The organism is Ornithinibacillus californiensis (genome assembly GCF_001038485.1).
In the GTDB taxonomy this organism is placed as follows: Bacteria; Bacillota; Bacilli; order Bacillales; family Amphibacillaceae; genus Ornithinibacillus; species Ornithinibacillus californiensis.
In genome coordinates, this window is the sequence record NZ_LDUE01000060.1 from 1 (window position 1) to 113055 (window position 113055).

Sequence of the window (113055 nt, forward strand, 5' to 3'; positions counted from 1 at the left end):
TATAAACTGTGTAAGTAAGAGAGCGTACGGCTCTTACTTCGCAGTTTATTTTTTTATTGTTACACTATAACTATATAAATTGGGGAGTTGTTTATAATGGCGAAATCTAAACGTGATCCGAAATCAGTAGAATTAGCTAATAGAATTATAGAACAATACCAACCAGAGTCCGTACAAGACATGCAGAATGCTTTAAAAGACATATTTGGCCCTATGTTTGAAGCGATGTTAAAAGGAGAGATGAACCATCATCTTGGTTATGACTCAAACGATAAAGGGGAAAAAGTCACAGATAATCGCAGAAATGGTTATGGAAAGAAAACCTTGAATACGAGTTCTGGAGAAGTAGAAATTGAAGTGCCTCGAGATCGTGACGGCTCTTTTGAACCGAAGATTATTCCTAAGCGTAAAAAAGATGTATCTGAGATTGAGGATAAGGTTATAGCTATGTATGCCAGAGGGATGTCTCAGCGGGACATTTCTTCTACCATTGAGGACATTTATGGTTTTTCTGTATCTCATGAAATGGTTTCTGATATCACAGATACTGTGCTGCCTGACTTAGAAGAGTGGCAAAGTCGTCCATTAAATGACTGTTATCCTTTTGTTTTTGTGGACTGCATGTACACAACCATTCGCAATCAATATGAGACAAAGAAGTATGCTGTGTATACCATTTTAGGTTATACCATGGAGGGAAAAAAAGAAATTCTTGGTCTATGGTTAAATGAAACAGAAAGTAAGCATAAATGGATGCAAATCTTTGATGAAATAAAGGCTAGAGGGGTCGAAGATATCTTCTTTATTTCTATGGATGGCGTATCTGGTTTGGAGGAAGGTGCTCGCTCCATATTCCCTGATGTCATCGTTCAACGATGCATTGTACACTTAATTCGTAACTCCATTAAATACGTACCAAGCAAGGACTACAAGGCATTCACAGCCTCTTTAAGAAAGGTTTATGGAGCTCAAAGCCTAAAGGCCTGTCAAAGTACATTTGAATCCTTCAAACAACAATGGTCTGCCTATCCAGGAGCTATTGATGTTTGGGAACGCAACTTTGAACATGTAGAACAATTATTTGACTTTGGTAGTGCAGTTCGACGAATTATGTACACGACTAACGCAGTGGAAAGCATCCACTCCAGTTTTAGAAAAGTAACAAAAAAAGGAGCATTCCCCAACGAGAATGCCCTACTTAAAGTCCTATATTTACGAGTTAAAGAACTAGAAACCAAATGGGAAGGTGGACATGTCCATAACTGGTCTCTAGCCATGAATCAGCTATTGATGGATGACCGATTAAAGGAAAGGGTACTCAAATATATCTAAGTGTGTGATCCCAACTTACACACTTTATTTGACAAACCCAATATAGCAAACATAAAATAGTGATTAGCTTATTCAAGCAGCTAATTGTACTATTTACTTTTGTGGTATCAACATTTTTAGCAAGTAAATAGAGAAGCCAATTAAAGCTTCTCTAATAAGAAAGATATTTATCTATTTCTCTCCCTAACTCGAACGCGAAGCTTATTTAACCACCAATACAGAGCGATTAGACTCATCCAATACCTTCTTGCTTACACTACCCATAACTAGCTTCTTAAGGCCGCTAATACCACGATTACCTAGGACGATGAGATCCACGTCTTCTTTTTCTGCATAGTCATTGATTTTTTCAGCTGGTTTCCCGGATAGTATTTCATAAGATACGTTAGCGACATTAGTTAGTCGTACTTTGGCATTAGAAAGTATCTTTTCTGCTGTGTTTTCCTGTGCATGGAGCATTTCCGTTTGGTTCGGTGTTCTTTCGTTCGGTGTTGGGAGTGCTCCGATGTGTGCTTGGTACATCTTCACATCTCGATCCCCCGTTACTCCAGGGGTTACGGTAGTATCTAAGGATGGCTCATCGACATACACCACGGTAAGCCGCGCTCCACTTATTTCGGATATCTGTTCTGCCCGATCTAATGCTCGGACACTGTGTTTTGAACCGTCAAATGCTAGTAAAATATGTTTAAATCCATTCAAAGTTCCCACTCCTCTCGAGTTTTCTGTGGATGGATTTAGTATTCATATTCACGGTTTTAAGGCTCGTTAAACTTATGAAAGCATTAAGAAAGGGTAACAGACTTGTTACAATCAGTCTGCTGGTAAATAGAAAGAGGCTAAGAATAGTAAAACAAAGGTTGTAAGGCGAACAACAACTACATTAGCCCCGGAAATATACGGAGACTCCAGCGGGAGGAAAGGCATAGGTGAGACCCCACAGCTCGGGACGAGCGAGGAGGCTCACCAGCCGCCCGCGGAAAGCGGAGTATATTTCCGGGGCGAGGTATTTGCACTAATTATTTACTTCTTCCACCAATCATCAAAAATACTAACCGCACCATTTCGCTTGTGTCTTGTTTTTATATACCATTGTTCAATTTGATCTTTGCTGCTTGTTGAAACTTCTTTGCCTTCCAGATAATCATCAATATCTTCATAGGAAACACCCAAAGCTACTTCATCTGGTAGAGCTGGTTTATCATCCTCTAGATCGGCAGTTGGCTTTTTCATATACAGGTGTTCTGGACAGCCTAGTTCCTTCAGCAAAGCTTTCCCTTGACGCTTATTTAACCCGAATAGTGGGATTAAATCACAGGCGCCATCACCATGCTTGGTAAAAAATCCTGTCACTGCCTCAGCGGCGTGGTCGGTTCCTAATACAAAACAGTTATGTACGCCACCGATACTATATTGAGCCTTCATTCGTTCTCTCGCTTTTTCGTTCCCTTTTAGGAAATCAGTGAGGTTAACTCCTGCTGCTTCCAAGGACGCGATACTAGCATCAACGGCATCTTTAATATTGACGGTAAGTACTTTGCTTGGTTTGACAAAATCAATGGCATCCTGGCAATCGTCCTCATCAAATTGCACACCATAAGGAAGACGAACACCAATGAACTGATAAGTGTTTGTATCAGAGGACTCGTTTAGTTCATCCACTGCCATTTGTGCTAGTTTGGAGGCTAGCGTAGAATCTTGTCCACCTGATATTCCAAGCACATACCCCTTGGCGAAGCTGTGTTTTACTAGATAGTCTTTTAGAAAATCGACGCGTCTTCTAATTTCTTCCTTTGCATCAATAACTGGCTTGACCTTAAGTTCATGAATGACTTCTGTTTGTAACGTACTCATATCTTCTCCCTCTCTTAGAGATAGTTGTTACATATATTATACCAAACATTGGAAAAAGCTGTAATCTACAGTAACTTCTTCACTTGCTTTTGGACGCTTTCTATTTTCTCCATCTTGGTTTCCCATGTCTTCGTACTTAAGTCGACTGGATATTCTTCTGGGTTAATTGTTCGCTTATACTCATCCCATAGTAGGTCTAGCTGAGCAGTTGCATAAGTCTGCATTTCTGTCAGAGTTGGGGATGTGTACACTAACTTTCCATCTTTGAAGATATCATGATGTAAATTCACTGCTTTAAAGTCGGTGACAAATTTACTAATATACGTGTGGACGGGGTGGAACATTTTAATTTTTTCTTCCTGATTTGGATCTTCATCCTCCATCGTGATGTAATCCCCTTCTGAACGGTTGTTGTTCGTGTTAATAATTCGGTATACCTTTTTCATTCCTGGTGTTGTCACTTTTTCAGGATTACCAGATATTTTAATCGTGTTTTCCATTTCGCCATGCTCATTTTCAATTGCAACGAGCTTGTAAACCGCACCTAATGCAGGCTGGTCATAAGCGGTGATTAGTTTCGTTCCTACTCCATATACATCAATCTGTGCTCCTTGGGCATGTAGGCTAGAAATCGTTGCTTCATCTAAATCATTCGAAGCATAGATTTTTGCTTGCTTGAATCCCGCTTCATCTAACATCTTTCTAGATTCTTTGGAGAGGTAGGCTAGGTCGCCACTATCCAGTCGGATTCCTAAGAAGTTAATGGAATCACCGAGTTCTTTTGCGACACGAATCGCATTTGGTACACCAGATTTTAAGGTGTCATACGTATCCACGAGAAAAACACAATCCATATGTCGTTCGGCATATTTTTTGAAAGCGACATATTCATCTTGATAGGCTTGCACCATGGCATGAGCATGGGTTCCTTTTACCGGAATGCCAAACAGTTTACCAGCCCTGACATTACTCGTTGCATCAAAGCCCCCAATAATCGCGGCACGAGTACCCCAAAGAGCAGCATCCATTTCTTGTGCTCTTCTTGTCCCGAACTCCATTAAGGTTTGCTTATTAGCTATTTGCTTGATTCGGGATGCTTTGGTCGCAATTAAGGTTTGGTAATTCACGATATTTAGAAGGGCCGTTTCTAGTAGTTGAGCTTCAGCTAGATTTGCCTCTACCCGAATTAACGGTTCATTACAAAAAATCACTTCGCCCTCTTGCATGGACTTGATGGAACCAGTAAACCGAATACTCTTCAAATAAGTTAAAAAGTCTTCTTTATAGCCAATTTCCCTTAAATATTCTAAATCCGAATCGCTGAATTTAAAGTTCTGCACAAAATCAATGACTTTCTCTAATCCAGCAAATACAGCATACCCATTTCCAAAAGGTAGCTTGCGAAAATATAAATCAAAAACAGCACGTCGCTCGTGCTTATTATCCGCCCAGTATGTTTCAGCCATATTGATTTGATATAAGTCCGTATGTAGTGACAAACTGTCATCAGGATAATGCATGGAAATACCTCCTAAAAGTGGGACATGGGGACAGGTTCCTTGTCCCCGGGACAAGAAACCTGTCCCTCTGTCCCTATTCTTTCCAATTAGTTACTCGTTAAGTACTTTTTGCGTTTAGGCAGTTGGTGAAGTGTTCTAGTGCCCATTGGTGTCCGGTCTGGTTAAAGCTTGCAACGCCTTTTTCATGAATCACGATATCAAATCCTTTACCGTAGGCATCTACTGCGGTGTGTAGGACACAAATGTCTGTACAAACACCAACGATATGTATCTCTGTTATGTTTCGCTCTCGAAGTATGACGTCCAAATTAGTACCAACAAAGGCAGAGTATCTTGTTTTATCGAGCCAGTGTACATTAGGTTTTGCTTTATAGTCCTCATATATTCGATTTAAATCACCATAAAGCTCCCGTCCCTTTGTGCCTGCGATGTTGTGTGGGGGATAGAGCTTAGTCTCCGGGTGATACGGGTCATTCTCCACGTGCATATCAATTGCAAAGATAACCTCGTCACCATTACGAATAAATTGCTCTGTTAGATCAGAGATATAAGCTTCTAATTCTTGGCCGGGCTTCCCGCATGTTAACGCGCCATCATCTGCTACAAAATCATAGGTGTAATCTACATTGATTAATGCTTTTTTCGTCATTTCCAAACACCTCTTCTTAATGAGTTTGTAAAACTTTAGTTACTAACTATTCTGATAGTATCGCCATCAAAGTCAAGCGATATAGTCCTCCAAGCATGTACAATTTTTTCCCTTTTTTGCAATAGCCGTATGATTTCATTTGGTCAATCATACTATTAATCTGGGAGCTTAATTAATTTACATCAAGGAGGGCGCATTAGTGGATAAGGATAAAGAGAAAAATCAGGATAGACAGAATAAGCCAATGGATGAAAAGGATGCACAGCTAGAGCAGTTTCGCGAACAAAATACTGGTCCTGGGAAGAAGATGACTGATGACACTGGGGTGCGGGTTTCCAATGACCAAACGACATTAAGAGCTGGACGGCGCGGTCCAGCATTATTTGAGGACTATCATTTTTACAAAAAACAATCCCACTTTAATCGCGAGCGGATACCGGAGAAAGTAGTGCATGCGAGAGGATTTAATGTGTATGGTGACTTTGAAGTGTATAAGTCACTAAAGCATTTAACGAAAGCGCATTTTCTAGGAGCGGACGGTAGAAAGACTCCTGTTAATGTGCGTTTTTCTAACTTCCAAGGTAATAAAGGATCAAAGGATACAGCTGTTGATATACGTGGCTTTGCGGTTAAATTTTACACACAACAAGGGAACTATGATTCATTATCACTCCAGTTTCCGGTTTTCATTTTAGCTGATGCGATGAAGTTTATGGATGTTACCCACGCTGCAAAACCAAATCCGAAGCACCATATTCCGCAAGCAACAACTGCGCATGATGAGTTCTGGGATTATGTAGCGAGCAATCAAGAGTCAGCACATATGGTCATGTGGTTAATGTCAATGCGTGGGCGTCCAAGGAGCTGGCGTATGATGGCAGGTTGGCCGGTTAATACATTCCGTTTTATCAATGACCAAGGCAAATCAACTTTTGTACGGTTTAAATGGGAGCCGAAGCTAGGGGTGCATTCCTTATTGCTTGATGAAGCCAATATTATCGGAGGCGTGGATCCAGATTTCCATCGTCGAGATATTATTGAAGCAATTAATAAGGGAGCATACCCAGAGTATGAATTAGGTGTGCAACTAATCGATGAAGAAGATGAGTTTAAATATGACTTTGATATTTTAGACGATACAAAGTTCTGGCCAGAAGAAGTTATTCCGGTTCAACCAATCGGGAAAATGACGTTAAACCGCCTAGTTGATAATTTCTTCTCGGAGTCCGAGCAATCTGCTTTTGACCCAGCTGCATTAGTACCTGGAATTGACTTTACCAACGACCCTGTCTTGCAAGGTCGAGCATTTGCATATCGGGATACCGAGTTGTACCGTCACCATTCTGCAAACTTTGAAGATTTACCGGTGAATCGAGCAATCGTGGAGAGAGACTTTAACTTGCGTGATGGCCGAATGCAGTATCGTATTGATGTGGATCGTATTCATTACCATAAAAACTCCTTAGCTGGTAATACCCCGTCGGAAGCGTCATGGGAGGAAGGCGGTTATGTCAATTACCCAGGAAAAGTAGAAGGACGTAAGACACGCGAGGTTCCTAGTGATTCGTTCACCGATTTCTTCTCGCAATCCCGCTTATTCTGGAATAGCTTGTCTGCGGTTGAGAAACAAGATCTTTATGAGACATTAGTGTTCCATCTACAAAATGTGAAGAGTAAATCGGTAAGGAAGCAAAATGTGGATATGTGGGTAAATGTTGATCGGGATATGGCTATTAAGCTTGCGGATGCTTTAGGTGTAGAACGTCCGACCGGCAATCATGTTCCAGTAAATCAAAAATCACCTTCTGTTAGCCAAATGAATACGCCATTTTATGCATACACTCAAAAGGTCGGTGTGTTAATCGGTAATGGATTTAATGGTGCGGAAGTAAAGAGTGTGCTAGGTGCTTTTGAGAAAAATGGTATCTTTTACGATATCATTAGTGATCATCTTGGCCCGGTAGTAGGTGCGGATGGTACGACAATTGAAGCAAATGAGACGGTGTTAGTTAAACATCCAGTTCTTTATGATACGTTATATGTCGTTGGTGGGAATAAAGACCAGGTTAAATTTAATCAAGAGGTTAGGGATTGGCTGAATACGGCTTATAAATATTATAAGCCGATCGGTATTGCATCAACGGCTAATTCCTTCATCCGAAAGTCCGATAAAAATAACTTAGCGGGAGTAGTGTTTGCGGCGAACAATCCAAACTTCTCACAAGACTTTATTAAAGCAATTGCTAAGCAACGTTTCTGGGAGCGAACATAAAATAGTAATCTATCAAAAGACCGACTTGTCATGAGTCGGTCTTTATATCTATTAAATGTTATAATAATTTGTAAATAAAACGTTACAATTTAGTCAATCTATTATAAAGTATTACTAATGACAATTCCTAACTAGGATGTAGGTGGGCGTGAAGGTTTTCGATCATTGGGGGTGTAACATGAAGGTTGGATTTATTGGCGCGGGAAAAGTAGGCGTAACCATTGGAAAGTACCTAACCGAGCATCATGTACGTGTGACCGGTTATTACAGCAAAACGTTGCAGTCATCCATTGATGCCGCTGAATTTACAAATACAAAAGCATATGAAACGATGAAGAGTCTAGTAGAAGAAAGTGATACGATATTCTTAACCGTACCAGACGGAATGATTGTTCAAGTATGGGAACAATTGAAAAGGCTTCCAATTAAAGATAAAGTGATCAGTCATTTTAGTGGCTCGTTGAGTTCAACGGTGTTTTTGGATAGTAGTGACTATCATGCATATGGTTATTCCATTCACCCCCTTTTTGCGATCAATGATAAGTATCACTCGTACAAAGAGCTATCCAAATCATTTATTACGATCGAAGGACATGAAAAATACTTAACCGAAATATCTCGGTTGTTTAAGAGTTTTGGGAACAAGGTGATGGTCATCCAAGCAGAAGATAAGATTCGGTACCATGCAGCTGCGACGATGGTTAGTAATCTATATGTAGGGCTTGTGTCGATGGGGGAAAATATTTTAGTAGACTGTGGTTTTTCTCCAGAAGCAGCACATCAAGCGCTGATACCTTTGATTCAAGGCAATACCGAAAATATTGTTTCCTATGGAACGCGGGAGGCACTTACTGGGCCAGTGGAGCGAAATGATTCCGGTACGATTCGCAACCATTTACAGATGCTAAAGCCGCAGGAAAAAGAAGTGTATCAAGTATTATCCAAATTGGTGCTAGAGATAGCGGAAGAGAAACATAAAGATAGAAACTATAACGAAATCAGGAGGGCGATGAACGAATGAAGAATACAGTGACATCCATTCAGAAGCAAAAAATTGAAGGCGATAAAATTACTATGCTTACTTGTTATGATTATTCCATGGCTAAGCTAATGGATGAGTCTGGAATCAATATGCTGCTAATCGGGGATTCACTTGGACAAGTCGTGCTGGGATATGAGGATACATTGTCGGTAACGATGGAGGACATGATTCACCATACAAGAGCGGTTTCTAGAGGGGCTAGTAATGCTTTTGTTCTAGCAGATATGCCATTTATGTCCTACCAAACTTCTGTTTACGATGCTGTAACCAATGCTGGTAGATTAATAAAAGAAGGCCGAGCACACGGGGTTAAATTAGAAGGTGGGGTAAAAGTTTGCCCGCAGATTAGAGCGATTGTCGATGCCTCCATCCCGGTCTGTGCCCATATTGGTCTAACCCCACAGTCTGTCAATGCATTTGGTGGGTTTAAGGTGCAAGGGAAAACGGAAGAAGCGGCAAGACAGTTGATAGAAGATGCAAAAGCAGTTGAAGCGGCTGGTGCATTTATCGTTGTGTTAGAAGGGGTGCCTGCGAAACTAGCAGAACTCGTTTCTAAAGAAATTAGCATTCCAACCATTGGAATCGGCGCTGGTGCGAGTTGTGATGGGCAAGTACTTGTTTATCAAGATATGCTAACAATCTTTTCGGATTTTACACCAAAGTTCGTTAAACAGTTTGCGAATGTAGGCGAAGTGATGAAGCAAGCATTTCAGGATTATATAAACGAGGTCAAGGATGGGACGTTCCCTGCTGAAGAGCATACGTATTCCATTTCTGATGACATCATTGATCGATTGTACTAGTCATTACGAGAAGGAGCAGATGTAGTCATGCAGATGGTAACAACGATTAAACAAGTGAAAGAGCAAGTCAACCAGTGGAAGAACGAAGGAGAAACAATCGGCTTTGTACCAACAATGGGCTATTTACATGAAGGGCATGGAAGCCTAATTACAGCTGCAAGGGAACATAACACCAAAGTCGTTGTCAGTATTTTTATCAATCCATTACAATTTGGTCCTAATGAAGATTTGGACAGTTATCCACATGATATTGAGCGAGACCGCCATTTTTGTGAAGAACTAGGAGCCGATTTAATTTTCCACCCAACTCCAGAAGAGATGTATCCACAGGATTTCTTTACTTATGTTGATATGTCTGTTTTAACAGAAGAACTTTGTGGAATCAATCGCCCAGGGCATTTTCGCGGTGTCTGTACGGTGGTGAATAAGCTATTTAACATCGTCCAACCCAATCGTGCTTATTTTGGGAAAAAAGATGCACAGCAACTAGCCATTATTAAACAGATGGTAAACGATTTAAGTATGAATGTCGAAGTTGTCGGTTGTCCGATTGTTCGGGAAGAAGATGGCCTGGCAAAAAGCTCTCGGAATACTTATCTATCTTCTGAAGAACGAAAAGCGGCACAGATTATAAGTAAAGCGATCTTTACTGGGGAAGAACTAGTGAAAAGCGGAGAAACGAACGTGGGAAAAGTCATTTCCACGATGAAAGCAACGCTGGAGAATGAACCAATGGCGAAAATCGAATATGTCAAAGTAGTTGATGGTCTAACGTTAGCACCAATTACAACCATTAAAGCCCCGACACTCGTTCCAGTGGCTGTATATATCGGAAAAACAAGATTAATTGATAACTTTTTCGTAGAGGGATTAAGTTAGGAAGGAGATTTACAACGGATGAAATTACAGATGTTGAAAAGCAAAATCCATCGCGCAACGGTGATGCAAGCTGAACTGGATTACGTAGGTAGTATTACCATTGATGAGGATTTATTAGATGCTTCAGGTATCTTAGAATATGAAAAAGTACAAATCGTCGACATCAATAACGGTCAGCGTTTTGAGACCTATACGATAGCAGGAGAACGTGGAAGCGGCATGATTTGTTTAAATGGAGCTGCTGCACGCTGTGTGAGTGTGAATGATAAAATTATCATTATGGCTTACGCCGAGATGACACCGGAGGAAGCGAAGGAGCATAAACCGAAAGTCGTATTTGTTCATGACGACAACGAAATTGCATCAGTCACCAATTATGAAAAGCATGGGAAACTTTCGGAACAGAATGTAACCATTTAGGTGAAAGTATACTTTAGCAATTATTGTAAAGCCTACTGATAAAGGAGGTTTTTACATGAGAAAATTCTTGTTGATGTTATTATTAATTTTTCCTGCTTTTTCCTTAGCCGCATGTGGGGACGAAGAGCTCCCAGATGATGGAGAGGATATTGAAGAAATTGAAGAGGAAGATGAAATCGGTGACGGCGAAATAGATGATGAGTGATTGAATTAAGTTGAGACATAATAAATTCTATCAAAGGTAAATCAGAACATTATTAGTGCATATAACCCGCCCCGGAAATATACTACGCTTTCCGCGGGCGGCTGGTGAGCCTCCTCAGAGCTAACGCTCTTGCGGGGTCTCACCTATGCCTATCCTCCCGCAGGAGTCTCCGTATATTTCCGGGGCTGAGGGAGTGGTTGTTCTTCTTTTTACCTTTGATTTTATTTTGTCTCAGCTTTTTAATTTATGGCATCGTTTTCTTCAACTCTTCCATCTTGTCTATCACTAAAGGATAGAAGTACTTCTTCGCACTTTCTGTTGAGTTGCCTCCGAAAAAGCCTGTTCCTGGGCAGGTTTTTACTTCATTGCTTTTCGCGTTATCTAATACTCGTTCCTTTGTTTTAAAATGCCACCAATGGTGATACGTAATTGTATCGATGGATGGGGTTAATCCGAATTTCATACTTAACAGTGCGGTAATATAAACAATGGTTTCCTTTTGCTCCTTCGTCATGATGTCATGTCCTAGATCAAAGTTCCCGATATTTTCAATCGCAAGTGCGTTCTTGTTTGCTATCGGACCGATTGTTCCTTCAGGGTCTATGTTAAACGGGCGCGAAACAGCTACTTTTCCATCAGGATAGGTGGTGATATGCTGCGCGATAGTCTCCCAGCCCATCGCTTTCCGATGATGGTTTTGCATACTAGTTAATAATTGAAAATGGTTATTTCCATGAAAGTTCTTATAGGAAGGCTTCCACGTATGATGCTGTTGGATTAGCTTAATATCTCGGGTGAATTCCTGATTGAATAACCATTCTTTAAACTCTTCCCGGCTCATAAGAATATGCTGTCCTTGCATATTCATTTTTTTCGGCTTGATAGTTAGAATTTGTCCGGGGTAGAGTTGGTTGGAGTTTAGGTTGTTAAGCTGTTTAATCATTTCCGGTGTGGAAAGGTAGTTTAAAGCAATATCTTGTAAGTTCTCCCCTGGAGTAACTTCATGTGTAGTAGGGACTCGTATCTTTTGGCCTATTACTAGTGTTTCTGATTGAAGCCCATTTATTGCGATTAATTCGTCGGTGGTGGTATCGAATTTCTCAGCAATATGAGGTAACGAATCATTTTCCTGTACCACATATAGGTTTGAATGAGCATTAACCATGTTAGGAAGCTGCAAATAAACGGTGAAAAGGACAATACATAACACGAAAACTCTCATGAAAAAATCCTTTCCAATTTCTTTTGTTTAAGAATAGTTTGGGATGAGGATAAGAATTTATTCTGAAACAATTGATGAACATCTTGTATAATAAGAGTCAAGTAGTAAAAGGGAGTTGGGGGAAACGTATGAAACAGTTATTAAGTGAAATGAACTTAGAAGGTAGCTTTAACTTTCGTGAACTTGGTGGTTATGAAACAACGGAAGGACGTAAGGTGAAGCGGGGAATGCTTTTTCGCTCAGGCAACTTGAGTATGATAACAAAAGCAGATATAGACGTATTAAAGAAATTAGAGATCAAGAATATATGTGATTTACGCGATCAAGATGAAGTGACCAAACATCCCGACCCGGAAATCGATGGGGTTAGCTGGAATCATGTATCTTTAATTAATGATGATCATGCGGTAAGACAACCAGGTGATCTTTCTTCTTTTGAAAGTAAATTGATGAATAGTAAGCCCGGTGAAATGCTGATGAATTTAAACCGTCAGATGGTAGCTAATACGGATGGTTTTCGCAAGGTGTTTCAAGTATTGCTAGATAACCCTGGTAAACCGATGCTGTTCCACTGCATGGCTGGGAAGGATCGGACAGGCGTAGTTGCTGCCTTACTATTGAGCTTATTAGGTGTAACTCGTGAAGTTATCGAAAAAGATTACTTGGCCACGAATGAGGCGGCAGAGGAAATTGAAGCAGGATTTGAGCAGATTGGTTACACGATACCTGACTTTATAGACCAAGAAATAGTAGATGCGTTGTACGAGGCTCGTATTGAGTATATTGGTGAGTTTTTTAATCAAATAGATAAAGAATATGGTAGTGTTGAATCATATTTGGTTAATGGAATTGGGTTAAGTGAAGAAGAGCTTGTGTTATTACGAGAACATTATCTGGAATAAAGTGATATTCTGAACATTTTTAGTAGTGCATATGACCCGCCCCGGAAATATACTGCGCTTTCCGCGGGGGGCTGGTGAGCCTCCTCAGAGCTACCGCTCTTGCGGGGTCTCACCTATGCCTATCCTCCCGCAGGAGTCTCCGTATATTTCCGGGGCTAATGTAGTGTATCATTGTCAAATAACCTTTGTTTAATTATGTTTCAGCATCTTTTGATTTCATAAGTTACACTTATCCTTATGATATGTAACCTACTGATGAAGAACATCTTCTATTAATTCGTTCCAAATCGTTTCGCTGACCTATCCCTCGCACGCTCAGCTTCTACCTCTCGATTACGAGGTTCTGCGCTAGTTTCTAACGTATTCAATAATTTACTAGTAACTGCAGCTATTTCATGGATTGCTTGATTAAATGCTTCCTCATTAATCTTGGAAGGTTTGTTAAAGCCTGTAATCTTTCTCACGTACTGAAGAGAGGCTGCGTAAATCTCGTCATCGGTAGCTGGTGGATCAAAATTATATAGCGTTCGAATGTTTCTACACATAATGATACTCCTTTTTTGTTATAGTTTTTACAATGTGTTATTAAGTGTTATTCTTAAACATTTATTTCTTGCTTTGTTGCATGTGGTTCAATTGGAAGAATACCCCACTTAATAAAGAGACTATCATTCCTAACATTGCGGCGTATCCATTATTTATTTCATTGCCTCCAAAGGCACTACAAGTCACGACGCCACTAATCGCGCCTACAACCAATAGAAACAGCCACACTAAAACGGATTCCATGTTAACCCACCCTATCTCCTTATTATCTTCCCTATAACTTTGGGACAGAACATTCAAATTATTTATTGTTAGTTTATCATAAATTCGCTCTAACCTAAGTAACATAACTAAAAAACAACATATTAATTAGCATCCTAATCGACATGTTGTTCTTTTGATGTAATTATTGTCCATAGCTTCGAAGATTGATTTTCTGATAAACGAACATAATAACTATTTTCTGTAATTACTACTTCCAACATATTTCTTTTTGGAGTAACCCAGATGTGGTAGTTCTTGTTTATTTTAAAATCAGGTTCTCGTGGCATATTTACTTCTACATTTGTTTCCCACTGGGCACCATTAAAGATATCAATAACTTCTTGGACTAACGCTTCATCATCAATTTCGTTGATGCCGTCATAATTAGTGGATAGTTCGTCTCCAACCCGTTCTTCAATAACGATCGTGTCATTTTTATCGAAGTTTACTACACCCTTTTGGTTGCATCCAACTATGCTTACCAAAAGGATAATGATTAGGATGATTCTTTTCAATATGCACATCCCCCATAATACTATATTTGGCTAATTAATAATTATTGAGGACAACTTGTTCAGCTTTTCTTTGATATCTTTCATAACATTATTCAGTTCTCCTCTCCATATATCTGTCCCGATGCCTACCTCGCGAATCATGAGTCTTAGTTGTTCTAAATCTTCTTTACTCTGTTCTGTTAAGTCATAAGACTTATTTAAGTAGCTATTTAATTCTAAATATATATTATCCATAATTCGATCTTCTTCATCCGATAGCATACCAAGTCGCTGAGAAGTAATTGAACTTAAGTAAAATCCACTGATAGTTTCTTCAAGTTGTGCTGTCACCAACTTGGGTTCTGTCCAATCGTTGTTTATTTGATTAGCAATTGTTCCTTCCAATTCTTCGAGATTATCATAAACCTCCGAGAATAGAACCGTTTCCTTAATCTCTTGCTTATTCGTATATTCCGAAATCAAATGAAGCACCAGTAAGATATTCAATCCGATCGAAATACTTAAAAACAACTTTGATTTTTTGCTCAAATTTCTACTCCCCCCTCCTTAACCCTCGTTACGTCAAGAACTAGAAATTTTCATGGAGCGGAATGGTTAAGTCTATTTCCTCTTTGAAAGGTATTCCAAAATAGCTATATTTAATAATAAGATGATGTATTTTTTCATCATGGAAAACTGCAATACCAAAATGCTTCATTGTATCCGAATCAATTCGTTCATTTTGGACTCTAGTTAATGGACGTATTGGATATTTGCTTATGTCATGAAAGCTAATTTTCTCTTCTTCATCGATACTTCCTAAAGCCTGTTTAACCATTACCATATGATTAGAACGACCAACTCCAAGTTCAGCTTTTAAGGGCTTTTCATTAGCATTTATCAGAACCTCTTTTAATCTTACATTAACGAATCCATTATTCTTTGGTTGTGCCACGATGACAAAAGGATTTCCGGTATCATTTGTGACATTTCCAGCCTGTTCTCCATTACTAACAATACCTCGAATGTCTAATGGAGGATTTATTTTTAAATACAGTAATATACCAACTAAGACTACCGCAACCACTACGATAAACACTCTCACTTTTTTAAACATTACAATCCCCCAATTCTTTCACTAAACTGTTTTGCAAGTTAAACGCCAGAATATTCCATACAATTCATAATCAGTGTATCATAAATTCAACCAACCTATAGTAAAAGAAACCAAAAAAACAACCTATCAATAGATAAGTTGTTCTTTAGATTGAAGCTCTTTATTATTTATGATTCATTAAACTGTGCTGTTTCCCATACACAAGGTAAATCAAAATCCCAATTAAGAACCAAATCCCTGAAGCAATCAATGTTTGAAGCGACAATTGTGCAATCAGGAATATACATAAGACAAAAGATAGAATCGGGATGATTGGAAATAATGGTACCTTAAACCCGCCGGTAGGGATGTCTGGGTTTCTTCTTAAAAACAATACCCCAATGGAAACAATCGTGAACGCAAGTAAAGTCCCCATATTAGTCATTTCCGCTAACTTTGAAAGCGGGATAAAACCTGCACAAAATGCGATTAAAATGGCGAAAATCCATGTACTTAAAACAGGTGTGTCTTTTGCATTCAATTTACTCATGCTTTTAGGCAATAACTGATCACGGCCAAGAGCAAATAGTAGGCGTGTTCCACCGTAAAGTAATACAAGAATAACGGTAATCATACCGGTAATTGCCCCGAGTGAAACGAATCCAGCTATCCAATCTTGATTGACCATTTCCATAGCAAAACTTACTGGGTCACTGACATTTAAATCCGTATAGGTCACCATTCCTGTTAACACAAGTGACACCGCAATGTATAATCCAGTACAAATAAGTAAGGAGCCAATTATTCCAATGGGCATATTTTTTTGTGGGTTTTTCACCTCTTCCGCAGCTGCTGACACTGCATCAAACCCGAGATAAGCAAAGAAAACTAGGGCGGCACCAGAGAAAACACCGTTCCAGCCATATGGCATAAAAGGCTGCCAGTTTTCCGGACGAACATAGAATACGCCAACCACAATAAATAGTAAAATTACTCCCACTTTAATAAATACCATTATCCTGTTGAGACGATTCGACTCCCTAATACCAGCTGTTAATAAGAATGCTAGGGCGAGAACAATGATAATAGCTGGTAAGTTAATATAGGTTCCTTCTTGTGGGTTATATGGCCCCGTAAGCGCTGTTGGTATGTGTACCTGAAGACCTTCTAATAAGGATACAAAGTACGCAGACCATCCTGTTGCTACAGAGGCGGATGCTAATCCATATTCTAAAACAAGTGCCCAAGCCACAATCCATGCGACAACTTCGCCAAAAACAGTGTAGCTGTACGTATAGGCACTTCCCGTAATCGGTACCGAGGATGCAAACTCGGAGTAACACATGGCAGCAAAGGAGCAAACAATTGCTGCGATGATAAATGAATAAACGATACCTGGGCCAGCATGTAAGGCAGCCACTGTTCCTGGTAGGATGAAAATCCCTGTCCCAATTATGGCACCAACGCCAAGCATAATTAAATCAAACCCAGTGAGAGTTCGTTTAAGTGTAACGTCTTTCTTTTCTAGTAGATCTTGGATGTTTTTCTTTTTCAGTTTATTCACGTTGTAACCTCTTCTTATTTTTGGAATTAAAATCGTAACCATAGTTTATGCATTACCTTGAAAAAATAATGAACTTTTCCATTGTATTACACATAGGAAAGGAGTACAAATCGTTTTTTGATTTGTACTCCCTGCTAATGGTTATCTTCCCATATATGAGTGAATTAATGATTGGTTGGAACCACGTGCAAAGACATCGGTTCGATTAGGTCCCCAGGAAACAGCTGCTGGGGCTGACGTTAGTGTACCTCCTAAGTTTTCCCAGCCTTCCCATCGGTTTCCGTTCCAGCTTCTCTTATATAGTCTATTTCCAGTTCCGCGAGCGAAAACATCTAATCGATTTGGTCTACGTGAAGAAACAGTAGGTGCACTTGTTAATGTGCCACCAAGGCTTTCCCAATCGCTCCAACGATTCCCATTCCACCACTTGTGAATGAGATTATTGCTTTGTCCACGAGCAAAGACGTCAATTCGGTTCGGTCCCCAAGAAACAGCAGCTGGTTCGGAGTTTAAGTTTCCACCAAGGTCTTCCCAATCCTCCCAACGATTCCCATTCCATGTTTTCTTATAAAGGCGATTTCCAGTACCGCGCACAAAAACATCTAGATGATTGGATCGACGTGATGACACTGCAGGGCCACTCGTTAGAACCCCGCCAAGGCTTTCCCAATCGCTCCAACGGCTACCATCCCACCACTTATGGTAAAGGGCATTATCTGTTCCGCGAACGAATACATCAATACGGTTTGGTCCCCAAGAAACAGCACCTGGTGCACTAGTTAACACACCACCAAGACTTTCCCATGCACTCCATCTGTTGCCATCCCACCATATATGATAAAGCGCATTATCGGTACCGCGACCGAAAACATCTAATCGATTCGATTGCCATGAAGAAACAGTAGGTGCGGAAGTAAGAACGCCACCAAGGTCTTCCCATCTCGACCAACCTTGACCAGGCTGTTGACCACCATCTCCGGTTAATTCATTTAATGTTATTTGGATAACTCTTCTTAGCACTTGATCCTGAACATTTTGCGGTACATTAAATTGCCTAAATAGCAAATTAAACCACGGAACTTGTTGTTGAAATTGATTATAAATCTGGTTTGCATTTTGATTTGTATTTGCTTGATTGACCGTATAGTTCACAACAAAGAAAAAGACGTATTCTGCTACTTGGCGATTCATCCCAGCGTTTTCAAGCCTCGTATAAAGATTGTTATGCTGGGAACGAATCGTTTGAAGAATTTCTTGTACAGTTGGTTGCTGACGCATATCCGTATATAATGGTTGCCCATAATAGTTCACTGGGACAAATTGTGGAAAATAGTATTGATAATAAAACATTTGCATACCTCCGTTTTTTTATTAGGATATGCGCGGAAGTTTTAATTGGGATTGTGATTCGAGCCTATTTTCAAAGAGAAAATTGTAATGATAGAGGGATGTTTTACATACATATAATTATCTTTTCTTTGGACAAGACCTTGCATGAAGAGGGAGTGGGGGTATTTTTTGGAGTTAGTAGAACCGTTTATCAAAATATTGATGATTAATTTAATTCTAAGTGGTGATAATGCCGTTGTTATTGCGATGGCAAGTCGGAATTTGCGAGAAGACTTACGGAAAAAGGCAATTGTATGGGGAACGTTTGGAGCGGTGTTCTTTCGAATTCTCTTTACCGTTATTGTTATGTACCTTCTCCAATTACCGTTCGTCCATTTAATTGGGGGCGTATTATTGCTACTGGTCGCTTACAAGCTTTTAGTGGAAAAAGAACCAGAGGAAAGCAATGTAAAAGTAGGAAATTCCTTAAGAGAAGCAATTGTCATCATTATCTTCGCTGACTTATTGATGAGTTTAGACAATGTATTAGGAATTGTGGCCGTATCCAATAACAATATGCTTTTAGTTATTTTAGGTATCGTTTTAAGCATTCCGATTATGCTTTTTGCTAGTCAGTTTATTATCCGAATGATGGACGACTTCCCTGTTGTTGTCTATTTCGGAGCAGCCTTATTAGCATGGACGGCAGGGGAGATGATGGTGAAAGAGGCGTTTGTTCAGCAGTACTTACTAAACAGTAGATCAATGGAAATGGTATTGTTGGCAGGTGTTATAGTGGCTACATTAGTTATTGGTGGATATCAAAGGAAATATCGGTAATTATATACCTGCGTATATGTTTCGATGGTAGGAGAAATAAAAGGTATATACGTGCAACTCCAGAATACGATGGAAGTATATGTTTCGAGCGGTGAGCATAATGGAGGGGGAATAGCAATTGCCAAATCAGCTGGATTTAGAATGGGTTTCATTAATAGTAGAGGCAAAACAAGCAGGTGTAACCATTCAAGAGCTTCAGGAAATTTTTCAAGAAACGCATGAATTTTTACTAGCATTCAGGAAAGGGAAAGACCAGATTCCTGTCTAAATAAAAGCGCCTATTCTTTTGGGAAGGCGCTTTTTTTTGTGCTTGAGTAAAGTAATGGTTGAATTGTTGGAGACATTAAAATATAGTACATATATAACGGATTAGAAGGAGTAAGTTTATATGAAATTACGAGTCTCAGCGGTTCAATACCACTTAGAAAAAATAAATGCTTTTGAAGATTTTGCGGCTCAAGTGACGCATAATGTTCGAACTGCAGCAGAATATGAATCTGATTTTGTCCTGTTTCCAGAGTTCTTTACAACACAATTACTTTCGATTTCAAATGATACGGTAAGCCTTGTTGATGAGTTACCTAATTACACGGAACAGTATACGGAATTGTTTTCCGGTTTAGCAAAAGAAACAGGCATGCATATCATTGGTGGTACGCATGTCGTTCGAAAAGGCGATAAATTATATAATACGGCGCATCTGTTTTACCCAGATGGACGTGTAGCGGAACAAGCGAAGTTACACATGACTCCGACAGAGAAAAAAGACTGGAATATTACCCCTGGTGAATCCATTCAAATCTTTGAGACAGATAAAGGGAAAATTGCTTTGTTAACTTGTTATGATATGGAGTTTCCGGAGATTGTGCGTATGGTTCGTGGGATGGGGGCAGATGTTATTTTTGCGCCATCTTGTACAGATGACTTGCATGGTTTTAACCGTGTCCGTTATACCTGTCATGCGCGTACGATTGAAAACCAGGTGTACGTTGTTACAACAGGTACGGTAGGTGCATTACGTAATGTGGACTTTATGCGTGCCAATTATGGCCAAGCTGCCGTTATTACACCAAATGATATTCCATTTCCGAAGAACGGCATATTAATGGAAGGTGAATTCAACCACGATATGATTATCACAGCCGACTTAGACTTATCACTGCTTTATAAAGTTCGTGAAGAAGGATCGGTCACAACATGGAACGATCGACGCTTAGATTTATATCCCGACCTTAGTAAATAAGAGGGGAATGAGGTCGCATGCTATACCGAAAGCATGTCTATCTGAAAAGTGGGAACGGTTATCGTAGGGCGGTAGTTAGAAATTATGAGCGGGGAGACTTTGATGGCTTGATTCAGATTCAAGCGGAAAGTTTCCCACCTCCTTTTCCATCTGAGTTATGGTGGAATGAGGGGCAACTGAGCAATCATGTCACCTTGTTTCCAGAAGGTGCGTTATGCGTAGAAGTAGATGGTGTGCTAGCAGGATCGATGACGGGGTTAATCGTTAATTTTGACCCGAATAGTCCCGACCATACGTGGGAAGAAATCACGGATAATGGCTATATTCGTAACCATCAGCCACGGGGGAATACGTTGTATGTAGTCGATATCTGTATTAGACCGAAGTTTCGTAAGTTAGCACTTGGCAAATTACTCATGCAATCGATGTATGAGGTTGTGATACATAAAGGGTTAGACCGCTTGCTAGGCGGAGGACGGATGCCGGGATATCATAAGTATGCTGGTTCGTTGTCAACTGAACAATATCTAGAAGAAGTGGTCCAGGGCAATATTTATGATCCTGTTATTACATTCATGCTCAATGCAGGCCGGACACCGATTGGTATCGTGGCGAATTATTTAGAGGATGAGGAATCGCTCAATTATGCTGCATTGATGGAGTGGCGAAATCCTTTTAAAGGTACTTTTATAGATTGATAGAAGGAAGGTATGGATATGGAAGCCTTCGTGCATGGCGTTATTTTAGCGTTTGGTTTAATCCTTCCTTTAGGAATACAAAATGTGTTTATTTTTAACCAAGGTGCGATGCATTCAAAGTTACATAAGGCATTACCAGCAGTGATTACCGCGGCGATTTGTGATACATTGCTTATTTCGCTGGCAGTTGCTGGGGTTTCCGTCCTTGTATTAAGTATGGACGGGCTTAGATTCTTCTTGTCTTCCATTGGCTTCTTCTTTCTGCTTTATATGGGCTGGGTCATGTGGAAGAGTGATTCTAATCTTACGGAAAATGACGGGAAGAAGTTTACAGCGAAGCGACAGATTACTTTTGCTGCCTCCGTTTCTTTATTAAATCCGCACGCTATTATGGATACGATTGGTGTTATTGGAACAAGTTCCATTGCTTATGAGGGATATGAAAAGCTGGTGTTTGCCGTTGCTTGTATTGGAATCTCCTGGTTGTGGTTTATTGGTTTGGCGATTGTAGGGAGACAGGTTGGCCAACTATCGAAAGCTAGTAATCTTTTAAAGCGGTTCAATCAGGTATCTGCCGTCATTATTTGGGGGATGGCCCTTTATATGGGGTATCAGATGATTTGATAGAGAAAGCCTTCCGGGTGTGGAAGGCTTTCTGCAATTTTATTACTCTTGGTCTTCTGTTTCTTCAGTATCTCCTTGCTCTGTTTGGTTCTCTTCTGTCGCTGGTTCTTCTGGATCCTCGGCTGAGCATGCGAATAAAACTCCTGTGGAAAGCATCATGATTAACATCGTTAATAGTAGCTTTTTCAATTTCATTCCAGTCACCTCAATCATTATATTGTTGGTACAGTTTTAAGTGTACAGACCAATTATTAAGTGGCTATGAAGGTAGTGTTAAGATATTATCTGAATAATCTGTCGAATGATAGTTCATTTATGCTAGGTTTGCGATTTTTGTGGGTGATTGTATGGGGGACGTGAGGCGGAGAGACTATTAGCAGGAAATAAAAGAAGGTGCTGTGATGCACCTTATACACGCTTGAAAACAAATTCTCTATGTATGTCGTAATCATTTTTCTTGTAGAAGTTCTTTGCTTCCTCATTATTAGACCAATAATCTAATTCTATCTGATGAATCTCGTGTTCTTTTGCTAGTTTCTCAATTTCCTTCATTAGAAATGAACCGTACCCTTTGCCTCTCTTGGTGGCATTAACCCCTAACTGGTGAACATAAACGGATTGGTAGGATTTTTTGAAAATAGTTTCGGGATAAGCTCTTATTTCCAGCATAGCGAAGCCCAAAGGGATATCAGCATCTTCTAAAACGAGAAATACGTATTCCGCTTTATCTACCAATCCTTGAAAGAAAGATTGAATCTCCTCCGAATTATAGGGCTTGAAGTATTCAGGATACAAGTTAACGTGTAAATCGTGAACATCTTTATTCAAATTAGTAATTAGCTCGGCATCTGTCGTTTGATATACTTTCATAGTCATCCCCCTTATAAATAAAACGCCCTACTTGGATAGGGCGTTTTACCAACTTAATTATTCACCTAAATCAACGTTATGGTAAACCTGTTGTACATCTTCCAAGTCTTCCAGTACGTCAATTAGTTTTTCAAACTGTGCTTTGGATTCTTCATCCAATTCCACATCGTTTTGAGGTAGCATCGTTAACTCAGCTACGGAGAATTCGGTAATGTCAACATTACGGAATGCTTCTTGCACCGCATGATATTGATCTGGCTCTGCGTATACAATTACCGTGTCCTCTTCTTCAAGAACATCACGAACATCGATATCAGCTTCCATCAACAACTCTAACACGTCATCAGCCGTCTTACCTTCTATACCGAATACCGCAGTCGAATCGAACATGTAAGCAACAGAACCACTTACGCCCATATTTCCACCGTTCTTACCGAAAGCAGCACGAACTTCAGAAGCTGTTCTGTTCACGTTATTCGTTAATGTATCAACGATAACCATGGAACCGTTAGGACCGAAACCTTCGTAACGAAGCTCATCATAGCTTTCCTCAGAACCACCCTTTGCCTTTTCAATTGCTTTATCAATAATATGTTTTGGCACACTATATGTCTTCGCACGCTCTAAAACTACTTTCAAAGCCTGGTTAGATTCCGGATCTGGCTCTCCCTGTTTAGCAGCTACATAAATCTCACGACCAAACTTCGCATAAATACGACTCGTATTTTTATCTTTCGCTGCCTTTTTCTCTTTTATATTATTCCACTTACGTCCCATAAGAACATCTCACTTTCCTTCTGAATCTGATTGAGTAATGATATTCAACTTTTTGACTTTACCATTATACAACATATGGAGGAGAATTTCTCGGGAAGTTTTATGGGAAGGCAGGGTCACAATCAATTTTATTCAAAATTAAGTAGAAATGATGATGATAGACTCCCTCATAACGATTTTGAGCGGGATTTTTGCAGTATTGATTATGAGAAAGGCGCTCATAATCAATTTTAAGCAAGAATGATAGGAAAATGATGATGAGAAGTGCTCTCATAATGATTTCTAAACAAAATGGGATGGAAATGATGATGAGAAGGTAACACATCATCATTTTCCAGCAAAATGAGAGAAAAATGATGATGACAAAACCCTCATCGCTTAAACAACCCAAATTATGGCGATAATGAAGCGTTCTCTACCCCAAATCTAGCAATAAGTACCCCCTCCCTACAAAACTTGTCGGCATCTAACCACCAACTCGCGCATAAGTTATATAAACCGCGTCCAAGATGGAGGGAAGACAAACATGGATATTCTTAACAAGGTGAAAAGCTTTCGTGAGGAAGAGAACCGTTTAAAATGGGAGGGTACGTTCGCGGAGTACCTCGATATAATCAAGGAAAGACCTGAAGTTGCCCAGACAGCCCATTCCCGCGTCTATAATATGATCAAAGCGGCTGGGGTAAAAGAACGCAATGGTCGAAAAATGTATGAATTCTTTGGAGAAGAGATTTTTGGATTAGAAAGTGCAATTGAGAGACTTGTTGAAGAATACTTTCATCCTGCAGCCAAGCGACTTGATGTAAGAAAACGTATATTATTATTGATGGGCCCGGTTAGTGGTGGTAAATCTACCATTGTTACAATGCTCAAGCGAGGGCTAGAGAGATATTCCCGTACGGATGAAGGTGCAGTGTATGCGATTAAAGGTTGTCCGATGCATGAGGATCCGCTACATTTAATACCACACCATTTAAGGGATGACTTTTCCCAAGAATATGGAATTCGTATCGAAGGAAGCTTGTCCCCGCTTAATACGATGCGGCTGGAAAAAGAATATGGTGGCCGCGTAGAAGATGTGATGGTGGAGCGAATATTCCTTTCTGAGGATAAGCGTGTTGGTATTGGAACCTTTAGTCCGTCCGATCCAAAGTCTCAGGACATTGCTGATTTAACAGGAAGTATTGATTTTTCTACCATTGCCGAATATGGTTCCGAATCTGACCCGAGGGCATACCGATTTGATGGGGAATTGAACAAAGCAAACCGTGGAATGATGGAGTTCCAAGAGATGCTGAAATGTGATGAAAAGTTCTTATGGCATTTACTTTCCCTAACACAGGAAGGGAACTTTAAGGCAGGAAGGTTCGCGTTAATTTCCGCGGATGAATTGATTGTCGCGCATACGAACGAATCCGAATATCGTTCCTTTATTTCCAATAAAAAGAATGAAGCACTCCACTCCCGAATAATTGTCATGCCAATCCCGTATAACCTAAGGGTTAGTGAAGAAGAACGAATTTATGAAAAGATGATTAACCAAAGTGACATTGCACATGTTCATATAGCACCACACGCTTTACGAGTAGCGGCTATTTTTTCTATCTTAACCAGATTGAAAGATTCCAAGAAACAGGGCATGGATTTACTGAAGAAAATGCGACTCTACGATGGTGAGAACGTAGAGGGCTTTAATCAAGTTGATGTCGAGGAGTTGAAGAAAGAATTCCCAACAGAGGGTATGGAAGGAATCGACCCGCGTTACGTCATTAACCGTATATCTTCGGCAATCATTCGAAAAGAAGTACCTTCCATTAATGCGCTAGATGTATTACGTTCGCTGAAGGAAGGGCTTGACCAGCATCCGTCCATCTCGGATGAGGATAAAGAGACGTATATGAACTATATCTCCATCGCAAGAAGAGAGTACGATGAGATTGCCAAGAAGGAAGTCCAAAAGGCGTTTGTTTATTCTTACGAGGAGTCTGCCAAGTCGTTAATGAATAATTATCTAGACAATGTCGAGGCGTATTGTAATAAGAATAAGCTGCGTGATCCATTAACTGGGGAAGAAATGAATCCAGATGAAAAGCTCATGCGTTCCATTGAGGAGCAAATTGGAATCTCGGAAAATGCCAAGCGCTCCTTCCGTGAAGAAATTTTAATTCGTATCTCTGCTTTTGCTAGAAAAGGAAAACGATTTGATTATAAATCGCATGACCGGCTGCGCGAAGCTATTCAAAAGAAATTATTCGCCGATCTTAAGGATGTTGTGAAAATTACCACGTCCTCCAAGACACCGGATGAATCTCAGCTGAAGAAGATTAATGAAGTCATTGCTAGATTGATAGATGAATATGGTTACAATTCTGTATCGGCAAATGAGCTATTACGATATGTTGGAAGTTTATTAAATCGATAATTATGCATGACCAAAAGGTAACAAGAACGCCTAAACAGCTAGTCTTGTTACCTTTTTTTAATCTATTATTTTTGAAAAATTGCAATAATATGCGCCCAACTGCATATTATAGAGAAAAGTATCGTAATCCTTCGAGGTGATTGCGGTATTTTTTTCAAAAATAAATGAATAGGAGGGGATGTTGTGAAGGAAGGTAAACAGAATTTTGTCATCTCCGAGGAAAACTGGTCCCTCCATCGCAAAGGCTTTCAAGATCAACAGCGTCATATGGATAAAGTAAAGGAAGCCATTAAAAATAATTTACCAGATTTAATTAGTGAAGAAAGCATCGTAATGTCCAATGGCCGAGATGTCATCAAAATTCCTATTCGCTCATTAGACGAGTACAAGATTCGTTACAATTACAATAAATCCAAGCATGTGGGGCAAGGGAATGGAGATAGTAAAGTTGGAGATGTAGTAGGAAGAGATCCAAATGCTAAAGGGCAACAAAAAGGTCCTGGCGATGGAAAGAAAGCAGGCGACCAGCCTGGAAATGACTACTATGAAGCTGAGGTATCGATTGAGAAGTTAGAGGAGGCCCTATTTAAGGAGTTAGAATTACCGAATCTACAAGAGAAGGAAAAAGCAGAGATTGTCACAGAAAAAATAGAGTTCAATGATGTACGGAAAAAAGGATTAATGGGTAATATCGATAAAAAGCGAACGATCCTGACCGCATTAAAACGAAACTCAAGAGAAGGAAAAACGAGTATAACCCCTATCTATAATGATGACTTACGATTTAAAACATGGAACGAAGAAATAAAACACGAGTCAAAAGCAGTCGTGCTTGCAATGATGGATACGAGTGCTTCCATGGGATCGTTTGAGAAGTATATGGCAAGAAGCTTCTTTTTCTGGATGACCCGATTCCTCAATACGAAATACGAGCATGTCGATATTGCTTTTATCGCCCATCATACCGAGGCGAAGGAAGTTACCGAAGATGAGTTTTTCAACAAAGGAGAAAGTGGTGGAACGATTTGTTCCTCTGCCTATTCCAAGGCACTTGAATTAATCGAAGACCGTTATAATCCCTCAAGCTATAATATTTATCCTTTCCATTTCTCCGATGGGGAAAATATAACCTCCGATAATCCAAAATGTATCCGACTCGTAAGTGAAATCATGGACGTTTCCAATATGTTTGGCTATGCAGAGGTGAATATTTACAACCGCCACTCCACCTTAATGCGAGCCTACAACACAATTGAGGATCCCAAGTTCCGTCATTATATTTTAAAGGAAAAGCGTGACGTGTATCATGCGATGAAGAGTTTCTTCCAGCGTGAGGCAGTGCCTGTATAGAATTTGAAAATCCCTGGGATATGTTCCTGGGGATTTTTTGTTTTGAGGTAATTTAAGAATAAAGTGACTAACAGTCCAAATAATAAGAAAGCGAGTGAGATGTTAATATACTTCCTGTTGAGTTTTAACCCAGGAAATGAACATCCGTTACAGTCGAGAAACAGGAAGGGGTTTTGAAAAAAGATGGATATAGAATGGCTGGAATGGTTGGGGTATTTAGCTTCCCTTATTGTTCTTATCTCTTTATTAATGAGTTCTATTAAGAAGCTCAGGTGGATTAATATGATCGGGTCTAGTTTATTCTCATTATATGGTTTTTTAATAGGTGCATTACCAGTCGGAATTATGAACTTAGGTATTGTTTTTATTAACATCTATTACTTAGTAAAATTATCTCGTGATCATACTCAGGAGGGATGAACTCTCACGGACACTTCATCAGTTTTTAAGGCAGATAATGTCCGAGAGCACGCCTCTCACGGACATCTCAGCAGATTTTAGGCAGATAATGTCCGAGAGCACGCTTCTCACGGACACCTCACCAGCATTTTAGGTTGAAAATGTCCGAGAGAGCCGTTATCACGGACACTTCATCAGTTTCTAGGCAGATAATGTCCGAGAGCACGCCTCTCACGGACATCTCAGCAGATTTTAGGTAGATAATGTCCAAGAGCACGTCCCTCACGGATACCTCGCCAGTTTCTAATGTCTGAGAGCACTCCCCACAACAGAAAAAAGGGCCACTTAAGCCATTCTCCCTAAGTCAATTCAATCTTATAAACCCCACGCTCCGTCGTAATAAAAAACTTCTCCCCATCAAACTCATACATCGTATTATCCTGCAAAGGGATTTCATAGTTAGGGGATGGGAGTGGCTGCGTACTCATTGTTGCCAGTGTTTCAATCCGACCGTCTCCGTTTAGTTGTAAGCTATGCATGGGTACATAATCATCAATTCTTCGCGTGTTTCGATCGTAGGTAATATGCTGTAAGTCCATGACGATTTGATCGACATCATCCATTTCATGCTTCGTTATTTTAATTCGTCTTCCGCTCCATTGTTGAATAAGAGAATGAAAATCCTCCACAGATAAAAAATGGTGCTCCATGAGCAATCCCTCCTGCCTTTAAATTCTCCTAAATCAAAAGAAAATATGCGACACTCCTTTTGTTAGTTGACAATATACACACCTTTGTTAAAATATGTGTGTAGGGGGTGCTCGGTATGAAAGAATCGATGAAGCGTAAGCAATTTCATATTACGGTGGAAGATGAGAAGATTTTAAAGGATTTGGCCAAAAGTACTGGAATGTCTGAGGCTGAAATTGTAAGGGAAGCTGTTAGGGAATATGCAGAGAAGAAAAAGGAGAAAAGAAATCCACTAATGGAAATGGTACAAGAAGCAGAACGAAATATTGCTGATACTCCAGGGGATTTATCGGTTAACCATGATTATTATTTACAGGAGATACATGAAAATGAGTAAACTTAAATGTCTTGTGGATACAAGTGCATTTATTGCATTGAATGATAGTAGAGACCAATTCCATCTCGATGCGAGCAAGATTGCGGAGAATATAAAAAATTACGAATTATATATTACGGATGCTGTTATTAATGAGACCCATACTCTTTTAAGGTATCGATTAGGGTTTCAAAGCGCCTCCTTCTTTCTCCAATCCGTATTATCAGGACTGCCTTTCGTTATTACTCCAGTAACGGAAGAAATTAGATTATCTGCTTTTCATATTCTTGAACAATATAACGACCAAAAAATATCCTATTGTGATGCTCTGAGTGTAGCTATCATGAGAGCCCATCATATTAATAATGTATTTGCGTTTGACCATCATTTCGATGTAATGGGAGTAGAACGCCTCCAATTATAATCTAAATTATCAAGTAAACATACCAATTGACAGACTCGAAATAAATATGGTATTTATTTGTTAGAAAAATTAGCACTCTCCTGTCTAGAGTGCTAAAATTAAACTTGCAAATAAATATAAAGGAGTTGCCTGAGCATGGGAAAAAGAAAGTTTAAAGCGGAATCCAAGCGCTTATTGGAGTTAATGATCAACTCCATTTACTCACAACGAGAGGTTTTCCTTCGAGAATTAATCTCTAACGCTAGTGATGCAATTGATAAGATTTACTACAAAGCATTAACGGATGAAAATCTAACTTTCAACCAAAGTGATTACTATATAAAGATTGAAGCGGATAAAGATACGCGTACGCTAAAAATCACTGACACTGGTATCGGAATGACACAGGACGAGCTCGAGAAAAACTTAGGTACTATTGCAAAAAGTGGTTCACTAAGCTTCAAGTCAGAAAATGAAATCAAAGATGGACATGATATCATTGGTCAATTTGGTGTTGGTTTCTATGCAGCATTTATGGTTGCGGATGAAGTAACCGTGGTAAGTAAAGCGCTTGGAAGTGAAGAAGCTTTCAAATGGGAATCAAAAGGTACAGATGGGTATACGATTGAACCAACGGAAAAAGATACAGTTGGTACGGAAATTACCTTGAAGTTAAAAGAGAATGAGGAAGACGAGAACTACGAAGAATACTTAGAAGAATACCGTCTAAAAGAAATCATTAAGAAGTATTCCGACTTCATTCGTTATCCAATTAAAATGGAAGTTACGAAAAGCAAGAAGGAAGACGACAGTGACGAATACGTCGAATACAAAGAAGAAGAAACCATCAACAGCATGGTTCCTATCTGGAAAAAGAATAAAAGCGAACTAACAGATGAAGACTATGAAAACTTCTATCGCGAAAAGCGCTATGGATTTGATAAACCGTTAAAACATATCCATTTAAGTGTGGATGGTACGATTCGTTATAATGCGATTCTTTTCATCCCTGAAAATCGTCCGTTTGATTACTACTCACAAGATTACCAAAAAGGATTAGAGTTATATTCGAATGGCGTCTTAATTATGGAGAAAAGTGCGGACTTAGTTCCGGATCATTTTAGCTTTGTCAAAGGGCTAGTGGATTCCGAGGATTTATCGCTAAACATTTCTCGGGAAATGCTGCAACATGACAGACAATTGAAACAAATTTCGAAAAATATTAATAAAAAGATTAAGCAACAGCTTCTTAGCCTGCAACGAGATGATCGAGAAAAGTATGAGAAGTTCTTTGATGCATTCGGTCGTCAGCTGAAGTTCGGTGTATATAATGAATTTGGTGCCAACAAAGATACACTAAAAGATCTATTACTGTTCTACTCTTCTAAAGAGAAGAAGCTTGTTACGTTGGCTGAATATGTTTCCAGAATGCCAGAGGATCAAAAGTATATTTACTACGCAACTGGTGATTCGATTGATCGCATTGACAAGCTTCCACAAACAGAGCTTGTAGCGGATAAAGGGTATGAAATTCTATACTTTACCGAGGAAATTGATGAGTTCGCTATCCGTGTTCTTATGAGCTACGAGGAAAAAGAATTCAAATCTGTTTCCAGCCATGATCTAGGAATTGATTCCGAGGAAGATAAGGCTTCTGAAGAAGAAACGAAGGATAACAAAGATCTTTTCGATTACATGAAAGAAAAGCTTGCTGGCAAAGTGAAGGAAGTCCGTGTATCGAAACGATTGAGATCTCATCCAGTTTGTCTAACTGCGGACGGTGAAATTTCGATTGAGATGGAAAAAGTAATCAATGCAATGCCTGATAATAATCAACAAGTGAAGGCAGAAAAGGTATTAGAAATTAACCCATCTCATGAGGTGTTCCAAACACTTAAAGATGCGTATGAGAAGGATAAAGATAAGTTAGATTTATATACAAATATCCTTTTCAACCAAGCGTTGTTAATTGAAGGGTTACCGGTTGAGGACCCAGTAGAATTTACCAATAATATGTGCAAAGTAATGGTAACAGCTTAATTATAGACAAAAACAGCGTTGTTCAGTGACAACGCTGTTTTTCATTTTATCGTAGAGCTTTATCTAATGTTTCTATATTTTTCTCCATTAAACTAAAATAATCTTCTCCATTTGCTATATCTTCGTCTGTTAGTGTAGATAAATTATGCAAATAAAGGGCTTCGGCGCCAATCTCTTCCTGAATGACTGTTGCGACTTTTGGCGTGACATTCTGTTCGAAAATAACGTATTTTATATCCTTTTCTTTCGCTGTTTGAATAAGAACCGTCAAATCACTTTGAGAAGGCTCTTGACTAGATGAAAGTCCAGCAATAGGAATTTGTTTAATCCCATAGCTCTCTTCCCAATAACCGTAAGCTGCATGGGAGACAATCATTTCAGGATTTTCTTTCGATGCCACTAAATGATGGAATTGTTCATCCAATGCTTCTAAATCTTGTTTCAGCGATTCGAAGTTTTGTTCAAATTCTTCCGCTGCTTCTGGCTTTAATTCGATAAGGGTATTTTTAATGTTTTCAGCAAGAACAATGGCACGATACGGATCCAACCATACATGGGGATCCTGGTCGCCATGATCATGTCCATCATGGCTGTCTTCCTTGTGTTCATCTTCTCCATGAGTTTCTTCATCTTCACTATGGTCATGCTCTTCCTCTTCGTGATTACCTTCCTCATGGTCGTGCTCTTCTTCTTCGTGATTTCCATCCTCATGGTCGTGGTCTTCTTCATGACTTGTTTCTTCATGACTTGTTTCTTCACCATGATCGTGCTCATCCTCATGTGAAAAAGCCTCTATTCCGGTAGAAGCCTCCACCATCAAAACGTCTTCATCTTTCAATGTTTCATTAATCTTCTCGACATATGCCTCCATCCCTAATCCGTTAAAAATAAAGGCATCCGCTCTTGCAATGTCTAAAATTTCTTTCGAAGTAGGCTCGTAGGTATGACTATCTGCTCCAGGTGGGATTAACGTGCTAACCTGAACATGTTCCCCACCAACTCTTTTCGTGAAGTCTTCTAATGGATAAATCGATGTATAGATGGTTAACGTGTCATCAGATTGATTCGAACTTGTATTTTCCCCGGTCGAACTACATGCTGCTAGTAACATTAAACCTAGTAAACTAGTAAATAATAGTGCTCTTTTCAAAAGACAACTCTCCCTAATTAAAGTACAAAATTGATTATATCGTAACCATTACGATTTGTAAACAGTAATCATTACGTTTTATGTTTATTCTAGTATCTTGTTCATCATTCCATTTTTTCCTCATAAACTGTATAAAGCCTATTTTGGAGGGATTATCGTTGACCGATACAAAAGAGCTTCATAAAGCGATTGATGAGATTACAGAAATTGCAGTTGGTTTTGGTTTAGATTTTTACCCGATGCGTTACGAAATCTGTCCCGCAGAAATTATTTATACATTTGGTGCCTATGGTATGCCGACACGCTTTTCCCACTGGAGCTTTGGAAAGCAATTCCACCGGATGAAGCTACAATATGATTTGGGCTTAAGTCAAATTTATGAGCTAGTAATTAACTCAGATCCATGCTATGCATTTTTATTAAATACAAACAGCTTGATTCAAAATAAGCTAATTATCGCCCATGTCTTGGCACACTGTGATTTCTTCAAAAATAATGTCCGTTTCTCGAATACGAGAAGAGATATGGTGGAAAGTATGACGGCGACTGCTGAGCGGATTGCAGAGTATGAGCTAATTCATGGTAAGGATGAAGTGGAAAAGTTCCTAGATGCGATACTAGCCATTCAAGAGCATATTGACCCGTCCATGGTCCGTCCTAAACTACCAGAATATGTGTGGGAGGAAGAGGAATCACCAATTAAGAAGGCGAAAACAGATTATGATGATTTATGGGATTTAGATGAAAAAGAAGATACTAAGCCAAGGGTAAAACGGAGGAAAAAGTTCCCGCCTAAGCCTGAGAAGGATTTGTTATTGTTTATCGAACGGTATAGTAGAGAATTGGAAGACTGGCAGCGGGATATTCTGACGATGATGCGGGAAGAGATGCTTTATTTCTGGCCACAGTTGGAGACGAAAATCATGAATGAAGGCTGGGCGAGTTACTGGCACCAACGAATCATGCGTGAACTAGACTTAACCTCCGATGAAACCGTCGAATTTGCCAAGCTAAACTCCGCCGTCGTACAGCCGTCAAAACAACAAATTAACCCGTATTATCTGGGTCTGAAAATATTTGAAGATATCGAAGAACGATACAACAACCCGACAGAAGAAATGATCGCCATGGGTGTCAAACCAGGCTCCGGAAGAGAGAAGATATTCGAAGTACGAGAAATCGAATCCGACATTTCCTTTATCCGCAACTATTTAACGAAGGATCTGGTAGGAAGAGAGGACTTGTACCTATTTGAAAAACAAGGAGCCTATTACCGCATTTCCGACAAAGACTATGAAGCCGTTCGTGACCAACTAGTTTCCATGCGAGTGAATGGTGGTTTTCCATATATCTCTGTTGTCGATGGAGACTATATGCGCAACGGTGAATTGTATTTAGTTCATGGATACGAAGGGACAGAACTTGATCTTCATTATTTAGAAAATGTGCTGCCTTATATTCATCAGCTTTGGGGTCGGAAGGTGTATATGGAGACGTATGTGGATGATAAGTTGACGGTATATTCGTATGATGGGGATCGGGTGTTTAAGAGGTAGGTTAACCACTTTATAGGCGTGATGGGGTATTTCTAACTATCCATCACGTTCTTTGTTTTTGAAAGATTATGCTTTTTTATTATTCGTCATTAACATCATTAGAGTACATTTCTTTTTCAATAAGAATCCATGTCAATAAGTCTTTTCTGTCTAAAGGATATGTTTCCTCATAATAACTCAATTTGTTAATAGTAAGATAAAACTATATAATTAACTTAATAATACATTCGGAAAGGGGAACAAGCAATGGCTATTAATCATGAGGAATTATTAAGGATGCTAAAGAACCTCCCAGAAGATGCCAAGAAATCTGCCTATGATTATATTAAGTACCTACACTTAAGTCATTCTCGTCCTGATTGGGATGAAATCTTGGAAATGGAACCCGATGAACTACCATTAAGTGAAGAAGAAGAAAGACAACTAAAGAACAACTCGGAGTTTGTATCGTGGGAGGATGCAAGCAATGAGCTTAAGCTATCAACTAACATTAAGTCGTGAGTCCGTTAAGTTTTTAAAGAAACAGGAAAAGGCGATTCAGGAAAGGATAGGAAAAGCATTACAAGGATTAACGATAAGACCACCAATTGGTGATATAAAGCCATTAAAAGGTAGAAAAAACCAATTAAGATTAAGAGTGGGGACTTATAGAATAATCTTTGAAATCGATCAAGAGGAACAAATGATTTATATACTAACCATAGATAATCGAGGCGATGTTTACAAATAAGTTTAGACCTAACACTAGGCCTATTTTTTATGGGTATAACACCTATACGATATCCATGCAAGTGAATGGTGGTTTTCCATATATCTCTGTTGTCGATGGAGACTATATGCGCAACGGTAAATTGTATTTAGTTCATGGATACGAAGGGACAGAACTTGATCTACATTATTTAGAAAATGTGCTCCCTTATATTCATCAGTTATGGGGTCGGAAGGTGTATATGGAGACGTATGTGGATGATAAGTTGACGGTATATTCGTATGATGGGGATCGGGTGTTTAAGCGGTAGAAATAATTATAGTTTGGCTAGATTAGTAGATAATTTTTTCTATATTCATAAGCGATGCTCTGTCCTATCTTAGGGCGGGGCATTTATATAATAAGTCCTATCAGTTTCTTACAAGGATGCGAATCATATTAATTCTGAATACTCCCCATAAGCTCAGTAATGATTTATAATAATAGAAAAGAGGAGGGAATCAAAATGAAATGGCAAGAAGTAAGAGAATTGTACCCAAGTCAGTTTGTTTTAGTTTCCATTCTTGATTACCATGTAGATGGTGATAAGAAGGTTGTAGATGAGGTTGCACCAATTCGTACAATTCCTGAAGAAGAGGCAAATAGAGAGTTTTTTCGTGTAGAGAAGGGGAATGTAGTTTACCATACATCAAATGATGAATTGGTTATTCATTTGCGTAAAGATCCTATGATCAGGGTGAGACGTCTATAATGGAAATTTCATATGATGGGCAACTTATTACTGTCTCCCTATTTGTTAAATTTCGTGGTAAGTCGATTGAAGTACATGATGTAATTATTGATACTGGTTCTTCTCATACTGTCATTAGCCCCGATATTCTTGAAGAAATCGATGTAAGATATGAGGAAGGTGACCCAATATATGAAGCATATGGTATTGGGGGTTCAGTTCCATTTTATACAAAAGAAATGGACCAGATACAGATTGGTGACTTCACTATAAATAATGTAGAAATAGATGTAGGAATGTTACCGAAAGAACATAATGGCTTACTAGGATTAGATATCTTAAAGAATTATAACTTTATATTGGATTTGGATAAGCTAGAGCTGTATTCTAAAGTTTAGAGATAGGGTTAAGCAATACTCTTTATTTTATGGCTCTTTATAGCACCTATTAAATATGAAGGGTCGTATTTGGAGGAGGACACCTACTAGTATCCATACAACTAATATTAAAAATGAACTTAGGGCATACACCCTAAGTCCATCTCCTAATCCTGCTTCGGGATCTCTACTTCCCAATTAAACTCTTCACCAAATGACAGATCACCAATACTAATTGTGACCTCATCTTTATCTTTAATAAAGGATTTCGTTAATCCGAATGTGTTAATCTCACTGCCGACTTGGTAACTTGTCTGGAGAAAATGGTATTCTTTTGCTTCCTCCCCATCATCAGCCACAGCTGTAAGGGAATTAGGAAATGACCAACCAGCTACTTTAGGAAAGAAGCTAGAAAAATGTATTTGAGCTGTGTCATCCTGTGCACTTTGTTCTGTAGATATTCCCACAGTAACCCCTTGCTGGTCAAAACGCAGACTTCGTAAAAAGACATACATGTTGTTCACTTCATCCATATATTGATCCATTTCTTTTTCCACAGGGTCTTCGGAAACACTACCTTCGTAATCTGAAACATCAATGGATAGCTGAAGAGATTCCTCATTCTCCTGTATGAATAAGTGGTCTAACACCATGGATATATCATTCTCGGCTAACTCAGGAATCTCAATCAAAAATTCACCTTCATAAAGAGGGTTTATTCTCTCCATAACGGAAATCTTTTCCCCATTACTGTTTCTAAATTCGCCATAAATACTCTCTAATTTCTGGCCTAAGTCTGATTGAACAGAGCCGAATAGATAGCCTTTACCATTACTCATGTCAAATCTTTTTAAATTAAATTGTGAGTGAAGAGAAAAGTGCGACTCATTTAATTCATTAGATGTAATCACTTCACTGCCATAAGAGACAGGTATGTTAACCTCCGTTACTGTAGCTTCTTCATTATGAGCATCAATAGAAAATGAGGCGGTTAGTTCCTTCATACTGGATAACTGATTTTCATCCTCTAGCAAAATTGTTGCAACTCGGTATAGTTTGTTATTGAATGCATCACTAAGATACATACCACTCCAAGGACTTGAATTTTCTGTTTCTAGCTGAACGGTTGAACCATCTTCCTTATATAGAACAAAATCAGAGATATTTCCGGTTAGATGGTTTTCCTCCACTACTTCTTCATTCGTTAGATCCATACTATAAAACAAATAGATTTTATCTTCATGGTACCAGGCTTTATCCATGTACAATGTTATCTCATCATTTAAGGCGTGTTTTTGATTTAGGTCTATGACTTGATCCAATTCCCTAGCAATTCGATATCCAGGAACAGTTGCATCATAATAGGCCTCCACATCTTTTGTACTGGTTGCTTCTTTCCAAAGAGACCAATCGGTTTTCGATTCGGCTGCTTCTTCCTCATCTGTAGAAGTAATGGGCATATTTCCTTGGAAAAATTGTACGCCTATAACAAACAGTCCAACAAGCAATGCTACAGATAACGCCTGCGGAACCCAATGCTTTTTCCACCCTTTTGAAGGCTGGATATTTCTATAAAAACGTTCTTTATCTTCCTCATTATAATAATTTTCATTTCCTAGGTACTCATCAAAATCTTCTTTTGATAGCTTACTCATCGAAAAATTCTCCCTTCAATTCCAATTTCAGTTTCTCTTTGGCACGCATAATCCGTGTCTTAATGGTTGAGGGATTGACCAGCAGTAGGTCACTAATTTCTTGGATGCTGAATTCTTTATAGTATTGTAGAATCAATACTTCCCGGTACTTAATTGGTAGATTCATAATCGATTCGATGACTATTTGTTTTTGTTCATCTTGTAAAACACTCTGTTCGGGAGTATTCATCGTCGATTTGTCTTTGATTTGGTCCTTCCAGATGATTAACCGGTGGATTGGTGAGCGTAAGTAATCCTTACACTTGTTAGCGGTCACTTGGTAAAGCCAATTCTTAAGTGATGCTCTACCTTCGTAAGTGTCTAGTTTCCGATATACGGTTAACATCACTTCCTGAAAGATATCATCCATTTGTGCCCGATTCTTCGTATACGTGTAAATAAATCGCTTTAAACTTTCCCCGTATTCCTCCATGATCCACTCGACTGCCCCTTCTCTGTCACTGGATTGGATGGAGGAAGGTATGTCTATGTTTTGATCCATAAGGTTAACCCCTTTTCTTTCTCTCTCTAACAATCGATTGTAATACTAAAGACGGATGAAAACAAAAAAAGTCCCAAAAAGATTTGATAAATTGAAGTTCGAGTAATGCGTAGAATAATCAAACTATTCCATCGTTTATGTTAAACTACATATAGAGTGTTTAAAAGGTTGTACGTAACTAAGGGGGGCATGAAAATGGAAAAGGCAAAAGTTCTTGTGCTTGGAACGTTTCATATGGCTGAACATGAAGGATTAGATTCTCCGAAAAGGCAAGCGGAAATAGAGGAGCTGGTGAGTGCATTAGAAAAATATAAACCAACGAAGATTGCTGTGGAGATGGTACCTGGAGATAGTGAGTCTTACAATGAAGAATACAAACAGTACAAATTAGGCAATGATCAACTCGGTAGGAATGAAATATACCAAGTTGCTTTTCGTTTAGGTGCAAGTCTGGGGCATGAGCAAATCTATCCTACTGATTGGATGGGTGAAGCTGACATGAGCTATGGCGAGATGGACGGATGGCTAAGAGAAAATCAACCCGAGCTTTTCCAGGAGATTTTTGAAGATTTATCTTTTCCTGAATTAACAAATGACAAAAGTATCATAGATTATTACGAAGAGCTCAATGACCCCATTTTACTTAACAAGCTACATAAGATATATGTCAATTTGGCACGTGTAGGGGACATAGGTAATTATATTGGCATGGAATGGTTGAGTTGGTGGTATAAACGGAATTTAATTATGTTCTCTAACATATCCCGGCTGATTAACTCGGAGGAAGAACGTATTTTATTTATAGTAGGTAATTCCCACTGTTCCATCGTCACCAAATTCCTGGAAGAAAGTGAGATTTGTGAGGTTGTCGAACCTCTACCGTATCTTCGTTGATTCGTGTAAATAAACAGCTTGGATAGCCAAGCTGTTTTTCTTTGTAGAAATAAAAATACGTACAGGAGGCCACTGTACGTATCCTTAAAGCTAATCTACAAAAATATCAAACGGTTTTGTTTCCTCGCCGTCAATTACTAATATCCAAGTTCCTTGATTAGGAAACTTAATTTCACCAATGAAATAATATACCGATGCATTAGTTGCTGAATTATAATTCATGGAATCTTGCTTGAATACACCATGTTCAACTACATTACCGTTTTCGTCTACTAATTTTACACTTATATGTTCTTTGATTTCCCCAGTACTTTCAATCGTCAATACCACTGTCTCCCCAATGCTTAATTCTTCTGGCGAATGGATTAACGTATAGTGCTCAGTTTTAGGAAATGAAGGTAGAACATCTAGGGTGAACTCACCATGCAATTGATCCTCTACATAAAAGGATAGTTGCCATTCTCCTTCGGTTGGAAACGGTGAGAATCTCGTCAATGTATGTGCATCCTCGCCATGGAGAGGGGAGTAGAGCTCTCCTTCTGCCAATGTGATTTTCTCGCCGTATGTGTTCATGGCCTCAACATGGTAATCTTTTCCTATAAGGGTAGTTGGGTCTCCCCAATAATGGATCATTAGCTTAGCGACCCGTCGTGTATCCTCTGCCACAAAGTGGTCGAAAACATTTAAAAGGGCAACCTGATTTTCAATGCCTATCACTTCCTTGTTAGAACCTGATAGAGTGAAAATCTTTGCTTCTGGTGCGGTTAATTCTATTGGTTGAAGTTCCGCCTGATGGAGGGTATTATTCCAGTTCAATTGATATAGGACAAGTATGCTAAATAGAGCAAGGGAAGTAATGATTGCTATAAAAGGTTTATAAGACGGTCTCTTTCTGACCATTCCATTCCCGGTACTTAGTTTCGAAAGAATTCTTTGTTTTTGTTCCTTATTAAGTGAATGCGCTGGAAGGTTACGTAGCTCTTCCTGAATTTCTTGGTTATCCCTCATAACAGAACCCCTCCTCCTCTAGAATCTCTTTTATCTTTTTAAGTGCACGATGATACATCACATTAACTTTGTTTGTACTGCATTTAAGGATGACACTTGCTTCTTTAGATGAAAGCTCCATAATTCCTCGTAGTATGACCACTTCTTTATATGGAGAAGGAAGCTGATGGATGGCATTCACTAGTTGCGTCTGTTCAGAGTTTTTCATAATACTATTTTCAATGGTTGTTGCTATGGGCTGTTCGGCTGAAAGGATATGTTTAATTCTCTCCCAAACTTTATTTTTTCGATAGCGGTCAATAACGATATTTCTTGCGATGGAAATAAGCCATGTCTTCGGATGGGAATCGCCCTTAAAACTGGTTAATTTGTTCATTGCTATTAAAAACGTATCCTGTACAAGGTCTTCCACTTCTACAGACCCAGTATAGTAAACTAGAAAACTCGTAACATCTTGCTCATAGTTATGAAACCAATCTTCAATTGAATGTTCCTCCATACGCTTCCCCTCCTTCTTATTTATTTGACGAATCATCACAGAAATAATTACAGAAATTAATAAAAACAGTATAAAGAAGTTTTTACATTGAACATATAAGCAAATCGTTATATACTTATATACGAATACTTAAGGTGGTGAATAGCAATGCTAAAAACAGCAATTGAAATGGATAAAGCGGCAAGCATTCTAAAATTACTCGGTGATAAAACTCGTCTTACAATGATGAAAATATTGGATCATCATGACTGCTGTGTTTGTGAGTTTGTGGAAATTTTTAAAGCGAGCCAACCGTCCATTAGTCAACACCTGCGTAAATTACGAGACTTAGGTTTGGTGAAAGAAGAACGAAGAGGACAGTGGATATTTTACTCGATAAATAAAACGAATGAGTATTATCCGTTTATTCAACAGATTCTCGCTCAGCTACCTAGTCAAGATGATAAATTAAAAGAATTAGAAGAACAAGGAACACGAATTTCTTGTTGTTAACTTGAGGGGGAAATGTTTTGACAGCAACGGTTATACTAGCAATAGCGATCTTTTTGGCCACGCTAATATTAGTAATTTGGCAGCCAAAAGGATTAAATATTGGTTGGTCTGCCTGCGGTGGAGCGATCCTGGCACTTCTTATAGGTGTCGTTGATTATCATGATGTGATGGAAGTGACAGGGATTGTATGGAATGCAACCTTGGCTTTTGTCGCGATTATACTTATTTCATTGGTTTTAGATGAGATTGGATTTTTTGAATGGGCATCGCTGCACATGGCGAGGGCGGCTAAAGGTAATGGAATCAAGATGTTTGTTTATGTCAGTATTCTTGGCGCGCTTGTTGCCGCATTCTTTGCGAATGATGGAGCGGCACTAATCCTGACACCGATTGTTTTAGCAATGGTGCGTAACTTGAACTTTAAAGAGAAAATGGTCTTTCCATTTATTATGGCAAGTGGGTTTATCGCGGATACAACGTCTTTACCTCTTGTAGTAAGTAACTTAGTAAACATCGTTTCAGCAGACTTCTTTGAAATCGGATTTGTAGAATATGCGACGAGGATGTTTTTACCAAATATCTTCTCGTTAGTAGCTACGATTACTGTGCTATTAATTTACTTTAGAAAGAGTATCCCTCGGAACTACGATATATCTCAGTTGAAGCAACCGTCGGAAGCAATCCGAGATAAGAAGTTATTTAACATCTCGTGGTATGTGCTAGGTGTTTTACTAGTAGGTTACTTCGTGAGTGAATTCATTAATCTTCCGGTTTCGATTGTTGCGGGGATCATTGCTATTTTCTTCCTATTATTTGCTCGTAGAAGTGAGGTCGTGAATACGACGGCAGTGATTAAAGGCGCACCATGGAATATTGTGTTCTTCTCGATAGGAATGTATGTTGTAGTATTTGGATTGAGAAATGCTGGATTAACTGATTTATTAGCTGATCTAATACAATTAGCTGCCGAGCAAGGATTGTTTGTTGCAACGATTTCAATGGGATTCATTGCTGCAGTACTATCTTCGATTATGAACAACATGCCGACTGTTATGATTGATGCCATTGCCATTGCGGAAACAGATACGACTGGCGTTATCCGTGAAGCATTGATTTATGCGAATGTTATTGGTTCGGACTTAGGTCCAAAAATAACGCCGATTGGGTCTTTGGCAACTCTGTTATGGCTTCATGTTTTATCCCAAAAAGGAGTTAAAATCTCTTGGGGAACGTATTTTAAAACGGGTATTGTATTAACAATTCCCATTCTGTTTATTACTCTATTAGGTCTATATCTAACGTTAACGATATTTTAATTAAAGGAGAATTCTAATGGCTAAAAAAACAATCTATTTCTTATGTACAGGTAACTCTTGTCGCAGCCAAATGGCAGAAGGTTGGGCGAAAAAACTTCTAGGTGACGAATGGGAAGTTCGAAGTGCTGGAATTGAAGCGCACGGTTTGAACCCAAACGCAGTGAAGGCGATGAATGAAGTAGGTATTGATATTTCCAATCAAGAATCAGAAATGATTGATAATGAATACCTAAACAACACAACGATGGCAGTAACGCTTTGCGGAGATGCTGCTGACCGTTGTCCAATGACACCACCACATGTGAAAAGAGAACACTGGGGATTTGATGACCCGGCGAAAGCGGAAGGAACAGACGAGGAAAAATGGCAAGTCTTCCAACGTGTACGCGATGAGATAGGGGAACGGATTAAGCGCTTTGCAGAGACTGGAGAATAATGAGAAAGGCCATGGAGGAATCCATGGCCTTATCTTATAGAATTATTTTACTTTGATCTTTAAATAGTGATGAACCGTTCCATTGTTATATTCACCAAAAACCTCATAGACGTAAGTACCTTTTTCATTAGGGGCATGAAAGGTGTTTTGGTTAGACTCAAATTCTTCAACTCTTTCATTTCCATCCAACAAATAGACCATGAAACTGTCAGGATTCATAGTAATAAAATCAAGCGTAACAGCTCCATTTTTATCTACTTTCAATGTATCCAGATTCTTCTCAATGTCTTCGTGAAAAACATCTCCAAACATCATACTTCCATCTTCTCTTGTTAGGCTACTTGTTCCATTGAAGGCTTTTACTGCATCACTATTAGTGAATGCATTGACGCATGGTATATACGTCTCTGGACAATTATCTACCGTATAAACATGGTAGTTTTCACTATTCACTTCATACAACTCAAAGGACTTAGCAATTTTAATAACTTCCTCTAATGGTATTGGATCACTGGCTGTTGAGACAATAGTTAGTGTGATATACATATCATCTTCTATCCAAGAAAAATGTGATATTTCTTCACTTGGTGTATAATATTCAGCTTTCAAGCCATCATCAAATTCCACAATCTCGTTATACTCTCCTTCACCTATAGGTTGATAGAGGTGTTCGTGATTCGTACTAAACATAAGGATGGTGAATAGTTGTTCAGGGTTATCACTTGAAAAGTAAGTAATCTGTGGTTGAATAAACTCTACCTTACCCTCTATGATATCATCAATTCCGTTAACGAAAAGCTCCTGATAATGTAACTCGCCTACGTTGAAAGGTGCATATGTCGGAAGCTTAATCATGCCACTAAATTTCTCTAAATCTTGAATGTCTGCGAGTTGGTATTCTGCTACTAAACTTGCTTGAGGAGCGGCGTCATCAAAATTAGGAACAACTAAAATCCATACTAACAATGCAACAACTGCGGTCCCTCCAAGCGGAGCTAACCAACGAAAGACTGTATTCCAATTACTTCTTTTCTTCTGAGTATCATCATTATGAATGATAGTTTGGATCAATTTGTCTTTCTTTTCGTGATTAAGTTTAGCCTGTGGCATTGATTCTAGCTTCCTTTCTAATGAATCTTTATTCATGGAGGTTACCTCCTAACTTTTTCTTTAATGCCTTTTTGGAGCGATGGTAGGTAGAGCGAACTTTATTCTCACTCCAACCTAATATTTCGGCAGTCTCTGTAACGGTAAATAGATTAATCCCCCGTAAAATGAGTACTTCCCGATATCCAGACTTTAAGGAAAGAATGGCATGGTAAAGTTCTTTGTTTTCTTCATTCATATGTAGTAATTGCTCGGGAGTCTCTGTCATTTTTGGTTCGTGTTGAGCTTGGAAAGGGATGATCGATTTCCACTTCTTTCGGTTTCTTCGCCTGATTTCATCAATCGTTATGTTCTTGGCGATACTGTATAGCCAGGTTTTTGGACTGGAATTTTGCTGGAAGTGTTCGAAGCCAGTCATTGCTCGAATGAAAACTTCCTGGACAAAATCATCGACATCCGCTGTACCAAGACGATAGATGAAGAAGTTATAGATTTCATCACTGTATTGGTAAAACCAATCGGTGATGACTTTTTCTTTTTCCATAGTAAAAACGTCTCCCCTTTTTTCTATCTATCTCTTTAGACGACGTACCAGGTATGGTTATCGCACTTTATTTCAAAAAATAACAGAGCACTGCAACATGCATGCTCTGTAACTCAGATATATTGGCTAGTAAACTAGTTTGCGGTAAAGCTGTAAACCGATAATGGTTTGATTACACCATTCTTTATATATTGCTCTAGCATCAGTACCTCGGACCGAATAAGCTCCTTAAACTTCCCTGGCATGTTTTCGGTTCGACTTAATTCGAAGTTAATATCATGCTTGACCATATCGACTTCCCACTGACCATCTTGTAAATCTTGTGAATGAATCGTAGTCTCCTCAAGTACTTTCCAACCTGCATCCTCAACCACTGTACGGATTTCTGGAGGAGTTAGGATTGTTCGTACATTCGATTCGCTATTTTGCTTAAAAGCTTCATATTGGGCTTGGATTAGAATCGCTAACAGATGTGGATACTGTTCGAGTGAATGAATCGTTGTACTCCACTCAGCGAAGCATAATTGTTTTGCCCATTTTCTTACCTTTTTCATCATATGTAGGAGTTCTGAGGTGGACTTCATATACCAGGAACAATGCGAAAACACCACATAATCAAAAGCGTCTTCCGGAAAGTCGACGTCAGGTGATAAGATATCCATATTAAAATTAATTTTAATTTGTTTCCCTAGTTTAGATTGCTTTAAGTAATCCGTAGATTCACCCAGTGTAATTGGCGCTCCATAGGTTGGGGGGCCAATGTCCACCCCGTGAACAAGACCTGTTTCTCCCGTGTAATAAGCAAGCACAGCGGTTGTGTCACCTTGCCCACAGCCGATTTCGAGAATTTTACTTCCTTCCTCCATACCCCAAGATTCCACTAGCTTGATACGGTGTGCTGTCTGTACCTTCTGAATCTCATAAGCTTCTTTACTAGTAGCCATACACGCCAAGATAGTATTTAATGCGTTATTGTTTAACATGTCTAGTTCCTTTCTTGCCCATTAAATGTTTTTATAACCTTTATAAAGTCCTCGACCAAGAATAGATACTAGAATACCGATGACAATGAATACGATTATACTGTTTACTAGATTTGGTTCCCCCAGTACCTTATCGAATACAGTTGAAAGGGAAGGTACGCCCAACCAATCTAACATAGAGGGGATGATAAATAATCCAATAAAAATTCCCAAGACAGCGTAAGTTACGTATGCTCTTTTACTCATAGGTATACTCCTTTGATCAATATTTTTTATTCTCACTCTATCGTACCATAATTTAGAATATTTCTACGTGTTACGTATACTGAAGCTCCACCACGTTTCTCTTCCGTAAATAAAGATAACCACCAAACGAAGTGACACAAATGACGCAACCAATCACAATGTACATAATGCGAATCGGTAAAATTGGAGCAGCTACCGTAGCAAATAATATTCCTAAAGGCATCATCGTTCGCATAATAAGTAATCGAACCGAGGTTACTTTTCCCATAACGTGATTAGGAATTAATCGTTGGATCCACGTAATGTTATAAATATTGAAGATGGCAATCACCATTCCGGCAATAACCTCTGTAATGATAGCCAGAGATAACCACGGTGTGAATCCTAAGGATAAATATGTACATCCCCCGATGAAAAGTGCGGAAAAGAGAATCCCAAGCCCTTTCACATTTCCTATTCTTTTACTTATAAGTGCCCCCAGTGTATAGCCAATTGGAAACCCGGCCATGAATACACCATAGGCAGAGTAAGGCTCATCGAGGATAGTGGTGATGAAGGGAATTGTTGTTACAATGGTCACACCAACGCCGAATTGAACAAACCCAAAGAAGACTCCAAGCCAAACGATGAGCCTATGGTTGAAGTAGGCTTTAACACCTTCGCGAAACTCAACAATCCACGGTCTTCGTATCTTTTTCCGATGATAGTCTTCCGTAACAGTAAGTAGCATGAGCGCACTACATAAAAAGGCAAATGCTATGATGATAAGAACCCATTCTACAGCTAAATAATCAACAAATACACCAGCCATTATTGGCCCTAAGATTACCATTACCTGCCTGACACTATCGAGGGAGGCATTTGCTCTATCAAGTTTATCTTTATGTAATATAGTAGGCAGTATAGCTTGATTAGCTGGAACAAATATGGGCATAATCATACCGATAATAATTTGCATAATATAGATGAACGTAATCGTATAACTATCCATCAATAAAGATACAACAAAAATGGAAGCCAGTAACATACGTATAAGCTGGCAACTAATCATCGTCCACTTCCTGCTCCACCGGTCCACATAGGGACCGATGAAAAGCTGCATGAAGAATGAAGAAATATAGTAGATGAGCCAAACGGAGCCAAGTGCGGTAGTTGAACCGGTAAGTTGAAAAATAACGATAGAGTTACAAGCTGTGTAAGCGGCACCTCCAAGTTCGGAAGTGGCATTACTGAGCCAGATAGAGCGAAAACTAGTATTTGTGCTCACTGCGAATTCTCCTAACTTATGATTAACTCTTTTGCCTGATTTTCTTTACAGCCCAAACGATAATGGCGGTTATGCCTTGTGTTAATCCTGCATAGAAAGATAAACCTCCAACCCACATAATTCCGAAGGCGAAAAGATAGCCAACTGCAGCAGAACCTTCCCCTTCCATGACAGGGGTGTAAATAAGGAATATCAGGATAATGACATGAACAACAATCATGGTCATGAAAAGCCCAATACTAAAAAGAGTTTTTCTTGATGGATTCCACGCACTTTTCGAAATGAAAAATTGAAACAATCCTGCCAACAAGATATAAACGATTGGCCCACCATAAACTAATATATCCTCCAAATCGTTTCCCTCCTCTGTTAATACCTCTTCTATAACTATACAATAATTAAAAAATAACGAAAGATGTAATTTAAATAATTTTCTGATTGCAAAATATCAGAATGGATATAAATGGAGAAGAAGATGCAATGAAACATCAAAAAAATTTGATTTAACCACTTGAACATCAAATAAACTTGATGTATACTTTAAATATCAAAATAATTTGATGTAAGAAAAGGGGGATACATATGGCAACCGATGTAACGGAATTACAAGCTACTTTTAAACAATATGAAAAAACCTTTAAGGCATTAGCGGATGAAAAGAGACTAAAGATACTTAACTTGTTAGCAGACTCCAAAGAAGAATCAATCTGTGTGTGTGAATTAGAAGAGGTAATGAAAATGGCCCAATCTAAGCTTTCCTATCATCTAAAGATACTAATGCAGGCAGATCTCATTCAACGAGAAAAGCGAGGAACTTTACATTATTATTCCATTAATAATGAGGTCATGAATCAAACACTTTCAGAAGAGTTATGTTGTTTATTCCGAAGAGCTGATAATAGTGGGAAATCCGATATATCTTGTAGTTGTTAAATTTAAAGGGGGATTAAATCATGAATAGTTTACCTACAGTAGTCATTGGAGCGGGGCCCATTGGACTTGCGGCGGCAGCGCATTTATATGAACGGAATGAGGAATTTTTAGTTTTAGAAAAAGGGGCAAGCGTTGGTAGTAACATCCTAGAATGGGGACATGTGCAACTATTCTCTCCGTGGGGGTTTAACATTAATTCTGCTGCAAAAGAGCTATTACATAATACGGGCTGGGTAGAGCCGGAAGCGGATAAGCTTCCAACCGGAAAGGAAATCGTAGAAGAATATTTAGAGCCATTAGCAAAACTCCCACAGTTCGCAGGAAAAATTCGATATCAAACGAAAGTTACAGCAGTAACGAGAAAAAATAAAGACAAGATGAAGTCTTCTTCCCGAGAGAACACGCCTTTTGTTATTTATGCTAAATCAAACGGGAAAACAAAGAAGATCGAAGCGAAAGCAATTATCGACGCAAGTGGAACATGGAATAATTCGAATCCTCCATTTGCGGATGGCGTTTGGCGTGATGAGAAGATCAAAGAGCGTGTAATCACAACCATACCAAATATAAAAGCGGAAGAAGAACGGTTTAAGAATAAACATATTGCCGTTATTGGGAGTGGCCATTCGGCACTAAATACATTAATTGATTTAGCCGAGTTGAAAGAAAGCTATCCGGAAACTAAAATCTCTTGGATTGTGCGTAAACAACAGGTGCAAGAGGCATTTGGTGGAGAAGATAGTGATGCGTTAGCAGCAAGAGGGGCACTCGGAACGAAAACGCACAAAATTATAGATAATGGTGTAGTAAACGTATTTTCGGGCTTTTATGTAGAAGATATCGTTGAGGGTGAGAACGGAATTGACATTCTATCTACAGAAGGCATGGAAGTACGGAATGTAGATGAAGTAATCGTTAATACAGGGGCTAGACCTAATTTTACATTCCTTAGCGAGTTGCGATTAGACGTAGATCCCGCTATAGAAAGCACACCAAAATTGGCACCATTAATTGATCCAAATCTTCATAGCTGTGGCACAGTAAGACCGCATGGAGAGGGAGAATTACGTCACCCTGAACAAAACTTTTATATTGCAGGTGTAAAAAGCTATGGTCGTGCACCAACTTTCCTCATGACAACGGGCTATGAGCAAGTTCGTTCAATTGTAGCTTATATTTCTGGTGATTTGGAAGCGGCCAAGAAGGTGGAATTGAAACTACCAGAAACAGGTGTGTGTAAAGTGAATCCCGCACCGAAGCAATTACAAATTGTTGGCGTAAATACGGGATGTGGAGATGCTGGTTGTGGCTGCTAATCACGGAACCCAACTATTTATTCGACCGATGAAAGCGGAAGATTCCGAAGCGGTATTAGCGATATATGGTAAAGGGTTAGAGACAAGAAACGCCACCTTTGAAACCAATATACCCACCTGGGAGGACTGGAATAATAACCATCTACCCCATAGTCGTTATGTTGCATTGGAAAATGAGCGTATCATTGGCTGGTGCGCACTAACACCTTATTCAAAACGTGTGGTATATCAAGGTGTGGCTGAAGTGAGTATTTATATCGAGCCTGATTTTAGTGGAAAAGGTACCGGCTCTACATTGATGAACGCATTAATTCAATCGGCAAAGGAAAACAGGATATGGACGTTACAATCAAGCATCTTTCCAGAAAACCCGGGAAGTATCGCCTTGCATAAAAAATTTGGCTTTCGCGAGGTTGGGTATCGAGAGGGAATTGCACAATTAGATGGCGTATGGCGTGATGTTGTCCTGCTTGAGAAAAAATTCTAATCTAAAGGGTGGTATATGATGGTATTAAATCGAGGTGGAGCATTAAGTATAGATTATTTTGTAGCTTATATGAAATTGATTATGAATACAAAAGATTGTCCAGCTTTAAAAGCAAAGGAAATCGCTTTTGAAAGACTTTTTCGTAATAAAAGCGATACCTTAGGTCAAGAGAGTTATGAAAAGTTTCTGCTAGCCTTTGATGCTATAGCGAAATAAAGACCTTTAGAAATTAGTCCAGTTCGAAATTTGAACTGGGCTTTTTATGTTTGCTTCTCGTGAAAATTGTTTAAGTGAATTTAAAAAGAATGGAGATAGTAAAGAGTAAAAGGAAGGTGGAATATAGTGGGACCTTTTACTCGATATAAAATAAATGAAACAGAAAATGGAATTGAAGTGATCCTATACATCGATGAAAACCTAACAGAATTTTCGAGTGAATTAGGAACTGTAACCAAAGAAGATGAAACAAATATAGAGAAGGAAGCAGAGGGCTTTGTGAAAAGGATGTTTCCTTCGTTAAAGGTGAAGAGTGTTAAGATTATGGCAGGAGCTATGTTATTAACGTCATTCGGTATGGGTGTACTTCCTACAACACAAGCATCTGCAGCTGAAGCTAAAACAACTCAATCGCAGACTGTTTCATCAACGTACATTGTCTCACCAGGTGATACGCTTTACAGTATCGCTAAGAAAAATGGAACAACAGTTGATGCGATTAAACAGATTAATCAATTATCCTCGGATATACTAAACATCGGGCAGAAATTAATCATCCCAAATGGAGTGACAACTGCTCCGGCCCAAACGATTACAACTTCCTATACTGTTGTTTCGGGAGATACGTTATACAGTATTGCCAAACAAAATGGGACAACCGTTGATGCGATAAAACAAGCTAGTAACCTAACATCAAATACCTTAAGCATCGGACAAAGATTGACGATTCCGTCTGGCAGTATATCTGCACCAGCAGCACCAACGCAAACAACTTCTTATACTGTTATTTCCGGTGATACGCTATATAGTATTGCCAATCAAAGTGGAACAACAGTGGATGCGATCAAGCAAGCTAATAATTTAACTTCGAATACCTTAAGCATCGGGCAGACGTTGACGATTCCAACAGGCAATGTAACCGCACCTGTGCAATCGAACGCGACTTATAAGGTGATATCTGGAGATACCTTATATAGTATTGCTAACCAAAGTGGGACAACGATTGATGCGATTAAGCAAGCTAATAATTTATCATCAGATACTCTAAGCATCGGGCAAACATTAACGATTCCTTCAGGCAGTACATCTGCACCAGCTCAAGCACAAACAACATCGTATACAGTTGTTTCCGGGGATACGCTATTTAGTATTGCTCAAAAAAGCGGAACAACGGTAGATGCGATAAGGCAGGCTAGCAATTTAACCTCAAATACGTTAAGCATTGGACAGACATTGACAATTCCATCGGGTAGTATAGCAACTACTCCGACAGATACATCGATAACAGCAGAACAACAGTCCGAGGTGAACCAGGAAGATGTCGAGTGGCTTGCGAAAATGATTTACAGTGAAGGCCGAGGAGAATCCATAGAGGGACAAATTGCCATTGGTGCTGTGATTATGAATCGGGTTAATAGCCCATTATTTCCGAATACTATAAAAGAGGTTTTATTTGAAAAAAGCTATGGCTATTATCAATTTACACCAGCAGAAACAGGCGTCATTCATACCGCAGAGCCGAACGGACAAAATTATGAAGCGGCAGAACGGGCACTCAATGGGGAAGATCCAACAAATGGTGCATTATTCTTTTATAACCCAGATAAAGCATCGAGTTCCTATTTAGGAAGTAGGGTTGTTTCTACTACTATTGGGAATCATGTGTTTTCTTTTTAGTAATAAAAAAATCCTCATCCATACTTTATAAAGAGCTTGGATGAGGATTTTGACTATTCTACCAGACCTGATCTAACTTATTTGCATAGAACCGAATGGCCTTCTCATAGTTTAGAATTTCCTTATCAGAGGTAGTTTCAACTAAACAATTTAACAATAACTCCATTGCCTTGTCATGGTTCTTTAAGTTATACAAAGTCATCGCATAAAACACATGAAATGCACGATTACTAGGAAATGATTCGATTCCTTTTTCAAACGTTCTTTTGGAATTCTCGTAGTCACCAAGTGTGCGATAGGTACTGCCTAACCCTAGTAAAGCACCTTCTAAGTCCTCACCGGATAAACCTAAAGCTATTGCTTTTTCGTAAAAAGGCACTGCTTTCGATTCTTCTCCTAAGACATCATAACTCCATGCGCATTGGTAATTAATTTCAGCATCATTAGGGAATGAATGCGCTAATTCAAGCATAATGGTATTCGATTGCTTTAAATTTCCATCTTTTCTTAATATAATAGCTTGATTAAGTTTTTCTCTCATACTAATCTACCTCTCGAAGATTCCAACTTTCTATAAGTCCAATTGGTCTGAAATCATAAATTTAGACACTTATTGCTCAATTTCAATATATTCACGAAGCAATTTCCATTCGGTTCCTTCCAATCCCCAGACATACATACATTGAGCGAGATGAGGTTCGCCATTTATGTAGCTTGTTTCGGTACCAGTAATGATATAATTTTCTCCGTTCTTTCTCTCTGTTGTTAGTATTATGCTAAACTCTTTTCTTGTGTCTTCTGGATACTGACTTAGGACAGAAACAATATCATAGTGGTAATCATATTTTTCAGGGCTTTCAATCGTTGAATAACCAAAGATACCGACAAAGTTCTCAGCCATGTAGCTTCGTATTTGCTGATCATCCTTTGTATTAAAGCCTTCATTCCAACTAGTGTAATAGTCTGTTATTGTTTTTTCTAAAGTTTTCATATTAATTCTCCTAATTGTTTTTTACTTGTATAGTATAACAAATATTCTGATAGTTGTATTCTGGGAGGAGTAGGGTAGAAAATATGAAGAAGAAGGTAGGTAGACATAAGGTGAAGTTGTCGGTATAATAATTTTCAAATCAGCATAAAATGAACCGAGGATGTTACCGTACATCCCCGGCTCCGCATGGTTAGAAGTTCAGGTGTGGAATCCCCTCTGAACATCTTACAATTAAAAATGGACAGAAGAACCCTCACCTTATAGTGATTTAGCCGTCACGGGTGGGGGTTCACTTATTGTTAATCTTGTCGTCAATTAACCGCCTTACAAACTCCAGCAAAGATATCAAAAATGAACCCGCTGCAACTAGTAACATCAAAATAGATATCACTAAATCCAAAGGCATCCCCCCTTTCACCAAACGAAATGGATCCAGAGGGAGTGAAAATCCCACCCTAACGACTCCCCATGCATACTATAATTGTAGCCTAAATTAGGTGATAGGTAATCATTCGATAGTCATGGCTATCGAAATGGTAGATTATACCTACTCATTTGTTCTGCTTAAAGAATCTAGTTTTTCTTCTATTCTATCTAATTGGCGTTTGCGTTCTTTAGAGGATTTGAACAGAGAAACGATAAGAAATATAAATAAAGCGAGTATCCCAAAAGAGAAAAGCTGATAAAGCATATCCCCAATATAGAAATCACCCATACAATCCCTCCTAGATTAATTCTTACTTTGATTGTACCATTCTAAATCCCGGGTTTCGATTTATTTACCAATATATTCCTTAAATTCAATGTGAGGTCTTTCGTTAGATGTCCGTATTCTTCTTTTTCTATATCCCGTAGAATAGCACCCGTTTCTCCAAACCAAATGTCATACGCTACTAATCGTTCGGGCATGTTTTTATCTAATAAGAGAAATAAGGTTACTCTTATTTGTTCTCCTTCGATTGAAGCTTCTTCTTGATTGTCCCACTCTGCTTCCTCTAGTATGGATTTCACTTGTTCTAAGGAATCCTCCTCGACAATCATTCGTTGCTCACCGTCGGGTAGTTTTATATCAATTCTGGTAAGTGAGTCAAGGTCCCATGATCCTGGTGATTGGACTTGAAAGATACCATAAATAACAATACCTAAAATAAAACAACAAGCTACGAGTAATTTCTTGTTCATTATCATTCTCCTAAACTCCACAGGAATTTTGTTTTTTCTTAATTGTACAACTTTGGTAGAATAATATACATACTAAATGCTGATAAGTAGGAAGTGAAAAAATGAAAATTGCAATCATATCAGATATCCATGGTAACGTAACCGCATTAGAGGCGGTGTTAGAAGATATCTATTCTCGTGGTATTGAAAGGATATTTTGCCTTGGTGATTTAGTGGGAAAAGGTCCCCGGGGCTCCGAGTGTATCGCACTCGTTCGAAAGCATTGTGAAAAAGTTGTGCGCGGTAATTGGGATGTGAACATTCTAGGAGAGACGAAATATGAGGAATTGCAATGGGTTCAGAAGCGGCTATCGGAAGAAGATATGCAGTATCTTGCATCACTACCCTTCCATATTGATCTAGAGATGAATGGCCAACTCATTCGTTTCTTTCACGCATCTCCGCAAAGTGAATTTAACCGAATCTTCCCGTACGCACATCCGAGAGAGAAAATCCTGAGTTTGTTTGATAACACAGAGGAGACTGGGCTGTCTGAAAGGAATCCCGATATGGTATTTTACGGGGACATCCATGTAACACTACTACAGACGTATAAACACGGGATCATCTGTAATGTTGGTAGTGTCGGGAATGCATTAGATATTCCATCCGCATCGTATGCTATTTTGGATGGAAGTCAAGGTACAAATACGATTCAATTTGTCCGATTAGACTATGATAAGGAAAGCGAACTAGCGGTAACAAAAGACCTTGGAATGCCGGGGTATGAGAAATACGAAAATGAGTTGTTGTACGCGAAATATAGGGGGTAATGGGGTTGGAGACAAAGGAAATATTAAAAGTAAATAAAGACGGTTGGGAAAATGCAGCGGAGCGCTTCTTCGGCAGAACTGCCCTTCCAGAGTTAGGTCCACTAGCACCAACGGAGGAAGATTTGAATCTATTTGGGGATGTAAGAGACAAAAAAGTACTGGATATTGGTTGCGGAAGCGGTCATTCCCTTCAGTATATGGGCAATAGGGGGGCGAGTGAGCTATGGGGATTAGATCTGACTACTAAGCAAATCGAGACAGCTTCCCAGCTCCTAGAAGCTCAATCTGTTCCAGTGAATCTATATGAGTCACCTATGGAAGAAAATCCAGGCTTACCACAAGAATATTTTGATATCGCCTATTCCATCTATGCGCTAGGTTGGACGGTGGATTTGGAAAGAACGCTGGCTAATATTTGTAGTTATTTAAAGCCAGGGGGAACGTTTGTATTCAGTTGGGAACATCCGATGCATGATCGAGTGAAACGAGAGGGCTCGTCTTTTATCGTGGAGAAATCTTATCTAGAAGAAGGACCCGAATACAATGAGGCATGGAATCATGAGGTTATCATATACCATAGGAAACTAACTACCTATATTAATACGTTAATAAAGGTAGGGCTCGTGATAGATAGAGTAATTGATGATGTTGTATTGCCAGATATAGTTCCTGAAGGTAATCATCGCAGATGGTATTCCGTGGATAAAGCGAAGTTAATTCCAGCAACGTTTATAATTAAGGCAAGTAAAAGGGAATAGGAGCAGCCCCGCCATTGTATGGTGGGGTTACTCCTTTTGTTTTTGTTTCAATATGGTATATATAGCATTACCTAGAATTGCGATGACGATAGAGACAATCAACTTAACTGCTAATCCTTCTTTAATGTGAGCCGTTATCTTTTGAATTATTGTTGCCTCATCTACCCAATCAATAACGTAGCCAACTCTAAATAGAGGAAGATTAACAATGATAAAGGCTATGAAAAAGATAAGGGTGAACCTTGTAAAGACGCTCATATTAACACCTCATATAAAAGGATTAGCTAGATTATTTCTTTCTAAATAGACCAGTCCATAATGCGGAAGTTCCGAATGCCGCACTAGATGTATCCATATCAATCATTTTACGTATCTCTACTACCTCAAAATCTTTGAAAATATGTCGAAGCTTTTCCTCGTTGAAACCTAAACCTCCTTGAAGGTTACCTAATCGGTATACTTCCCAATCCGTAATATCAGAACCTCCATACTTACCACCAGTAACAAAGCAAGTAAGTGCAAAGTATCCTCCAGGTTTAAGAGAGTAGTTTACTAGGTTGATGTAGTCCATCCGTCGATGAGGAGCAAGGTGGTGGAAGCAGCCAGAATCGTAAACTAAATCGTATGTGTCTTGCTTTGTATGGAGATGGAATATGTTTTGGATGATAAAATTGATATCCACATTAGCTTCTTTGGCCCGTTCCCTAGCCCACTCAATGGTTTCTTTTGAGATGTCTACTGCATCCACTTTAAATCCATTTTTGGCAAGGTAGATTGCATTTCTTCCTGGCCCACAACCAAGCTCTAACACTTTTCCGGAAGAGATAAAACCATTCTTATAATAGGAAACTAGGTTCTCATCGGGCTTATTTTGGAAGAATGGAATAGGTTTATTACGGTCTTGGTAGAAGCCATCCCAGAATTGTGTTGGTTCCCGTAAGAAGGAATCTAGCATTTCAAGAAGATCTTCGTAATTAGATATCGTTTCATTCATTCGGAGCACTCCTTTCCTTTAAGTTAATTTTACCATAATTGGGAATATTGATTAACGAGGCGATCTTAACTGGCTCGCTGTTTATGTTTTAAAATTCTGATGCTTTTAGGGTGTTATGTTAGTATTAATATATATAGATATTTATTAATAGGATAATGAATTGGAGGATGCAAAATGGATGTAAGGTATCCCATTGGGAAACTACAAGTTCCTGAGAAAGTAACATTGACAAATATCCGTGAATGGCTAAAGGAAATTGAAACATTCACAATTCGATTAAGAGAAACGGTAGACCCATTAAGTGAAGAAGAATTAAGTGAAAAGTATCGTGAAGGTAGCTGGACAGTTCGCGAACTTGTTCATCACATTGCAGATTCGCAGTTGACCATGTATCAACGTTTGAAGCTAGCTTTAACAGACGAGAATCCAACAGTTCCAGCTTTTGATGAAGAAAAGTGGGTTAGTCTACCGGATTCAAAGCTTCCTGTAGAAAGTTCTATTAAAATGTTGGAAGGTATCAATGAGCGAATTGTATCTTTAGGAAACACCTTAACCGAAGAACAATTAGGTCGAACCTTTACTCACCAAATAAATGGTAACATTGCGGTTGCAACAAAAGTTGCAAAGTTATCTTGGCATGAAGAGCATCACTTAGCTCATATAAAAATTGCATTATCAAAGTAATACATTAAGAATGGTGAAGGATACGTTGTCATATTAATAAAGACAGACGAAATGAGATTCGATTTCGTCTGTCTTTTAATTTATGCTCTGGCTACCTGTTAGCTTTTAATCTTACTTATTAATGCTATTAATGTTTCCTGGCTTAAAAAAGGTGCTAGACTTGCTAAAGCACTCGGGCTTAACTTCTTTAAATCAGCTTCTCCGATTAGTTTACCAAGCGCCTCCTGGCCAAGAAATGGTGCGATTGCGGTCAACGTGTGATCATCTAATTCAACCGATTTGGCTATCTCACCAAGTGCTTTTTTACTGACAAATGGGGCAATTGCTGCTAGATGGTGAGCCTCTACCTTTTCTTCGTGAATTCGAAGTGCTATCTTATCCGTTGTTTCCTGATCCAAGAACGGTGCAATGGCTACAATTTTGGAAAATGTAACCTGACTCATATCCGCCTTTTCAACCAAGCCTTGAAGTACTTCCAAGTGAACAAATGGCGCTAATCCCATAAGAAACTCCCAACGAATATCCTCTAATGGTATTTCTCTAATTATATCGTTAATTTCATCACCAATAAATGGACCAAGATGTGCAATATCACTGATACTTAGCGAGTCTCTCTTTTCCATCAAAAGTTTTGTGAGTAGTTCACTCTTTAAGAATGGAGCAAGGTGAATGATATCTTTTACTTCATAAGCATCATCAACCGATATTTTATTGAATAACTCCTCTAGTGCATCTTCTGTTAGAAAGGGTGCTAATTGTGTAATGTGTTCTAATGACAATTTATCATTATCGATATTTTTTGTAATACTTCCTAGTGAACTGGATTTTAATACAGGGGCAATAGATATGAGATCTTCTACATCTGATTCACCCTTATTTACGATGTTAGCAGCTTTTTCCGTTTCCTTGTTCACGACGTTGTGGATAATAGGTCCAATATTTTTTATTTGCTTCTCTTGTTTCCCACCATTCAATATGTCGTCCACAGATGTTTGAAACGCGTCAGCTAATGTGATCAAAGTCCCGACATCTGGAATAGAGTCTCCTTTTTCCCATTTGGAAACGGCTTGGTGGCTTACATTTAACTGTTCTGCAAGTTCTACCTGTGTGAGGTCTTTCTCTTTTCGTAATTTCGATATGTATGAACCGATTAGTTGACTGTTTAACATTTTTTAATCTCCCCAAAAGTGTATTCAACAGTGCGCGCTGTTCGTAAAAATCATAGCACAGGCATAAGGATTCAGCTATCAACCATTAGTTGAATCCGGGAGTTCAACTAACAGTAGAATAATAAAAGGTGCCGTGATTCACGACACCTAATCCGTTATTTCTTAATAAACATTTGCGTCCAGTGGTTACCACCTTGCTCATGGCCAACGCCAATATGCGTGAAATTCGCATTTAGAATATTTTCACGGTGACCCTGACTGTTCATCCAAGCTTGTACTACTTCTTCTGGGGTAGTTTGCCCTTTAGCAATATTTTCCCCTGCAGACTGATACGTCACGCCATAATCACGCATCATATCAAAAGGTGACCCGTAAGTAGGGCTCGTGTGAGAGAAGTAGTTTTTTGCCTGCATGTCATTAGACTTTTCTCTAGCCACCTGACTTAGAGTCGTATCTACTTGTAATGCAGACAAGCCAGCTTGGCGTCTTTCTTTATTCGTTAATGTAACGACATCACTCTCAAATTGACTTAGGCCATAGTTTTCGTTTTGTTTTTGCTGTGGCGCTTGTTGAGCTGGTTGTTGTTGCTTTTGCTGCTGGTTTTGTTGTGGTGCTTGTTGCTCTGGAGATCTAGCTCCAATATTGTTTGTATTTGGTACTTGTTCTCCGTTTGGTAATGCATTATCTTTCCCTTTATTTGTCTCTACTCGGAATTCATACTTGGCATCCTGTGTCTTAATTGGCTGTGTATGAGGATAATCGTTGCTTGACTCACCAGTACTAATACTAGAAATATTGTCATTATTATTGTTAGTGTCATCCCCGTTATTAGCGTTATCTGTGTTACAAGCGGAAAGCAGGATGACCATAAAGATGGCTAGAAAAAATACGGAAAATCGTTTCATATATTTCACTCCTTCATATCGTTTGCTCATAGTATTAGTCATCTCTGGGAAAATATTGATGATAATAAAGGAATTTTTTTCAAATCAATTTACGAGTAAAAGTACATAGGCTAAACTGAAGTTAGAAAAGAATGAGGAAGTGAACTATGAATAACATTCTTGTTGTCGATGATGATGCACATATTCGAAAGTTAATGCGTTTATATTTAGAGAATAGTAATTACGGGGTCATTGAAGCAGTAGATGGGGAAGAGGCTTTGGAACTACTTGGGAAGCACCCTATTGACTTAGCAGTTGTCGATGTGATGATGCCGAAAATAGATGGCTATGAACTAACAGAAGATATCCGGTCTTTTTTAGATATACCTATTCTCATGGTAACTGCCAAAGGGGAATCACAAGATAAAGTAAAAGGATTTCGTGCAGGTACAGATGACTACTTGGTGAAACCGTTTGATCCAGTGGAGTTAATCCTACGGGTAGAGGCGTTGTTGAAAAGGTACAATATTCGTGCTGATAACACGGTAAAAATTGGCTCAACTGTGGTCGATAAGGATAAGCTCGTCGTTGAATCGGGGGAAAAATCAGTCTCGCTAAAACGAAAAGAATGTGAACTGTTATTTGTGCTTGCCAGCTCTCCAGGAAAAATTTTCACACGGAATCAGCTTATTGAAAAGATATGGGGATTTGATTACGAAGGTGATGAGCGGACGGTTGATGTACATATTAAACGATTAAGAGAACAGCTAGAAAATTTCGAGGAAATTGTAATTACAACCGTGAGGGGTCTAGGATATCGGTTGGAGGCAAGCCATGGTTAGGAGTTTGTATTTAAAGATTGTTGGCACGTTTATTGGCGTTGTAATAATAAGTATCTGCTTATCCTATGTATTAACGCCGTACTCGTTAAACCAAGAAGTGATTTTTAAAGAAGAATTATCTGCTATATCCATGGGACTAGCAGAAGTTATCCAAATGACGGGGCCCGAAAGTATTCCGAGATTGATGGATGATTTTGATGAGATTGAGTTTGAAGTATTAATTACCAATGGGAAAGATGTATTCTATAAAAAAGACGGGGATTACAACATTCCAATCTTAATAGAAGATGTAGAAGAAATCTTACGGCATTCGTTTGATGATCCGGTTGTCATTGTGGACCGGCACAATCCGTCAGCCAGAATTGTTGGGGTACCTATCCAAGTTTCTGGTGAACGTTATGCACTGATAACGAGGATTGATTATGAAGATGAATTTGAAGATTTGCAACAAGGGATATTCATCTCGTTAGTATTAGTATTACTAGTTGGAAGTTTGCTGATCTTCTTAGCATCTAGGTATTTAGTAGACCCAATTAGGAAATTAACCAATGCTGCACGCAAAATTGCGAAAGGCGATTTCTCTGTACGAGTCGAGAAGCAAAATAGAAAAAACCAAGATGAAGTTGGCGAGTTAATTGATAGCTTCAACCATATGACAGCAGAGCTAGAAAAAATTGATGCGATGCGTGCTGATTTTGTAAGTAACGTGTCTCATGAAATTCAATCACCACTTACCTCAATCAAAGGGTTTACGAAAGCGATAATGGATGATGTCGTTCCTAAAGAGAATGAAAAAGAATACTTAACGATTATCTATCAAGAGATTGAACGAATGTCCCGTCTTAGTGATAACTTATTACGGATTGCATCCCTTGATTCCGAGCATCACCCATACCATCCAATCTCCTATCGATTGGATGAACAAATACGGAATTCTGTGCTTACAACCGAACCACAATGGAGTAAAAGACAGATTGAAATCCAACTAGATTTGGAACCAGTTGAAATTTATGCGGATAAGGATTTAATGGAACAAGTATGGTTGAATTTAATTACGAACGCCATTAAATATACCGAACAAGAAAGAATTATTGAGATTGCCATCCAGATAGATGGAGGTCAAATCAAAGTTAGCGTAAAAGATTTCGGCATTGGAATACCAAAAGAAGAACTACCGAATTTATTTGCACGTTTCTATAAGGTAGATCGTTCCCGTAACCGTTCCATAGAAGGCAATGGATTAGGACTATCCATTGTGAAAAAGATATTAACGATACACAAATATTCAATCGATGTGGAAAGTGAAGAAGGGGTGGGATCCATCTTTACGGTAAATATCCCGATTGAGCAGGGTTAGACTAGTTTTTGGGCAGAGGTAGCATGCGAAGGTGGTGGCATGTTGCCTTTGTTTGTTTATTTTATCTGAGAGAAAGGCTCTCACGGACAGTTTGCACAAAATAAACAGGATTTTTCCGAGAGGAAGGTTCTTACGGACAGTATGTACAAAATAAACAGGATTTTGTCCGAGAGGAAGGTTCTCACGGACAGTATGCATAAAATAAGCAGGATTTTGTCCGAGAGAAGGGCTCTCATGGACAGTAAGCATAAAATATTCGAGATTTTGTCTGAGAGGAAGGTTCTCACGGACAATATGCACAAAATAAATAGGATTTTGTCTGAGAGGAAGGTTCTCACGGACAATATGCACAAAATAAATAGGATTTTGTCCGAGAGGAAGGTTCTTACGGACAATCCCCATAAAATAACCGAGTTTTTGTCCGAGAGTACTGGTCTATTCACTTTCACGACTTAATCAGCCTCCAGTTACACCATTCCTCACAATTAAATATCAATCAAAAAAATATCCCAAAAAAAATTATTCTCACGCTCCACAGTTCATATTCAGTTCATATTCATTTTTTATACTAAATATACAATCCGAAATGTAAACTTTTTTCTATGATTGTGCAACTAAACACAAAGTTATTTCGTATATAATAATGGAACCATTTTTTGGTATAAATCTAGGTTGCAGTTGGCAAGCCTTATAAAATGACTGTACAGATCCGTAGTCTGTAGTAGTAAAGATGAAATATCAGGACCTAGGGGGATACAACGTGTTTTTTCATCCAATGGATTTTCTAATTCTTATTGCCTTTGGGCTTGCAATGTGGGCGCAAACAAGAGTGCAGGGGAATTTTAAAAAAGGTTCCAAGGTAACAGCTTCGTCTGGAATGACCGGATTAGAAGTCGCAAGAAAGATACTAGATCGTGAGGGACTTTCCGATGTAAGAATTGAGCTTTCGAGAAGAGGTGCCTTGTCAGATCACTATGATCCGACGGCGAGGGTTATTCGACTATCAGAGCCTGTCTATCGTGGGAATTCGATTGCATCACTTGCGGTTGCAGCACATGAGGTTGGCCACGCGATACAGCATGCAAATCAGTATTCGATGTTAGTACTTAGACATAAGTTATTTCCTTTTGCCAATATTGGCTCACAACTAGCACCATTCCTATTAATTGCAGGATTTTTACTAGATAAAAGTAATCTAATTGGAATTGGAATCATCTTATTTTCAGCTGCTGTACTATTTCAAATGATAACCTTACCGGTCGAATTTGACGCCTCCAATCGTGCAAGAACAACATTGCTCGAATTAGGAATGATTACGAATGAGGAAGAAAAAGGTGTTGGAAAGGTATTAAATGCAGCGGCATTAACTTATTTAGCTAGTACATTAATTGCTGTTTTGGAGCTTGTTAAATATATATTGATTTTTAGACAAAGACAAAACTAACGAAAAGGGTGAGATTTATGAATTTACACATGACGGATATGCCAAGTTTTATTAAAAAAGAAGTGGAAAAACTAAATGAAACAATTTCACCATTCATCAAAAAGGTATCGAAGTATTCATTTTGGTCTTTCCCACTAACGATATTCTCACTAATCAATCTGTTCTTTATGCTTGTCGTCATGCCTGAGACTAGAACGGCAGTTGCGCTTGTTCTTTATGCCATTATGGGAGCTTTTGGTTTAGCCCTATCAAAAGAAGCAAAACATCAGCGTAAAGAAATTCTCAAGGTGAGCGAGGAATTTATTGTAAAACGTATTTCAAGAAGTAATGTTGTTGATGAAACGCAGAAGGAACGATATATCCGAGAAGTAAAACAACAGCCTGCCTTTGCGATGAATCACTTTATTAAGTTTTTAGAAGAAGAGAATCGTTTGTTAGATTAATCTTTCAAACTTGGAGGGATTTCGTGGACTTACTGGCAGAGCAGGAGTATTTTAAGGTAGAACGAAAGGTAGATCGGATCACACAAGTAGATGTGGAGCATAGACGGACCCTTAAGTTGTATACCGATAAGATCACTAGTAAACATCGGGAATTTCCGATCAAAGAAGTAATGGATATTTCCTACCGCAAAATAGGTGGTGAAGGAGCGGGACTTCTTTACCTACATACAATACGTGGTGTTTATTCCTATTCGGTGAAATCTTCTCCAACACATTTTATTGAAACTTTTAAGCAAAACACAGAAAAGTAATGAAATGTTTTCAAATATAGTAGAAATGGGGAATGAAAATGACTGTAATGATTTATGGTGCAGCATGTTCATCAACAAGAAAAGCAAAAGAATGGTTTCGAAAAAATAATATTGAATATATCGAACGGAATATTTTAAAAGAGCCATTAACCGTTCCTGAATTACAACAAATTCTAAGTAGAACCGTGGAAGGGACGGAAGAAATCATCTCTACTCGCTCCAAGATTTATAAAGAGCTTGATGTAGATATAGACTCACTTCCGTTGCAAGGATTACTCGAGTTAATCCATAACCACCCACGACTATTAAGAAGCCCAATTATGTTAGATGAGAAGCGACTTCAAGTCGGCTTTCATATAGATGATATAAGACAGTTCTTACCAAGAAAAACACGCGAGAGACAATGGCTACAATGGAGAATGAATTACCTTCCAATGACAGAAATCGTTAAATAAAACGGAGCAAAAAACGTCACCTTCTATCGAGGAAGGTGCGTTTTTTCTATCCATCTAGCAAAATCATTCAAATTTATTCCAAACTAGTTTATTATTAGAATTATATAGATATATAAAGGAAGGTACTCTATGTCGGAAGAGAATATATCGCGTTTAGAGATAGATGGAAAAGAAATCATTTTAATCGGTACAGCACATGTATCTAAGAACAGCGCTGAACAAGTAAAACAAGTAATTGAAGAAGAACAACCAGATTCTGTCTGTGTGGAGTTAGACGAAGGACGGTATAAATCCATAACGGATGGGAATAAATGGAAGGAAACAGATATATTTAAAGTAATTAAGGAAAGAAAAGCAACACTACTACTGATGAACCTTGCAATTTCCTCATTTCAAAAGCGGATGGCTAGTCAGTTTGGGATCAATCCTGGCCAAGAAATGATTCAAGGAATTGAATCGGCCAAAGAGATAGATGCTAGTCTTGTATTAGCGGACCGTAATATACAAACAACATTTTCTCGGATATGGCGTGGTATTGGATTAAAAGGAAAATTGATGCTTTTAACACAGGTTATCGCGAGTATATTTACGAAAGAAACCATTTCTGAAGAAGAACTTGAGAAAATGAAATCGCAGGATATGATTGATTCGATGCTTGAAGAGTTCACCGAGAGCTTTCCTAAGTTGAAAAAACCTCTAATTGATGAGCGTGATCAATATCTGGCTCAAAAGATTAAGGAAGCACCAGGGAAGAAGATCGTGGCAGTACTCGGTGCTGCACATGTTCCGGGGATTAAAGAGCAAATTAAGACAGATCATAATCTTGAGAAGTTATCACAGCTCCCACCTAAATCGAAGCTTCCCAAAATAATTGGATGGACCATCCCAATCCTAATTTTAACGTTGATCGTTCTTACGTTTATGACTAATGCAGAAGCTGGGGTAGCTCAGATTATTAGTTGGATACTATGGAATGGAAGTCTGTCCGCTATTGGTACACTTATAGCCTTTGGGCATCCACTTGCTGTCTTAACTGCATTTATTGCGGCACCGATAACGTCGCTAGAACCATTCCTGGCAGCGGGTTGGTTTGCAGGTTTTGTTCAAGCTTATTTTCACAGACCAAATGTAAGAGACTTTGAAAATTTATCGGATGATGTTCATTCACTAAAAGGTTTTTGGAATAATAAGGTAACCAGAGTGCTATTAGTTGTTATTTTTGCTAATATCGGGAGCTCTATTGGAACCTTTGTTGGTGGAGCGGATGTTGTTCGGCTCTTCCTAGAAAATTTGTAAAAGGATGATGATGTGTTGGATTCACCATTGTATTATAAGCTTCTGAAACCAGAAAAAGTGGAATCAAATAAAACCTATCCAGCAATATTTATCATGCATGGGATGGGGAGTAATGAGGAGGATTTACTTCCATTAGTCCATGATTTAGCTAATTCTGCTTTTATTTTTAGTATCCGCGGACCCATCGGGCAACCACCAGGATACGCATTTTTTACTATAGAAGGATTTGGGAAACCACATCGAAATGTATTTGATAATGCGGTTCAGGGAGTCATCCAGTTAATTGATGAGATGTCTAAGCAACATCCTATTGATGCCTCTCGATTATTCCTAATGGGATTTAGCCAGGGAGCAATTCTATCCATGAGTGTTGGATTAACACTAGGCAATCGGATAAAAGGAATTGCTGCATTAAGTGGTTATATTCCTGACTTTGTAAAAGAAGAATATAAAAATCAGGATATCGGTGCTCTTTCCCTATTTATTTCACATGGAGAAATGGATCCAGTTCTTCCATTCGATTGGGGACAAGAGGCGCAAGCGTTTTTCCGGCAATTAGGAGCGCCAGTTGAATTTCATGCTTACCCTGTTGGACACCAGGTTTCACAGGAGAATTATATAGATTTTCGAAAATGGTTAGAAAAAAACATTTGATTACTTAGGCTATAAATACCTATAATCTTTGTTCTATTTTATTTTAAATTTAAGTAACCATTTACTATAGAGGCTTTGTAAATTTTAAGGGGGAACTATCTAGTGATCATTGCGATCATCATATTATTGTTTGTATCATTTTTCTTTTCAGGAAGTGAAACTGCTCTAACAGCAGCGAATAAGATGAAGTTACAAACAAAAGCGAATAATAATGATAAAAAATCAGAAAAATTATTGGACTTGGTTTCAAAGCCAAGTGAATTCATTACTTCTATCTTGATAGGGAATAACATTGCCAACATCTTATTACCTACGCTTGTGACGATGCTGGCATATGAGTATGGATTTAGTGTTGCTGCTGGTTCTGCAGTATTAACTGTGACCATCATAATCTTTTCAGAAGTAGTACCGAAATCCGTAGCAGCAGCATTCCCGGATAGGATTTCGTATATTGTATACCCAGTAATTCGATTTTTTACTATTATTTTCAAGCCATTAACACTTATGTTAAATGGATTAACAGGCCTTATCATCAGGGTCCTATCAAAGGAAGATGATGAGAATATTTCTGTCTCGAAAGAAGATCTGCGAACGATGGTTGATATAGCAGGTACAGAAGGGACATTTAGGCAAGAAGAATCGTTCCGTATCAAAGGTGTGCTCGACTTCCAAGATTTAAATGTAAAAGATGTAATGAAAACACCTCGCATGGATATCGTTGCTGTTCCACATGATGCTACGTATGAGGAAGTTCGTGATATCGTTATTCAAAATCAATATACAAGGTATCCTGTCTATGAAGACGAGATTGATAATATAATTGGGGTTTTCCATTCGAAATATTTATTAACCTGGTCAATCGAACCAGAAAAAAGACTAGAAGAATATTGCGATTTAGATCCAATGGTCTTCTTTGAATTTCATTCAATTGAGATGGTTTTCCGTCAGATGACGAGAGACCGAAAGCACTTGGCTATTGTATTGGATGAGTATGGTGGTACGGAAGGTATCCTAACCCATGAAGATATTATAGAGGCCATGATTGGTCTAGAAATTGAAGATGAGATGGATTTAGAAAGTGAAAAGCTAGTGGAAAAACTAACCGATACAGAGATTATCTGTGATGGTAAAATTACGCTTCACCGTTTGAATTCGATTTTTGATACGGATATACCAGAGGAAGAAGATGTCCTCTCCGGTTTCCTATTAACCGAATTTGATCAATTTCCAAAACAAGGTGACATATTAGAACATGAAAACCTAATGTTTAAAATTCTGGAAGTTGATGGAAGAACGTTAAAACAAATTCAAATAGTCAAGGAAGACTTAGCCGAAGTAAGGGAGGGATAGCATGAACTGTCCAGTATGTGATGGTGTAAGAATGCGAGAAGTACAAAAGGATGACGTGTTAATTGATATTTGCCCGAATTGTAAAGGTGTCTGGTTAGACCGTGGAGAATTAGAAAAAATTACTGCGGGACTGAAAGAAGACCGTAAATACTACGAAGAAACATTTGATTCCTATGAACGCAAATACAGAGAACAACCAACGTACAAAGAGGATTACTACAAGAACAAAGACCCAAAATACTACGGCTATAAGAAAAAGAAGAAGAAAACCATGTTTGACCTATTTGAAGATATTTTTTAAGTGTGGAAAGCTCTTGTGTATACAAGGGCTTTTTACATTTTTTGTATAGTTTTTCTTATTATGGAAAAAATAAACTAATAATCGTATAAGGAGGAATGTATGTGGAAGATACGTCTACCTTTGTAGCAAAGTTTAATGAGCGCAAGAGGAAAGATGAACAAAATAAAAGAAGACAAAGTGGTGCTAACCGCAAAAAACGTCTACCTAGCAATCGTCACACATAAGAGGTATTCACAGACTATTAAACAAAGCCACCTTTACCAACTAGAAAAAGAGTTAGGACCGCAATAAGCAGTCCTAACTCTTTCGTTATCTTATAGAAATTAGCGTAATGATTTAAATGCTCTACCCCAAGAAATAACTTGGTCTAGCATTCCATTCGCATTGTCTTTATGGAAATCAGCAGGCTTGAATTCGCTCATGTTCTCAAAATCAGACATTAGAGAGAATGTTAGAGCAGTACGAACGTCAGCAACTTGAAGTTCACCTAAGATTAAACGAAGGTTTTCATGTGCACGAGTTCCACCTAAGCTACCATATCCAACAAATCCAGCAGCCTTATTGTTTAGTTCTGGATTTAAGTAGTCAAGAGCATTCTTCAATGCGCCACCAGCAGCATGGTTATATTCAGGTGTTACAAATACATATGCATCAAAAGAAGCCATTTTTTCAGACCAAGCTTTAGCAGCAGCTCCAGCTTCTTCTGTTTGAGAAGCTTTAGAACCTAATAAAGCTAATTCGTAGTTAGCAAGGTCAACTAGTTCATATTCAACATTTTCATCATTACGGTTTTTTGCGAAGTTTAGTGTCCAGTTAGCAACAGCAGTACCATTACGACCTTCACGAACACTACCTTGTACAATAGCAACTCTTAATGTTTCAGCCACAGTTTCTACCTCTTTCTTATTTGATTTTCCAAATAATTTATTTAAAAATCCCATTATTTATTAACCTCAATTCTTTTATCGAACAGTTTTTAGTACACGGCTCCATGCGATAACTTGATCTAACATACCGTTAGCATTATCAGCATGGTAATCAGCTGGTTTGAATACTGAGAAGTTTTCAAAGTCAGCCATTAGTGAGAAAGTAACAGCAGTACGGACGTCAGCAACTTGAAGTTCACCTAAGATTAAACGAAGGTTTTCATGTGCACGAGTACCACCTAAGCTACCGTAACCAACAAAACCTGCTGCTTTATTATTTAGTTCAGGATTTAAGTAATCAAGAGCATTTTTCAATGCACCACCAATAGCGTGGTTATATTCAGGTGTAATGAATACATATCCGTCAAATGAAGCCATTTTTTCAGACCAAGCTTTAGCAGCAGCCTGAGCTTCCTCAGTTTGTGAAGCTTTAGAACCTAGGAATGCTAGATCGTAATCAGCTAGATCAACTAGCTCATACTCAACACCTTCATCATTACGGTTGTTAGCGAAATTTAACGTCCAGTCAGCAACAGCTGCACCGTTACGTCCTTCACGAACACTACCTTGTACAATACCAATTCTTAACATAATAAATTTCCTCCTCTGAGTTGTTTTTATGGGCTGAACTAAAGATGAAATCGGAATTTTACGAATTCATTTATCTTTAATTCAATATATTTGAATTCAACATTACTAATCTTAACACGACTTTTAAACTAATGCAACTATAATAATTTCATTTTATTATTCGGTTATAAAAAGTAATTATAGGAATTAGAAAAAGCTACATATTCCGGAGTTCAACCGGTACTATGTAGCTTTAAATTAAAATTCGTAATTTGCTAATTCTGTTGCGATTGCATCTTCAATTGCTCTTAGTTTACTTGAGGATCCTAATGCGTTATTTATCACGATAGAAAACACGATCTTTTGACCGTCTTTTGATGTAACATACCCAGATAAAGAGGATACACCAGTTAAGGAACCGGTTTTAGCTTTTACATTATGTGCTGCTGGTCCATCCGCCATTCGGTATCGTAATGTGCCACCTATAAGTCGCTCGGAATGGCCTGCAACAGGTAGGGAGCGTTCAAATGCTGGATACCATTCTTCGTCTTGAACTTCAAAAAGCAACTGAGATAGTTCGTTTGCAGGAATCATATTTTTATGGGACATGCCAGATCCGTCGCGAAGCAGAATGGTGTCGCCATTCATACCAAACTCCGTAACGACGTCTTCCATTACATCTAAACCTTTATCCCATGAGCCCTCATCATGCACTACTTTTCCCATTTCCTTTGTGAGGGTTTCGCCGTGACCATTATTACTTAGCTTCATAAATGGAATGAGCAAGTCTTCTAATGGCATGGATTCCTTCGCAGTTAACACGGTTGCGTCTACTGGTGTCACGCCAACTTTTGTTTTAGCGTTCCCAACGAACTTGATTCCTTGTTCTTCTAATGACTTCTTAAATACATCAACCGCATATCCTGTTGGTTCCCAAATGGATACCCAGGACCTTGCATTGGAACCTTCGGCAGGAATGACTCCTTCTATGACGATATTATTGGAGCCATGCTCTCTTTCAATAGAAATGGCTCTGCTATGATCAGAACTCACGGTTTTTGCTTTATTGATAATGTTGACATAGTCCGTATGTGGTGTGAGTTTAACAATGGGGCTTCCACCTACTTCTTCAGCAGGGAAAACTTCGACAATTACCGTGCCTGCATCATAGTCCTTATTTGGTGAAAGGGTAAGTGCAGATACTTGAGCGCCTGTATAAAATGGTTCATCAGACCAGTTTAAGTCTTGGGAGAGGCGAACATCATCGTACCAAGTATCGTCACCAATTAAGTTTCCGTGAATATTCGTTATTCCCTTTGCTTTTAAATCAGCGGCAAATTGGTCCAAGTCTTCCTTTAGTAAAGTTGGATCTCCCTTACCTTTTAAGTAGAGGTTCCCTTGTAAAACTTCCCCTCCCATTAAGCCGTCCGTTAATACTTCAGTTGAAAAGCGGTAGTCTGCACCAAGTTTCTCCAGTGCTGCAACCGAAGTTATTATTTTCATATTCGATGCAGGGTGTAAACGATGATCGCCATAATAAGAAAATAACAGTTCTCCAGAATCAGCGTTTCGTATGCTAACTCCTGTTGTCGTTCCGTCTAATACATTGTTACTTAGGATTTGATTCAGTTTATCAGCCAGTGATGTTTCCTCGGTCGTTTCGTTTGATGCATTGACGGAAGGTGCCTGATTTTGCGCGATAAATGGAACGGTTATCATAAAAATTAATAAGAAAGCAAGTAGCCCTCTCTTCCAAATGCTAGCTGTGTTCAATTCCCCCACTCCTTTATCCATTTTTTACAAATATATGAAAAAGTCTTACAGCTTATCCTAGGTCGAAAGTATGCACTTTGCTAGTATTTCCAATAGAAGAAAAGGTTTAAACTACGAAATAAATTTAAGAAATCTTGTTAATAGCAATACAAATGTCTACGTCAGATTCACTTTCCTCGTTCCAAACTTCCATATCATATCCTAGAGGGATACAACGATTCTCATGCAGCCAGCTATTATATAGAAAGTCATAGGTTTTATAAAGATCCTTTTTCGAGCCATTGTGCTTACAATTAACATACATATTTTCTTCAATCGTGTAAAGACCGGTATCATCGAGCGCACTATTGGCATGTTGAACTTCAAACCCGATAATTAGATTTTCCTTATTTTTAAACGGGTTAAATTGCTCCATCATTGGATAAATATGAACAACTAACACATCATCCCGTACTTTGTTTGGTATCTTTTTCGAAATCGTTTTTAGCCGGGTGACGGTATGCTGAATCGCCCTTCTTTCCTCCTCCGCATTCAAATTAGTCGGAAGGTGATATCCAATAAGTTGAAACGATTTCTTTCTTATTATCTTTGGTCCCAAATTGACGCACCTCCATATTTTTATCCACCATTCATATTCAGTGAGGTTTATAAATATGCGTCCTTTTCGTCGAACTGCTTGTCCATTTTTAGGAATGATATGTTCCCCTCGTTCATAGAAATGAATAAAGGAAAAAATTAGGGGGTTATCGTATGGAGGAAGTACTAGTGTTAACGGAAGAAGAAATTAAACGATACTTCGATTTGAATAAACAGACGAAAGAAATAAAAAAGGAAATGGAGGAACTAAAGAAAAAGTTTCACGAAGTCTTAGACGCTTCCTTTGGAAAAAATGAGAAAGGTGAAATCCAACGTGGGCATTATAAGTTGCAACGACAAATACGGACTGCTGTCAGTTATGATGAACAAGGAACGATAAAACGACTAGAGGATCTCAACTTAAGCGAGTTTATTATTGAAACGAAAACTCCTGATACGGAAAAGCTAGAATCAGCCCTGAAATTAGGACTTGTAGAGGAAGAGGATTTTAAGGATCAAAAGAAAGTAAGAATTACCCCAACAATTGTGGTAAAAGAAACATTTTCAAGTACAGAATAAGGTTATAAAACTAGCCGGTAAAAAACTGGCTAGTTTTTTTATTGGATAAATTTACAGAAAATTCACATCCAATTAGTGAAGGCTTAATCTTTCTCCATTACACTTATGGTAATGAAACCTTTCAAGTGGAGGTGGGAGAATGAAATTTCTTATCAAAGTTTGTGTATCTCTATTTGCCGTATTAATTTACTTTACCTATTAAGTTTAGTGGAGGTGGATATTCGTGGTGAAATATTTTTATCAGATGTACGTCCTAGATTGCAAATTCTTTCATTATATTAATCAATTCTATGACCACAAACGACTAAATGCTTTCTTTCGTTCTATTACCCACCTCGGAGGAGCTGCGGCTACTATATCAATTGTATTGTTATTAATAATGATTACTAAAGGTACGTTTCAGGTAACGGCAATTGCAAGTGCGATTTCTCTTACTGTTAGTCATCTTCCTGTTGCGCTTGTGAAAAAAATGTATCCACGTAAAAGACCGTACTTAGTCCTCGAAAGCAGCCAAGTGATGGATAATCCTTTAACAGACTGCTCCTTTCCATCCGGACATACAACAGCAATCTTTTCAGTTGTTACTCCTTTTATTCTTATGTATCCTATTTTGTTTATTGTTTTATTACCAATCGGAATAATGGTTGCTATTTTACGAGTATATTTAGGGCTTCACTATCCTTCTGATGTTCTGGTTGGGAGTTTGCTTGGTTCAAGCACTGGGATTATCTGTATCCACCTTTTATCTGGCGGATTTGTTTACTAATCATGAATGTGGAGGGGTGTAGGATGAGAATTGCTATTTTTACCGATACGTTTGCACCAGATGTGAATGGCGTAGCAAAGACTTTGAAACGCTTTACCGATTACTTGGATGATCAAGGTTTTGACTATAAAGTGTTTGCCCCAAAAAGTTCAAGTCAAAGTCTTTATTCCAGTGATATTCATCGATTTAAAAGTCTTCCTTTCTTCTTGTATCCTGAATGTAGGCTTGCTCTACCCAATATGCATCAAGTTAGAGAGGAACTGTTACAGTTTCAACCAGATATCATTCATGTTGCAACGCCTTTTAATGTGGGCTTATGTGGATTGCATTACGCCAAAAAGCTAAATATTCCGCTAGTAGGTTCTTATCATACAGATTTTGATAAATACCTGGAATATTATGATCTTCAATTTTTAACGAAAGTTCTCTGGCGCTATATGCGTTGGTTTCATCGTCCAATGCGTAAAATTTTTGTTCCCTCCATAGACACGATGGAACATTTACAAAAGCGCGGGTTTATGAATCTGGATATTTGGTCAAGGGGGATTGATTGTACAACGTTCCACCCGAATATGAATAAAGATGAGATTCGAGAAAAATACCGTATAAAAGAGAAGTACATTCTGTTATATGTTGGTCGAATTGCTCCGGAGAAGGATGTCATGTTGTTACCTGCGATTCACGAAAAACTACCAGAAAATATTAAGGATAACGTACATTGGTTAGTTGTTGGAGATGGTCCTAATCGAGAAGAATTAAGAAGACAGGCATCAGAAAATATGACATTTACTGGTTTTCTCTCAGGTCAGGAGTTAGCCCATGTCTACGCTACTGCGGATGTCTTTGTATTTCCTTCACCGACAGAAACATTTGGTAATGTTGTATTAGAATCCCTTGCCAGTGGAACACCTGCTGTTTGCGCAGATGCTGGAGGGGTTCGAACGATTATCCAACATCAAGAAACGGGTATACTGTGTGAACGAAATAATAGTGAAGCTTTTGCAAAGGCTATTGACGCTTTATTAGTAAATGAAACGGAGCGGAAAGAAATGGGGCAAAACGGTAGGGATTATGCCTTGACCCAATCCTGGGATAGCATCTTTGATACACTCATACTTAAGTATGAAGATTCACTAGCGCATGAGCAAGTAGAAGTAATGGCGTAGGTGGATAGAGGCTGGGAAATAACTAGATCAAAGGAATATAAATACGAATAACCAACATATTTCCGGGGCGGGTTATGTGCACTAATAATAATGTTCGGATTTAACCTTGATAGAATTACTTTTCTCCCAGCTTTTAATAGGATATAATCCCAAATATTTTCCATTCCCCCTCTGCATCTTTAGCAATAAGCATATGATCCACAACACCGGTTACTTCACCTTGGTTTTCAATTTCTAAATCAAGAATAACAAGATAATTCTCCTCCTGTGTTAATAGACGGGCTAGTTGTGGAGCCACTTCTACATCATCCGTTACTTTATCGGATGATCTCACTTCGACCTTTGTAATTTTCCAGCCGTCTAGTGTCTGGCGATCCTTAAAGGTATTAATAAAGTCACGCTCGGTAAACCCGATATAATCCAAATATCCAGGACTAAGTAAATTCAGTGCATCCTCGAAGTTATCGTTTTGTAAGTTATCATAGTAATTAAATGCAACCTCCTCGGACGGATGGTCAAAATCACTTGATGTATTATCACTCGCTGAACAAGCTGCAAGTATTGTCAGAAGTAGCAATAATCCTATACTTTTTATCCAATTATGTGTCATTAGGTTCTCCCTTCCTATCTTAATCATTCCAATATATGAAGAGAGAGGTTTATCCGATACTAATTAAATGGAAATATGTATCAATTCATCCCTTATTCACCTCGTATAACCGATTCGTAGTTGCTAAAAATAAGCTTGTGAAGAGATAATTAGAAGGAGAGAGGATGCATGGATTTACAACAAGCAGAGAAAATAATTAATGCGGATGTATTTATAAACGTTCATTATCGAGGTATTCCAGTGTATATACAGGAAGTTAATGGGCAGACAGCAAAGGTATTTCCGCTAGATGGTATAAATCATGAACAAGTGGTCGATTTAGAAGGATTAAATGAAACTGGTCCAATATCACTATAGATGGAGGCGGAATAATGCATCGAATGAGAGCGGAGGAAATCGCACAATCACCAGATATGAAACATGTAACCTATAACGGGAAGCAAGTGTATATACAACAGGTAAATGATAATAATACGGCAAGGATTTTTCCAATTGATGAACCGCAAAATGAAATTGATGTGCAATTAACGAATCTTTATGAGCAAATATAAAAAACCTCCAGTTGGAGGTTTTATTATTGTTCATTATGACATCCATTTCGGTGGGGTGTTTTTATCCCAATAAATCTCACCTAATGTATGATGTGCTTCGAAATTGTCTTCTTTTAAATGATAGTGGAAGTTAAACCAATATCCCTCTAATGGGCGATTGTCACGTCTCACATGAAACTTCGCAATATCTTCATTTGTTAATTCGTTATATACATTGAAAATACGTTCTCCAAAGCCCTTAGACGGCTGTTCGGTAATAGAAATATAAGTTACTTCTTCATTTACTAGAATAGATTCTAGTGCTTGTTCGATATTCGGTAAGATAACTTGATTAAATTCATCTTCCACTTTTTCAGAAATCCTCGGACCAAACTTTGCAAGACTCTGTTCTCTTGCTTTTTCTGTTAGAGAGCTAATCCCAACTGTTTCGTCATCGGAACGAAATTCAACCGCGAGATCACGGGTGTCATTCTCTTTCGGAGAAACGACCTCATTGTTTTCTTCATCTGCGATTAAATAAGTAGGCGTATATAAACCAAACGTCAATATAGCGATTAATGCTACGGCTATTTTTCTCATCCACAGGTTCATAATGATTCCCCTTTTCTATCTTACTATAGAGTTTATCACGATTTTTAAAAAGCTGTCTACTGAATTAAAGGTGAGAAGTTCATAAATGGGAAAAAAGTCTCAAAATTTAATCTATTGATAGCAAATAGAAATTTACAAACCCTTTACATTGACAACATATCTACTTAATATTCGTCTCTTATACTTGGAATTGTGAGAGGGGATAACCCTTAAAAAACATAAATTGCACTTGGGGAGGACAATTTAGATGAAATTCAAAAAAATGTTTATGTTACTATTCGTAGCAGCACTAGCGGTAATGCTTGTTGCTTGTGGGGATAGCGAAGAAGAAAACAACTCGGGAGATAACGGTTCCGATAACACTTCAGAAAGCAAAGAAAACGGAAGTGACAGTGAAGCTTCTGAAGAATTAGAAGGTGAAGTTGCAATCGACGGATCTGGAACTGTATATCCATTAATGTCTAGAATTGCTGAAGAATATATGCTTAACGAACAAGAAGGCGTATCGGTTACAGTAAGCCGTGCAGGGACTTCTGCAGGTTTTGAAAAGTTCTTACAAGAAAATGGTACAGACTTTAACGATGCATCACGCTACATTAAAGATGAAGAACAAGCAAAAGCTGATGAATTGGGTATCGAAGTATTAGAAATGAAAGTTGCTCTTGATGGGTTAACAATTGTAACTCACCCAGATAACGACTTCGCAACTGAATTAACACCTGAACAAGTTATTTCAATTTTTAATGGTGAATATGTAAACTGGTCTGATGTTAACGCTGACTGGCCAAATGAAAAAATTCAAACTTATGGTCCAAACGAAAACCATGGAACATATGAATTCTTCTATGAAACAATTATGGAAGAACAAGATCTAGTTGGTGATATCAACCTTCAACAAGAATACGCAACACTTGTAACACTTGTTTCTGAGGATGTGAATGCAATTGGTTTCTTCGGTTTTGGTTACTATGATAGCAACAAAGATAGCCTTAATGCAGTAGCAATTGACTTTGGTGAAGGTGCAGTTACACCATCTCTTGATACAATTGCAGAAGATGGAGATTATGCAGGATTCACTCGTCCAGTATTCACTTACTTGAATGTGAACAATGCAAAAGAAAAACCACAAGTACTTGACTATGCAATCTATGTCATGGAAAACAACAACAGACTAGCTGGTGAAACTGGATTTGCTCCAATTCCTGAAGAAGAAGCACAAGCGCTAGTTGATGAACTAAAAGCACTGAACTAATTGAATAGTAGACTAACATAGAAATTTTTCACACCAGAATATCATAAGATGAGGGCTCTAGTATGCTCTCATCTTATTGTGACTTTTAGATTTGGAAGGAGAGCTGCGTATTATGGCAGCAAATAGTAAGCTTGAACGTGATCATGAAATAGATGTTAAGCAGATGATAGAGAAAAACAAACAGTCGAAGAGCTTCTCGCAAGTAGTGGAAAAGATTGTTCCGATAATGCTTTTCCTATTTGCTATTATTACCGTTTTAACAACGGTTGGAATAGTCATGACATTACTGTCCGAAACCATTGAATTTTTTAAACGTGTTCCCATATGGGATTTCTTTACCGGAACCGTCTTAAAGCCGATGAGTCAAAATCCTGAATTTGGTGTGTTACCACTTATAAATGGGACGATTATCTCTTCTCTGATTGCCATGCTAGTAGCTGGACCGATTGGTCTTATGGCTGCGATCTATTTAAGCGAATATGCTTCTGATCGCGTGAGAAAAGTGTTAAAGCCAATGCTGGAAATTCTTGCAGGGATTCCTACCATCGTTTATGGATTCTTTGCTTTCACTTTTGTTACACCAGTAATTCGTTCGATTTGGCCGGATGTGGAAGCGACGAATATTTTAAGCCCAGGTATTGTGATGGGGATCATGATTATTCCGATGATTGCTTCCCTTTCAGAGGATGCCATGTCATCTGTGCCGAATTCCATTCGAGATGGTGCGTTAGGTTTAGGGGCTACTAGATTAGAAACGACATTTAAAGTGGTTATGCCTGCAGCTCTATCTGGTATTATTGCTTCTTTTGTACTTGGTATTTCCCGTGCCATCGGTGAAACGATGATTGTAACAATCGCAAGTGGTAGTTCTAAAAACTTTACGTTTGATATTACGCAATCCATGCAGACGATGACAGCTTATATCGTTGAGGTCTCTGGTGGGGAAGCAGCTGCTGGAACAACAATCTACTATAGCCTTTATGCCGTAGCGATGACACTATTTGTTTTTACACTATTAATGAATTTACTTGCAAGATATGTCTCTCGTAAGTTTAGGGAGGAATACTAAAATGAAATATATTGATGCAGAGCAAGTTTCCAAGCGAATGGGAACAAGAATTGCGAAAAACAACCTGTTAAAATCACTATTCTTCATGGCAACATTGTTTGGACTTATTGTATTAGCTATTTTAATCTATCGAGTTGTCGTAGATAGTGTTGGTTGGATTGATTGGAACTTTTTAACTGGTAAATTATCTACTGCTGCGGAACGCGCAGGGATTATGGGAGCTATTTTAGGGACGTTTTGGATGATGCTCGTAGTGGCACCAGTTACATTAATTCTAGGAATTGGTACTGCAATCTATCTCGAATTATATGCGAAAAAAGGACGATTCCAAGCGATTATCCAAACCAATATTTCAAACCTAGCAGGTGTACCTTCCATCGTTTATGGAATTCTAGGTCTAACTATTTTTGTTCGCGCGATGGAAATGGGAAACATTATATTAGCCGGCGGGTTAACTTTATCGCTGTTAATTTTACCGATCGTCATTGTTGCAGCCCAAGAAGCAATTCGAGCGGTTCCTGGATTCTTAAGTGAAGCATCCTATGGAATGGGTGCAACGAAATGGCAAACAATTAAAAATGTTATTTTACCTGCAGCATTACCTGGTATCTTAACCGGTGCAATCTTAGCCCTTTCCCGTGCGATTGGTGAAACAGCACCACTTACTGTAATTGGAATTCCAGCACTAATCATACCGTTCCCAGAAGGTATCTTTGATAAATTTACGGCACTACCAATGCAAATTTATTACTGGACACTGGATTCATCTCTAGTAGCAGAGTATGCAAATCTTGCTGCAGCAACAATCGTTGTATTACTGCTCTTATTGTTTGTCTTAAATTCAGCAGCGATCTTTATTCGAAATAAATTCCAACAACGTTTTTAAAACGAAGGAGGACTTATTCTTGAGTCTTTTAACAGTTAAGGAGAATATAAGTATGGTAAACAATGGAAATACCGATATCGTATCTGCAGTACAATCAAATAGCAATGTCGTTTTTGATACAAAGGATTTGAATCTTTGGTATGGAGAAACACATGCATTAAAGGATATTAATCTTACTATTAATGAAAAAGAAGTAACGGCCATTATCGGACCGTCTGGTTGTGGGAAGTCTACCTACTTGAAGACATTAAATCGTATGGTGGAACTAGTCCCAACTGTTCGTACGACTGGTGAGATTACGTATAAAGGTAAAAGTATTCTAGATAAATCCTCCAAAGTAGAGGAACTAAGAACACATGTAGGAATGGTATTCCAAAAGCCAAATCCATTCCCTAAATCGATTTATGATAACATTGCTTATGGTCCAAGAATTCATGGAATCCGTAATAAAAAGATCCTCGATGAAATCGTTGAGAAAAGTCTTCGTGGAGCTTATATTTGGGATGAAGTAAAGGACCGCTTAAAGGAAAATGCGTACGGTCTATCTGGTGGTCAGCAGCAACGTCTTTGTATTGCACGTACGTTAGCCATTGAACCAGATGTTATCTTAATGGATGAACCTACTTCAGCACTTGATCCTAAATCAACGCTTAAGATTGAAGACCTCGTTCAGGAGTTGAAAAAGGATTACTCCATTATTATCGTTACGCATAATATGCAACAAGCTGCTCGTATCTCTGATCGTACGGCATTCTTCTTAAATGGAGAAGTAGTAGAGTTTGATGTAACAGATACTATTTTTACAAAACCGACAGATAATCGCACGGAAGATTATATTTCTGGTCGTTTTGGGTAATACTATAATTGAATTTCATCTTCCCCCTTTGATGAATATAGAAAAAAGACTGGCTCTGGTTGCCAGTCTTTTTGTTTGTTTAAATATCAAATTGCTTTGTACTTTCCGAAAGGGATTGGGATATACCTGTAAGTTTTAACCCGACCCCATGGGTGTGTTCCATTTGTTTGATTTGTCCTTCACTGCTAGCTAACATTTCTTCGGCACTAGCTAACGTTTCTTGAGAAACCGATAGGAATCCAACCGTTTCTTGTTCTAATGGAGGTAGTAAATATTTTAATTCTTTTAATTCCCCTTGAACGCCTTGTAGCTCGGTGCTAACTTCGAATATTATCTGCATCATTTCATCAATGGATAATTTTGCTTCGTTCGACTTGGCTAAAGTACTTTTTGTTTTCGTTAGCATTTGATCAAATTCATCGGTTGCGGTTTGAGTGACCTTCTCCATATTGGAAATCGACTCCGTAATCTGAACGGCAGCACTGGATGATTGCTCTGCTAGCTTACCAACCTCGTTTGCAACGACAGCAAATCCTTTTCCGGCATCTCCCGCACGCGCAGCTTCAATCGATGCATTTAAAGACAGAAGCTTTGTTTGTTCAGCAATTCCTTGTATGAGTCCGACGAGTTCATTTATTGCATTAGAATACGATTGTACATGTTGAATGGTTTTCGTAAGGTGCTCAAATTCCTGTTTAAACGTATGCACGGTATGAATTAAATCAGCCGTACTCGTTTCGCCACGCTTAGCGGAGTTAGTCATATCTTCAGCGCTAGCAAATATTTCTTCCATCCTACCAATCATTTCTTCGATTTTAATCTTCATGTCTCGAAACGCCTCAGAGCTACCTTCCGAACTGCTTGCTGTCTGTTCTGCCCCTAACTTAACAGTATGAATGGCTTCAATTAAATCTTGACTAGAAGCGAGTGTACCTTCTGAAGATTGTTGTAGCTCATGACCAGTTTGCTCTAGGTTGATGGTAGTATCCTTAATTTGATGTAACATCGAACGCATGTGATTAACCATGGCAAGATAACTTTTATTTAACGAGGAAATTTCCGGTATGCTTGTATGTATCGTAATATGGTCCTCTTGTAAATTTCCGTTCCTAACATTTCTCATCTTTTCTCGAAGTAGGCTCAGTGGCTTCGTGATTCCACGAACAAAAATTAAAACAGCTATTGTGGCAATCACAATACTTACTACGATAATACTAATCATGACAGAAGCCATTTTCGTAATACTACCCATGTAGGATGAAGTTGGTACCATCACCACATAGATTCCATTAAGCTCGTCCATTGTTGTAAAGCTTAACGTATAATCTTCATCGTTAACAAGGTGGTGAATGACGCCAGATTGCTTTTCTTGAATTTCCGTTACAAGTGCTTCGGGAAGCTCGGGCAAGGTGTCCAGACTCGTTTGAAAAGGATTGACTTCATTTTCCGTGATGTAAAAGTAGTCCGATGTCATCCCATCATTCGCTAGCTTTTCCTTTTGGGAGCGAACATGGATTTCTAGCTGTTGCTTAAAATAGGCCTCATCGCTAACATACATAAACTTTAGATTATCAGCTATATCACTCGTTAAGTCTGCTTCACTATAAAGTCTATTTTCAATGGACTCCATGGTTGTATCTCTGGCAATGGTATAAGCACTAATCCCAACTGCGATAACGGATCCGGCTAGTAAACTAATAAAAATAAATAATAATCTATTACGAAGGTTCATTCCTTCTCTAGTATTCTTCTTTTTCTTGGTGCTCAAGTTCTAACCCCCACACTAGCATAATCAATATAGTAAATTATACCAATCGAATGTAAAGTTACTGTTAAGTTAGTGTGAAGATTGTAGTTCTTTTGGAGTAGGAAATGTCTGAGAGAAGTGCTCTCACGGACATTTTAGAGAAAAAACCGTGGGAAATGTCCGAGAGAAGCGCTCTCACGGACAATTTTGATAAAAAATCGTTAGAAATGTCTGAGAGAAGCGTTCTCACGGACAATTTTGATAAAAAATCGCTGGAAGTGTCTGAGAGAAGGCTTCTCACGAACATCTTTGAATAAAAATTATCAGAAAATGTCTGAGAGAAGCATCGGAGACACAGCAACTACTCATTATAAACTGGATCCATGGAGTCACTGTATATTTCAAAGGCTAATGTTGATTTATAAGAATTAAAAGGCCTATCAGTTAGATATTTCCCCCTATAGACTTATAAAAATTTAATAGAAGAGCCAATTCTATCTATATGTTCCTGATCTGCCCACAGAATAAAAAATTGATATAAACTGCCTTCTATCATTACTGGTGCGGGGTAGCGAATAATTAAAGCTGCTTGGTTGTTCATTTCTGGGGCTTGGTCTGCAGATGGATAGATATAACAGGCTTCTTGGTTTTGGATTGTTGTTGAAGTGATTGTTGGGTTAGAACCATATGGCATCAGTTGGTGAAATGCTTCATTCTGACAAACAACATGAATTGCTGCTGGTGAAGATATGGCTGAGATTTGGAAAAATCCATCCACACCTTCATATCTCTCTGGCGTCATTTGTTCCCAGTGAGCTGGATATTGAAATTGGATGCGGTAATTCGTGTTACGATAAGTAGCTGATTGGCTTGGTTTAGTCATTGGTGCCCATTGAACAGACATGATGTTTGGTTGAGTTAGTAATTGGCGAAGTGTTAGGCGTTCTACATCGATTACCCAAAGCTCACTTGCAGGGGAGTCAGTGGAGCAACCAGATAAATAGACTAGCTTGGAACCATCAGGTGACCAATCAACGGGGGTTGAAAAGCAATTAGAGATTGCTAGTGTTCGTTGATCCATCCCTTGGTTATTTACAATAGATACGAGAGAAAAATACCCTAACTCTTCCAAGACGGTTGCACTAAATGCTATTACCTGAGAGTTTGAATTCCAAGTAGGGAAGTAGTTTTTCGCTAAAGGTCCACCTTCAACTTCACGTGTAATGCCATCTACAAGGTCAATGATATAGATAATAGAGATACTTGCACCTGGTGACGTATAGAGCACATAGCGTCCATTTGGTGACAGTCTTACATGATTGAATCTTCCTCCGGTATTATTGGTAATTTGCATCTTGCCGGTACCATTTGTACGAATGCGATAAAGTTGGCTTAGGCCGTTCTCGTCAATAGCTTGGAAAAGTAATTGGTTTCCATTGGGGAACCACTGGACATCAGTTGCGCCAGCTTGATTAATCACCTGGCTTCTATGAGTTGAAACATCATAAAGCGTAATCGTGTTTCCTTTCGCATACACGAGTTTCTTACTATCAGGTGACCAATCAAGATATGCCCCAAGTCCTTCGGGTAGCTGATCAATCCGCGCTACTTCACCTGTACTTATCGTAACAACGAAGATGACGTTATGTCTTCCTACAAACGAAATCCTCTCCCCATTTGGCGACCAATACGGTACAGAAAAGGACTCACCTAAACCATTAGTGAGTTTGTGGGTATTCCCGTTAGCAACATCATAAAGCCAAATATCAAAACCGTCTGCTCTTCCAACAGTATAAGCAATAATCCCATCCTCCCCTAATGGGGCAAACGGAATAGTCAGCCTCATACCCGGATAGATCATAGAAGATGATAATCCATTAGCCGATTGAATTAATTGGACGTTTACTCTACCAGCAGTCGTAACATTATAGCGTAATCCAATGTTATACAGGGTATCCCCTGGTTGAACCACATAGTAGGGAGAGCCAGGAGGAACTTCTAATAGCTGTCCCGGAAATATGGTATACGGGGCTTGCAGGTTGTTTGCTTCTATAATTACGGAGAAAGGAACTTTGTACTGTGACGCGATGTTGAATAGGGTGTCCCCAGGTTTAACACGGTAGCGGAATATCCCGGGTGGCATGGAAAGCTGTTGGCCAACAAACAGAAAATCAGGGTTTGGCAGGTTGTTCATTTGAATTAAGGAATGGATAGAAATTCCCCAACGATTTGCAATATCACTTAGTGTATCTCCTGACTGAACGGTGTAGAAGATTTGCATAGAATCACTCCAATAGATTAGTTATTAATTAGGATATTCACCCAGTAAGAATAGAGTTCTAAATGGATGGGGTATTAATAATTTAAATTTAAAACTTTATAAATTTAATAATTTCATGTGTAAAAATAAATAATTTTAATTTTGTGTTTACAATTGTTGTTCTAGAGTATATAATGTTACCAAAATAAGGAAAGGAATCTACTATGGCGCATACGTTATTAACCAACTGTCCTGTCTGCAGTAATACACTTATCGTTTCCAAGCTGCAATGTAACCACTGTGATACAACGATTGAAAACGAGTTTGAACTATCAAAGTTTAACATACTATCAACCGAGCAACTGCAATTTATTGAAACATTCATCGTAAGTAGAGGAAATATTAAAGAAGTTGAAAAGGAGCTCGGGATATCATACCCGACAGTACGAGGAAAGTTAAATGACATCATTAAGGCATTAGGGTATGAATCAGAAACAAAACAGGTTACTGATGAACGTAAGATTGTAGATATGCTGGAAAGAGGGGAAATCACTCCTGAAGAGGCAATTAATCAATTAAAAAAATAGGGAGGTAATTGTATGAAGGAAGAAATTGCAAAAGTATTAGGGATGATGGAACAAGGGAAGATTGATGGAGAAAAAGGCGACGGAATTAATTTCCTTATTGAAGGAAAAGGAAGAGAAAAATAATAAGTCTACCAAGTCGGATTATCTTAATAAAACGTTAAAAGTGCGTATTAATTCTTCGGATAATGATAATGTAAATGTGAATTTACCGATTAGACTAGTAAAGGTCCTTCTAAAAGCGGGTCATGGAATCGCTTCTAACATTCCGGATGCACAGAAATATGTAAAAGATGTGGATGTTGACTTAATTTTAGAAGCAATCGATCAAGAACTCGAAGGACAAATTGTTGATATTACATCAGGTGATGGCGATAAAGTCGCTATATTTATCGAGTAAGGTGTGCGAATGGTGAAGATAAAGATAAGAACTGATAAGTCATTCAAGTTTACTATCCCAGTACCCTATTTTGCTCTGCATTTAGCTGTGTCCATTGTTTGCTCTAATACAGTTTGGAGAAGGATCGTTAAAGCAAGTGAGAATTCTAACACACCTAGTATTAACCCTCTCATAAACAAACAACTAGTAAAGCCACTCCTAAAAACCTCCATCAAAGAACTTCAAAATTACCGAGGGATAACCATCGTGGAACTATCAGAATCTAAAGGAGCAGGAATAACTATAAAATTATAAGAGTAAAGGGAATGTCTTAGACATTCCCTTTTATTCGTCTGTTGATTTTAACGATCGAAAGACAATCAAGAAATATAACGATCCAATTAAATACAATCCTGCCGTAATTGTAAAGACATGGGCATAGCCCCAATAAGCTCCGTTCATCATAACGATAGACGTTGAAACTGGCCCCATAAATGCCCAACCAAGCTGGAATACCATTTGGTTAATGGAATTTGCTAAACCTTTGACCGAGTTATCTACCTTAGACATCATCAGGGATGCTTGGATCGGATTTCCAGCATTCATTAATGCCTGTCTGAAGAGAAACCCGATAGTTGCTAAAAGCAAATTCTCAGTATACGCGGTTAGCAGCAAGAAAGGAAGAGAAGAAAGCTGTAAGTAAACCACTGCTCTTACCTCACCAACCCGCTTAACTACTAGTGGTCCTATGAACATGGCCACTGCCGTAGCAGCTTGCCCAAGTGAAATGATGAGCCCTATCATGGAATTGGAAGCGGCAAAGCGATCGGCGAAGTACAAATTCAAGTAAGGTATGACTAATCCACTACCAAACCCAATTAACAACTGCGCTACTGCAAATAAGGCAATTATTTTAAAGCCCACTTTATTCGTCTTCATAAATTCACGAAACGGAATTCGATCTGCCTTTTCAACTTTTGTTTTTGGTATCTCAACCATTTTCATAATCGGGAAAAAGGCAATCAGATAAAAGATACTTCCAATAATTAATGCATATCGAATCGCACTTAATTCTGTTGTGAAAAGTGCGAAGAAGTCTGTTAATGTTCCGCCTAGTAAACTACCAACGACATTTGCTGCAGTCATTATGGCAGCGTGAAGGCTAAATAAGTGAACACGCTGTTTCGGTTGCGAATTCTCTGCTAACCAAGGGATGGATGATACCTGGAGGAAAGCAGTAAAAATACCTGTAGCAAACCCAGTTATGAGTAATAGTGATTGTAATTCTACAACACTGCGTAAAAACAGAATAGCAGCGGTGAGTACAACACCATATGCCATGACACGCTTCCTACCAATTTTATCACTCATAATCCCTGCAGGTACAAGTATGATAGCTGTGGCTAGGGAGGTTAGGGCGATGACCTGCCCGTTTACATCGTGACTCATTCCAAGTTCTTGGATATAGATATTGTAGATGACCATAAACATACCCATTCCGATTTGGGAAAAGATATTGGCCCATATTGCTAGTTTAATATTTTGGTTATACGTTTTCAGTTGTTCAGACCATTCTTTTATAAAAAGTACCATCGTTGTCTTGCCCTTCTAGTTATTTCGTGTCCCTAAGTAATATACAACCAATTTCCCAAAATGTAAATGGATTTGTGTTTGTTAAATTTTGTGAAAAAAGTCTTAGAAAACTATTGCAATTATCTAATAATGGAGATAATATATATGTATCAAATAGATATATATCAAAAAGATAGGTGTGCAAGAGATGAAGACAAATCATACAAGATACGCAATTTTAGGGATATTAACAACAGGTTGCCGAACTGGATATCAAATTAAGCAATTAATAGATAAAAGCTTAAACCATTTTTGGAAGATTAGTTATGGTCAAATTTATCCTACATTGAAGCAACTCGTAGAAGAAGGATTAGCAACCGTTCAACAAACGACACAAGATGGAAAACCAGATACTAAAGAATACTTTCTTACATCTAAGGGGGAGGAGGAGCTTCGTAAATGGCTATCCTCACCTTTAGAAACGATTCCAGTTCCTAGAAATGAAGTGTTGCTGAAATTATTCTTCAGTAGACACCAGCATAATGACAAGACTATCGAGTATTTGAGTCATTACCAAGAGGTATTAAACGACCGACTTTATACGTACGAGGAAATTGAGCAAACGATTCGTACGCATTCACTTGATAATGAAGATGCGCAATACTGGCTTTTTACACTAGATTATGGAAAACGAGTAACAACTGCTGAAATAGAGTGGTGTTACGATACGATTAATAAATTAGAAGGAGGAAGTTAAATGGCGAAGGAGTTGTATCCCGGTCGATATACAACGGAAAATGATGAGGATGTTGTAGTATTTATCATTGGTATGAGAATCAACAAGCGGTTAGCCGTTCGAAAATGGTGGCCAGTGTTTACCGCAATGCCAGGTATGATTAGAGAGCTTTATGAAAATCAAGAAGAGTTAGGTTTTCTTTCAATGGAGAGTTTCTTTGGTTTACGAACAACGGTGATGATCTCCTATTGGAAATCAACGGAAGACCTACTGGCATATGCTAGAGGAGCTAAGCACTTAAAGGCATGGAAGGAATTCAATAAAAGGGTAGGGGATAATGATGCAGTTGGTATCTATCATGAAACCTATTCTGTGAAAAAAGGAAATTATGAATCCGTTTATGGAAATATGCCGCTGCATGGGCTTGCAAAAGCTCGAGGTCACCGATTAATCACACCAGAAATAAGGACGGCGAAGAAGCGGTTGTCAGGCATGAAGTAATCTATTAGGAATCATTTTAAGGAAATGTGAGAAGTTAACTACAAGAGGGGAATAAACAGGACTAAAGAACCTCTATAATAGTCAGAATAATATGTTAACATGGTTAGGTAGTATTATATTGTGATTAGAAAGGGGAATTACTATGTTAAAAAAGCTTGCGTCTGATGCTTTAGGTTTATCTGACATCGGGAAAATAATCGGCCCTGAGGATTATGACAAGACCGATTCCGATGATGCAGTGGCAGTACTTAATAATTCGAGAACGAATGGCACCCAACTAGCTGATCAGTATAAGCAGCTGACAGAGTATGGTTTCTCTTGGTTAACTTCTATCAAGGAACAATATCATAAAAAAGATTTTGGCGATGTGTTTGAGAAGTACATTAATAATTAATAGGATTCATTCCACCAAAAAAGGATTCAGTATGGTTTACTGAATCCTTTTTATTAGTTTTTCATTTTCGGATCGAGCGCATCGCGTAGGCCGTCACCAACTAAGTTAAATCCAAGTACAACTAACATGATCGATACCCCTGGGAAGATTAATGTCCAAGGTGCGAGTTGGATAAAGTCTCTAGAACCAGCAAGCATTGCGCCCCATTCAGGAGTTGGTGGCTGTGCACCGAGACCTAAGAATCCTAATGCGGCTGCTTCCAGAATAGCTGTACCGAAGCTTAACGTTGCTTGAACGATAATTGGCGCTACGCTGTTTGGAAGGATGTGATGGATGATAATCCGACCATTTTTCATTCCTTGTGCTCTTGCTGCCATAATGAATTCCTCTTCCCGGAGACTGACTACTTTTGAACGTATCAATCTTCCGAAGATAGGGATGTTGACAATAGCGATGGCTATTAATGCATTCTCTAAGGACGACCCAAGAATCGCAACAATAGCGATAGCAAGTAGAATACTAGGAAATGCTAGTAAGATATCAAATATCCGAGAAATAATCATATCAATCCAGCGTCCATAGTATCCCGCGATAATTCCAAGTAAAGTACCGAATACAAGTGCTCCTGTTACCGCAAAGAAACCAACTTGTAACGAGATTCTTGCACCGTATGCAATTCTAGTAAATATGTCTCTTCCAATATCGTCGGTCCCGAACCAATGCTCACCAGAAGGGGGCTGAAGGCGGTTGACTGGATCTATTTTGTCATATGAGTAAGAAGTAATTAGTGGAGCCAAAAGTGCAACCGCGATGAAGAACACGATAATAAATATCCCAGCTAAGGCAAAACGGTTTCTTCTTAATTGTCTGAGAGAGTCTCGCCATGGTGAACTAGCACGCATCTTTGCTTGTTTTGGTGGTTGACCTTTTTCTGGAGGATTTGTATTCACTTGTTCGGATTGGGTTTGTTTTTCCTCTATTTTCATAGTCAGCCCCCCTTAGTAATTAATCCTAGGATCGATAAATTTATAGAGTAAGTCTACAATTAGATTAATAATGACAAAGAGAAATGCAATCACCAAAATACCAGACTGAATCACCGGATAATCTCGGTACGTAATTGCCTCGTAAATATATCGTCCAATACCTGGCCAGCTAAATATTGTCTCCGTAAGAATAGCTCCACCTAAAAGCACCCCAGTTTGTAGACCAATAACCGTTAAGACGGGAATGAGGGCGTTTTTTAGTGCGTGTTTGTAGATAATAAGCAATTGTCCGGATCCTTTTGCTTGAACCGTACGGATATAGTCGGATTTCATTACCTCTAGCATGCTGGAACGGGTCATTCTAGCAATAATTGCCATTGGAATGGTGCCTAGAGCTATGCTTGGGAGAACAAGGTGTTTCAATACTTGTACTGTCCTTGAAAAATCCCCTTGTATAATGGAATCCAGTACAAAGAAGTATGTAATTGGTTCCATTGGATCCCGATTGTCTTGCCTTCCGCTAGAAGGGAACCAACTTAATTCTTGAGCAAAAATCCACTGTTCCATTAATGCGAGCCAAAAGACTGGGATGGATACACCAATTAGTGCAATTAGCATTGCTAGAAAATCAAACCAGGAATTTTGCTTCCAAGCGCTAATAATACCTGCATTTACTCCGATAATGATGGCAAACAACATCGCGAATAGGGTTAATTCAAAAGTGGCTGCGATATATGGCCAAATCTCTTTAGAGATGGGGGACTTTGTTTTTAAAGAGGTTCCTAAATCCCCTTGAACTAAGTCGGAAACATAAATACCATATTGAACAACATATGGTTCATTTAATCCCATACTTTCCTCTAAATCTTTTATGGCGGTTTCGCTAGCGGTTTCCCCTAGTATTACTTGTGCTGGATTTCCAGGGATAAGATGAACTATAGAGAATGTAATCAAAGTCATTCCAATTAGTACTGGAAGTAGCATGAGTAATCGTCGCATCGTATAGGCAAGCATTCTTTCACCTCTGTTCTTCAAGTATCTACATATCTAGTAATAGGAAAGGGTAGTAGAAAAACTACTACCCTATATACCTATCGTATTAATTCGCTAATTCTACTTCTGCTAGAGATTCGCTTGTTGATGGGTGTGGTACATAGTTTTTAACGGCACTTGTCGTTGCTAGTACTGGTCGAGAGTGTACTAGTGGAACCATTGGCACATCTTCTGAGATTAATGCTTGTGCATCGCTGTATAAGGAAGCACGTTCTTCTTGGTCTACTGCTACTTTAGCAGCGTCTAGTAATTCATCTACTTCTGTGTTCTGATAGAAGCTTCGGTTACTTGTTCCAATGTTACTGCCGTGTAGTAGGCTGCTTAGGAAGTAATCTGGGTCACCGTTTGTACCGGACCAACCTAGCATATACATTTGGTGTTCACCATTCATAGTCTTCTCTAAGTAAGGAGCCCATTCCTCACGTACGATTTCGGCAGTAATACCGATATCGGCAAGGTTACTTTGTACAATAACAGCAACTGTTTCAGGGTCTGGCATGTATGGACGGGCAACTGGCATAGTCCATAGTTCAATTTCTAGTCCATCCGCATATCCAGCTTCAGCTAATAATTCTTTTGCCTTTTCTGGATCATAAGCATAAGGTTCTACATCATCGTTATAACCCATGTAGCTTGGTGGTAATGGATTCTTCGCAGCTACTGCATATCCAGCATATAACGCGTCCGCAATCGATTGGCGATCAATCGCATAGCTTATAGCTTGACGTAATGTTTGATTATCAAATGGTTCCTTTTGTGTATTGAATCCTACATAACCAAAGTTATTTTCAGCTCGTTCATAAAGAATTAGATTATCATCTGACTCTACGCCAACTGCATCATCGGGATTCAAACCATCCATAATATCAATTTCACCGGACTTTAGTGCAATCAGTCTAGCAGCGTTATCAGGAATAACACTAAATACTACGCGGTCTAGCTTTGGTAGACCTTCTACACGGTAGTCCTCAAACTTTTCTAAAATAATCGAGTCATCTTTACTCCAACTTACAAATTTGAAAGGACCTGTTCCTACAGGGTTTTCATTGATTGTTGCACCATACTCAGCAAGTGCTGCTGGAGATGTAATTCCAAAGTAGGACATTGCTAGGTTTTGTAGGAAGAATCCTAATGGGCGGTTTAATACAAACTGGATTTCATGGTCGTTCACCACATTGATTTCCTTTATGACATGGCCATCATCACCCTTGTAACCGCCAAACATTGTTCCATACATAGAGTACACATAGCCATCATCCGCAAATGCAAATTCATGACTAGGATCTGCCCAGCGTTCGAAGTTTACTTTAACTGCTTCTGCATTAAAGTCTGTTCCATCGTGGAACGTCACGCCTTCCTCTAAGTAGAAGTTATAAGTTAATCCGTCTTCGGATACATCCCAATCATGAGCTAGACCAGGCGTAACCTCGAAGGATTCTTTATCAAATTCAAGTAAACCTTCTAAAATTTGCTTCGTAACCCTGGAAGATTCCCCGTCTGTTGTACTTCCTGGATCAAGACTCTCTGAATCCCCACCACGAGCAAAAATTAATACTTGGTCACCACTAGCTTCATCAGTTTCTGGATCTTCTTCCCCTTCTGTTTCGCTAGTTCCTGGATCTGCTTGTTCTTCTGGATCTCCGTCTGTTTCGGAATCGCCACTACATGCTGCTAGAAATAGCAGGAATGCGAGCATTAATGTGATAAATAGTGAATACTTCAACTTCATAACATATCCCCCTTGGTTTTTTTAAAATATTGTAATATTTCGTTGCGTGTCTCAATTATATAAATGACAGGCAACAAAATGATTAACCTCAGCTTGCTCAAATGTTGGTCTTACCGTTTTACAAATATCCATTGCCACCGGACATCGTGTGTGGAATGCACACCCAGTTGGCGGGTTAGATGGACTTGGAACATCTCCCTCTAGGAGAATTCTTTCCTTCTCTACATCAGGATCCGGTACGGGTACCGCAGATAAGAGTGCTTTTGTATAAGGATGCTTTGGGTCATCATAGAGTTTTTCTTTATCCGTAAGCTCTACTAATCTCCCTAGGTACATCACACCTACTCGATCACTGATATGTTTAACTACACTTAAATCATGCGCGATAAAGACATACGTTAAGTTAAATTGATCGCGTAAGCCTTCCATCAAATTAAGAATTTGGGATTGAACTGATACATCCAGAGCGGAGACTGGTTCATCACAAATGATAAGCTTAGGATTATTAGCAAGTGCCCGAGCAATTCCAATTCGCTGTCGCTGACCTCCGCTAAACTGATGTGGATATCTAGACGCATGGTAGTCGCTAAGTCCAACTACTTCTAACAGCTCTTTGACTCTAGACTTTCGCTCCTTCTTACCCATACCATGGATAAGGAGAGGTTCACTAATAATCTTTTCAACTGTATGTCTTGGGTTTAGGGATGCATAGGGGTCCTGGAAAATAATCTGCATATCACGTCGCAACTTTCGCATTGCTTCGGCGCTTAAGGCTGCTATATTCTCACCCTCAAACTTTACTTCTCCCTCCGTTGGTTCGATTAACCGAAGGATGGTCTTTCCAGTAGTAGACTTTCCACAACCAGACTCTCCAACAATCCCTAATATTTCTCCTTCATGAACGGTAAAGGAGACGTCATCGACTGCCTTAACTTCTCCAACCTTCTTTCCAAAGACACCACCACGTACGTCGAAGTATTTCTTTAAATGATTAACTTCTAATATTGGCTTCTGCATCAGTAACTACCTTCCCTTCTGAATCGTCTAATAAAAAGCAACGACTGTAACGATTATTGATTATGGAAAATAGTTCAGGTGTTTCGGCAAAACAGCGGTCATGGGCATATTCACAACGATCATTGAACCGACAGCCAACGTTACCCATTTTAGGTTTCGGAACGGTACCAGGAATGGAATATAATTGTTGGTCTTTTTCATGGAGTTTTGGAATGGAGCGGATTAATCCTTTTGTATAGGGATGTTTTGGGTCCTTTAATATCTCCCTCGTTGTCCCTTCTTCCACTACTTGACCGGCGTACATCACGATGACACGATCACAAATCTCAGCTACGACACCTAAATCATGGGTAATCATTAAGATGGCGGTTTCCTTTTCTTGATTCAGCTTTTTCATGAGGTCTAGGATTTGTGCCTGAATGGTTACATCGAGTGCAGTTGTTGGTTCATCAGCAATCAAAATTTCGGGGTCACAGGACATGGCGATGGCTATCATGACTCGCTGCCTCATACCACCAGATAGCTGATGAGGGTATTCATTCATGACTGCTTCTGCACGCGGGATTCCTACAAGTTTAAGCATTTCAATCGATCGCTCATTTGCCTGCTTTTTGGTAACCTTCTGATGAATACGAATCGCTTCTCGGAGTTGATTTCCAATGGTAAACAAAGGATCTAATGAAGTCATGGGCTCCTGAAATATCATGGAAATTTCGTTACCCCGTATTTCCTTTATTCTTTTCTTCGATACGGACAGTAAGTCTTCTCCTTTAAAATGAATCGATCCGCCTACGATTTTACCTGGAGGGCTCGGAATTAATTGCATAATGGATAGAGAGGTAACGCTTTTTCCGCAGCCTGATTCACCAACAACTCCTACTACTTCTCCTTTATGTACGGTAAGACTTACACCATCGACTGCTGGTATCTCCCCTTGATCAGTAAAAAAGTGTGTATGTAGGTCTTCTATCTTTAGAACTTCATTTGGCACGTCAAGTCCCCCCTTTGGTTGTTTGAATTTCTTGACCTTTTAAAGTAGCATATTAAAAACTTGGCTACGATATTACTAGGGATAAAAAATAGCTCTCCAGTTGATAGTGTTAAATAATGCATTTTGCCTTAGCTTCACTTATTCCACATTTTAAAACAGAATTCCTGCCTATTGTCGAAACAATACAAATATTCCGTTAAGTCAACAAATCTCGACATCGATTCGTGTCGAAATAGTTTTGAGAAGTGAGGGGAGAGGGGGGTGAGTAGTAAAAAAGACTGCCAACTTTGGGCAGTCTAACGTAGGACAATATTAAAAAGTTTGCATATAAAAAATAAGTATCAAATCAAAAACAGCTAATAATCCGACAAAGCGCATCTTCACTAAAGGTATTGATAGAATTAAAGAAAATATGCTAAATGGTAGATAGAAAATGATCATACTAGCCCTAATACCTTCCTTTGCTAGTCCTAAAGGTGCCTCTGTATAGGTAACGATTTGATTGTAATCCTGCCATATCATACCTAAAATAAATAGTCTAAGAAGGATGACTCCAAAGAATATACTTCGTTTAAACCATATTAATTGGTAGAATGGTGGTTTACGAACTGGGGCAGGCGCTTCGTTATTATGATTGGATAGGGATATATCAAGCATGACGGTATCTCTTAGCAGCTCCCTGCACTCCTGGCAGTTCTCGCCATGTTCATCAATGACCACTTTTACATCCTTATTCAAATCTTCATATAAAGGAATCAATTCTTGGCTAAGTAAGTGAATCTTCCTATTTTGTGTCATCTTGTTTTATCCTCCCAACGAGTGATTTTTTTGCCCGGTAGACTCTTAGTTTTATCATGGAGACACTATAGCCTGTTAACTCTGAAATCTCTTCGTATGTAAACCCATAGTAATGCTTTGCTAGTAATAACTTTCTTGAATCTGCGGATAGGGAATCAAGGAGCTCATGAATATATTCATTTTCTAGCAATGCTTTATCTGGACTAGGAGTGATAGGTCCTAAGAGTGCCAATAAGTCATTATTCTCTAGTAGAGTAGGAGCGTGCTTTCTATAATGATCAATCAGCTTATTCTTCGTACAGGAAAGTAACCATGCTTTTTTATTGGTAATATGATGCATAATATTGGGCTGTTTCAATAAGGTAAGGAAGACTTCTTGAATCATATCCTTGATAAGATTTTCATCCTGCGTAAATTTAAAGAGGAAATGGTGCAAGTCAGTATAATACAAATGATAGTCGTCTTCGATTTCTTTAAACGGATCAAACATAACATAGTTACCTCCTCTCAGAAATAGAACGATTAGGAAGATTAAAAAGTTACAACGGTTTAGAATTATTTGGAGGATCGTGATTTGGTAAGAGAAAAAATCCATCCAAGGTGTTCCCCAAGGATGGATTACTTATTCGTCTGCCAGAGCAATAGAGGATTAACTTGGCTTTCTTGTAAAGGCATCTGTTTCATCTCTATCGAGCGATCGGCCTTGTCTACTTTTAGTTCTTTGTAAATAAACTGAGATTTTGTTAAGCCTACCCCAAATGCATCCTCTATCGATTGACAGTAGAACACCTTATCAATACCTGCAAAATACATCGCGGTTAGACACATGGGACAAGGTTCACCACTTGCGTACATCGTGTAACCTGCTAACTCACTTCTATCTAGCTTTGCTTGTGCTCTTCGAATGGCAATCAATTCAGCGTGCCCACTTACATCATGTTTCTTATGTAATTCATTTACACCTTCAGCGATGATTTGGTCATCCTTGACTAACACAGCTCCAAATGGCTGTCCGCCTTCTTTGACATTATCGATTGCTAGTTCCACTGCTCTTTCCATAAATGTATCCACTGTTATTGTCCCCCTATCAAGATTCATTTCGGTACAGCTTTAAAAATTCGGGTATATATAAAACAAATGATAAACTCAAGAAGATCCCGGTTACAAGCATTAATAGCGATGCGACATGGATATTGATTTCAGGAAAGGCAATTAAGATAAAAGTGGCTGCATAGAAAACGGCAGTAGAAGCCTTTCCAAACCACATCGCACCATCTAATTTTCTACCCCGATTAAGAAGAATCAGTCCATTAATCCCCATAAACAGTTCTTTCACAACTAGTAGTACTACTAAAATCCACATATATTCATACCGAAAAACTAGACAACCAACTATGGCAGCCTGTGTTAGTTTATCGGCTATGGGGTCTACCGCTTTTCCGAGTTCGGTGATTTGATTAAACTTCCGTGCGATAAGACCATCAAACATATCGGTAAGTCCAGATATAAGAATAATAATGGCGGCGATATAATAATCGTTGGTACTATTAGCTGTTATATAAATATAAACGAAGACAGGTATTAATAGTAATCTTATGTACGAAAGAATATTTGGTATGGTAAATATTTCTCTCTTAGTGAGCTTCATGATTTAGATCCCCCTAGAAGTGATGAACGATCAAGATAGTAGAATGTTCCTATTGGTATTGTAATAGTTTTGGATAATAATGGGAAGCGGAAGGTCGAAAAATAGGATTGGACTGCTAGATAAGTAATGGTAAACTTTGATTGGAAGGCTAGTTTGATTGCTATCTATCACTATATGGGAAAACCTGTCCTAATAGAATAGGAGAATATAAATGGAAGTGCGAAAGGTGAAACTAGATAAGAGGAAGCGCGTTATTATTACCTCAGATATTCATGCCAATCTTAATCTGTTGAAAAAGCTTTTAGCAAAAGTAAATTTCACACAGGAAGATTATCTTTTCATTAATGGAGATCTTTGTGAAAAGGGACCGAATAGTTTCGAAGTAATAGATTTTGTGAAAAAGCTAATGAGCGAAAATAAGAATGTATACGTAACAAAGGGAAACTGTGATGTCGTTCATCGGTATGTTTTAGATGGGAATGAGGGAATCTTAGCCTACATAAGAAATAGAAAATATTCTGTTCTCAATGAAATGATGGCCCTTCACAATAGATCAATTGACGACTTTGAAAATCTAGCTGAATTAGCAACCTTCTATCAGGAAGAATTTCCAGATGTCATTTCTTGGTTAGAGTCCTTACCTGATGCCTATGAAATCGACGAACATATTATTGTTCACGCGGGAATTGATAATATAGACGAATGGCAGGAGACGGCTGTCGATACGGCACTTTATACTAAAGCGTTCCAAGAGAAAGAGCATCAAGCGGAGAAAACAGTGATTGTGGGTCATTGGCCAGTTGTAAATTATCGTTCTCGTCAAGTAAGTTCTCATAATCCAGTTATAGATGAAAAGAAGTGAATTATTTCGATAGATGGTGGAAATCAAATAAAAAAAGACGGACAATTAAATGCCCTTATCATAGAATATGGAAAATACGCTTATACTTACGTGGATAATTTAGATAAAACAGCAATTATTCAAAGAGAGTACGCAACTAGCAAAAATCGAGTTGGTACAGTTACCTATCCGAATTACGACATGAGGATCATCAAGCCGGGAAGGTATTTTACAGAGTGTGAGAATATTAACCTTCGTACACGACAATGGATAAAGAATGAATACTTAATAGAAAAGAATGGTCGCATCTACTCAAAAGATGATCTTAGCGTGACTTTTTTAACTGTTAATCTTGGAGAATGTGTAAAAATAGTAGATGATCAGTGTGATGGCTATCTATTAATAAAAAAAGATAGTGGAGAAGTAGGCTGGATACCAAGGGAATGTGTGGCTATGTAGGCGTTATGGCTATTTTGTTTCATTGCAGTTTAAAGATGGAATAAGTCAGTTTAGGAAAAGTGAAATAATTTCTAAACTTTTTGGGCATACTTTCCATTAGGGCTTTTTTATGTGTTATAATATATTGTGTGCAAGCTAATGAGTAAAGGAAATGAGGTTGACACTACTAATTAGCTGTAATAAAATTATATTGAATTAAAGATATATCCAAAACTATACAATATAGTTTTTAATACGGGAATACAAAAAGTCTTTTAACGATTGAACAATAGAACTAAGACTGTGGATGAGTTTTGTCAAATCTCTTCTAGAGAGAAAGGAAGTAATTACATGGTAACATTATACGTTACACCAAGTTGTACATCCTGCAGAAAGGCAAAAGCATGGTTTCAAGAGAATAACATACCTTACAAAGAACGTAATATTTTTTCGGAACCGTTAACATTTGAAGAAATAAAGGGAATCTTACGTTTGACAGAGGACGGTACAGAGGAAATAATCTCGGAACGTTCCAAGGTGTTTAAAGAGATTGATGTGGATATTGAACAACTTCCGATGCAGGAGTTATATCAGCTAATCCAAGAAAACCCTGGACTATTAAGAAGACCGATTATCATTGATGAAAAACGTCTTCAAGTAGGTTATAACGAAGACGAAATTCGTCGCTTCTTACCAAGGTCAGTTCGTACATTCCAATTACATCAACTTCAAAAAATGGTCGATTAAAAAAAGGTGGGCACTTACAAGTGCTCACCTTTTTCGTATTAATAAACCTTATCCCCATTAAAGATAGAGTTTTTCACAACTACATAATCCACATTACGAATGGAATCTAATTTGTTTCCACCTGCATACGAGATAGAAGATTGAAGGTCTTGTTCCATTTCAACTAGCGTATCTTTCAGAGAACCTTTATGTTCCACTAGCATTTTCTTACCTTCCACATTCTTCTTTTCACCTTTTTGGTATTCAGAAGCAGATCCAAAGTATTCTTTAAATAGCTTTCCATCTCTCTCCACTGTTTCACCAGGAGATTCTTCATGACCAGCAAATAAGGAACCAATCATGACCATCGATGCACCGAAACGTACGGATTTAGCGATATCACCATGTGTGCGAATACCACCATCAGCAATAATTGGTTTGCTTGCAGCTTTTGCACACCAACGAAGTGCAGCTAACTGCCAGCCACCTGTACCAAAACCAGTTTTGATTTTAGTGATACATACTTTACCAGGGCCAATTCCGACTTTTGTCGCATCTGCACCAGCGTTTTCTAATTCGCGTACTGCTTCTGGTGTTCCAACATTACCAGCAATAACAAAGCTGTTTGGTAAATGTTTTTTAATATGTTGAATCATGTTGATAACAGCATTAGAATGACCATGCGCGATATCAATTGTAATATATTCTGGTGTTAGGTTATTAGCAGCAAGTTCTTCAACAAAGCCATATTCCTCATTTTTAACACCGACACTTATGGATGCGTATAGTCCACGTTCTTGCATGTCTTTAATAAAGTCCAGACGTTTTTCTGGTTGGAATCGATGCATGATATAGAAATAACCGTTTTCGGCTAATTGTAATGCGATTTTTTCATCTATAATAGTTTGCATGTTAGCGGGAACTACAGGTAATTTGAATGTACGTCCACCAAAGGTAACAGAAGTATCACATTCAGAGCGACTGTTCACGATACATTTTGCGGGAATTAGTTGAATATCTTCGTAGTCAAATACATTTTCCATTTATTACACCCCTAAATACGAATGATTTTTTAATATATAAATTTAATTGTTCGCCATTAGCTAATTTACTATATTTTGTTGAGTATGTCAAATACCATTATTAGGGTTATACTAATTAAGTTGTTATGACACAATAAAGGGGTTGAGACAAGAGTATTTCTAAAGAGTAAAATCGCACATTGTTATTAGTGCATATAACACGCCCCGGAAATATACTGCGCTTCCGTGGGCGGCTGGTGAGCCTCCTCAGAGCTAACGCTCTTGCGGGGTCTCACCTATGCCTGTCCTCCCACAGGACAAGGAAGGCTACGGCAGCGAAACATCGCACGCAAAAAAGCGGTCTTCTTTTTCAAGGAGTCTCCGTATATTTCCGGGGCTAATGTAGTGTTTATTCGTCTTTTACTGCCTTTGATTGAGTTATGTCCAACCTCTTTACATTTATTATTTCTTCCTTCGATACAAGTCCATTGTCTTATATCCTTGGGAGAGGACATCTACCATTTGTTCGATGCGTTTATCTTTTGTTTTTTGTTGTTTGACGGAAAAGACAAAGCGTGCCCAATCTCTTCTGTATCCAGGGGTAAGGCTTTGGTAGAAGGAAAGTTCGCTTGGATGGTTTGCTAGTATTGCCTCAATATCCATCACCTGGTCTTCATAATCAGCTACACATTGGCTAGGAGCGGTAGTCTTTTTTACTTTTTTCTTTTCACGCTTTAATCCAACGACTGTAAATACGTCATCCATGCTTACCATGCGTGAGAACTTAATATCACTTCCGTCAACATAGCCATCATCATCTACTTCTAATGCTGGAAAAATCTCATCTCGGTGAACATATGTATCATAGCGAGTATTTCCCTTTTTTGGATAGGCGAAAAATAGGTAGCCCTTTTCTGGCAGGAAGTGTGTGTGTTCGGTGATTTGCTTTATGTGTTTTACCATATCATCAAGTGTTTCGACAAATACAAAAATCGCATCGTGCTCCTTGGTTAGTTCTGTTTGGTAGTTCTTGAAAATGGTTTAGTCACTAGGCTCATGGAGAACAGCTAGATTGGTATATTTCGTTAATTTCAGTTTATCAATAATAGACATAGCTTTCTCCTTTCTAGGTATGAACCGGCTCTAATGTTTTTCCAGTTTCCAAGTAGCTTTTTAGGTTACTAATAATTGCTGGCCATCCGTTATTAAAACCTTCGTAAGTATCATCATTATGAACGATATCGGAAGGTAGTAACTGATCATGCTTTAGCGTTAATCTTACAACTGGTCCTAATTGTTTAATTAAGAATGTAACATGTGTCGGTTCTTCACGATTAGTAGTTTTATCCATAGTTGATGTCCATGTATAGGAAAGCATCTGATTTAGTTCCAGTCTAGTTATTGTCCCGTAGTCTACTATTTCTCCTTCTCGTAAATAGTTCACACTAGCCCCAATTTTCCATTCAGATTCAATAGCCGTCCCAAAGAAGTATTTTTCCGTATGTTCACTTTTCGTTAAAGCATTCCATAAACGTTCCGGTGTTGTTTCTATATAAGAGACATATGTAAATGAGGTTGTTTCCAAGTCTATTCCTCCATTTCCTTATCTTGTAATACTTTCTATTATATAGAATGATTATCCAAAAATATAATAAAGAAAGCAGATTGGGTATACTAGCAGATAGAATAAAGGGAGGGTGATAATTCATGCAAGCTGGAATATTTCTTGATCGTGATGGCGTGATAAATGAGGTATTATCGCAGCGAGTAAAATTCGTTAATAAACCTAGCGATTTTTATTTACTAGATGGTGTGGGAGAAGGGGTTAAATTGTTAAATGATGCAGGATATAAGGTCTTTGTCGTCACGAATCAAGGTGGGATTGGCCTAGGGTATATGAAAGAGACGGCCTTAGGGAAGGTTCATCAAAAAATGAAAGATGATTTGACGGAGTTTGGTGCGACGGTTGATGATATTGCATACTGTCCGCATAAACCCCATGCAGGGTGTGCTTGTCGGAAACCGAGGCCGCAGATGTTATTAGACCTGGCGAGGAAACATAATATTGATTTACATAAAAGCTATATGGTTGGCGACCGTGACCCGGATATCGAAGCGGGGAAGGAAGCGGGTACAACGACGGTGTTAGTTGGAACGCGAGAGAAGACATATAGTGAAGCGGATATGAAGTTTGCTGACCTGTTATCTTTTGCTAAGTGGTTGGTTGAGGGTGACTCTGTTTAAAAGAGTCACCTATACTACCTGCGTTAGCTGTGATCAGCATACCGCCACCAATAAAAAGTAGCGACCAACCCAATGATAGAAGTTACTATTACTATCATTAAATTTTCTATTCCAATTAACCCCTCTGTACCACTTATTCCACTAAAAAGAGCTGGTATTGCCCAAGGGAAGAATGCCCCATAACCAATTGCAGCAATAATCTGTGAAAAAACTACCATAAATACAACAAATCCCAATGGAGCTAGATATCCACGCCCGTAGCAAGCAACAAGTGCAACGGGTGTACTTAACGCCACAGTTAATAGTGTTGTGATGAATAAGGTTACTAGACCGTCGGATAAGATTGACACAGACCAATTAGGTAGAACGATTAATAGTCCAAGAAGGATACCTAATACAATAATATACAAGCTTAACAGTATATTAGCTATAAAAGCAGTGATGAACTTTGCTAGAATAATTGTCCCCCTCGGAAAGGGAAGCGCAATTAAATCTTTAACGGTTCTGTCGGTGTATTCACGGCCAAAAATCCAGCTCGTTACGAACCCAAAGATTAGTATTCCTCCTATTGCAATCATCTGGGCGAGTAAGCCAAAATAGGATGGCCAGTTAGCTTCCCCTGCAATTTGCGCCTTAGCTCCGATCAACCCTGTATTTTCGGCAAGTTCGGGATTTTTTAATATAAACATAAAAAGTCCACCCATAAGCGGTGCAATTGAAAAAGCGGCAAATATAATCCGAATCATCTTGGATTTACGTAATTTAAATAATTCCGTTTGAATGGCGTTAAATATTGGGTTCATATTAATTACCTCCCTTCGCTTGGGTTGCGCGTAAAAAGTAACTCTCTAAGTCTTCTTCTTCAACGGTTAATTTGGTCAACGAATGTCCGTGTTGAATGAGTACACGGGCGATATTCTCGGGATTGTCTATAGCACGTTGACTTTGTAATTCAATTAATCCTTCTTTTGATAGATTGGAATCAAACCCTTCCTGGCGTAATGTCTCCAATGTAGAAGGTTGGTTATGCGTATTTATGAGTAACTTTCTCGTTAGCAATTGGTTGAGCTCAGGTGATGATATTTCCTGCTGTAATTTACCCTCATGAATGATACCAATTTTTGTTGAAATTTTGGCAACTTCACTAAGTAGGTGACTAGAAATAAAAACTGTTACCCCATGGTTTGTTGCTAAATCCATTAATAACTCTCTAACCTCTACGATTCCGGCAGGGTCTAATCCGTTTACTGGTTCATCCAAAATTAGTATTTTAGGGTTGTGTAGTAATGCTTTTGCAATACCTAATCGCTGCGCATTACCAAGAGAAAGATTTTTGGCACGCTTATCGGCGTAACGCGTAAGATTTAACTTTTCCATGATGGTTGTAACCACTAAGGGATCCCGTATTGAATGAAGTCGACGAGATATATCCAGGTTTTCTTTTACGGTAAGTTCAGGGTAGGCATAAGGAGTTTCCACCATGTAGCCCACGTCTTTCCATATGGAATAGTTATGTAGCGATACCCTTTTCCCATTAATAAAGCAGGCTCCTTCACTTGGTTTAATCATACCAAGCAACATTCGTATCATCGTTGTTTTTCCTGCTCCGTTTAGACCAATAAAACCGTAGATTTCGCCTTTGTTTACTTGGAGTGATACCTTATCAAGTGCATGAAATCCTTTATAGCTTTTAGACAGACTTTCTGTTTGGATAACAGCTTGCATATCTTATTCCTCCTTTAGAACCCCGTTAACGGCTGTCTCAATAAAGAATTGCATTGTTTCAGGGTATTCTTTCTCTCCAATCTTCTCTTTTTGAAAGGATAGTAAAACTAAGGAACGTAAAATACTAGAAACAATCTCTGGTGGTTCAGTAAATGTTAATCCATATTTTTGCCATTCTTGTATTAAAGGAGTGAGAAAATCTGCATCCTTATTAAAATGAGCTGCTAGTTTTTCTGGTGGAAGTTTTCTAATGATTGCCTCCATCGTGTTTTCTGTGTATAGGTGTTGGAGAATGGGGGTATTTTCTATGGTGTTAATCATCTTTAGAATTATGTTCTTGATTGCTTCTTTAGGGTCCCTTCCAAGATCGAGGGTTAAAAGTTCCTCCTTTATCTTGGATTCTTCTATTTCGAGGATTTCAAAATAGAGTTCTTCCTTGGAATGGAAGAATTTATAAAAGCTCCCAGCAGCAATTCCGACTTTCTTTGTAATATCTTGAATACTAGTTTTTTGTAAACCGTGTGTGTTGAAAAGGCTTCTCCCTTGTTCAATTAACTTGCTCTTGATTATTTTCATCTCATGCTCTTGGAATCCTTTTGGCATAGGTTTTAATTCCTTTCGTTGAATGTATGAATAATATTATTTTATATTCATATAGAACATATCATGTAATACCAAAATATTCCACAATTTTCTCGAATTATATTTATCGTTAGAAGCTAAAAGTTTTGTAAACGTAAAAAGAATGCCAGTATAAGCACTGGCATTCTTCTATAGAGATAACAATTTGGAACGAGTTATTCACTGGCTAGTATAGGTTCTAATGCAGCGGTTTGCTGTTCCGCTACAATATAAGCATCTGATATCCCTGCGTTTTTCACCTGCTGCAAACGATCTTCTGCATTCTCGCGACTAGAAAACGCTCCTGCCTGAACGCGGTACCAGGTAACCCCAGAGATTAGTACCGTTCCTATGAAGGATTCGATACCTTTACTGCTCAGGTAAGCAACACGATCCTCTGCATTATCACGTGTTTGGAAGGACCCAGCAATGACCTTGTAAATGACATCTGTATCTCCTTGCTTTGGAGGTAGGTTAAACGCAAGGGCAATCCCATTTACGTGCCCCTGAGCTACTGCTTGTCTCCATGATGCTTGTTTCATTAGGTTTGCATCATGGGTATTATCTATAAAACCATTTTCCGTAAGAAGTGCGGGCATATTCGATTCGCGAAGGACATGGAAGTTTTCCTTCTTTTGCCCGCGGTTCGTGAGTTGATTGAGTTTGGTTATTTCTGTATGAAGAAGATCTTGGTATCTAGCAGTCAAAGATGAATCGGATAGATTACTATGAATGTAATCTTCATATCCTTGTGCTGAACCATTGAAGGCATTGCAATGGATGGATAAAAAGTAGTCAGCGCCCCAAGCATTTGCTTCGTCTGTTCGCTGTGAGAGGCTCTTAGTAGTATCACCAGTCCGACTCATTCGGACCTCGACATTTTCATAGCTATTGAGTAACGTATTTCGTATACGTAACGCAATATCTAAGTTTACTTCCTTTTCTAACAACCCGTTTCCACTAGCTCCGTTGTCTGAACCACCGTGACCTGGATCTAAATATAGTTTCATAACAAATCTCCTCCTAATTTTTTATATAGAAAGTATTTGTGAAACTCTGGGTGGGAAAACTATTGGATCTGATACGTTAGTTGAATATGAATTTTGTTAGGATGTGTCTAAGGGGATAGGAAATAGCATCAAACCTTGTCCCATTATTTTTCCTCCTCTCCTTTGGTACTGTTAGGATTCAACATCTGTTAGTTAAAACCCTTTATTTATCTGAAAAATGAGATAATATACTCAATCTAATATAGGAGTGAGGAATAAAGTAATAGAGGAAAGAGGCTAATTTGTTCGGAATGGTTCAGTACTATTTTCTTAGAAAGTTGACAGTATAATATTTCAAAATTCTACTATATTTAGAATAAGGTACTGCGTAACGGGAACTACACAGTACCGACAACTAACTGCATAAGGAGCAGTTGGCCAGCTTGCTATATGTTTGGTCTAGAAGTAATCGCTAACCTAGGTGGGAGCGGTTACTTCTTTTTATTGTTGTAAAAGTCAATTGTCGAATACCATCGAACTTCATTAAGTTTTTATAAATTCCAAAATTTAGGAGGATTACTTACGAACACAATAGAATATAGTATCTGTGTAGTACATTTCGAATATGAGGAGGAATAATCATGTCCAAAAAAGTATTAATTCTTGCTGGAGATGCAGTGGAAGCCTTAGAAATCTATTATCCTTACTTTCGCTGCTTAGAGGAAGGCTTCGAAACGGCGATAGCTGCATCATCACCTAAGAAGCTACATACTGTTGTTCATGACTTCATCGGTTGGGAAACGTATACAGAGAAAGAAGGGTATTTAATTGAGGCTTCGGAAAGCTTCGCCGATATTAACCCGGAAGAATTTGACGGATTAATTATCCCTGGTGGCCGTGCCCCAGAGCATATGCGGTTAAATGAACATGTGCCAGCAATTGTAAGTCACTTCTTTGAAGCGGATAAGCCAATAGCAGCGGTTTGTCATGCTGCTCAAGTACTAACAACGGTACGCGAGCACATGAAAGGTAGAGAATTAACGGCTTATATTGCTTGTAAGCCGGAAGTAGAGGCATTAGGCTCTACTTACGTCAGTGAGCCAAACCATACGGATGGTAACCTAATCTCTGGTCATGCTTGGCCGGATGTACCAGGTCTAATGAAAGAGTTTGTTAAACAAGTGAATGGTGTTGGGGTAGAGGCATAATTTAGCTGTAGGAGTAGTCATTAATTGGCTACTCCTACCTGTTTTTATAATATAGATTCATTATGGTAAAACTGTCAGATGAATTAGTAAAAGAATAATAGAAGAAGGTGTTGCGCGATGGTAAAAAGAATTAGCCCATATTTAGTAACAAACGGAAATGGACAAGAAGCTGTTAATTTCTACCAAGCGGTATTAGGTGCAGAATTACTAGGTTTACAAACGTTCGGCGATAACCCGATGGAAGGACAAGCCCTACCAGAAGAAGCAAAAGATCTCGTACTACATGCACTTCTAAAAATAGGCAACTCTGAGTTAATGATTTCGGATAATTTCCCAGGCTCACCATATCGTGTAGGTGATCACCTATCCATCGCGATTATGTTGGAAAGCCCAGAAGAAGCTAAGGAAATCTTTGCAAAATTAACGGATGACGGAAAAGTAGTTATGGACCTTCAAAAGACTTTCTGGAGCCCAATGTACGGACAAGTTCAAGATAAATTTGGAGTATTATGGCAAGTTTCAACAGAAGGAGAATAATCGTGATAAAATGGACTTGATGAAGAATCAAGTCTATTTTTAATGGAGGATTCGAATGCAGCATAGTCAACTATTAACAGAAATTCCAGTGTTAGAAACAGAGAGGTTTACACTAAGAGGTGTTACACCTAATGATGCTACAAAGTTATTTCCTATGATGAGCAATAAAGAAACGATGAAATTCATTACACCTGATCCGGTAAAAAGTGAAGCGGATATGCAAGAAGTAGTTACTAATTATCTTACAAAATTCAAAGACCAAAAGGAAATCCCATGGGTAATTATTAATAAAGAGACTGATGAAATCATTGGCCAATTTCGTTTACATAAACTACACCTTTGGCACCGTAAAGCCGAAATGGGAGCAGTCGTTGGTGAGGCGTTTCAACAAAAAGGTGTAATGACTGAAGTTTTACAAGTAATCCTACCATTTGCTTTTGAAACGCTAAATCTAAATCGATTAGTTGGGGATATATTCGCTGAAAATGACGGCTCTAGAAAGCTTTTAGAGAAGTTTGGATTTACAAAAGAAGGTGTTCTAAGAGATACGGACTTTGATGGAGAAAGATATCATGATACAGTTGTCTATTCCATGTTAAAGAAGGAATATCTAAATAAAATAACACCTCTTGAGTAAAACCCTACAGATAATTTACATAATAATTTGAAAAATATATAATAACGATATACAAGTATTATCTGAAATCAAGTAAATATACAGAGTAGAGGTGCTATATGAAACTAGTAAACTATCAAGTAAAGAACAAAGAAGATAACCCCCGAGTTGGTTTTGTATTGGATGAAAGAATAGTAGATGTTCAAGATGCCTTTCGAAAATATAAACAACAGGATGTAGTGGAGAATCTAGATGCACTACTTCCCGCTAATCCAACGGACTTTTTCAAGTTGGGAAACCCGGCGATTGAAAAAGCGAAAGAAGTTTATACATATGTAACGGAGCAGCCTAAGGATAATACATCTTTCCTGAGAGAGGAAGTCTATATAGGTACTCCTATTCCAGAGCCGTCAAAAGTCATCTGTGTAGGAAGAAACTACGTGGAGCATGCGCAAGAAATGAAAAGTGATATTCCCGAGTATCCAGTTTTATTTGCGAAGTTTGCTAATGCGTTGATTGGGCCAGAAGATGATATCGAGAAGACACCTCAAACCGAAAAGCTCGATTATGAAGTGGAGCTAACAATTGTAATTGGTAAAGAAGCTTCCCAGGTTAAAAGAGAGAATGCCTTTGACTATATTGCGGGCTATACAATAGGAAATGACATTTCTGCTAGGGACTTGCAAAAGAGAACACCTCAATGGTTGCAAGGAAAAACAATCGATAAGAGCACCCCAATTGGCCCTTGGGTCGTAACTGCAGACGAAGTGGGTGATCCTGGTAAGCTAGATGTTCGCTGCTACGTAAATGGTGAATTACGCCAATCATCGAATACGGAAAAGTTTATTTTTGATGTGCCGTTTTTAATTGAATTTATCTCTAATCTAATTACATTATACCCAGGAGATATCATTATGACTGGAACGCCAGATGGAGTGGCATTTGGTATGGATCAACCGAAGTTCCTGCAAGATGGGGATATCATTACGAATGAGATCGAAAAAATTGGTACTTTGGAAAACCGCGTTAGGAATAAATAAAAACTCAGCACGTAAGATGGTAAGTAGGTTATGATTGTTAATTATTCATAGCAAAGGAGGGATTACATGAGTGAAAAGGTTGTAATCAAGGTAAATGATAATGGCTCGCTCCGAATTACTGGAGATGTAGAATTAGTTGATGCGGAAGGCAATGTATTTGAAACGAAAAAGAGCTTTTCCTTATGTCGTTGTGGTCACTCTGCTAATAAACCATTCTGTGATGGAACACATCGTAAAATAGGATTTGAAAGTGCTCCAAGAGCGTAATAAAAAATCCGTAATCCCACATAGGGGTTACGGATTTCTTATTTATTGGATTGGCATCCAGGATACTTTCCAGACATCTAGCTCTTTGTCTCTATACAGCCTGAATCCTATTTCATAGTCTAGGATGTAGCGAATAATGACTTCATCTTCTGTTCGATACAACTCCTCAAAACGATTTAATTCAAGCATTTGATTATAAAATTCTGTAGCCTGAGCCTCTGAATGATTTGCTTCAGCTAGGAATGTTTCCTTGTCTGGAACATAGTGATTTTCCTTGTTGAAATATAGAGCATGTTGTACTTCCAAATCACCTTGGTAATCAGCATAGTGATAAAGCTTAAACACGTCAAAGGCTGTTAAACCCTTTAATACCGTATCATCTTTACTCGCTTTATATTCTTCATAAATATTAAGCAATTCGTTAGATAAGGTAATGGATTCATTATAGATATTTAAGTCAATTCCAGTCATACCTGATTCATCTGCTACTTTAATATAAATACTAGATCCCTCTGGTGAGTAGTGGTATTCCAATTCCTCAACGAAAATGGAGAGTTCTGTTCCTACGGTTCGATCGATGTCATAGACCTTTCGTGCAAATGCCCCATTGGAAATATAAATGGGAATATCTTCTTTGCTATCACCTTCAGCAATAGGAATTTGTTGCCAAGAATCTTCATTAGGTTCAAAACGGAGTGATTTATCATTTGCAAAGCTACCAGATAAATGATAACCCACAAACGTTATGATCATTTGCTCCCCGTCTTGTTGAACATCTGATACAGGGAAGTTTATATCATACTGGACATTATCTGGATGGAAGATGTTTGAAGCCATACTTTCCTCTGAAGCAGAATCTTCCATAACAGAATTGTTATTTATCCCTGTATTAAAAGACTCCATTTCTGCTTCTGCAACTTCCTGATCCATACTCATTTCTTTGCTATCACTAGCATCATCGCTACCACTCATAAACATACCCGGTTGTTGGTTGGTAGAGATGAGAAAAATAACAAAAGCCATAGCCAAAACAACACCAGTAAGTAATTGCGGATATAGATGAAACTTTTTTCGCTCTGGTTTATTGGAAAGTTCACTGATTTTACTGCGAATTACTTGCTTATCCTTCTCTGAGAAGGATGTTGGAATTTGATCATATTCATTTCTTAAATCTTTTAATTGCTTATCCATGGCTGGCACCACCTTTATTAGAAGATAAGCATTCCTTCAGTTTGTCACGCCCGCGATTTAGTCTTGTGCGAACAGTCGCTTCATTCATGTCCAGCACTTGAGAAATCTCTTTAGTCGATAAATCCTTAAAGTAGAATAGAATAATCACTTCGCGGTATTTTATCGGTAAATCCATGACCGTTTTAAGCAGTTCGCTCGAGTGGTCTTTTTCGAGAGCTAGTTCTTCCGGTGTGATTTCCTCTTGTTTCATAGTGTGGGAAGAAGTAATGAGCTTCTCTCTTAATCGTTTGTTCCTCGAATGCCAACTTCTTAAGTAGTCCTTACATTTATTAATAGCAATAGAGTATATCCAGCTTTTTAAGGATGAATTTCCTTGGAATGTATTTAATTTTTGGTAGATTGTAACAAAGACTTCTTGTGTTACATCGTCGGTGTCTGCGGAGTTTTTTACATATGCAAAAACTAAGCGCTTTATTTCATCGCCATACGTATCCATGATTGTTTCGATGGCCAGGGCAGGGTTGGACTGCAGTTCCTTGATGCCCTCTTTATCGCATGTCGGATGGAAAGCTTTCGAGTGGCCCACTCTTTTTCCTCCTAACTTCCTATCTACATATAAGACGTAATCATTTTCTGCAATGTTTCAAATAGGATTAAATTATTGTTAGTTGTAGTCTACCATATAGAGGGTGAAAAGTAATTTTGTTTTTAATTTTCTAAAATTTTATTGTGGACTACCGTAACAACAAATATACTTAGGACTAAGAACACGTTATTGGAGATGGAGGGATTAAGATGAGGTATGATGCAATCGTTGTTGGAGCTGGACTTGCTGGTTTAGTTGCTACGACTGAAATAGCAAATGCAGGGAATAAAGTATTGTTAGTCGATCAAGAACCAAAAGCTTCCTTAGGTGGACAAGCATGGTGGTCATTTGGTGGGCTGTTCTTGGTAGATTCACCAGAGCAACACCGGATGGGGATAAAGGATTCGAAGGAATTAGCATGGCAGGACTGGCTAGGTACAGCAGGATTTGACCGAGAAGATGACGAAGATTCTTGGGGAATGAAATGGGCAAAAGCTTATGTGGATTTTGCCTCTGGTGAAAAGCGAGAGTGGCTTAAAAACATGGGAGTTCGCTTTTTCCCAGTTGTTGGCTGGGCAGAACGTGGTGGCTACTTAGCAGAAGGTCATGGAAATTCGGTGCCGCGCTTCCATATTGTCTGGGGGACAGGCCCTGGAGTTGTTGCTCCTTTTCAGCAGAAATTAGAAGAGCATATAAAAACAGGGCTCGTTACATACCTTTCTAGACATCGAGTTGATACACTTGTTCAGGAAAATGGACACATTATTGGGATAGAGGGAGCGATACTTGAGCCAAGTGATGCAAAAAGAGGAGAGAAGAGCTCACGTGAAGTAGTGGGTGAGTTCAAATATGATGGAGATGCAGTTATCGTAGCAAGTGGTGGAATGGGAGCTAATTTAGAGTTAATTCGAAAAAACTGGCCCGAACGATTAGGTGAACCTCCTAAAAATATGATATCTGGAGTACCGGATCATGTGGACGGGAGAATGCTCGCTATAACAGAGAGAGCTGGTGGAAGGATTGTGAATCGGGATCGGATGTGGCATTACACAGAAGGAATTAAAAACTGGAATCCAATTTGGACGGCACATGGCATTCGAATTTTACCCGGCCCATCTTCTATCTGGTTAGACGCACAGGGCAAGCGGTTCCCTGCACCGAATTTCCCAGGATTTGATACATTGGGGACATTAGAAGCGATTATGAAGACTGGGTATGATTACTCATGGTTTATTCTGACAGAAAAAATAATAGAAAAGGAATTTGCATTATCAGGGTCTGAGCAAAACCCAGACTTAACCGAGAAGAGCATCAAAAAGCTACTATCACGGGTTCTACCTGGTCCACCTGCTCCAGTGAAGGCGTTTATGGATAAGGGTGAAGATTTTATTGTTGCTGACAATCTAAATGAGTTAGTAAAAGGGATGAATGAATTAACAGGAGAAAATTTGTTAGAAGTAACGGAAATAGAAAGACAGATTGAAGCGCGAGACCGAGAGATGGATAACAAGTTTACAAAGGATCTTCAAGTAACCGCACTAAGAGGTGCAAGAAATTATCGTGGTGATAAGCTAATTCGAGTGGCATCCCCACATAAGATTTTAGATCCAAAAAATGGCCCACTAATTGCCGTAAGACTAAATATTCTAAGCCGAAAAACACTTGGAGGCCTGCAGACCGATTTGTCTGCAAGAGTATTGGACTCATCAGGCAATCCTATCCCAGGCTTATATGCAGCAGGAGAAGCAACAGGATTTGGCGGCGGTGGAGTTCACGGCTACAGAGCATTAGAAGGAACATTCCTTGGAGGATGTTTGTTTACAGGAAGAGTAGCAGGGCAGAGTGTTGTGAGTGATATAGGTAAAGGGATAGTATCAAAAACAAAGATTGAGCAATAAAAAGAGTAACGATGAGTAGGCTGCCTACTCATCGTTTTGTATTACCATAACCCCTCAAACAACCTAGCATCAATCAAATTCGTATCAATTAAACATGCTTCTGCATTCTCCCCGTATTGCCATCCCCAAACATTGGATAGGCATGGAGGAGAGACAGGCTTATATGTTGGCGCATCCGTTTTGTTAGAAGGCCCCGGAGTTGGTTCTTGACTCCAGATGACAAGCTGATCACTTATCTCCTCATTATTGGAGGCAGCCGTACAGTAAGCTTCATTAAAAGTTGCAGAACTCGGATCGGCGTAAATTCCTGGCAGGTATCCACTTGGATATATGGCATCAACCCATCCCCTAATCCAGGCCTCATCAATAGCAAAGTCCTTTTCCGTATTAGCAAAAAGAAAAACACCTTCAGGAAAAGCTAGTCTTTTCGCATGGTATATTGCGTTTGCTGCAGCTACCCTTCCGTTTCGATAGCCTGTGGCATCGCTAAAATCATTATATATTGGTAAAATCCTAACACTTTTCCCCCGAATAAAGTTGATTTCATCATCCGTTAATCCGACCGAAACGTTTGGAACAGTTGATAAATATCGTCCCCAATAAAGCGGACTTCCAAAATTACTCAAAACACAATTATATAGGTTATCTGTAACACGTGCAGCGGAATCTACTCCCCATAAATATCTTGGCATTTGCATTTCTCCCTTATATGTTTCATTCGTCTAATTATCTTATGTAATTCGATTAATATGGGTCATAACCTAATACCATCTTCATGTATTCATTGGGGTATAAGTTTATGATTAATCCTAAAACTATAATGAATATGAAAAGGGAGGCAAAGATATGGTTAACAAGGAAAAGGAATTTAATAATATGTTTAAGGAAAATAAAAACCATGGTGAGCATCGTAATGGACGAAAAAGTCAGTTTAAGAACAGTTCTGCACATGGAGAAGATAAACCGGATGAGTACTTAAATCGAAAGGACTAAATAGAAAAGGCATTCGTTTTTAACGAATGCCTTCTGTATGTTTAAATTTCTTCATTCATTTTATCACTTACTAAATTGTTTAATAAGTGGTTAATACCAACGGTTTTCTCTACTTCCAGAACAAAAGCAATACCTTTACCAGGAGTATTTAGCTCGGCATCCTGATTGATAGCCTCAAGGACATCGCCTGTTTTATCTCGAGTGATAAGCGTTAAAATAACTTCCTTTTCCGGCTCAATCAAAATGTTGAACAGTTTTGCTTGTTCATGTATACCAGTACCTCTTCCGTTGATAATGGTACCACCTTCAGCGCCAGCTTTTTTAGAGGCGTCAACCACTTTATCTGAGTCGCCTTT

At 38.6% G+C, this 113055-nt stretch carries 133 protein-coding genes and 3 pseudogenes (1 of these 136 only partly in view); 72 read left to right on the forward strand and 64 right to left on the reverse strand.

Features of this window, described 5'->3' with window-relative positions; translation table 11 throughout:
- Positions 1 to 96: 96 nt before the first annotated feature.
- Positions 97 to 1332, forward strand: coding sequence for an IS256 family transposase (locus TE34_RS14935; RefSeq protein ID WP_047984673.1), 1236 nt, complete (start codon positions 97 to 99; stop codon positions 1330 to 1332).
- 201 nt (positions 1333 to 1533) lie between these two features.
- Here the strand turns inward: TE34_RS14935 and TE34_RS14940 are convergent, their stop codons facing one another.
- The 4 genes from TE34_RS14940 to TE34_RS14955 form a co-directional block, all read right to left on the reverse strand.
- Entirely contained in the window at positions 1534 to 2034 is a 501-nt protein-coding gene (locus tag TE34_RS14940) for a universal stress protein (protein ID WP_047985624.1), read from the reverse strand.
- Positions 2035 to 2355: 321 nt separating this feature from the next.
- A complete protein-coding gene (gene nadE / locus TE34_RS14945) occupies positions 2356 to 3186 on the reverse strand; it encodes an ammonia-dependent NAD(+) synthetase (protein WP_047985625.1) in 831 nt (276 codons plus the stop codon).
- A 65-nt stretch (positions 3187 to 3251) separates the two neighbouring features.
- Positions 3252 to 4706 (reverse strand): nicotinate phosphoribosyltransferase, encoded by a 1455-nt coding sequence (locus TE34_RS14950; protein ID WP_047985626.1) that lies wholly within the window; start codon positions 4704 to 4706, stop codon positions 3252 to 3254.
- 97 nt (positions 4707 to 4803) lie between these two features.
- Complete coding sequence (locus tag TE34_RS14955) at positions 4804 to 5355, reverse strand: cysteine hydrolase family protein (protein ID WP_047985627.1); 552 nt, start codon at positions 5353 to 5355, stop codon at positions 4804 to 4806.
- Positions 5356 to 5599: 244 nt separating this feature from the next.
- Between TE34_RS14955 and TE34_RS14960 the strand changes: the two genes are divergently transcribed.
- The 6 genes from TE34_RS14960 to TE34_RS21255 all read left to right on the forward strand — a co-directional run bounded on the left by TE34_RS14960 (position 5600) and on the right by TE34_RS21255 (position 10976).
- Complete coding sequence (locus TE34_RS14960) at positions 5600 to 7627, forward strand: catalase (protein WP_047985798.1); 2028 nt, start codon at positions 5600 to 5602, stop codon at positions 7625 to 7627.
- 178 nt (positions 7628 to 7805) lie between these two features.
- Positions 7806 to 8648: a Rossmann-like and DUF2520 domain-containing protein gene (locus TE34_RS14965; RefSeq protein ID WP_047985628.1), complete on the forward strand. Its 843-nt coding sequence runs from the start codon at positions 7806 to 7808 to the stop codon at positions 8646 to 8648.
- Positions 8645 to 9472, forward strand: a complete 828-nt coding sequence (gene panB, locus TE34_RS14970; protein WP_047985629.1) for a 3-methyl-2-oxobutanoate hydroxymethyltransferase — start codon at positions 8645 to 8647, stop codon at positions 9470 to 9472. The genes TE34_RS14965 and panB overlap by 4 nt, the downstream gene beginning before the upstream one ends.
- A 27-nt stretch (positions 9473 to 9499) precedes the next feature.
- A complete protein-coding gene (panC, locus tag TE34_RS14975) occupies positions 9500 to 10351 on the forward strand; it encodes a pantoate--beta-alanine ligase (protein WP_047985630.1) in 852 nt (283 codons plus the stop codon).
- Between the two features lie 18 nt (positions 10352 to 10369).
- Complete coding sequence (gene panD, locus TE34_RS14980) at positions 10370 to 10771, forward strand: aspartate 1-decarboxylase (RefSeq protein ID WP_047985631.1); 402 nt, start codon at positions 10370 to 10372, stop codon at positions 10769 to 10771.
- A gap of 55 nt (positions 10772 to 10826) precedes the next feature.
- A complete protein-coding gene (locus TE34_RS21255) occupies positions 10827 to 10976 on the forward strand; it encodes a hypothetical protein (protein WP_169749105.1) in 150 nt (49 codons plus the stop codon).
- A gap of 244 nt (positions 10977 to 11220) precedes the next feature.
- Here TE34_RS21255 and TE34_RS14985 read toward each other — a convergent pair whose 3' ends face one another.
- On the reverse strand, positions 11221 to 12198 hold the full coding sequence (locus TE34_RS14985) for a LysM peptidoglycan-binding domain-containing protein (RefSeq protein ID WP_084710731.1): 978 nt from the start codon (positions 12196 to 12198) through the stop codon (positions 11221 to 11223).
- A gap of 128 nt (positions 12199 to 12326) precedes the next feature.
- Here TE34_RS14985 and TE34_RS14990 point away from each other — a divergent pair, with 128 nt between their 5' ends.
- Positions 12327 to 13100: a tyrosine-protein phosphatase gene (locus TE34_RS14990; RefSeq protein WP_053075101.1), complete on the forward strand. Its 774-nt coding sequence runs from the start codon at positions 12327 to 12329 to the stop codon at positions 13098 to 13100.
- 272 nt (positions 13101 to 13372) lie between these two features.
- Here TE34_RS14990 and TE34_RS14995 read toward each other — a convergent pair whose 3' ends face one another.
- The 7 genes from TE34_RS14995 to TE34_RS15025 all read right to left on the reverse strand — a co-directional run bounded on the left by TE34_RS14995 (position 13373) and on the right by TE34_RS15025 (position 18414).
- Complete coding sequence (locus TE34_RS14995; RefSeq protein ID WP_047985632.1) at positions 13373 to 13645, reverse strand: DUF2277 domain-containing protein; 273 nt, start codon at positions 13643 to 13645, stop codon at positions 13373 to 13375.
- A 61-nt stretch (positions 13646 to 13706) separates the two neighbouring features.
- Positions 13707 to 13889, reverse strand: coding sequence for a hypothetical protein (locus TE34_RS21100; RefSeq protein WP_157037649.1), 183 nt, complete (start codon positions 13887 to 13889; stop codon positions 13707 to 13709).
- A 134-nt stretch (positions 13890 to 14023) separates the two neighbouring features.
- Complete coding sequence (locus TE34_RS15005) at positions 14024 to 14425, reverse strand: hypothetical protein (protein ID WP_047985634.1); 402 nt, start codon at positions 14423 to 14425, stop codon at positions 14024 to 14026.
- Between the two features lie 30 nt (positions 14426 to 14455).
- Positions 14456 to 14953, reverse strand: coding sequence for a hypothetical protein (locus TE34_RS15010; RefSeq protein ID WP_047985635.1), 498 nt, complete (start codon positions 14951 to 14953; stop codon positions 14456 to 14458).
- A gap of 40 nt (positions 14954 to 14993) precedes the next feature.
- Positions 14994 to 15521 carry a hypothetical protein gene (locus TE34_RS15015; protein ID WP_047985636.1) on the reverse strand — a complete coding sequence of 176 codons (528 nt, stop codon included), beginning with the start codon at positions 15519 to 15521 and terminating at the stop codon, positions 14994 to 14996.
- A 163-nt stretch (positions 15522 to 15684) separates the two neighbouring features.
- Positions 15685 to 17064, reverse strand: coding sequence for an amino acid permease (locus TE34_RS15020; protein ID WP_047985637.1), 1380 nt, complete (start codon positions 17062 to 17064; stop codon positions 15685 to 15687).
- Positions 17065 to 17205: 141 nt separating this feature from the next.
- The gene (locus TE34_RS15025; protein ID WP_047985638.1) at positions 17206 to 18414 is read right to left on the reverse strand and encodes a DUF346 domain-containing protein; all 1209 of its coding nucleotides are present in this window, start codon (positions 18412 to 18414) and stop codon (positions 17206 to 17208) included.
- Between the two features lie 168 nt (positions 18415 to 18582).
- On the opposite strand from TE34_RS15025, the gene TE34_RS15030 reads away from it, so the two are divergent.
- The 5 genes from TE34_RS15030 (at position 18583) to TE34_RS15045 (ending at position 21798) form a co-directional block, all read left to right on the forward strand.
- Positions 18583 to 19233, forward strand: a complete 651-nt coding sequence (locus TE34_RS15030) for a TerC family protein (RefSeq protein ID WP_084710733.1) — start codon at positions 18583 to 18585, stop codon at positions 19231 to 19233.
- 118 nt (positions 19234 to 19351) lie between these two features.
- On the forward strand, positions 19352 to 19501 hold the full coding sequence (locus TE34_RS21330) for a hypothetical protein (protein ID WP_201777702.1): 150 nt from the start codon (positions 19352 to 19354) through the stop codon (positions 19499 to 19501).
- A gap of 120 nt (positions 19502 to 19621) precedes the next feature.
- Positions 19622 to 20476, forward strand: coding sequence for a carbon-nitrogen hydrolase family protein (locus TE34_RS15035; protein ID WP_047985640.1), 855 nt, complete (start codon positions 19622 to 19624; stop codon positions 20474 to 20476).
- A gap of 17 nt (positions 20477 to 20493) precedes the next feature.
- Positions 20494 to 21174, forward strand: coding sequence for a GNAT family N-acetyltransferase (locus TE34_RS15040; RefSeq protein WP_047985641.1), 681 nt, complete (start codon positions 20494 to 20496; stop codon positions 21172 to 21174).
- 18 nt (positions 21175 to 21192) lie between these two features.
- The gene (locus TE34_RS15045) at positions 21193 to 21798 is read left to right on the forward strand and encodes a LysE/ArgO family amino acid transporter (RefSeq protein WP_047985642.1); all 606 of its coding nucleotides are present in this window, start codon (positions 21193 to 21195) and stop codon (positions 21796 to 21798) included.
- A 42-nt stretch (positions 21799 to 21840) separates the two neighbouring features.
- On the opposite strand, the gene TE34_RS21110 is transcribed toward TE34_RS15045, so the two are convergent.
- The 3 genes from TE34_RS21110 to TE34_RS15055 all read right to left on the reverse strand — a co-directional run bounded on the left by TE34_RS21110 (position 21841) and on the right by TE34_RS15055 (position 23445).
- Positions 21841 to 21993 (reverse strand): hypothetical protein, encoded by a 153-nt coding sequence (locus TE34_RS21110; protein WP_157037651.1) that lies wholly within the window; start codon positions 21991 to 21993, stop codon positions 21841 to 21843.
- 213 nt (positions 21994 to 22206) lie between these two features.
- Positions 22207 to 22668 (reverse strand): GNAT family N-acetyltransferase, encoded by a 462-nt coding sequence (locus TE34_RS15050; RefSeq protein ID WP_047985643.1) that lies wholly within the window; start codon positions 22666 to 22668, stop codon positions 22207 to 22209.
- 57 nt (positions 22669 to 22725) lie between these two features.
- Positions 22726 to 23445, reverse strand: a complete 720-nt coding sequence (locus TE34_RS15055) for a YebC/PmpR family DNA-binding transcriptional regulator (protein ID WP_047985644.1) — start codon at positions 23443 to 23445, stop codon at positions 22726 to 22728.
- A 526-nt stretch (positions 23446 to 23971) separates the two neighbouring features.
- On the opposite strand from TE34_RS15055, the gene TE34_RS15060 reads away from it, so the two are divergent.
- The 3 genes from TE34_RS15060 to TE34_RS15070 all read left to right on the forward strand — a co-directional run bounded on the left by TE34_RS15060 (position 23972) and on the right by TE34_RS15070 (position 27637).
- Positions 23972 to 25867 (forward strand): PrkA family serine protein kinase, encoded by a 1896-nt coding sequence (locus TE34_RS15060; protein WP_047985645.1) that lies wholly within the window; start codon positions 23972 to 23974, stop codon positions 25865 to 25867.
- Positions 25868 to 26050: 183 nt separating this feature from the next.
- On the forward strand, positions 26051 to 27217 hold the full coding sequence (gene yhbH / locus TE34_RS15065) for a sporulation protein YhbH (protein ID WP_047985646.1): 1167 nt from the start codon (positions 26051 to 26053) through the stop codon (positions 27215 to 27217).
- A gap of 183 nt (positions 27218 to 27400) precedes the next feature.
- Positions 27401 to 27637 (forward strand): YgjV family protein, encoded by a 237-nt coding sequence (locus tag TE34_RS15070; protein ID WP_047985647.1) that lies wholly within the window; start codon positions 27401 to 27403, stop codon positions 27635 to 27637.
- Positions 27638 to 27975: 338 nt separating this feature from the next.
- Here TE34_RS15070 and TE34_RS15075 read toward each other — a convergent pair whose 3' ends face one another.
- Positions 27976 to 28326: a hypothetical protein gene (locus TE34_RS15075; RefSeq protein WP_047985648.1), complete on the reverse strand. Its 351-nt coding sequence runs from the start codon at positions 28324 to 28326 to the stop codon at positions 27976 to 27978.
- Between the two features lie 116 nt (positions 28327 to 28442).
- Here TE34_RS15075 and TE34_RS15080 point away from each other — a divergent pair, with 116 nt between their 5' ends.
- The 3 genes from TE34_RS15080 (at position 28443) to htpG (ending at position 31125) form a co-directional block, all read left to right on the forward strand.
- Positions 28443 to 28703: a ribbon-helix-helix protein, CopG family gene (locus TE34_RS15080; protein WP_047985649.1), complete on the forward strand. Its 261-nt coding sequence runs from the start codon at positions 28443 to 28445 to the stop codon at positions 28701 to 28703.
- Positions 28696 to 29106 carry a type II toxin-antitoxin system VapC family toxin gene (locus TE34_RS15085; protein ID WP_047985650.1) on the forward strand — a complete coding sequence of 137 codons (411 nt, stop codon included), beginning with the start codon at positions 28696 to 28698 and terminating at the stop codon, positions 29104 to 29106. The genes TE34_RS15080 and TE34_RS15085 overlap by 8 nt, the downstream gene beginning before the upstream one ends.
- Positions 29107 to 29241: 135 nt before the next feature.
- Positions 29242 to 31125, forward strand: a complete 1884-nt coding sequence (gene htpG / locus TE34_RS15090) for a molecular chaperone HtpG (RefSeq protein ID WP_047985651.1) — start codon at positions 29242 to 29244, stop codon at positions 31123 to 31125.
- A 46-nt stretch (positions 31126 to 31171) separates the two neighbouring features.
- Here htpG and TE34_RS15095 read toward each other — a convergent pair whose 3' ends face one another.
- Positions 31172 to 32275, reverse strand: a complete 1104-nt coding sequence (locus tag TE34_RS15095) for a metal ABC transporter solute-binding protein, Zn/Mn family (protein WP_053075102.1) — start codon at positions 32273 to 32275, stop codon at positions 31172 to 31174.
- A gap of 158 nt (positions 32276 to 32433) precedes the next feature.
- Here TE34_RS15095 and TE34_RS15100 point away from each other — a divergent pair, with 158 nt between their 5' ends.
- The 6 genes and pseudogenes from TE34_RS15100 (at position 32434) to TE34_RS15125 (ending at position 35668) form a co-directional block, all read left to right on the forward strand.
- Positions 32434 to 33831, forward strand: a complete 1398-nt coding sequence (locus tag TE34_RS15100) for a SpoVR family protein (RefSeq protein WP_047985652.1) — start codon at positions 32434 to 32436, stop codon at positions 33829 to 33831.
- A gap of 246 nt (positions 33832 to 34077) precedes the next feature.
- A complete protein-coding gene (locus TE34_RS15105; RefSeq protein ID WP_047985653.1) occupies positions 34078 to 34332 on the forward strand; it encodes a hypothetical protein in 255 nt (84 codons plus the stop codon).
- Positions 34298 to 34561, forward strand: a complete 264-nt coding sequence (locus tag TE34_RS15110) for a type II toxin-antitoxin system RelE family toxin (protein WP_047985654.1) — start codon at positions 34298 to 34300, stop codon at positions 34559 to 34561. Before TE34_RS15105 ends, TE34_RS15110 begins: the two co-directional genes overlap by 35 nt.
- Positions 34562 to 34610: 49 nt before the next feature.
- Positions 34611 to 34850: pseudogene (locus tag TE34_RS15115) on the forward strand (stage V sporulation protein R); the annotation flags it as partial.
- A gap of 195 nt (positions 34851 to 35045) precedes the next feature.
- Positions 35046 to 35291 carry a hypothetical protein gene (locus TE34_RS15120; protein WP_047985656.1) on the forward strand — a complete coding sequence of 82 codons (246 nt, stop codon included), beginning with the start codon at positions 35046 to 35048 and terminating at the stop codon, positions 35289 to 35291.
- Complete coding sequence (locus TE34_RS15125) at positions 35291 to 35668, forward strand: retropepsin-like aspartic protease family protein (protein ID WP_047985657.1); 378 nt, start codon at positions 35291 to 35293, stop codon at positions 35666 to 35668. The genes TE34_RS15120 and TE34_RS15125 overlap by 1 nt, the downstream gene beginning before the upstream one ends.
- A 146-nt stretch (positions 35669 to 35814) precedes the next feature.
- Here the strand turns inward: TE34_RS15125 and TE34_RS15130 are convergent, their stop codons facing one another.
- Positions 35815 to 37302: a hypothetical protein gene (locus tag TE34_RS15130; protein WP_047985658.1), complete on the reverse strand. Its 1488-nt coding sequence runs from the start codon at positions 37300 to 37302 to the stop codon at positions 35815 to 35817.
- A complete protein-coding gene (locus TE34_RS15135; RefSeq protein ID WP_047985659.1) occupies positions 37295 to 37843 on the reverse strand; it encodes a sigma-70 family RNA polymerase sigma factor in 549 nt (182 codons plus the stop codon). The genes TE34_RS15130 and TE34_RS15135 overlap by 8 nt, the downstream gene beginning before the upstream one ends.
- A 195-nt stretch (positions 37844 to 38038) precedes the next feature.
- On the opposite strand from TE34_RS15135, the gene TE34_RS15140 reads away from it, so the two are divergent.
- Complete coding sequence (locus TE34_RS15140; RefSeq protein ID WP_236687168.1) at positions 38039 to 38737, forward strand: DUF5694 domain-containing protein; 699 nt, start codon at positions 38039 to 38041, stop codon at positions 38735 to 38737.
- A gap of 90 nt (positions 38738 to 38827) precedes the next feature.
- Here TE34_RS15140 and TE34_RS15145 read toward each other — a convergent pair whose 3' ends face one another.
- Positions 38828 to 39745 (reverse strand): hypothetical protein, encoded by a 918-nt coding sequence (locus tag TE34_RS15145; protein ID WP_047985661.1) that lies wholly within the window; start codon positions 39743 to 39745, stop codon positions 38828 to 38830.
- On the reverse strand, positions 39735 to 40244 hold the full coding sequence (locus TE34_RS15150; protein ID WP_047985662.1) for an RNA polymerase sigma factor: 510 nt from the start codon (positions 40242 to 40244) through the stop codon (positions 39735 to 39737). Before TE34_RS15150 ends, TE34_RS15145 begins: the two co-directional genes overlap by 11 nt.
- A 147-nt stretch (positions 40245 to 40391) precedes the next feature.
- On the opposite strand from TE34_RS15150, the gene TE34_RS15155 reads away from it, so the two are divergent.
- Genes TE34_RS15155 through arsC form a run of 3 tightly spaced genes read left to right on the forward strand, consistent with a single transcriptional unit; the run spans position 40392 to position 42488 of the window.
- Entirely contained in the window at positions 40392 to 40736 is a 345-nt protein-coding gene (locus tag TE34_RS15155) for an ArsR/SmtB family transcription factor (RefSeq protein ID WP_047985663.1), read from the forward strand.
- A 17-nt stretch (positions 40737 to 40753) separates the two neighbouring features.
- Positions 40754 to 42052, forward strand: a complete 1299-nt coding sequence (locus tag TE34_RS15160; protein ID WP_047985664.1) for an arsenic transporter — start codon at positions 40754 to 40756, stop codon at positions 42050 to 42052.
- 16 nt (positions 42053 to 42068) lie between these two features.
- Positions 42069 to 42488 carry an arsenate reductase (thioredoxin) gene (gene arsC / locus TE34_RS15165; protein ID WP_047985665.1) on the forward strand — a complete coding sequence of 140 codons (420 nt, stop codon included), beginning with the start codon at positions 42069 to 42071 and terminating at the stop codon, positions 42486 to 42488.
- A gap of 42 nt (positions 42489 to 42530) precedes the next feature.
- Here the strand turns inward: arsC and TE34_RS15170 are convergent, their stop codons facing one another.
- The 6 genes from TE34_RS15170 to TE34_RS15195 all read right to left on the reverse strand — a co-directional run bounded on the left by TE34_RS15170 (position 42531) and on the right by TE34_RS15195 (position 46987).
- The gene (locus TE34_RS15170) at positions 42531 to 43634 is read right to left on the reverse strand and encodes a hypothetical protein (RefSeq protein ID WP_047985666.1); all 1104 of its coding nucleotides are present in this window, start codon (positions 43632 to 43634) and stop codon (positions 42531 to 42533) included.
- Positions 43627 to 44139: an RNA polymerase sigma factor gene (locus TE34_RS15175; RefSeq protein WP_047985667.1), complete on the reverse strand. Its 513-nt coding sequence runs from the start codon at positions 44137 to 44139 to the stop codon at positions 43627 to 43629. The genes TE34_RS15170 and TE34_RS15175 overlap by 8 nt, the downstream gene beginning before the upstream one ends.
- A gap of 134 nt (positions 44140 to 44273) precedes the next feature.
- On the reverse strand, positions 44274 to 45122 hold the full coding sequence (locus tag TE34_RS15180) for a class I SAM-dependent methyltransferase (protein WP_047985668.1): 849 nt from the start codon (positions 45120 to 45122) through the stop codon (positions 44274 to 44276).
- A gap of 21 nt (positions 45123 to 45143) precedes the next feature.
- On the reverse strand, positions 45144 to 45368 hold the full coding sequence (locus TE34_RS15185; protein ID WP_047985669.1) for a hypothetical protein: 225 nt from the start codon (positions 45366 to 45368) through the stop codon (positions 45144 to 45146).
- A 70-nt stretch (positions 45369 to 45438) separates the two neighbouring features.
- Positions 45439 to 46635, reverse strand: coding sequence for an MFS transporter (locus TE34_RS15190; RefSeq protein WP_084710735.1), 1197 nt, complete (start codon positions 46633 to 46635; stop codon positions 45439 to 45441).
- Positions 46636 to 46657: 22 nt separating this feature from the next.
- The gene (locus tag TE34_RS15195) at positions 46658 to 46987 is read right to left on the reverse strand and encodes a hypothetical protein (protein ID WP_047985670.1); all 330 of its coding nucleotides are present in this window, start codon (positions 46985 to 46987) and stop codon (positions 46658 to 46660) included.
- A 230-nt stretch (positions 46988 to 47217) separates the two neighbouring features.
- On the opposite strand from TE34_RS15195, the gene TE34_RS15200 reads away from it, so the two are divergent.
- From TE34_RS15200 to TE34_RS15220, 5 genes are all read left to right on the forward strand, one after another.
- Positions 47218 to 47568 (forward strand): ArsR/SmtB family transcription factor, encoded by a 351-nt coding sequence (locus TE34_RS15200; protein ID WP_047985671.1) that lies wholly within the window; start codon positions 47218 to 47220, stop codon positions 47566 to 47568.
- A gap of 20 nt (positions 47569 to 47588) precedes the next feature.
- The gene (locus TE34_RS15205; RefSeq protein WP_047985672.1) at positions 47589 to 48884 is read left to right on the forward strand and encodes an NAD(P)-binding domain-containing protein; all 1296 of its coding nucleotides are present in this window, start codon (positions 47589 to 47591) and stop codon (positions 48882 to 48884) included.
- Entirely contained in the window at positions 48874 to 49371 is a 498-nt protein-coding gene (locus TE34_RS15210; RefSeq protein ID WP_236687169.1) for a GNAT family N-acetyltransferase, read from the forward strand. The genes TE34_RS15205 and TE34_RS15210 overlap by 11 nt, the downstream gene beginning before the upstream one ends.
- Positions 49372 to 49389: 18 nt before the next feature.
- A complete protein-coding gene (locus TE34_RS15215; protein ID WP_047985674.1) occupies positions 49390 to 49587 on the forward strand; it encodes a hypothetical protein in 198 nt (65 codons plus the stop codon).
- 126 nt (positions 49588 to 49713) lie between these two features.
- Complete coding sequence (locus TE34_RS15220; protein WP_053075104.1) at positions 49714 to 51264, forward strand: LysM peptidoglycan-binding domain-containing protein; 1551 nt, start codon at positions 49714 to 49716, stop codon at positions 51262 to 51264.
- Positions 51265 to 51322: 58 nt separating this feature from the next.
- On the opposite strand, the gene TE34_RS15225 is transcribed toward TE34_RS15220, so the two are convergent.
- The 4 genes from TE34_RS15225 to TE34_RS15235 all read right to left on the reverse strand — a co-directional run bounded on the left by TE34_RS15225 (position 51323) and on the right by TE34_RS15235 (position 53437).
- Positions 51323 to 51805, reverse strand: coding sequence for a tetratricopeptide repeat protein (locus TE34_RS15225; RefSeq protein WP_047985676.1), 483 nt, complete (start codon positions 51803 to 51805; stop codon positions 51323 to 51325).
- A gap of 69 nt (positions 51806 to 51874) precedes the next feature.
- The gene (locus tag TE34_RS15230; RefSeq protein ID WP_047985677.1) at positions 51875 to 52255 is read right to left on the reverse strand and encodes a hypothetical protein; all 381 of its coding nucleotides are present in this window, start codon (positions 52253 to 52255) and stop codon (positions 51875 to 51877) included.
- A gap of 547 nt (positions 52256 to 52802) precedes the next feature.
- Positions 52803 to 52970 (reverse strand): DUF4083 domain-containing protein, encoded by a 168-nt coding sequence (locus TE34_RS21115; RefSeq protein ID WP_157037653.1) that lies wholly within the window; start codon positions 52968 to 52970, stop codon positions 52803 to 52805.
- A 41-nt stretch (positions 52971 to 53011) separates the two neighbouring features.
- Positions 53012 to 53437 (reverse strand): hypothetical protein, encoded by a 426-nt coding sequence (locus tag TE34_RS15235; protein WP_047985678.1) that lies wholly within the window; start codon positions 53435 to 53437, stop codon positions 53012 to 53014.
- A 101-nt stretch (positions 53438 to 53538) separates the two neighbouring features.
- On the opposite strand from TE34_RS15235, the gene TE34_RS15240 reads away from it, so the two are divergent.
- Positions 53539 to 54249 carry a metallophosphoesterase family protein gene (locus TE34_RS15240; protein WP_047985679.1) on the forward strand — a complete coding sequence of 237 codons (711 nt, stop codon included), beginning with the start codon at positions 53539 to 53541 and terminating at the stop codon, positions 54247 to 54249.
- A gap of 5 nt (positions 54250 to 54254) precedes the next feature.
- Positions 54255 to 55007, forward strand: a complete 753-nt coding sequence (locus TE34_RS15245) for a class I SAM-dependent methyltransferase (protein WP_236687170.1) — start codon at positions 54255 to 54257, stop codon at positions 55005 to 55007.
- Between the two features lie 27 nt (positions 55008 to 55034).
- Here TE34_RS15245 and TE34_RS15250 read toward each other — a convergent pair whose 3' ends face one another.
- Positions 55035 to 55265, reverse strand: coding sequence for a hypothetical protein (locus tag TE34_RS15250; RefSeq protein ID WP_047985681.1), 231 nt, complete (start codon positions 55263 to 55265; stop codon positions 55035 to 55037).
- A 31-nt stretch (positions 55266 to 55296) separates the two neighbouring features.
- Positions 55297 to 56001 carry a class I SAM-dependent methyltransferase gene (locus TE34_RS15255; RefSeq protein WP_047985682.1) on the reverse strand — a complete coding sequence of 235 codons (705 nt, stop codon included), beginning with the start codon at positions 55999 to 56001 and terminating at the stop codon, positions 55297 to 55299.
- Positions 56002 to 56175: 174 nt separating this feature from the next.
- Between TE34_RS15255 and TE34_RS15260 the strand changes: the two genes are divergently transcribed.
- On the forward strand, positions 56176 to 56685 hold the full coding sequence (locus tag TE34_RS15260; RefSeq protein ID WP_047985683.1) for a YfiT family bacillithiol transferase: 510 nt from the start codon (positions 56176 to 56178) through the stop codon (positions 56683 to 56685).
- 98 nt (positions 56686 to 56783) lie between these two features.
- Here the strand turns inward: TE34_RS15260 and TE34_RS20340 are convergent, their stop codons facing one another.
- Together TE34_RS20340 and TE34_RS15270 are read right to left on the reverse strand one after the other, a co-directional pair.
- Positions 56784 to 57854, reverse strand: a complete 1071-nt coding sequence (locus TE34_RS20340) for a helix-turn-helix domain-containing protein (RefSeq protein WP_053075105.1) — start codon at positions 57852 to 57854, stop codon at positions 56784 to 56786.
- Positions 57855 to 58009: 155 nt separating this feature from the next.
- On the reverse strand, positions 58010 to 58759 hold the full coding sequence (locus TE34_RS15270) for a CAP domain-containing protein (RefSeq protein WP_047985684.1): 750 nt from the start codon (positions 58757 to 58759) through the stop codon (positions 58010 to 58012).
- 146 nt (positions 58760 to 58905) lie between these two features.
- Between TE34_RS15270 and TE34_RS15275 the strand changes: the two genes are divergently transcribed.
- The 11 genes from TE34_RS15275 (at position 58906) to TE34_RS15330 (ending at position 67415) form a co-directional block, all read left to right on the forward strand.
- Entirely contained in the window at positions 58906 to 59580 is a 675-nt protein-coding gene (locus TE34_RS15275) for a response regulator transcription factor (protein WP_047985685.1), read from the forward strand.
- Positions 59573 to 60937 carry a sensor histidine kinase gene (locus TE34_RS15280; protein WP_047985686.1) on the forward strand — a complete coding sequence of 455 codons (1365 nt, stop codon included), beginning with the start codon at positions 59573 to 59575 and terminating at the stop codon, positions 60935 to 60937. Before TE34_RS15275 ends, TE34_RS15280 begins: the two co-directional genes overlap by 8 nt.
- Before the next feature lie 760 nt (positions 60938 to 61697).
- The gene (locus TE34_RS15290) at positions 61698 to 62381 is read left to right on the forward strand and encodes a zinc metallopeptidase (protein ID WP_047985688.1); all 684 of its coding nucleotides are present in this window, start codon (positions 61698 to 61700) and stop codon (positions 62379 to 62381) included.
- 17 nt (positions 62382 to 62398) lie between these two features.
- On the forward strand, positions 62399 to 62824 hold the full coding sequence (locus TE34_RS15295; RefSeq protein WP_047985689.1) for a DUF5392 family protein: 426 nt from the start codon (positions 62399 to 62401) through the stop codon (positions 62822 to 62824).
- A 23-nt stretch (positions 62825 to 62847) separates the two neighbouring features.
- Complete coding sequence (locus TE34_RS15300) at positions 62848 to 63135, forward strand: hypothetical protein (RefSeq protein ID WP_047985690.1); 288 nt, start codon at positions 62848 to 62850, stop codon at positions 63133 to 63135.
- Between the two features lie 38 nt (positions 63136 to 63173).
- Positions 63174 to 63590 carry a Spx/MgsR family RNA polymerase-binding regulatory protein gene (locus TE34_RS15305; protein WP_047985691.1) on the forward strand — a complete coding sequence of 139 codons (417 nt, stop codon included), beginning with the start codon at positions 63174 to 63176 and terminating at the stop codon, positions 63588 to 63590.
- Between the two features lie 129 nt (positions 63591 to 63719).
- Complete coding sequence (locus tag TE34_RS15310) at positions 63720 to 64886, forward strand: TraB/GumN family protein (RefSeq protein WP_047985692.1); 1167 nt, start codon at positions 63720 to 63722, stop codon at positions 64884 to 64886.
- Positions 64887 to 64898: 12 nt separating this feature from the next.
- Positions 64899 to 65540: an alpha/beta hydrolase gene (locus TE34_RS15315; RefSeq protein WP_236687171.1), complete on the forward strand. Its 642-nt coding sequence runs from the start codon at positions 64899 to 64901 to the stop codon at positions 65538 to 65540.
- A 102-nt stretch (positions 65541 to 65642) separates the two neighbouring features.
- Positions 65643 to 66890, forward strand: coding sequence for a hemolysin family protein (locus TE34_RS15320; protein WP_047985694.1), 1248 nt, complete (start codon positions 65643 to 65645; stop codon positions 66888 to 66890).
- 1 nt (position 66891) lies between these two features.
- Positions 66892 to 67191, forward strand: coding sequence for a TFIIB-type zinc ribbon-containing protein (locus TE34_RS15325; RefSeq protein WP_047985695.1), 300 nt, complete (start codon positions 66892 to 66894; stop codon positions 67189 to 67191).
- A 101-nt stretch (positions 67192 to 67292) separates the two neighbouring features.
- Positions 67293 to 67415 carry a DUF4023 family protein gene (locus tag TE34_RS15330; protein WP_047985696.1) on the forward strand — a complete coding sequence of 41 codons (123 nt, stop codon included), beginning with the start codon at positions 67293 to 67295 and terminating at the stop codon, positions 67413 to 67415.
- 99 nt (positions 67416 to 67514) lie between these two features.
- On the opposite strand, the gene TE34_RS15335 is transcribed toward TE34_RS15330, so the two are convergent.
- The 4 genes from TE34_RS15335 to TE34_RS15350 form a co-directional block, all read right to left on the reverse strand.
- Positions 67515 to 68132, reverse strand: coding sequence for an NADPH-dependent FMN reductase (locus TE34_RS15335; protein ID WP_084710737.1), 618 nt, complete (start codon positions 68130 to 68132; stop codon positions 67515 to 67517).
- A gap of 21 nt (positions 68133 to 68153) precedes the next feature.
- Positions 68154 to 68708, reverse strand: a complete 555-nt coding sequence (locus TE34_RS15340) for an NADPH-dependent FMN reductase (protein WP_047985697.1) — start codon at positions 68706 to 68708, stop codon at positions 68154 to 68156.
- A gap of 237 nt (positions 68709 to 68945) precedes the next feature.
- Positions 68946 to 70406 carry a D-alanyl-D-alanine carboxypeptidase/D-alanyl-D-alanine endopeptidase gene (dacB, locus tag TE34_RS15345; RefSeq protein ID WP_047985805.1) on the reverse strand — a complete coding sequence of 487 codons (1461 nt, stop codon included), beginning with the start codon at positions 70404 to 70406 and terminating at the stop codon, positions 68946 to 68948.
- A 178-nt stretch (positions 70407 to 70584) separates the two neighbouring features.
- Positions 70585 to 71058 carry a GyrI-like domain-containing protein gene (locus tag TE34_RS15350; RefSeq protein ID WP_047985698.1) on the reverse strand — a complete coding sequence of 158 codons (474 nt, stop codon included), beginning with the start codon at positions 71056 to 71058 and terminating at the stop codon, positions 70585 to 70587.
- Positions 71059 to 71210: 152 nt separating this feature from the next.
- Between TE34_RS15350 and TE34_RS15355 the strand changes: the two genes are divergently transcribed.
- The 3 genes from TE34_RS15355 to TE34_RS15365 all read left to right on the forward strand — a co-directional run bounded on the left by TE34_RS15355 (position 71211) and on the right by TE34_RS15365 (position 73547).
- The gene (locus TE34_RS15355; protein ID WP_047985699.1) at positions 71211 to 71615 is read left to right on the forward strand and encodes a hypothetical protein; all 405 of its coding nucleotides are present in this window, start codon (positions 71211 to 71213) and stop codon (positions 71613 to 71615) included.
- 244 nt (positions 71616 to 71859) lie between these two features.
- Positions 71860 to 72381, forward strand: a complete 522-nt coding sequence (locus tag TE34_RS15360) for a phosphatase PAP2 family protein (RefSeq protein ID WP_047985806.1) — start codon at positions 71860 to 71862, stop codon at positions 72379 to 72381.
- Positions 72382 to 72404: 23 nt separating this feature from the next.
- The gene (locus tag TE34_RS15365) at positions 72405 to 73547 is read left to right on the forward strand and encodes a glycosyltransferase family 4 protein (RefSeq protein WP_047985700.1); all 1143 of its coding nucleotides are present in this window, start codon (positions 72405 to 72407) and stop codon (positions 73545 to 73547) included.
- A 133-nt stretch (positions 73548 to 73680) separates the two neighbouring features.
- Here the strand turns inward: TE34_RS15365 and TE34_RS15370 are convergent, their stop codons facing one another.
- Entirely contained in the window at positions 73681 to 74157 is a 477-nt protein-coding gene (locus TE34_RS15370) for a hypothetical protein (RefSeq protein ID WP_047985701.1), read from the reverse strand.
- A gap of 168 nt (positions 74158 to 74325) precedes the next feature.
- On the opposite strand from TE34_RS15370, the gene TE34_RS15375 reads away from it, so the two are divergent.
- Together TE34_RS15375 and TE34_RS15380 are read left to right on the forward strand one after the other, a co-directional pair.
- Positions 74326 to 74514 (forward strand): H-type small acid-soluble spore protein, encoded by a 189-nt coding sequence (locus tag TE34_RS15375; protein WP_047985702.1) that lies wholly within the window; start codon positions 74326 to 74328, stop codon positions 74512 to 74514.
- 14 nt (positions 74515 to 74528) lie between these two features.
- Positions 74529 to 74708, forward strand: coding sequence for an H-type small acid-soluble spore protein (locus tag TE34_RS15380; protein WP_047985703.1), 180 nt, complete (start codon positions 74529 to 74531; stop codon positions 74706 to 74708).
- 33 nt (positions 74709 to 74741) lie between these two features.
- Here TE34_RS15380 and TE34_RS15385 read toward each other — a convergent pair whose 3' ends face one another.
- Entirely contained in the window at positions 74742 to 75299 is a 558-nt protein-coding gene (locus tag TE34_RS15385) for a YpjP family protein (protein ID WP_047985704.1), read from the reverse strand.
- A 247-nt stretch (positions 75300 to 75546) separates the two neighbouring features.
- On the opposite strand from TE34_RS15385, the gene TE34_RS15390 reads away from it, so the two are divergent.
- The 4 genes from TE34_RS15390 to pstB all read left to right on the forward strand — a co-directional run bounded on the left by TE34_RS15390 (position 75547) and on the right by pstB (position 79362).
- Positions 75547 to 76551, forward strand: a complete 1005-nt coding sequence (locus TE34_RS15390; protein ID WP_047985705.1) for a PstS family phosphate ABC transporter substrate-binding protein — start codon at positions 75547 to 75549, stop codon at positions 76549 to 76551.
- A gap of 112 nt (positions 76552 to 76663) precedes the next feature.
- The gene (gene pstC / locus TE34_RS15395) at positions 76664 to 77620 is read left to right on the forward strand and encodes a phosphate ABC transporter permease subunit PstC (RefSeq protein WP_047985706.1); all 957 of its coding nucleotides are present in this window, start codon (positions 76664 to 76666) and stop codon (positions 77618 to 77620) included.
- A gap of 1 nt (position 77621) precedes the next feature.
- Complete coding sequence (gene pstA / locus TE34_RS15400; RefSeq protein ID WP_047985707.1) at positions 77622 to 78506, forward strand: phosphate ABC transporter permease PstA; 885 nt, start codon at positions 77622 to 77624, stop codon at positions 78504 to 78506.
- Between the two features lie 52 nt (positions 78507 to 78558).
- On the forward strand, positions 78559 to 79362 hold the full coding sequence (pstB, locus tag TE34_RS15405) for a phosphate ABC transporter ATP-binding protein PstB (RefSeq protein ID WP_236687176.1): 804 nt from the start codon (positions 78559 to 78561) through the stop codon (positions 79360 to 79362).
- A gap of 79 nt (positions 79363 to 79441) precedes the next feature.
- Here the strand turns inward: pstB and TE34_RS15410 are convergent, their stop codons facing one another.
- Complete coding sequence (locus TE34_RS15410; protein WP_236687172.1) at positions 79442 to 81130, reverse strand: methyl-accepting chemotaxis protein; 1689 nt, start codon at positions 81128 to 81130, stop codon at positions 79442 to 79444.
- Between the two features lie 445 nt (positions 81131 to 81575).
- Entirely contained in the window at positions 81576 to 83390 is a 1815-nt protein-coding gene (locus tag TE34_RS15420; protein ID WP_047985710.1) for a LysM peptidoglycan-binding domain-containing protein, read from the reverse strand.
- 203 nt (positions 83391 to 83593) lie between these two features.
- Between TE34_RS15420 and TE34_RS15425 the strand changes: the two genes are divergently transcribed.
- Both TE34_RS15425 and TE34_RS15430 read left to right on the forward strand, forming a co-directional pair.
- Positions 83594 to 83956, forward strand: coding sequence for a DUF2089 domain-containing protein (locus TE34_RS15425; protein ID WP_047985711.1), 363 nt, complete (start codon positions 83594 to 83596; stop codon positions 83954 to 83956).
- A gap of 12 nt (positions 83957 to 83968) precedes the next feature.
- A pseudogene (locus TE34_RS15430) lies at positions 83969 to 84353 on the forward strand (hypothetical protein).
- A 324-nt stretch (positions 84354 to 84677) separates the two neighbouring features.
- On the opposite strand, the gene TE34_RS15440 reads toward TE34_RS15430, so the two are convergent.
- On the reverse strand, positions 84678 to 85925 hold the full coding sequence (locus TE34_RS15440; RefSeq protein ID WP_047985713.1) for an MFS transporter: 1248 nt from the start codon (positions 85923 to 85925) through the stop codon (positions 84678 to 84680).
- A 187-nt stretch (positions 85926 to 86112) separates the two neighbouring features.
- Between TE34_RS15440 and TE34_RS15445 the strand changes: the two genes are divergently transcribed.
- The 3 genes from TE34_RS15445 to TE34_RS15455 all read left to right on the forward strand — a co-directional run bounded on the left by TE34_RS15445 (position 86113) and on the right by TE34_RS15455 (position 87535).
- Complete coding sequence (locus TE34_RS15445) at positions 86113 to 86661, forward strand: PadR family transcriptional regulator (RefSeq protein ID WP_047985714.1); 549 nt, start codon at positions 86113 to 86115, stop codon at positions 86659 to 86661.
- On the forward strand, positions 86662 to 87141 hold the full coding sequence (locus TE34_RS15450) for a DUF4188 domain-containing protein (RefSeq protein WP_047985715.1): 480 nt from the start codon (positions 86662 to 86664) through the stop codon (positions 87139 to 87141).
- A gap of 142 nt (positions 87142 to 87283) precedes the next feature.
- Positions 87284 to 87535 carry a YvbH-like oligomerization domain-containing protein gene (locus tag TE34_RS15455; protein WP_047985716.1) on the forward strand — a complete coding sequence of 84 codons (252 nt, stop codon included), beginning with the start codon at positions 87284 to 87286 and terminating at the stop codon, positions 87533 to 87535.
- A gap of 53 nt (positions 87536 to 87588) precedes the next feature.
- Here the strand turns inward: TE34_RS15455 and TE34_RS15460 are convergent, their stop codons facing one another.
- From TE34_RS15460 to TE34_RS15500, 9 genes are all read right to left on the reverse strand, one after another.
- Entirely contained in the window at positions 87589 to 88521 is a 933-nt protein-coding gene (locus tag TE34_RS15460; RefSeq protein WP_047985717.1) for an ABC transporter permease, read from the reverse strand.
- A 12-nt stretch (positions 88522 to 88533) separates the two neighbouring features.
- A complete protein-coding gene (locus TE34_RS15465; RefSeq protein ID WP_047985718.1) occupies positions 88534 to 89535 on the reverse strand; it encodes an ABC transporter permease in 1002 nt (333 codons plus the stop codon).
- A gap of 85 nt (positions 89536 to 89620) precedes the next feature.
- Positions 89621 to 91303 (reverse strand): ABC transporter substrate-binding protein, encoded by a 1683-nt coding sequence (locus TE34_RS15470; protein WP_047985719.1) that lies wholly within the window; start codon positions 91301 to 91303, stop codon positions 89621 to 89623.
- A gap of 51 nt (positions 91304 to 91354) precedes the next feature.
- Complete coding sequence (locus tag TE34_RS15475) at positions 91355 to 92320, reverse strand: ABC transporter ATP-binding protein (protein ID WP_047985720.1); 966 nt, start codon at positions 92318 to 92320, stop codon at positions 91355 to 91357.
- Positions 92295 to 93311 (reverse strand): ABC transporter ATP-binding protein, encoded by a 1017-nt coding sequence (locus TE34_RS15480; RefSeq protein WP_047985721.1) that lies wholly within the window; start codon positions 93309 to 93311, stop codon positions 92295 to 92297. The genes TE34_RS15475 and TE34_RS15480 overlap by 26 nt, the downstream gene beginning before the upstream one ends.
- Positions 93312 to 93623: 312 nt before the next feature.
- A complete protein-coding gene (locus TE34_RS15485) occupies positions 93624 to 94109 on the reverse strand; it encodes a hypothetical protein (RefSeq protein ID WP_047985722.1) in 486 nt (161 codons plus the stop codon).
- A complete protein-coding gene (locus TE34_RS15490; RefSeq protein WP_047985723.1) occupies positions 94096 to 94599 on the reverse strand; it encodes an RNA polymerase sigma factor in 504 nt (167 codons plus the stop codon). The genes TE34_RS15485 and TE34_RS15490 overlap by 14 nt, the downstream gene beginning before the upstream one ends.
- A 128-nt stretch (positions 94600 to 94727) precedes the next feature.
- The gene (locus TE34_RS15495) at positions 94728 to 95180 is read right to left on the reverse strand and encodes a nucleoside deaminase (protein WP_047985724.1); all 453 of its coding nucleotides are present in this window, start codon (positions 95178 to 95180) and stop codon (positions 94728 to 94730) included.
- Between the two features lie 16 nt (positions 95181 to 95196).
- Positions 95197 to 95757 carry a CDP-alcohol phosphatidyltransferase family protein gene (locus tag TE34_RS15500; RefSeq protein WP_047985725.1) on the reverse strand — a complete coding sequence of 187 codons (561 nt, stop codon included), beginning with the start codon at positions 95755 to 95757 and terminating at the stop codon, positions 95197 to 95199.
- Between the two features lie 211 nt (positions 95758 to 95968).
- Between TE34_RS15500 and TE34_RS21520 the strand changes: the two genes are divergently transcribed.
- Both TE34_RS21520 and spxA read left to right on the forward strand, forming a co-directional pair.
- Positions 95969 to 96619, forward strand: a complete 651-nt coding sequence (locus tag TE34_RS21520) for a metallophosphoesterase (protein ID WP_236687173.1) — start codon at positions 95969 to 95971, stop codon at positions 96617 to 96619.
- A 768-nt stretch (positions 96620 to 97387) separates the two neighbouring features.
- The gene (gene spxA / locus TE34_RS15510) at positions 97388 to 97783 is read left to right on the forward strand and encodes a transcriptional regulator SpxA (RefSeq protein WP_047985726.1); all 396 of its coding nucleotides are present in this window, start codon (positions 97388 to 97390) and stop codon (positions 97781 to 97783) included.
- A 38-nt stretch (positions 97784 to 97821) separates the two neighbouring features.
- On the opposite strand, the gene guaC is transcribed toward spxA, so the two are convergent.
- The 3 genes and pseudogenes from guaC to TE34_RS15525 all read right to left on the reverse strand — a co-directional run bounded on the left by guaC (position 97822) and on the right by TE34_RS15525 (position 100369).
- Positions 97822 to 98805: a GMP reductase gene (gene guaC, locus TE34_RS15515; RefSeq protein ID WP_047985727.1), complete on the reverse strand. Its 984-nt coding sequence runs from the start codon at positions 98803 to 98805 to the stop codon at positions 97822 to 97824.
- A gap of 441 nt (positions 98806 to 99246) precedes the next feature.
- Positions 99247 to 99897 (reverse strand): annotated as a pseudogene (locus TE34_RS15520) (YdeI/OmpD-associated family protein).
- Positions 99898 to 99910: 13 nt separating this feature from the next.
- Entirely contained in the window at positions 99911 to 100369 is a 459-nt protein-coding gene (locus TE34_RS15525; protein ID WP_047985728.1) for an SRPBCC family protein, read from the reverse strand.
- 122 nt (positions 100370 to 100491) lie between these two features.
- Between TE34_RS15525 and TE34_RS15530 the strand changes: the two genes are divergently transcribed.
- Positions 100492 to 101028 carry a D-glycero-alpha-D-manno-heptose-1,7-bisphosphate 7-phosphatase gene (locus TE34_RS15530; protein WP_047985729.1) on the forward strand — a complete coding sequence of 179 codons (537 nt, stop codon included), beginning with the start codon at positions 100492 to 100494 and terminating at the stop codon, positions 101026 to 101028.
- Between the two features lie 23 nt (positions 101029 to 101051).
- Here TE34_RS15530 and TE34_RS15535 read toward each other — a convergent pair whose 3' ends face one another.
- From TE34_RS15535 to TE34_RS15550, 4 genes are all read right to left on the reverse strand, one after another.
- On the reverse strand, positions 101052 to 101831 hold the full coding sequence (locus tag TE34_RS15535) for an ABC transporter permease (protein WP_047985730.1): 780 nt from the start codon (positions 101829 to 101831) through the stop codon (positions 101052 to 101054).
- 1 nt (position 101832) lies between these two features.
- Complete coding sequence (locus TE34_RS15540; protein ID WP_047985731.1) at positions 101833 to 102753, reverse strand: ABC transporter ATP-binding protein; 921 nt, start codon at positions 102751 to 102753, stop codon at positions 101833 to 101835.
- Positions 102754 to 102756: 3 nt separating this feature from the next.
- A complete protein-coding gene (locus TE34_RS15545) occupies positions 102757 to 103356 on the reverse strand; it encodes a TetR/AcrR family transcriptional regulator (RefSeq protein WP_047985732.1) in 600 nt (199 codons plus the stop codon).
- A 194-nt stretch (positions 103357 to 103550) separates the two neighbouring features.
- Entirely contained in the window at positions 103551 to 104384 is an 834-nt protein-coding gene (locus TE34_RS15550; protein ID WP_047985733.1) for an N-acetylmuramoyl-L-alanine amidase, read from the reverse strand.
- Positions 104385 to 105004: 620 nt separating this feature from the next.
- Between TE34_RS15550 and TE34_RS15555 the strand changes: the two genes are divergently transcribed.
- The 5 genes from TE34_RS15555 to TE34_RS15575 all read left to right on the forward strand — a co-directional run bounded on the left by TE34_RS15555 (position 105005) and on the right by TE34_RS15575 (position 108031).
- Positions 105005 to 105571: a DJ-1/PfpI family protein gene (locus TE34_RS15555; RefSeq protein ID WP_047985734.1), complete on the forward strand. Its 567-nt coding sequence runs from the start codon at positions 105005 to 105007 to the stop codon at positions 105569 to 105571.
- Positions 105572 to 105688: 117 nt separating this feature from the next.
- Positions 105689 to 106108, forward strand: coding sequence for a VOC family protein (locus tag TE34_RS15560; RefSeq protein ID WP_047985735.1), 420 nt, complete (start codon positions 105689 to 105691; stop codon positions 106106 to 106108).
- A 55-nt stretch (positions 106109 to 106163) separates the two neighbouring features.
- A complete protein-coding gene (locus TE34_RS15565; protein ID WP_047985736.1) occupies positions 106164 to 106745 on the forward strand; it encodes a GNAT family N-acetyltransferase in 582 nt (193 codons plus the stop codon).
- Between the two features lie 98 nt (positions 106746 to 106843).
- Positions 106844 to 107764, forward strand: coding sequence for a fumarylacetoacetate hydrolase family protein (locus tag TE34_RS15570; RefSeq protein WP_047985737.1), 921 nt, complete (start codon positions 106844 to 106846; stop codon positions 107762 to 107764).
- 66 nt (positions 107765 to 107830) lie between these two features.
- Complete coding sequence (locus tag TE34_RS15575; protein ID WP_047985738.1) at positions 107831 to 108031, forward strand: CDGSH iron-sulfur domain-containing protein; 201 nt, start codon at positions 107831 to 107833, stop codon at positions 108029 to 108031.
- 42 nt (positions 108032 to 108073) lie between these two features.
- On the opposite strand, the gene TE34_RS15580 is transcribed toward TE34_RS15575, so the two are convergent.
- Positions 108074 to 109222, reverse strand: coding sequence for a hypothetical protein (locus TE34_RS15580; RefSeq protein WP_047985739.1), 1149 nt, complete (start codon positions 109220 to 109222; stop codon positions 108074 to 108076).
- Positions 109215 to 109808, reverse strand: coding sequence for a sigma-70 family RNA polymerase sigma factor (locus TE34_RS15585; RefSeq protein ID WP_053075107.1), 594 nt, complete (start codon positions 109806 to 109808; stop codon positions 109215 to 109217). Before TE34_RS15585 ends, TE34_RS15580 begins: the two co-directional genes overlap by 8 nt.
- A 209-nt stretch (positions 109809 to 110017) precedes the next feature.
- Between TE34_RS15585 and TE34_RS15590 the strand changes: the two genes are divergently transcribed.
- Entirely contained in the window at positions 110018 to 111706 is a 1689-nt protein-coding gene (locus TE34_RS15590) for an FAD-binding dehydrogenase (RefSeq protein WP_047985740.1), read from the forward strand.
- Between the two features lie 41 nt (positions 111707 to 111747).
- Here the strand turns inward: TE34_RS15590 and TE34_RS15595 are convergent, their stop codons facing one another.
- A complete protein-coding gene (locus TE34_RS15595; RefSeq protein ID WP_047985741.1) occupies positions 111748 to 112398 on the reverse strand; it encodes a glycoside hydrolase domain-containing protein in 651 nt (216 codons plus the stop codon).
- Between the two features lie 154 nt (positions 112399 to 112552).
- Here TE34_RS15595 and TE34_RS21260 point away from each other — a divergent pair, with 154 nt between their 5' ends.
- Positions 112553 to 112699 (forward strand): hypothetical protein, encoded by a 147-nt coding sequence (locus TE34_RS21260; RefSeq protein ID WP_169749106.1) that lies wholly within the window; start codon positions 112553 to 112555, stop codon positions 112697 to 112699.
- Between the two features lie 41 nt (positions 112700 to 112740).
- Here the strand turns inward: TE34_RS21260 and TE34_RS15600 are convergent, their stop codons facing one another.
- On the reverse strand, positions 112741 to 113055 hold the 3' portion of the coding sequence (locus TE34_RS15600; RefSeq protein WP_047985742.1) for a P-II family nitrogen regulator. The gene runs 423 nt beyond the window's last position; only the last 315 of its 738 coding nucleotides appear in the window; its start codon lies off the right edge, out of view; it ends in the stop codon at positions 112741 to 112743.

What these genes read in the sequence shown, in the direction of transcription:
- TE34_RS15560 (WP_047985735.1), top strand. Translation starts at nt 105,689, where the DNA reads ATGGTAAAAAGAATTAGCCCATATTTAGTAACAAACGGAAATGGACAA.
- TE34_RS15565 (WP_047985736.1), top strand. Translation starts at nt 106,164, where the DNA reads ATGCAGCATAGTCAACTATTAACAGAAATTCCAGTGTTAGAAACAGAG.
- TE34_RS15295 (WP_047985689.1), top strand. Translation starts at nt 62,399, where the DNA reads ATGAATTTACACATGACGGATATGCCAAGTTTTATTAAAAAAGAAGTG.
- TE34_RS15420 (WP_047985710.1), bottom strand. Translation starts at nt 83,390, where the DNA reads ATGCAAATCTTCTACACCGTTCAGTCAGGAGATACACTAAGTGATATT.
- TE34_RS15240 (WP_047985679.1), top strand. Translation starts at nt 53,539, where the DNA reads ATGAAAATTGCAATCATATCAGATATCCATGGTAACGTAACCGCATTA.
- TE34_RS15445 (WP_047985714.1), top strand. Translation starts at nt 86,113, where the DNA reads ATGAAGACAAATCATACAAGATACGCAATTTTAGGGATATTAACAACA.
- TE34_RS20340 (WP_053075105.1), bottom strand. Translation starts at nt 57,854, where the DNA reads ATGTTAAACAGTCAACTAATCGGTTCATACATATCGAAATTACGAAAA.
- TE34_RS15475 (WP_047985720.1), bottom strand. Translation starts at nt 92,320, where the DNA reads ATGCAGAAGCCAATATTAGAAGTTAATCATTTAAAGAAATACTTCGAC.
- panD (WP_047985631.1), top strand. Translation starts at nt 10,370, where the DNA reads ATGAAATTACAGATGTTGAAAAGCAAAATCCATCGCGCAACGGTGATG.
- TE34_RS15470 (WP_047985719.1), bottom strand. Translation starts at nt 91,303, where the DNA reads ATGAAGTTGAAGTATTCACTATTTATCACATTAATGCTCGCATTCCTG.
- TE34_RS15145 (WP_047985661.1), bottom strand. Translation starts at nt 39,745, where the DNA reads ATGAGGGATAACCAAGAAATTCAGGAAGAGCTACGTAACCTTCCAGCG.
- TE34_RS15500 (WP_047985725.1), bottom strand. Translation starts at nt 95,757, where the DNA reads ATGAAGCTCACTAAGAGAGAAATATTTACCATACCAAATATTCTTTCG.
- pstA (WP_047985707.1), top strand. Translation starts at nt 77,622, where the DNA reads ATGAAATATATTGATGCAGAGCAAGTTTCCAAGCGAATGGGAACAAGA.
- TE34_RS15335 (WP_084710737.1), bottom strand. Translation starts at nt 68,132, where the DNA reads ATGGGATTTTTAAATAAATTATTTGGAAAATCAAATAAGAAAGAGGTA.
- TE34_RS15180 (WP_047985668.1), bottom strand. Translation starts at nt 45,122, where the DNA reads ATGTTAAACAATAACGCATTAAATACTATCTTGGCGTGTATGGCTACT.
- TE34_RS15200 (WP_047985671.1), top strand. Translation starts at nt 47,218, where the DNA reads ATGGCAACCGATGTAACGGAATTACAAGCTACTTTTAAACAATATGAA.
- TE34_RS15590 (WP_047985740.1), top strand. Translation starts at nt 110,018, where the DNA reads ATGAGGTATGATGCAATCGTTGTTGGAGCTGGACTTGCTGGTTTAGTT.
- TE34_RS15215 (WP_047985674.1), top strand. Translation starts at nt 49,390, where the DNA reads ATGGTATTAAATCGAGGTGGAGCATTAAGTATAGATTATTTTGTAGCT.
- TE34_RS15450 (WP_047985715.1), top strand. Translation starts at nt 86,662, where the DNA reads ATGGCGAAGGAGTTGTATCCCGGTCGATATACAACGGAAAATGATGAG.
- TE34_RS15440 (WP_047985713.1), bottom strand. Translation starts at nt 85,925, where the DNA reads ATGGTACTTTTTATAAAAGAATGGTCTGAACAACTGAAAACGTATAAC.
- TE34_RS15185 (WP_047985669.1), bottom strand. Translation starts at nt 45,368, where the DNA reads ATGAGTAAAAGAGCATACGTAACTTACGCTGTCTTGGGAATTTTTATT.
- arsC (WP_047985665.1), top strand. Translation starts at nt 42,069, where the DNA reads ATGGCTAAAAAAACAATCTATTTCTTATGTACAGGTAACTCTTGTCGC.
- TE34_RS15075 (WP_047985648.1), bottom strand. Translation starts at nt 28,326, where the DNA reads ATGGAGCACCATTTTTTATCTGTGGAGGATTTTCATTCTCTTATTCAA.
- TE34_RS15135 (WP_047985659.1), bottom strand. Translation starts at nt 37,843, where the DNA reads ATGGATCAAAACATAGACATACCTTCCTCCATCCAATCCAGTGACAGA.
- pstC (WP_047985706.1), top strand. Translation starts at nt 76,664, where the DNA reads ATGGCAGCAAATAGTAAGCTTGAACGTGATCATGAAATAGATGTTAAG.
- TE34_RS15225 (WP_047985676.1), bottom strand. Translation starts at nt 51,805, where the DNA reads ATGAGAGAAAAACTTAATCAAGCTATTATATTAAGAAAAGATGGAAAT.
- panC (WP_047985630.1), top strand. Translation starts at nt 9,500, where the DNA reads ATGCAGATGGTAACAACGATTAAACAAGTGAAAGAGCAAGTCAACCAG.
- TE34_RS21115 (WP_157037653.1), bottom strand. Translation starts at nt 52,970, where the DNA reads ATGGGTGATTTCTATATTGGGGATATGCTTTATCAGCTTTTCTCTTTT.
- TE34_RS14950 (WP_047985626.1), bottom strand. Translation starts at nt 4,706, where the DNA reads ATGCATTATCCTGATGACAGTTTGTCACTACATACGGACTTATATCAA.
- TE34_RS15260 (WP_047985683.1), top strand. Translation starts at nt 56,176, where the DNA reads ATGGATGTAAGGTATCCCATTGGGAAACTACAAGTTCCTGAGAAAGTA.
- TE34_RS15485 (WP_047985722.1), bottom strand. Translation starts at nt 94,109, where the DNA reads ATGACACAAAATAGGAAGATTCACTTACTTAGCCAAGAATTGATTCCT.
- TE34_RS14965 (WP_047985628.1), top strand. Translation starts at nt 7,806, where the DNA reads ATGAAGGTTGGATTTATTGGCGCGGGAAAAGTAGGCGTAACCATTGGA.
- TE34_RS15270 (WP_047985684.1), bottom strand. Translation starts at nt 58,759, where the DNA reads ATGAAACGATTTTCCGTATTTTTTCTAGCCATCTTTATGGTCATCCTG.
- TE34_RS15595 (WP_047985741.1), bottom strand. Translation starts at nt 112,398, where the DNA reads ATGCCAAGATATTTATGGGGAGTAGATTCCGCTGCACGTGTTACAGAT.
- TE34_RS21520 (WP_236687173.1), top strand. Translation starts at nt 95,969, where the DNA reads ATGGAAGTGCGAAAGGTGAAACTAGATAAGAGGAAGCGCGTTATTATT.
- TE34_RS14960 (WP_047985798.1), top strand. Translation starts at nt 5,600, where the DNA reads ATGGATGAAAAGGATGCACAGCTAGAGCAGTTTCGCGAACAAAATACT.
- TE34_RS15425 (WP_047985711.1), top strand. Translation starts at nt 83,594, where the DNA reads ATGGCGCATACGTTATTAACCAACTGTCCTGTCTGCAGTAATACACTT.
- TE34_RS15175 (WP_047985667.1), bottom strand. Translation starts at nt 44,139, where the DNA reads ATGGAAAAAGAAAAAGTCATCACCGATTGGTTTTACCAATACAGTGAT.
- pstB (WP_236687176.1), top strand. Translation starts at nt 78,559, where the DNA reads ATGGTAAACAATGGAAATACCGATATCGTATCTGCAGTACAATCAAAT.
- TE34_RS15455 (WP_047985716.1), top strand. Translation starts at nt 87,284, where the DNA reads ATGTTAAAAAAGCTTGCGTCTGATGCTTTAGGTTTATCTGACATCGGG.
- TE34_RS15460 (WP_047985717.1), bottom strand. Translation starts at nt 88,521, where the DNA reads ATGAAAATAGAGGAAAAACAAACCCAATCCGAACAAGTGAATACAAAT.
- htpG (WP_047985651.1), top strand. Translation starts at nt 29,242, where the DNA reads ATGGGAAAAAGAAAGTTTAAAGCGGAATCCAAGCGCTTATTGGAGTTA.
- TE34_RS15025 (WP_047985638.1), bottom strand. Translation starts at nt 18,414, where the DNA reads ATGTTTTATTATCAATACTATTTTCCACAATTTGTCCCAGTGAACTAT.
- TE34_RS15570 (WP_047985737.1), top strand. Translation starts at nt 106,844, where the DNA reads ATGAAACTAGTAAACTATCAAGTAAAGAACAAAGAAGATAACCCCCGA.
- TE34_RS14995 (WP_047985632.1), bottom strand. Translation starts at nt 13,645, where the DNA reads ATGTGTAGAAACATTCGAACGCTATATAATTTTGATCCACCAGCTACC.
- TE34_RS15230 (WP_047985677.1), bottom strand. Translation starts at nt 52,255, where the DNA reads ATGAAAACTTTAGAAAAAACAATAACAGACTATTACACTAGTTGGAAT.
- TE34_RS15080 (WP_047985649.1), top strand. Translation starts at nt 28,443, where the DNA reads ATGAAAGAATCGATGAAGCGTAAGCAATTTCATATTACGGTGGAAGAT.
- panB (WP_047985629.1), top strand. Translation starts at nt 8,645, where the DNA reads ATGAAGAATACAGTGACATCCATTCAGAAGCAAAAAATTGAAGGCGAT.
- TE34_RS15275 (WP_047985685.1), top strand. Translation starts at nt 58,906, where the DNA reads ATGAATAACATTCTTGTTGTCGATGATGATGCACATATTCGAAAGTTA.
- TE34_RS15380 (WP_047985703.1), top strand. Translation starts at nt 74,529, where the DNA reads ATGCATCGAATGAGAGCGGAGGAAATCGCACAATCACCAGATATGAAA.
- TE34_RS15205 (WP_047985672.1), top strand. Translation starts at nt 47,589, where the DNA reads ATGAATAGTTTACCTACAGTAGTCATTGGAGCGGGGCCCATTGGACTT.
- TE34_RS15120 (WP_047985656.1), top strand. Translation starts at nt 35,046, where the DNA reads ATGAAATGGCAAGAAGTAAGAGAATTGTACCCAAGTCAGTTTGTTTTA.
- TE34_RS15155 (WP_047985663.1), top strand. Translation starts at nt 40,392, where the DNA reads ATGCTAAAAACAGCAATTGAAATGGATAAAGCGGCAAGCATTCTAAAA.
- TE34_RS15015 (WP_047985636.1), bottom strand. Translation starts at nt 15,521, where the DNA reads ATGTTTAAAAAAGTGAGAGTGTTTATCGTAGTGGTTGCGGTAGTCTTA.
- TE34_RS15535 (WP_047985730.1), bottom strand. Translation starts at nt 101,831, where the DNA reads ATGAACCCAATATTTAACGCCATTCAAACGGAATTATTTAAATTACGT.
- TE34_RS15550 (WP_047985733.1), bottom strand. Translation starts at nt 104,384, where the DNA reads ATGAAACTATATTTAGATCCAGGTCACGGTGGTTCAGACAACGGAGCT.
- TE34_RS15580 (WP_047985739.1), bottom strand. Translation starts at nt 109,222, where the DNA reads ATGGATAAGCAATTAAAAGATTTAAGAAATGAATATGATCAAATTCCA.
- TE34_RS15280 (WP_047985686.1), top strand. Translation starts at nt 59,573, where the DNA reads ATGGTTAGGAGTTTGTATTTAAAGATTGTTGGCACGTTTATTGGCGTT.
- TE34_RS15130 (WP_047985658.1), bottom strand. Translation starts at nt 37,302, where the DNA reads ATGAGTAAGCTATCAAAAGAAGATTTTGATGAGTACCTAGGAAATGAA.
- TE34_RS15060 (WP_047985645.1), top strand. Translation starts at nt 23,972, where the DNA reads ATGGATATTCTTAACAAGGTGAAAAGCTTTCGTGAGGAAGAGAACCGT.
- TE34_RS15045 (WP_047985642.1), top strand. Translation starts at nt 21,193, where the DNA reads ATGGAAGCCTTCGTGCATGGCGTTATTTTAGCGTTTGGTTTAATCCTT.
- TE34_RS15575 (WP_047985738.1), top strand. Translation starts at nt 107,831, where the DNA reads ATGAGTGAAAAGGTTGTAATCAAGGTAAATGATAATGGCTCGCTCCGA.
- TE34_RS15055 (WP_047985644.1), bottom strand. Translation starts at nt 23,445, where the DNA reads ATGGGACGTAAGTGGAATAATATAAAAGAGAAAAAGGCAGCGAAAGAT.
- TE34_RS15085 (WP_047985650.1), top strand. Translation starts at nt 28,696, where the DNA reads ATGAGTAAACTTAAATGTCTTGTGGATACAAGTGCATTTATTGCATTG.
- spxA (WP_047985726.1), top strand. Translation starts at nt 97,388, where the DNA reads ATGGTAACATTATACGTTACACCAAGTTGTACATCCTGCAGAAAGGCA.
- TE34_RS15310 (WP_047985692.1), top strand. Translation starts at nt 63,720, where the DNA reads ATGTCGGAAGAGAATATATCGCGTTTAGAGATAGATGGAAAAGAAATC.
- TE34_RS21255 (WP_169749105.1), top strand. Translation starts at nt 10,827, where the DNA reads ATGAGAAAATTCTTGTTGATGTTATTATTAATTTTTCCTGCTTTTTCC.
- TE34_RS15150 (WP_047985662.1), bottom strand. Translation starts at nt 40,244, where the DNA reads ATGGAGGAACATTCAATTGAAGATTGGTTTCATAACTATGAGCAAGAT.
- TE34_RS14955 (WP_047985627.1), bottom strand. Translation starts at nt 5,355, where the DNA reads ATGACGAAAAAAGCATTAATCAATGTAGATTACACCTATGATTTTGTA.
- TE34_RS15375 (WP_047985702.1), top strand. Translation starts at nt 74,326, where the DNA reads ATGGATTTACAACAAGCAGAGAAAATAATTAATGCGGATGTATTTATA.
- TE34_RS14935 (WP_047984673.1), top strand. Translation starts at nt 97, where the DNA reads ATGGCGAAATCTAAACGTGATCCGAAATCAGTAGAATTAGCTAATAGA.
- TE34_RS15140 (WP_236687168.1), top strand. Translation starts at nt 38,039, where the DNA reads ATGGAAAAGGCAAAAGTTCTTGTGCTTGGAACGTTTCATATGGCTGAA.
- TE34_RS15250 (WP_047985681.1), bottom strand. Translation starts at nt 55,265, where the DNA reads ATGAGCGTCTTTACAAGGTTCACCCTTATCTTTTTCATAGCCTTTATC.
- TE34_RS14990 (WP_053075101.1), top strand. Translation starts at nt 12,327, where the DNA reads ATGAAACAGTTATTAAGTGAAATGAACTTAGAAGGTAGCTTTAACTTT.
- TE34_RS15325 (WP_047985695.1), top strand. Translation starts at nt 66,892, where the DNA reads ATGAACTGTCCAGTATGTGATGGTGTAAGAATGCGAGAAGTACAAAAG.
- TE34_RS15340 (WP_047985697.1), bottom strand. Translation starts at nt 68,708, where the DNA reads ATGTTAAGAATTGGTATTGTACAAGGTAGTGTTCGTGAAGGACGTAAC.
- guaC (WP_047985727.1), bottom strand. Translation starts at nt 98,805, where the DNA reads ATGGAAAATGTATTTGACTACGAAGATATTCAACTAATTCCCGCAAAA.
- TE34_RS15390 (WP_047985705.1), top strand. Translation starts at nt 75,547, where the DNA reads ATGAAATTCAAAAAAATGTTTATGTTACTATTCGTAGCAGCACTAGCG.
- TE34_RS15360 (WP_047985806.1), top strand. Translation starts at nt 71,860, where the DNA reads ATGTACGTCCTAGATTGCAAATTCTTTCATTATATTAATCAATTCTAT.
- TE34_RS15555 (WP_047985734.1), top strand. Translation starts at nt 105,005, where the DNA reads ATGTCCAAAAAAGTATTAATTCTTGCTGGAGATGCAGTGGAAGCCTTA.
- TE34_RS21100 (WP_157037649.1), bottom strand. Translation starts at nt 13,889, where the DNA reads ATGGAATCCGTTTTAGTGTGGCTGTTTCTATTGGTTGTAGGCGCGATT.
- TE34_RS15110 (WP_047985654.1), top strand. Translation starts at nt 34,298, where the DNA reads ATGAGCTTAAGCTATCAACTAACATTAAGTCGTGAGTCCGTTAAGTTT.
- TE34_RS15105 (WP_047985653.1), top strand. Translation starts at nt 34,078, where the DNA reads ATGGCTATTAATCATGAGGAATTATTAAGGATGCTAAAGAACCTCCCA.
- TE34_RS15035 (WP_047985640.1), top strand. Translation starts at nt 19,622, where the DNA reads ATGAAATTACGAGTCTCAGCGGTTCAATACCACTTAGAAAAAATAAAT.
- TE34_RS21260 (WP_169749106.1), top strand. Translation starts at nt 112,553, where the DNA reads ATGGTTAACAAGGAAAAGGAATTTAATAATATGTTTAAGGAAAATAAA.
- TE34_RS15125 (WP_047985657.1), top strand. Translation starts at nt 35,291, where the DNA reads ATGGAAATTTCATATGATGGGCAACTTATTACTGTCTCCCTATTTGTT.
- dacB (WP_047985805.1), bottom strand. Translation starts at nt 70,406, where the DNA reads ATGATAACCGTTCCATTTATCGCGCAAAATCAGGCACCTTCCGTCAAT.
- TE34_RS15490 (WP_047985723.1), bottom strand. Translation starts at nt 94,599, where the DNA reads ATGTTTGATCCGTTTAAAGAAATCGAAGACGACTATCATTTGTATTAT.
- TE34_RS15040 (WP_047985641.1), top strand. Translation starts at nt 20,494, where the DNA reads ATGCTATACCGAAAGCATGTCTATCTGAAAAGTGGGAACGGTTATCGT.
- TE34_RS15050 (WP_047985643.1), bottom strand. Translation starts at nt 22,668, where the DNA reads ATGAAAGTATATCAAACGACAGATGCCGAGCTAATTACTAATTTGAAT.
- nadE (WP_047985625.1), bottom strand. Translation starts at nt 3,186, where the DNA reads ATGAGTACGTTACAAACAGAAGTCATTCATGAACTTAAGGTCAAGCCA.
- TE34_RS15465 (WP_047985718.1), bottom strand. Translation starts at nt 89,535, where the DNA reads ATGCTTGCCTATACGATGCGACGATTACTCATGCTACTTCCAGTACTA.
- TE34_RS15545 (WP_047985732.1), bottom strand. Translation starts at nt 103,356, where the DNA reads ATGCCAAAAGGATTCCAAGAGCATGAGATGAAAATAATCAAGAGCAAG.
- TE34_RS15070 (WP_047985647.1), top strand. Translation starts at nt 27,401, where the DNA reads ATGGATATAGAATGGCTGGAATGGTTGGGGTATTTAGCTTCCCTTATT.
- TE34_RS15385 (WP_047985704.1), bottom strand. Translation starts at nt 75,299, where the DNA reads ATGAACCTGTGGATGAGAAAAATAGCCGTAGCATTAATCGCTATATTG.
- TE34_RS15355 (WP_047985699.1), top strand. Translation starts at nt 71,211, where the DNA reads ATGGAGGAAGTACTAGTGTTAACGGAAGAAGAAATTAAACGATACTTC.
- TE34_RS15235 (WP_047985678.1), bottom strand. Translation starts at nt 53,437, where the DNA reads ATGAACAAGAAATTACTCGTAGCTTGTTGTTTTATTTTAGGTATTGTT.
- TE34_RS15530 (WP_047985729.1), top strand. Translation starts at nt 100,492, where the DNA reads ATGCAAGCTGGAATATTTCTTGATCGTGATGGCGTGATAAATGAGGTA.
- TE34_RS21110 (WP_157037651.1), bottom strand. Translation starts at nt 21,993, where the DNA reads ATGAAATTGAAAAAGCTACTATTAACGATGTTAATCATGATGCTTTCC.
- TE34_RS15255 (WP_047985682.1), bottom strand. Translation starts at nt 56,001, where the DNA reads ATGAATGAAACGATATCTAATTACGAAGATCTTCTTGAAATGCTAGAT.
- TE34_RS15540 (WP_047985731.1), bottom strand. Translation starts at nt 102,753, where the DNA reads ATGCAAGCTGTTATCCAAACAGAAAGTCTGTCTAAAAGCTATAAAGGA.
- TE34_RS14985 (WP_084710731.1), bottom strand. Translation starts at nt 12,198, where the DNA reads ATGAGAGTTTTCGTGTTATGTATTGTCCTTTTCACCGTTTATTTGCAG.
- TE34_RS15365 (WP_047985700.1), top strand. Translation starts at nt 72,405, where the DNA reads ATGAGAATTGCTATTTTTACCGATACGTTTGCACCAGATGTGAATGGC.
- TE34_RS15305 (WP_047985691.1), top strand. Translation starts at nt 63,174, where the DNA reads ATGACTGTAATGATTTATGGTGCAGCATGTTCATCAACAAGAAAAGCA.
- TE34_RS15170 (WP_047985666.1), bottom strand. Translation starts at nt 43,634, where the DNA reads ATGAATAAAGATTCATTAGAAAGGAAGCTAGAATCAATGCCACAGGCT.
- TE34_RS15370 (WP_047985701.1), bottom strand. Translation starts at nt 74,157, where the DNA reads ATGACACATAATTGGATAAAAAGTATAGGATTATTGCTACTTCTGACA.